Genomic DNA, 114,744 nt, shown 5'->3' with positions numbered 1-114,744 from the left:
TCAGGCTTCTTATAGTCGAACGGCATATGCGTTCTCAGATCGACGGACGACGTCCCACCCTCGATAAGGTCCGCCCGCGCCGCCTTGTAAACATCAACCCCGGCAGCGAGCTCCGGTGTGACGTCTCCCCAACTCAGGGAATTCGCGCCGTTGGCACTGAACGCCTGGCGGCCGTTCAGCGTACTTGCGTTATAAGGCAGGCCGCGCACACTGATACCCGTACCCTCGATCTGGAAGGACGGCGTACCACTGCTGCTGCCCACCGAAAAACGGGACAAGGTGACGCCCGAGACCCGCGACAGGACCTCGGTGATCGAGGTGTCCGGCAACTGACCCGCCTCGTCAGCCACGATCGAATCGACAATCGTGTCGGAATTCTTCTTGATCTGGATGGCCGACTGCAAAGCCTTGCGGCGGGCCGTGACCACGACCACTGTGTCATCGGTCTTTGCCGCGGCGGCGTCGCTTGCAGGGGCCGGAGCCGCATCCTGCGCATAGGCGCCTGCCGTCATCGCCGCCAGGGTAAGCGCCGAAACGCCAGCGCCAAGCCACATCTTAAATCCTACTTTTTTCATTCCTGTTTCCTCGTGACCCGGAGCTGACGCCGATCGCCGCTCCGCTTTTACGTTTTTCGTTTTAGGGCGGCATGGGCTCCGCCTTATTGTACGACAATAGAAATGGGAGCGTAAAAAATTCAAGGATAAAATTAAATTTCATATCCAAATTTTTGCACTGTTGCACACCTGACACAAAATTCGGGTGAAATGCTTTGGAACCACGTCCGGATCACGCGACCTCGGAACTAAGGCAAGGGGGTTCCGCAATTGCCGGACCTGCCGCCTCAGGGCCCATACCGCAATTAGCCAACGCGCAATTTGCTAATAAAATACATTTTTACATTAAAAGTGCAATCAACTAATCACAGGGCAGTTGAAAGTTTCATCGGCCACGCCTCACACCAGGGGTCGCCGCCGTCATTGGCTCGCGAGTCAAGGCCCACCGTCGCCAATGGCATGTCAAACCGTAAAAAAATCCCCCCTCATCTCGGGACAAGGGGGGAGAGTCGTGCGGAAGCCCAGACAGGGAGCCGTGGGCCGCCACGGAGAAGAAGCTCGAAGGCGCCCCCACAGGGAGGCGCAAATCACGATAAACTAACCCATTAAAAAATTAAATATAAAAATCGATTTTGCTCTTAAAAATTTTTAACCTCGAACAGGGTCAACCCATTTGCCTGTGCGCGCCTACAAATTTGACTCCGCATTTTATATATGATGTTGATTGGTAAGACCTACCTGACTAACCAACCCGGGATACCCGGATAGCAACGGTGTTGGGTGCAACATACGAATGATGGCGCAATAGTTTGATCATGGTACGAAAAAAAGCTGAGCTTAATGAAGGCGAAGATGCCGGCGATTCACGCTATCGTGCCCCGGCGCTTGAAAAGGGCCTCGACATTATCGAGCTTCTCGCATCCGCGCCCCGTCCCATGGTCCCGAAGCAGATTTCCGAGCGGCTGAACAGATCGGTCAGCGAGTTGTTTCGCATGCTTCAGGTGCTGGAAACCCGCGGTTATGTGGCAATCGCCGAGAATCAGGGCGGCTATGAGCTTACCAACAAACTCTTTTCTCTCGGACTGACGCGGGGCATCAGCAAGAATTTGCTGGATAATGCCGTGCCGGAAATGAGAAACCTTGCCGATAGCCTCCAACAAGCCTGCCACATCGTCGTCGCATCGGAAGATCAGATTGTCGTCGTCGGCCAAATGGACGCCCCGGCTATCCCAAGTTTTCACATCCGCGTGGGCTTTCGCCAGAAAATCGTCGAAGCGGCTTCCGGTGCGGTCCTGTATGCGTTCCAGAGACCAAAGGTTCGCGACGCCTGGCGTGCGGCACTGCAGCCGACTGTATCGGAGCAAGAATGGGAGGATTTCGAGGACCAGGCTTACCGCGCCCGGGCCAAGGGACATCTTGTTGCCAAGAGCCTGTATGCCGATAGCATCACAGATATTTCCTGCCCGGTATTCAGCGATCGCGGCTTGATCGCCGCCCTGACTCTCACCTACATCAAGAGCAAGCTCAGCGTCAGTCTCGAGGAATGTGTGGCATCCGTGTGCGAAACCGCGGCCAACCTGTCAAAGGCCCTGGGCGCACCCGACCTGTTAGTGGACGCCAAGGAGCTTCGGTGAAACGCGCAAGATAAAGCAAAACACCGAACTCCATGCCTCATTTCGTCCCAAGAACACCAGGTCGCCACCGTGCGCCAGGGCGATCTGGCGGGCCAGATTCAGCCCTGTTCCCGTGCCGCTGGCCTTGGTTGTCACGAAGGCATGGAATATTTGTTCGGCCAGACTATCCGCCACGCCGCAACCATTGTCCGAGATGGATATTCTCACCTCATCGCGATCATGCGTCACCGAAAGTCGAATACGCCCGGGGCCGGGCAAGGCCGTGGTGGCTTCGGCCGCGTTGGTCAAGACATTGAGAAGCGCTTGGGTGAGCAAGGTTTCGTCCAGATCGAGCGACGGAATGTTGGCCGGTAGATCGAGCGCTATTGAGACGCCCTTCGCCGCAACGCTCAGCTCGAATACGTGGACTATGTCTCGCAGCAGGGGCCCAAGCTCGACCGAACGAAATACCGGGTCGGGCAATCTCGCCATGGACCGATAGGCCTCGACAAAATGCGCTAGCCCGCTCGCCCTTTGCGACAACACGTCCAAGGCCTGCCGGGCTGAGAGCGAGGCGGGCGAGGTTTCGCCCTCGAGATAAGCGCGCGCCGTTTCGGCCAACGAAGCCACGGGCGTCAGGGAATTCATGATTTCATGACTAAGGACCCGCAAAAGATCCTTCAAGGCCGTGGCCTCGGCCATGCGAACCTCGGACTGGATGTCCGTCAGGCTGACGAGACGTATCGCCTCCTCCTCGCTCCGGATCTCGCTGATACCCACCGCGTAGGTTCGGCCGAATACGGATAGCGACCCTGGCGCGCCGGGATCCGATCGTACGACCGCATCGAGCAGGGTTTGTGGTGGATCCGCGATGAGCCCATCGGTACGGAACAGGCTGCGTGCCGCGCGATTGATCGCCATCATGCCTTGCGCAGGGCTGAATCTGAGAAGCGGCATCGGCACCTGATCGACCAGGACAGAGAGAGATTCGGTTCTGCTGGTATTGTGTTGTTCCACCACCGCCGGATCTTGCAAAACCTTTGGCTGAAGGCGCAGCAGAAAAGCCAGACACGATATCAGAATCAAGCAGCCGAATGTCAGGTTGGCCCAAAGCCGATTGTAAAGGGCATCCGTGACAAGAGCCGAAGCCGCCATCAACATTATCGATGTGACAAGGACTCGCAGCTGAGTTTTAAAGACCATGACGGGCCATGCGGCGGTAGAGGGTTTGACGCGTTAATCCGAGCTCAATCGCCGCCTTGGAAACATTGAAATTATGACGACCGAGGGCTTGTTGGATGATGTACTTTTCCGTGCGTTCCAGATCCAGCGCCCGGTCGGTGGAATCGCGCGCGTCAGTCTTCGGCAGATCCAGGTCCGCGGCGGTCACCGCAAAGCCCTCGGCGACGACGACCGCCCTTTCGATCGCTCTGCGCAGGGCATGCAGATTGTCGCTCCACGTCGCTCCCCTTAACGCAGCGATCGCGTCCGGCGTCAGGCTGCGCATATTGAAGCCCTGCCGCAGCGCAAAAACGCGCGCAAAATGGTTGGCCAGGAGCTCAATGTCGTTCCCCCTGTCCCGCAGCGGCGGGATCGTCATTTCGAGCGTACTCAAGGCATAAAGAAGGGATCTCTGGAGGCCGATATCCGGATGGCTCCGGCAGGTGGTTGCGACAACACGCGTGTTGCGTCCACTCGCCGTCTGAAGCCACGCCGTTACGGCCGCCGTAAGACCGGGATCCAGCCTGTCAATATCCTCGAGCACAACGGTCGTATCGGCTATATCGGCCAAGTCCGACATGGCCAGGTTGGCGGCGTCGACGATCAGCAATTTCGAACGACCGGACTGGCGGTGCAGGGCCTGAGCGACAAGACTTTTCCCCGTTCCGTTTTCGCCGTTGACAAGGACCCCAGCCGTCAGTCGGGCATACTTCTCGATCAATTCCTTGATGCGCAAAACCGCGTCGCACTCGCCTACGATCAGACCTCCGTCGACGTGAGCCACGGCCTCAGCCGGCTGGGTTTGCGCACCGGCATTTCGCCGCTCCGTCAGCGCCTCGTCGATGACGTCTAGTAACCGTTCGTTGCTCCAGGGTTTCATAATAAAATTCTTGGCTCCGCCCCTTAACGCCTGAACCGCGACGGTGAGACCGCTGTGGCCGGTTACGACGAGGACCACCGCGTTCGGATCATGGCGGAGAATTTCGCGGAGGCAGGTCAGCCCCTCTTCTCCCGACATCTGCGCACGGGAAAAATTAAGGTCGAGCAAGATGGCGTCCGCGGCCTCGACCGCCAAGAGACTGTAGGCTTCAGTCGGGTTCGAAGCCGCACGGAACTCATAGCCGGCCTTGCACAGTAGCAGCTCGGCGGCTTTCAAGACCCCAGGGTCGTCGTCGATGAAAAGGATTTTGCGCGCTGGCATGTACGAATTCGGACAGTTTGGACAATCACCGCTCAGAAGTGCCTGTGAAAGGTAAAAAAGTCAAATGATTTTCGCAGGTTAGGTTGTGAGCCGGACTGAGATAGAATGTCCGGTATAAACACGGAAGGGCGCCATGACAAACCATAATCAACTGAAGCACAGCTCACACCTCTCCCCTGCCGGCAGCCCACACTCCAATATCGTTCAGAACGCCAAAGCGGGACCCAAAGCTGGATCACGCGCCCTTATCGCTGGGTTGGACATTCTCGAGTTCCTGGCCAAATGTCCCACGCCACCGAGCCAATCCGCCATTTCCGCGGCCCTGAATATACCGCTGACGACGGTGTTCCGGTCATTGGCGGTCCTCGAAGACCGGGGCTATGTCGCTCGAACAGGAGACCAGGGATTATACGAACGTACGGGAAAGCTCTGTGAGCTTCAGTCCACGGCCCCATCTCATCAGCGCCTGCTGACCCTTGCCAAACCTGTCATGCATTCCCTTTGCGCTGATATCTCACAGTCGTGCAACCTGACGGTCCCGTCTCTGCCGGACATGTTGGTCGCCGCACAACAGGAGTCGCCGGGACCTTGCGGTATCAATGTTCCGCTGGGCTTCCGGTTCGATATTCCGGCGTCCGCGCCGGGCCTGGCGTTCGCCGCCTTCACAAAAAATTCCGACCCTGCCCGCTGGCCTGCCGAGATTTCGTCCATAATCGATGCCCACGAGTGGTCGACCTTGAAGACAGCTATCCACAGGGCGGCCGAAGCCGGCTTTGCGCAGGTTGAAAATCCCTATCTGCCGGAAGTCATCGATCTGTCCTGCCCGATTTTCGAGAAGGGTCAGTTCGTAGCCGCCTTAACCGTGCCCTATATTAAAACCGCCAGCAGCACTAACCTGACTTGGTGTCTGGCGGCTTTACAGCAGGCCGCCGAGGCGTTGAATGAATCGCTGCATGGCGATGCCCTGGTCGCCTGACCCAGCCATCCCCGTGAAATCCTTCATTCTTAACCTTGCGGCCAAGGCGCCGCGGCGTGCCCCCGGCATTGAAGTTCGTATAGCGGTCGCAATCATGCGATTGAAAACTCCATTGGGCCTGGCCCAACACCCAAATTGGCTCTTGATGTGCTAAATCAACTCGACAATGTCTGTTTTTCACAGCCAATCGGAGTGCATAGCACCGTCATGCCGTTGATCAATCTGAACAAGGTGCAATTTAATTATGAAACTTCGGAACGTCGCGTGGAAGCTCTGCGCGATGTTTCGCTTGATATCGAGCCTGGTGAATTTGTCGCCATCTGCGGCCCTTCCGGATGCGGTAAGTCGACCCTCCTCAATATTATGGGAACCCTCGATCGACCGACATCCGGACACTATGTCTATGACGGGCAGGACCTGGCGACTCGGACTCCTGGACAACTGGCCGAACTCCGGGCGCGCGATATCGGCTTCGTATTCCAAAGTTTCAACCTGATCGACAGCCTCAGCGTCTACGACAATATAGAACTCGCCCTTCTCTATCGCCACGAAAACAGCAAGAATCTTCGCAGCCGGGTCATGGAAGCGATGGACCGCGTCGGCATCGCCCATAGAGCCAATCATTTGCCCCGGCAGCTTTCCGGCGGCCAGCAACAGCGCTGCGCCATCGCCCGCGCCATTGTCGGTCGCCCCTCGGTCATCCTGGCGGACGAACCCACCGGCAATCTCGATTCTGAGAATGCCGCGCAGATATTCGGCATTTTGAAAGCCCTGCATCAGGAAGGCAGTACGCTCGTCGTCGTCACCCATTCACCGGGCCAGGCCGATCAGGCGGAACGCGTCGTGGAAATGCTGGACGGCCGTATTCAGTTCTCGCGACGTCGGCTGGCATGAGACTGCGCACCCCCATTCTCCTGCACATCGGTCGATCTCTCTTGCGTTTTTGGGGGGTAGGCCTGCTCAATGTCGCAGGTCTCAGCATCGGCTTTGCCGCCGCCATCATTATTGCCCTCTACGTCAAGGACGAGCTCGAGTTCGACCATTTCATTCCGGACACCGACAAGGTCATGCTTCTGGGCTCGGTCTATAGTCCGCTGAACAGCGCGGTGGTCAGCAGCGACAAATCCCCGGCGGGCATGGCCGGCTGGCTACATGCCGATGCACCGGCGGTCGAAGCCATCGCGCGCATCCATCCCGTCGAATGGTCGGTACGATCGCCGCGTTTTCAGTCGCTCGAATATTTCTATTGGGCCGACTCCAACCTTTTCGACCTCCTGCGCGTAAAGGCCGTTGCCGGCGACCTCAGGACCGCTCTGCAAAAGCCGTATACCATGGTCCTGACCCGCAAGATGGCGCTGCGCTATTTCGGCCGCGACGACGTGGTTGGCCAAACCCTGTTTATTAACGGCAATTCTCCGGTAACGGTAACCGCTGTCCTTGCCGACTTTCCTGGCAATAGCAGCCTGAATCGAGAATTTTTCGTCTCAGCTGCCTCCGATTACAGTATGCTGTTTGTGCTGGACACCAATCCCGACTGGCAGTGGTCGTCATGCTATACCTTCGTACGCTTAAAACCCGGCGCGCATTTAGCGCCTGACGAGGTCCGGCGCATTGCCGCGCGGCATTGGCACAATAACTTCAATTTGCCGGTAAAATTTCGCCTCACCCCGCTTACCGAACTGCACTTTCAGCCGGAAGCCGACAGCCAGATTGCGGCTCGCGGTCACCTGGATACGGTCACCGCGATGGTTGCCGTCGCCGGGCTCATTCTCTTTCTGGCCGCCGTCAATTTTGCCGGTCTGATGACGGCGCAAATTGATGAGCGCAACAGCGAAATGGCGATTCGCCGAAGCCTGGGTGCCCGACGGCATCACCTGTTCCTTCAGGTGCTTTTCGAGGCCATTGCCATGACAATCCTGGCGACCCTTACCGGCTTGACCCTGGTGGAAAGGCTTTTGCCGGCGATCAATCCGCTTCTGGGACTGAGATTGTCCTTGTGGGCGGCGCCCGGATTCGTTGCCTGTTGCGCCGCCGGCGCCGTTCTGGCCGGAACTGCAGGCGGCCTTTACCCGGCCCTCGTCCTGTCTTCCGTTCCTGCCGGCCAGGTGCGAGGTGGCGGCGAACCATCCGGCCGGTCCTATCTCAGTCGGGTAGGATGGATCACCGTGCAGTTTTCGCTATTGATCATGCTTCTGGTCTCGTCACAAATCGTCTACCGGCAATGGGTATTTGCCAGCGGCGCAGCGCTCAATTTCGATGCCACGCGCGTCCTGCAGATCGAGGTCTTCTCCCAGGGCGGACTCGATGAAACCTTTCGGCGACAAATCCTGGCTTTGGACGGCGTGCAGGACGCGGCATTTTCGCGCTTCATTCCGGAAGAAAGGGATATACGCCCCGCCTGGTCCTCCTCCCCAACCGGCCAGCGCGTGCAGTTTAACCGGCAATCCATCGACACGAATTTCTTTCGCATGTTTGGTGTGCGCTTGCTTGCCGGACGGAACTTTTCAGCGACGTACAACGCCAATAATTCACCGGCCGAGATCATCCTGAGCCGATCCGCGGCAGAGGCCCTGGGTTACCACCGTCCCGCGGACGCCGTGGGCCATGTCCTGGATTATGAGGGCGACCACGCACGTCTGCGATCAAAAATCATCGGCGTGGCCGACGATATGCGCATCGATACGGTGCGCGAGTCCTTGCAACCTATCCTCTTCGACAACCAAGCCTTCTTCTTCACCCGGCTCAACGTCAAACTCAAACCAGGCAAAGAAGCCGCCACGCTGGTGGCCATCGATAATCTCTGGAAGCGGACCTACCCCATCGCCAACCCAATCAACCGGCATTTCTACTCCAAGTACCTCGGCGAACTTTATCACGACATGATCCAGCAATGGTGGGCTTTCGGGTTGCTGTCGGTAGTCGGCGTCGTTCTTTCGGTGTTGGGCCTGACGGGACTGTCCATCTATCTCGCGCGCACACGATCGCGGGAAATCGCTATCCGCAATGCGTTGGGTGCGCGCCGCTGGGACCTTTTCCGCCTGCAGTTGGAGCCGTTCGTAAAGCCGCTCATTCTCGCGAATCTGGCCGCGGGCCTTATGTCCTGGCTTCTTATGTCGTGGTGGCTGAACTCGTTCAAAGCCCACGTCGACATCAATCCGGCCTCGTTCCTGAGCGCCGGTGCCGTAACCGTGCTCGTCGCCCTCATCACGCTGACCGCGCATAATTTCCTGACATCGCCCGCACGCTCCAGTCAGTCCTTGCGCACCAACTAATCCCCTTCCCATGGAGAATTGAAACTTGTCCCTGCTCCGACGCAGCCTTATTTGCACGACCGCATTGGTCGCGTTCTGCTTTTCGACCTCGGTTCCGGCCGTGGAACCCGCTCCCATCCAAGGCGCCTGGCTCGAATCGTCCCTCAGCCCCGAGGCGCGCGCCGATGCCACCGTGGCGGCGATGACCCAGGCCGAAAAACTCCAACTCGTCTTCGGCTATTATTCCAGCGAAAACACCTGGATGTCCTTTGGAACCAAACGTTTCGAAGCCCCCAAGGAAGGCCTGCCCGCGTCCGCCGGTTATGTCCCGGGCATTCCGCGTCTCGGCATTCCGGCACAATGGGAGACCGACGCGGGCGTCGGCGTGGCAACCCAAAGCTCGCCGACCCCGCGTCTGAGAACCGCCTTGCCTTCCGGCATTGCCATCGCCGCCACTTGGAGGCCCGACTTAGCCTTCAAGGGGGGCGCCATGATCGGCAATGAAGCCCGCAATTCAGGCTTCAACGTGCAGCTCGCCGGCGGCATGAACCTGACACGGGAGCCCAGAAACGGCCGCAACTTCGAATATAGCGGCGAAGATCCACTGCTTGCCGGCACGATAACCGGCAACGCGATCAAGGGTATTCAGTCCGAACACATTATCTCGACGATGAAGCATTTCGCCTTCAATAACCAGGAGACCAACCGAAACCATATCGACGTCAAGATCGGCGAGCAAGCGGCGCGTCAGTCCGATCTTCTCGCCTTCCAGATTGCCTATGAGATCGGCGATCCGGGTTCGGTCATGTGCGCCTATAATCGCGTCAATGGCGCCTATGCCTGCGAAAACGACTGGCTGCTCAATCAGGTCCTGAAAAAAGACTGGGGCTTCAAAGGCTATGTTATGTCGGATTGGGGCGGAACCCATTCGACGGTCGCCGCGGCCGAAACCGGTCTCGACCAGGAATCGGGCTGGGGCTTCGATCGCTCCCCCTATTTCCACGCCGCCCTCGATGAGGCGGTCAATAACGGCCACGTCAGCCATGAGCGTCTCGACGATATGGCGCGACGCGTCCTGTGGGCCATGTTCGCCGACGGCGTCGTCGACCATCCCGTTCAGGGCGACCAATCGAACACCATCGACTTCGCAGCCCATGCCGGCGTCACGCAGGCCGCGGCCGAGGAGAGTCTCGTCCTGCTAAAAAATGACGGCCTCTTGCCTCTGGCAGCGACGGCAAAAAAAGTCGTCGTTATCGGTGGCCATGCCGACTTAGGCGTTATCTCCGGCGGCGGTTCGTCCCAGGTCTCCGCCAAGGGCTATCAGTCGTTCGTGGAACCGTTGGGCACGGCGACCTACTATGCCTCATCGCCGCTCGAAGCCCTTAAGTCGCGCACCAAGGCCACCTTCGTCTATGTCGACGGCAAGGATGCGGACGCGGCTGCCAAAGCAGCCCGGGGCGCGGACGTCGTCATCGTCTTCGCCACCCAATGGACGGCCGAAGGGCTTGACACACCCGACCTTAACCTTCCGGGAAACCAAGACGCGCTCATCGCGGCTGTCGCGAAGGCCAACAAACGGACCGTCGTTGTTCTGGAAACAGGCGGGCCCGTTGTGATGCCGTGGCTCGATCGGGTGGGCGCCGTGGTTGAAGCCTGGTATCCGGGAACGTCCGGCGGGGAAGCCATTGCCCGTGTCCTGACGGGAAACATCAATCCGTCCGGCCGCCTGCCGGTGACCTTCCCGGCCGCCGTCGCTCAGCTACCGCGGCCCAAGATTGATGGCGATCGCAAGCTGGATGAGCTTCCCGATCCCCACCCGCACACCGACTACGATATTGAAGGCGCCGCTGTCGGCTATAAATGGTTCGACAAGAAGGGACTTCATCCGCTCTTCCCGTTCGGCTACGGCCTGAGCTACTCGACCTTCTCGACCTCCGGCCTGTCCGCGGCCGCCGAGGGCAAGGGGGTAAGAACTTCCGTCACGGTCACCAATACCAGCAAGGTTCCCGGCAGCACGGTCGTTCAGGTCTATGTCGCGCCCGGCGCGGACGCGGGATGGGAAGCGCCCAAACGGCTCGGCGCATTCGCCAAGGTCGAGCTGGCTCCCGGTGAAAGCAAAACCGTCTCCCTCAATGTGGATCCGCGCCTCCTGGCTACATTCGATACAACGAGCCGAACCTGGACGGTCAAGGCCGGCACCTACACGGTCACGGCCAATGCCTCCGCAACCCAGGTCATGGCCACCGCGACGGTACAGCTACCGCAACAGACCCTCGACGTGCGCGGGCAGTAGCGTATCGCGCGCGGGTTCGCCGTTTTGCGCCCTGTATCGACGGTCATGGAGACTTACAGTTGGTAGTCCACGGCCGACATCACCTCTTGCTTAACCAACGGCCGGTGCATGCAATATCCGCCAACAACTGAGCCTGCCCAGGCCCGGTTACTGGCGGATCACGGCGATTATTGTCCGCCTTCTTCGACGATCGCCAGGTCCCACGGCGCGAGCGTAAGCTTGCCGCCTGCAGCGACCTTTTGGCCGCTCAGGAGATCGCTCCCTGCCTTATGGCCATAGGCGAAACTGACTTCGCTGCCCGAATAGTTGAAATAGTAGCGGAGCTGGCGATTGAAGCCGTTGACGCCGGTCTGAGTATGGACGGCGGACGGCAGTTGCTGATCCGGCCCTGTCATGCCGAGGTCAGTGAGATAGGAGCGCAACACCGCCGTCTGCAGTTTGTCGGAAAGATAGGTGCCTTCATAAATCACCTTGCCGGCGCCGTAGGTGTTGGTCGTAATGGCAGGCCAGCGGCCGAAGAAGGGATGGTCGTACCAGGCAAGCGCCTTGGCTGTATCGAGCTCAAGGAATTCGGCCCAGTACTGCGCCTTATTGTCTCCACCGGCATGGTAGGGATCGTCTTTCAGCGCCAGAGGCTGAGAAAGATTGGAGAACTCCTGGTAATGGAAGCCTAACGCATCACGCAACGGTCCCGGCGCCAGGGTCCAGCGCACCGCTGTGTTCTCGTTGGTGAAGCCGCTCTTGAAGGTCATCAGCACATGGCCGCCCTTCTTCACATAATCGGAGATGCGTTGCAGCAACGCATCGTCGGCGACGTAGAGGGCGGGCACGATCAAGAGCTTGTACGACGAGAAGTCTTCCGTTTCCGGGAAAACAAAATCCGCACCCGTGTTCAGGTCGTACAGCGAACGGTGGATCTGCCGGACCAGCGAGTTGTAATCGGCCTTGCCGCCACTACCGCCCCACTGGCTGTCCTTGGCGAACGGCATGTCGTTGATGGCGTTGAGCGAATCCCGGCTCCACAGGATAGCGACGTCGTTGTGAATCTTGAGGTTGACGAGCTTGGGGCCGATCTTTTGCAGTTCGTGCGCCGTCCGGGTCATTTCGGCATAGGCGCGGTTGGGCTCCATGTCGTGTGACAAAACGCCCTTCCAATAGGTTTCCTGGTTGGCCGGGATGGAGGCCCAGTGCCAGTATTCGACCATATTGGCGCCGTTGGAAATGTGGGTATAGACATCTTCACGGAACTGGCCGTCATAGGGCGGATACTGGAAGGAAGAGCTCCAATCCGTCGTCTGGGCATTGGTCTCGGTGACCAGGAAGTTGCCGCCTTTCAGCGATCGCGTGAAGTCGGCCTGGGCAGCCTGGTCGGCGCCGTTATATTGATCCTGGGTGCCCCAGTGGTAGATGTTGACCGCGGGGATGTCGAGCGAGCGGGCGACGTCTTCCTCATTGACGTCTGCATGCATGGCGCCGGCGAAGTCGGTCGTCACGAACTGGCGCGGCGAAGCGCATTCCCGCACCAGCTCCGACTGCCAGTGCAGGAAGTCGGTCACCCGCATCTGACTCCAGCGCGACCATTCCAGCTTGTAACCCGTGCTTTGAGCGCCGTCGCGCGTCGGCAGGTCCTCCCAGGTATGGATATTTTGCCCCCAATAGTTCAGGAACCAGGCCTTGCTGAGGTTTTCGGGCGTGCCGAATTTCTTTTCGAGATGGTGCTGGAAGCCGATAAAGACATCGTCATTGGCCGCGCCGTAGCTGCCGGTCTCGTTGTCGATCTGCCAGCCGATGACGTTGGGATTGTCCTTATAGTGGGCGGCAATGCGACGGATCAGCCGCTCGGCATAAAAGCGATAGGCCGGCGAGTCGGTGTCCATGTTCTGACGCATGCCGTAGGTATTGGGCTGGCTGTTCAACCGGCGAGCCAGAATCTCGGGGTGCTGCTTCGCCATCCATGCCGGAACGGAATAGGTCGGCGTCCCCATGACGACCTTGATGCCGGCCTTGCCCATGGCGTCGACCACGCGGTCCATCCAGGCATAGTCGAAATGGCCGTCTTCCGGTTCCCACAGGCTCCAGGTCGATTCACCGAGGCGCACGACGTTGAAGCCCGCGGCCTTCATCATCGCCACGTCCTTGTCCAGCCGCTCATAGGGCATGTATTCGTGGTAATAGGCCGCGCCATAGAGGATGGTCGGAAACTCGACGGGCGCAGATTGAGCTTGAGCCTTCGGCGTTTCGGCAACCGAAGGCAGGGCCAAGGCCAGGACAACCCCGGTCGCTAAACCGGCCAGCCACGCCCGCAGGGCAAAACTGTCATGGCGCGCCTTGCCGTTCGGCCTATCCATCGTCCGCATTACGCTTTCCTCCCACGTCATATATAAAATTTTATTTCACTTATGATTATAACGATTACATTCCGCCTTGGCAATAGTCGGACAAAAGAAGGCTGGCCGTTTCAATAAAGGTCCCGCCGCTAGGTTACGTCAAGCGTGCCACTAATGTCGATCTCGGCAACCTTGCACACGGCGTCCGGCGAAACGGTTATAGTCAGCCGCAGGCGTCTTCCGGTCGCCGCCGATGTCGCGAACTCGACCTGTTCGGTCGTTCTCTTGACAGTACCGAGCGCCTGCCATGTGCCATCGGCGCCTTGGGCTTCGGCGCTGACGTCGCATTCCCCGGCCCCGGAAAAGACGATCTTCAGGCGCCGATAGATCAGGACGCGCTCAGGGTCGATGACGATCCACGGACGCAAATCATCGCCGGCGGGCATCCAATAGGTGTCGGTGTTTCCATCATTGGCGAGAGAGGCCGCATGATCGGGAGCATTCGAACTGGCGTTGGTCGGGTTGTGGAGACCGAACGCCTCGTCCTCGCCGGCACCGGCCGGATGATAGGCGACATAAGGCCGCTCCGCCGCCAATGGCGTCACGCCGTCAACGAATCGTGGCCCATCAACCGTCTTTATCGTCAATACGCCGTCGCGCAAACCCGGCGAGGTGGCGCGAATCCGTGTCTCCCCGGCCTGCCAACTGCGCATGGCTATCGCCGCCTGACCGTCGCGAACGGGAATGTCGCCCCCAGGCGTGAAATCGATACTGCGCCCGGTCGGCAATTCGCCCGGCCCCGCTTCAAGACTGAGATGAACAGGCACATTGTTGCTGAGCGGTTTTCCGGCTGCGTCCACGACGGTCGCGACAAGCTGTACATCATCGGTACCGTCGGCATGGCGTATGACCGGCGCGCTGGAGGTCAAGCGGATGGCGGCGGGCTGACCGGCTTGCGGCCACGCCGGCGGAGCGATGCCGCGGTAGGCGTTGCGGTACCAGTACCATTGGCGTTTGGGCAGGCGCGAATAGTCGAGCATGCCCATGGAGCCGAACTTGCGGCCGGCAATGGAACCATGATCGAATCCGGCCCAGATCACCTCGCCCGACCGCCACGGCAGGCGCCACGATCCGGACACGCCGTCCTTTGCCCCCGGCGTCCTTTCGAGATCGCCCCAACCGGGGGCGTAGTCTCCGGGCCGATCGACCATGGCCGAACCATATTCGGCGACGAAGTTGGCGATGCCGGGATCGGGAAACAGGAACGCGCCGTCGCCATTATAGCCGGCTATGTCGCCAATATGGTCGATGTCGCCTCGTTGCGCACCGTCCACGGCCGCCGGCCGCGTCGGATCGAGCCGATGCGTCAACGCCACTTCTTCAGCCAGCAGCCGCCGCACCTGCGGCATGGTATCCTCGGTCGTAAAGAAGACCTCGTTGTCCATGCCCCAAACGACGATCGAGGGGTGATTGCGGTTGATGCGGATCATTTCCGCCAGCTGTTGCTTCACGCTGTCATCAAAGGCGGCCTGCTGGGCGGGATCGGCAGGATAGGCTGGCGCGCCCCAGGGATTCTTGAAACCCGCCGTCCCCCAAAACGGCGCTTCCGACACAAACATCATGCCGGCGCGATCGGTGGCCTCGGCGAAATGCGGATCGTGCGGATAATGTGAACCACGTATGAAATCGAAGCCCGCGTCCTTTATCAAGTCGACGTCGCGATCGATGGCGGCATTCGTCACCGCGTCGCCCCAGCCCGCCTGATCCTGATGGACATTGGCGCCACGAAAATAACGGTGCTGGCCGTTGAGGAAGAAGCCCCTGTCCGCCGTCCACGCGATCGTGCGAAAGCCAAATTCCGTTTCGAAGCGGTCGCGGACGATGCCTGCCACCACAAGCGACGTGACGGCACGATATAGATTGGGTGCTTCAGGGCTCCATAGCCGCAGGCCCGACAGCGAACCCGACTCCTGCGCCAGGCTAAGCGTTTGTCCAGGCGCCACCGCAACCGTCGCGTCTGGCAATCGCGTGACAACAGCGCCATGGCTGTCGACAATGCGCGTTTGAGCGGTCACCCGGGCGACCGCCGCGCCGTCGTTGCGCACCTCGGTTTCAGCCTTGACCCGTCCCGACCGGCCGGACAGGCCGGGCGTCGTTACGGTGGTTCCGGTCCATGGGACGTGGACATCGTCGGTCGTAACCAGCCATACATCGCGATAGAGGCCGCCGCTGAATATATGTTCTCCCGCCCGGGGCGCGAGCGTCGGATCCCAAATATTGTCGACACGAACGGCAATAAGGTTTTGCCCGGGATGGAGGGCGGCGGTCAGATCGACCGGAAAACCCGTGTAACCGCCACGGTGCCGTCCGACCTTCGTGCCGTTAACATAGACATCCGCCGTCTGGAACGCGCCTTCGAACTCCAGGGAAAAGCGGCGCCCGGTGGGAACCGCCGTCAGTGTCAGTGCCTTGCGGTACCATCCATAGCCGACATAGACTTCAGGGGCCTGGAAATAGGGCGTACTGAAGCTATGCGGCAGGCCGACGGATTGCCACCGGCCGTCGTCGAAATCGGCCTTTTCCGCCCCCGCCACATCTCCGAGTTGGAAACGCCAATCAGCGTTGAAATTCACCCGTAGCCGCCCCGAGGCCACGGTCGCGGCTTCGGCAGACCTGGTGGCCGTTGCCAGGAAACCGCTTGAGGCGGCTGCCAAGGCGACGATGGCCGCAAGCATGATGCGGCGAAAACAGTGCGAAACCATCGTCCACCCTCCCTTTGTCGAGTACCGGAGCCCTGTGCGTGACCGGCAGGATTACCGCTTCGGAGTCAATACGATGACGCCGCCGCCCGCTGCCGTCATGACCAGCGAGACATGCCCCGTGGCCGTCACTTCCGTGACACTTTCGCTGACGTCGTTCGGCGTCGCGCCATCGGCCCACTGTTGCGCGACATAGGTGCCCTTGCCCAGGAATGACAGCGGCAGGTCGACGGTCCGGCCCTGTTCGTTTGTCATGGCGCCGACATACCAGACATCCCCTTTGCGCCGCGCCACGGCAACATAGGTTTCGGGCGTCCCACTGATAAAGCGGGTCTCGTCCCAGGCCGTCGGAACCATCTTAACGAAGTCGAAGCCAGGCGCATCGACATAGACGCTTGGGTCGTCGGAAACCATCTGCAAGGGACTGTCATAAACGACGTACATGGCCAGGGCCTGGCCGCGCGTCGACTGGGTCATGGGCATGATTTCGCGCTCGACATAGGTGTCGGGCGTGGCGTTGTGAAAACCGCCCGGCGTATAATCCATCGGCCCCAGCAGCATGCGCGTATAGGCCAGCCGGACATTGTGTGCCGGTGTTACGCGTTTACTGAACTTGTTCCACTCGGCGCCAAGTACACCTTCCTGGGTGATATAGTTCGGATAGGTGCGCTGAAGTCCGGCCGGCGGATAGGCGCCGTGCATGTCGAGCAACATATGCCGCTTCGCCGTACCCTGCGCTAGATCGCGGTAAAAATTCACCATGACCTGATCGTCGCTTTCCATAAAGTCGACCTTGATCCCCTTGATGCCCCAGTGCTGGTAGGTGTCGAGGACTTGATCCATGCGCGGGTTGACGTGGCTCCAATGGGCCCACAGGATCAGGCCGACATGCCGATCCGCGGCATATTGCACCAGAGCCGGCATATCGATGGCCGGATCGGCGCGCGTGATGTCGGTATTGGGATCGGGATTGCAGCACGGCGTGGCGCCATAGGCCCAGCCCGCGTCGATCAGGAAATACGGGAAACCGGAGGCGGCCGCAAAATCGATAAACCGCTCATAGCGTTCCATGCTGGGCTTTTCGCCGGCGGTCGGTCCCGACCACCAATCCCACGCCACCTTGCCGGGCTTGACCCACGAAAAGTCGCCCTCGGCCTGTGGCGAGAGATTGCCGACCAGTTCGGACGGAATCAAATCACCGGCGCGATCGCCCATCATAATGACGCGCCAGGCGCTGGAAAGACCATCAGGGGACTGGACCGCAACGCCCGGATTTCCGCGCAGCGAGCTCAGGCGAACGTGAAATCCACTGGGAACTGGCTCAAGGCCGCTGCCGGCATAGCCGACCAAATTGGATTGTGTAATGGCAAAATGCGTCCGCCCGCTCGCCGAGGCGCACACGGCCGGTAAGTCATAGAGCTTGGAAGCGTCAAGCTGGGAGATTTTCAAGTCGGACCAGGTCATTTCATGGGCCCCGGTATATTCACTGACTTCGCAGGCCGCGTCGTTCGGGAACACGAAACCGGTCGCCTCCCCCTTGACGGTGTAGGCCGCGCCATCGGGGAGACTGTACCGAAAGGCGACTCCGTCATTATAGGCCCTCGCCTCGACGGACATTTCGCGATGGAGGCCCGTCGTTTCGCGATAGGTCATGGTGGCGCTGTTATAGGCATCGACGGCTGCATCCGCCTTGGTGGCGACAAGCGGAATCTTGTTCCGCCGACTGTCCTTGTGAACCTCCACGGCGGACAAGACCCCGTACGGGTCAGCCTGGGCAAGCACCAGGCCGAGAGGCGACGATGCAACAATCTCCTCACCCTTGCGGCTGACCGAATAGTGCGCGCCGTCATCGGACAACTTGAATTCCACCGACTTGTCCGGCGACGTGATGGTGAGAGCGGAAGCCGCCATGGCTAAGATTGGGAGCATCGGTTGGATCGTCCTTGTATAGGTTGAAGCTTGTAGATGGCTTTCTTGATGTCGCTGACAGATCAGTCACACGACTACGATAGCAAGTTTCGCATATAAAAGTAATTTCGTCTCAGGCGACGATCATTCGCATCCCAGTTCCCACCGGATAGGGGACGCTCCCGGCTCTGCTTTCCGCACAAGACGTTTTTGCATTTGTACCCACATGGCTTCGGAAACACGATGGATGATCCGGTTTCTGACCGGCGCATTCGCCACGTCCAGGCCTCGCAACCTCATGATGCCGAGGGCGACCTCTCTCGATGTCATGGGATCCTGCGCTTCAGCCAATATGTCCATGACCAGGCTGGGAATGCTTCTTTCGGAAGCATTTACGGGCACCTTGGGAGGTTCATCCCGATCCATCCCCGCGCTCTTGATCCGGATTGCAGAATCCATTCGGCGGATATCGAGCGCCAACTGTTCGAAACGGCGGCGCTTGTGATTTATATCGTCGGCAATATCGGACAATTTTTCTACGAGCGCATAAAGCTCTCTCAAATCGTCGCCTTGATCCACACCTGCTTTGTCCAAGATTCCATGCTCTATGCTCGCTACCAAAGTAGCGCTAATAAAACTGATTTTCAAATGACATTTTTTGCTTTGTTGCGATGACGTGAAAAATGTCGCGTGAGCGGTCATGTCATCCGCGCCTCACGGCCTGTTCCCGCGCATGCGGTCTCGACAAAGGTTCGGTGCGTCGGCATAGCCAGAGCCGTCTTGTTCACGACCTCCCGCACATGCCGGACAAAATCGACCGCCTCTGCCGCCGGCAAATTGGCCAACAGCGGGTCGTAACCGCGCGGCGACAGGCCCTGCCCCAACATCACGGACAGCCAGCTGTTGAGCGTAAACAGGTCGTCTTCCCGCCTGAAAACCCGCCCGCGAACCTGAAACAAGTCCATCTTCGCGCGCAAACTGTCGGGGACGGCCATATCGCGACAATGCCGCCAGAAGGCGCTGTCGTCGCGACGCGTGGCCTTGTAATGCAGGATAATGAAATCGCGCACCTGCTCATATTCCAGGACGGTCAGGCGATTATATTCAGCGATCTCCACCGGATCTATGTCCTCTCCCGGAAACAGGGCCAGCAGTTTGGCGATGCCGGTCTGAATCAGATGGATGCTGGTCGATTCCAGGGGCTCGAGAAAGCCGGCCGACAAACCGATCGCCACGCAGTTTTTTACCCAGAACGCCTCGCGTCGCCCCGTGGTAAAGCGCAGCGGTTTTGGATCGGCGAGCGGCCCGCCTTCGAGGCCTGCCATGAGACGGGCGACGGCGTCGTCCTCGCTCATGAACTCAGAACAGTAGACATGGCCGTTGCCGGTCCGGTGCTGCAAGGGAATGCGCCAGCGCCAACCGGCACTGTCGGCCGTCGAACGCGTATAGGGCGTTGCCAAATCGACATGTGCCGTCGGCACCGCTACCGCACGGTCGCAAGGGAGAAAGGCCCGCCAATCCAGATAGGGCGTTTCCAACGTCTCCCCTATCAGCAGGCCGCGGAAGCCCGAACAATCGATAAACAGGTCGCCCTTAACCGCACCGCCGCTCACCAGCCGGACGGAGTCGATAAATCCATCCTCACCGCGCAAGGTGACGTCGTCGATACGCCCTTCCACCCTGACGACACCGCGTGCCTCGGCATAACGACGCAGATATTGCGCATACAAACCGGCATCAAAATGAAAGGCATAACGCAGGCTGGACAGCACCGAACCGGCCGCTCCCGCTGGACGGCTGAACCGCCCCAAACGCGCCGCGACAGCACTCAGATTGTGCTCTTCGAACGTGCCGATATCCTCTTGGCTGGCCCCCGACAGCTTCGCTCTGAGCCAGAACTGATGGTAGTTGACACCGTTCCTGTCGGCGCCCGAAGCGCCGAAGGGATGAATATAGCGAGCCCCGATCCGGTCCCAGTTACGAAACTCTATGCCAAGCTTAAAGGTGGCGCCGGTCGCGCGCATGAAGTCGTCTTCATCGATGCCCAGCATGGCATTGAAGGTGCGCAAGGTCGGAATGGTGGCCTCACCGACGCCCACCGTGCCGATCTCGTCCGACTCGATGAGACATATACTGACGCCGCCCGGCTCGATCAGGCGCGCCAGGGCCGCCGCGGCCATCCAGCCCGCCGTGCCGCCACCGACAATGACGACCTGCCTTACCGGGCGGCCGGAACCGGCTTGTCCACTCATGACGGCGCCCTGACCGGCTTGGCGAAGCCTTGCTTCATGATCTGGTCGATGAGCTGCCGATTGGTCGGCATGACACGCAGGGCATAATCACCCTGACGGCGGATGTCCTCGAATTCCGCCCTGGCCTCCGCGTAATATTTAAAGACGCCGGCCTTGGGGCTGAGATCGGTCTTGAAGCCCATGCCGTAAAGCACATACTGCCAGCTGACATCGGGGAAAATGTCGACATTCGGATCGATATCGATCGGTTCCGGCGGACGAAAGCGCCAGCGCTGTAATTGCTCGCGCAAGGAGTCGGGGATGGAGGCGGCATCGACATTGTCCTGCCAGAACTGGCTGTCGCGCCGTTCGCTGATACAATAGTGCAGCTTGATGAAATCCAGCGCCCGCTCGTAACGGCGGCGGGTTATGTCATTGAATTGACGCGCCGGTGTTTCAAAATCCCCGCCCCACGGAAACAGATTAGCCAGCATGACAGCGGCGACTTCGGCAAAGATAATGCCCGTCGCTTCCAGCGGCTCGAAAAAGCCGCTCGACAGACCAATGGCAACGCAGTTCTTGTGCCAGTTGATCTCGCGATAGCCGGCATTGAACTTGAATTTACGCGCGGTCAGATCCTTCGCCGCCGGCCCGATATAGCTGCGCAACACCTCTTCGGCCCGGTCGTCGCTGGTATGGGCCGAAGAAAAGACATGGCCAATGCCGCGGCGGTGATGCAGGCCTATATCCCACGTCCAGCCGGCTTCGTGGGCCGTTGAAACCGTATAGGAGGGAATGGCCGCGTCCGGACGATCGTACGGCACCTGCATGGCCAGGGCGCTGTCGCAGAACAACACATCGCGGCAGGATTTGTAGGGGACCGCCATCGCCTTGCCGATCAGCTCGGCGCGAAAGCCGGTGCAGTCGATATAGAGGTCGGCTGTGAGCACGCCATGCTCTTTCGTTCTCAAGCCGCTGATATAGCCGCGATCGTCCAGCATCACCTCGTCGACCGTACCCGTCAGTGCCTTGACCCCGCCGGCGACACCATAGCGTTTGAGAAAGACAGCGAGTTTGGCGGCGTCGAAATGGTAGGCGTAGTTGAGAGGGCCGGAAAAATCGCTGTCTTCGAGGCGTTTGGGAGCAAGAGAGGCGTCCGACACGCGCTTTTGCACGGTATTCACTTCGTCCCAATTGATAGTCGGACCGGCGCCGCCGAGTATCCAATAGGGTAGAAGATCCAGTCCGCCCCGCGCTTGCGTCACGGCGAACGGATGCATGTAATGTGTCGCCTGCCCTGGCGTTTCGGTTCCCGGCGTGAACCGCCAGTGGGCGAATTTCGCACCTTGTTTCAGGGTCGCGTCGCATTCCCGAAGCAGGGCGGCTTCATCGACTCCGATGCGTTTCAAGGTCCGGCGGATCGTCGGAAAAGTGCCCTCACCTACGCCCAATATGCCGATGTCGCTGGACTCGATGAGCGTGACGGACACGCCGCCAGATGATTGCGCGGCAAGAGCCTGAGCGAGATAACCGGCGGTGATCCACCCCGCTGTCCCTCCGCCGACGATCAATACACGCTTTACCATCTTGTATATCCTGGCCTGTATTTTGGGGCCTGTATTTTCGGGCCTGTGTTTTCTGGAAAAAAGGTTCCCCCGCCACAGGGCGAGGGAACCAGTCAGAGACCTTCTTCAGGTCTTCGGGGAGAAGATTTTGCCCGTCTTACCGGCACATTTAATAACTGAACCTGACGCTCAGATTGACGCGGCGATCGGCGATAAACCAGCTTCTCGGGAGCAGGTCGCCGTTCGGGTAGCCACCCTGCAGGGTGCGGGGAATCGCATCCGTGACATTGCTGGCTTCAAGCGAGACGATAATATGATCGTTGAACCTATAGCTGCCGCCAAGATCGATCTGCCCGTAGCTTGCCGAATAGAGCGGCAAGGCGAACAGGGTAGCCGAGCTCGTGCCATTGGCGTAGTCATGATAGGTATAGGTGCTGGCCGTACCGTTCGAGTTGGTGCTCATCAGGTAGCGTGAACGCCAGCTATAGGCGACCCGCGCCGACCACGGTCCTTTTTCATACATGGTCGTCAGGTTGAAGTTATGCGGCGACATGCCGGTTATGGGCGTGTCGAAGTGCGTCACGCCATTGATGTCGTGGGAAACATCACCCGGATTATGGCTGTTGATATAGGTGTAGTTGGTCTCGAAGCCCAAACCGTCCCAGGGCGACGGCAATTGATCGAAGAACTTGCGCACGCCGATTTCATAGCCGGAAATCGTCGCGCTCTCCGCCGAATTATAGGTGTTGGTGCTGACGGCCTGTTCCATCTTGATGGTCGGATTATTGCCGTTCACGTCGATATAGGTGAAGGGCGTCTGAACCAGCGAGGTGCCGTAGACCATGATGTTCTTGATGTCCTTATGGAACAATGCCAAGTGCGCATTGAAACTGTTGGACTTGTACCACTCCAGGGAGAGGTCGAGATTATCGGAGAACATCGGCTTCAGTTGCGGATTGCCGGCGTTCGTCGAGAAACCCTTAAGGGTCGGCATGGTCGGGTTGGTCGTATCGAGGCTGACCCCGTTGCCGCCTGTGGCCTTGGTCGCCGTATAGCTCGGCAAATCCATCGTCGTATTGAAGGCGAAGCGGACCTTTACGGTCGGATCCGGCGCGAACGCGATATTGAACGAAGGCAGGGCCCTGGTTGTTTTCCGGCCGCCCGATTGCAGGTGTGAGCCTGGCAGCAGGTAATAGGGCGTCCCGTTGTTGAAATAGGCCGGGCTGTAGGTGTTGGTCGTGGTGTTAAGTACCGAGCCGTAATTGACGAAACTGCCCTGCGATTCATGGTCGACCTGAGCGAAACGGATGCCGAAATTACCCGTGAAAGGGACGCCGAACCAACCCGTGTCGCTGGCGAAGCGCGCCATCACATAGGCTTCGGTCGTCTTGTCGACGCCGTGCGCATAGTCCGAGTCGCGCAGCGTAATGATGTTGCTGCCGCTACCGATACCGTAATATTTACGAATATAGGTGGGATCGAACATCGTCACCAGTTCGTTGCTCGCTGTGAAAAGATTGCCCGGCAAGGGTATCTGGCCACGGAAGAAGTTCTGGAACCCGGCCTGGCCGACATCGCTCTCCTGGTGGGCATGGGCAAAGCTGGTGGGCGAGTCGTAGGAATTATCGCAGCCGTCCCAACCCTGGCAAACATTCGACCAGTTGTAGCCGGAGACATCGTCACGCTCGACGCGGCTGGCATAGCGCGCGCCCCATTTGATGTCGCGGATGAAACCCGTATCGGAAAGCGCCCAGTCGACATCGAAATTGCCGGCGCCCATGGTGCCGTGATTGCTTTCGATATGGGTCATGTCCGCGCCGATATGATAGGCGGCGGGATCGCCGAACAGCGTCGCCGCATTGGCCGGCAGGGTAATTTTCGGCAGCTTGCCGGACAGATCGATCCCGAACGTACCCGGATAGCTGATCGACGGAAAGAGATCGTAACTCTTCGAATGTGATTCCGAATCGACGAACTGGATCGCGCCGCTGACCTTCGTCCGGTCGTTGGGCTGCCAGCTGAAACCGGTCGTCCAGTCGCTGGTGGTATGGTCCGAATTGTTCCTCCCCGTGTCGCCGCCGACACCGAGCGGTGCTCCGTTGAGCGAGCCGTCATTGGCATTGTAGGTAGTCAATTTGTCGGAACTGATCAGCGCTCCGCTCGAATCGAAAACATTGTGGCCGGTGGGGTCGACCGTCATATTTTGCGAAACGACGAATTCCCCGCCGCCCGTATTGTCGGCCTCATATTTAGACGAGAACAGGGTCGTATAGAATTGCAGCGTATCGCTGGGCTTCCACTGGAACGCCGCATAAACGCCTGTGCGTTCGCGATTGAAGTCATCCCAGCCGTAGTCGAAACCACCCGGAATATAGCGGTCGACCCCTTGAACCTGGGTTTTATAGAAGGGTTCGGCGCGGATGAAATTGTCGTGCGACGAGAACTTGCTATAGGCCAGATCGACCAGGGCGCCGACCTCACCGATCGGCGTGTCCCAACGGTCGGTGACAAGGAAGGACGCCGACGGCGTGTGCTTCTTCACCAGGTCGCCGTACGAATCACCGATACTGGCCTGGAAAGCCGGCTTCTTGTAATCGAACGGCATCTTGGTGCGCAGATCGATGGCGCCGCCGGTGCCACCGATCAGGCGGTCCGCGGTCGAATCCTTGTAAACGTCGACGGCCGACATCAGTTCCGGCGTCACGTCGCCCCACAACAGGCCCTGGCCGCCATTGGCGCTGAAAACTTCGCGGCCGTTCAAAAGTCCGGCGACGCCCGACAACCCGCGGACCTGGATGCCGGAGCCCTCGGCCGAGAAGTGGTCCGGATCCCCCAGGGAGCCGAAGCGGACGATGGAGACACCCGAAACGCGCTGCAAAACTTCCGTGATCGAATTATCCGGCAGCTTGCCGGCTTCGTCGGCCACCACCGAATCGATCATCGTGTCGGAATTCTTCTTCCGCTCGGTCGCCGTCTGCAAAGCCTTGCGGCGCGCCGTGACAACAACGACCGTCTCGTCGCCGCTGGCCGCGCTGGTATCGCCCGTTGCCGCCGGCGCCGTATCCTGCGCCTCCGCGGACATGACGATGGTCAGCAGGGCCAGGGCTGAAACCCCCGCGCCAAGCCACAACTTCGATCTGCTCTTGTTCATATTTGTTTCCTCTCTGGTCGAAGCGGACGCCTATCGCCGCTTCATGCCTCGTACGAGGGAGTTGCAACCTCCCCTCTGTTTGATTTGTCGGACAATAGTCACATTAAGCCCGAAAGATTCAAGTGTAAAATAAAATTTTAAATGTAAATTTTCACATGTTGCGCAGGCAACACAAATCCGACGGCCGACACACCAATGTCCGGCCCATTGCAATCTTTTTGGATAAGAAAAATCTCTGCGACATCGCGACTTGCCGACAGGGCGTCAGTTCTGACGCAGGCCGCAGTGATCTGGGACCTATTTTTTGCCGGCGGCTTCCAGCATGGCGTTCAGGCTGTCCGGGTCATTGACCGTCAGGGCGCGCCGGTCGATAAGCCCGCCGGTATCCCACACGAAGGGCAGGACACCGTTGGCGATCGCCTGCTGCGTAACGTATTTCATCCAGTGCGTCACCGAGGCGTTGTGCGTGGCCATGTCCAGCGGCCCCGAGCCGCGACGGAAGGCGCCATACTCGCCCATCAGGACCGGTATGCCGAGGCTGGTGAAATGCTCTTTCATCGCCGTCATCTGCTGATCGACATAATCCTCTTCGCCCCATGTGGAATTACGGTCCGGTTCGATCGTCGAATGATGGTCCTTGCCCCAGTAATAGAACATCTTGCCCCAGGAGGCATCCTCGGACAGGGCTGTAAACTGGTAAGGGGTGTAATTGTGCGCTTCCAGCATCAGGCGGTTCACTGCCGGATCGACAGGCTCTTTCTTCCACAATGAAACCGCCAGTTCCGTACTGGTGTTGGGCGCCTGGACGACCAGCACACGATAGGCGTTTTTACCGCCGGTCGCGCGGACGGCGTCGATGAAGGTCTGATGGTAGGTCAGCAGAATATCCGCCTCCGCTGCATCGTCGGCATTGGGCTCGTTCGCGCTGGCGAACATCAGGCGCTCGTCGAAGCCGCGCAGATGCGTGGCGATCTGTTCCCAGAAGGCTTTTTGCTTCGCGACGACCGCGTCCTTGTTCACAGCATCGACGTGATTTTCCAGCCAGCCGCCATCCCAGTGGATATTGAGCAGGACATAGAGATCGGCATTGATGCAATACTGGACGACGTCCTTCACCCGATTGAGCCAACTGTCGGAAATCTTTGCCGTCGTCTGGTCCGCGTACTGGTCCCAAGAACATGGCAGGCGAACCGCGTCGAAGCCCAGTTCCTTGACCTTGTCGATCAGCGCCTGGGTGATCATCGGATTGCCCCAGTTGGTTTCGCCGCCGGACGCTTCCAGCGTGTTGCCGGCGTTCCAGCCCAGCTTGATGCGGTCCGCGATCTGGACGGCCGTGCTGGTCATGCCCGTCGCATCCGCGGTGATCGGGCTCGTATTATAGCTCGGATAGAGGCCGGAAGCCGACGAGGAAGATGACGACGATGATGAAGAAGACGATGATGACGACGAAGACGAAGACGAAGACGAAGACGAAGACGAAGATGATGATGATGACGACGAAGACGAGCTCCCGCCGCTTCCGGACCCGCCTCCCCCACAGGCCGTGCAGGTCGCGGCCACAGCCACCGTCGATAGTATCAGCTGACGCCTTCCGATTTCCATGCGTTCCTCAGTCGTTCTGTGCATATGTTTTTATGGGCTGCGGCACCGGACTTTGTGGACAGGACCGGGCATGCCTTTCTCTAATGGATATCCATCTTCCTGAATATTCACAAGTAAAATTAAAAATCGCTGATAAAATAGGCGACCGCTGAGCCGTCCGGTCCCTGAAGCCCGTCAAATCGCATCCGGGCGATGAGGCCGGGCTGTACGGATTCGGACAACTTGGACAATTACACCTGAGGCGCGCCGGAGGTGAGGTAAAAAACCAAACCTTTTCCGCATGTTAGCTTGCACCCCTGAATGGAGTAGACTGTCCGCCAAAATCAGGGAAGCGCACATGACAAGCCATAACAAACTCAGCCTGACGAAAAACATCCCATTCGCGGCCCCGGCGTGCCTGCCAGCCGAATTCGACGGCGCCGCTCCCCGCGCACTCGTCACCGGGCTGAAGATCCTGGAATATTTGGCAACCTGCCGGGCGCCTGAGACGTTGTCGGGATTGGCGGCGGTATTGGGCCTGTCAAGTTCGTCGGTTTACCGTTCCCTCCGCATTCTCCAGCAACGGGGTTACGTCACTCGCGCCGGCGCGACCGGATCTTACGAGCGCACGAACAAGCTGTGCGAACTTCAGTCGACGGCACTGCCGCACCAACGCCTGCTCGACCATGCCCAGCCCATCATGCGCGCCCTGTCCGACAACATCTCCCAGTCGTGCAATCTGGCCGTACTCGCCTACCCGGATTTGCAGGTCGTCAGCCAGGAAGAATCGGGCGGTTCTTTCGGTATTCATGTCCCGCTGGGATTCCGCTACGATATTCCGGAGTCGGCTCCAGGGTTGGCATTCGCCGCATTCATGAAAAACTCGGACGTCGCCCATTGGCCTCACGGCCTTTCGGCCGTTGTCGACGCACACCCATGGACGTCGCTGAAGAAGGCCGTGCAAAAAACAACCGAGACAGGTTTTGCCCAGATCACCAATCCGCACCTGCCGGATGTTACCGATATCTCGTGCCCGATCTTCGGCAACGGCCACTTCGTCGCCGCCCTGACCATTCCCTATATCCAGACGCACGGCAGTCCGAACCTGACCTGGTGTCTGGCGGCCTTGCAGCAGGCCGCCGAACAGCTGAACGAGTCGCTGCGTGGCGACGCGCTGGCCGCCTAACCCCGGCGGCGGACGTACGACAGCACCCGCTTACGCGAACCCCAGCCTCGGCGCAACACGCCGTGGCTGATCGCTTATTGCCCCCCAATTCCATTCAATAGCCCAAGGAAATACCGCATGCTTCATCTTCATCGCCGCGATGTCCTCGCTTCGGCCTCCGTGCTGGCCCTGGTCGAGACCGGCGTCCATGCGTCGAATATGCCGGCCCTTGCGACAAAAAAAGCGATCCCGGCGGCCGAGCGCGCAGGCCGTGAACGTTTCGACGACGGCTGGCGTTTTGCGTTCGGACATCTCAACGATATGGAGAAGGACTTTGGCTGGGGCAAGAATCTGAACACCTTCGCCAAACAGGGGACAAATGCCACCCCGGTGGCCGCTTCCGATTACGACGATTCCGCCTGGCGGTCCCTGAACCTGCCGCACGACTGGGCTGTGGAGCTGCCGTTCGTGCTCAAGCCTGACGCCCCCACCGCGGGCTGGGACCCGGCCGCCAATCATGGTTTCAAGCCGTTGGGCCGCGACTATCCTGAAACCAGCATCGGCTGGTACCGCAAGACGTTGAAACTGGATGCCGCCGATGCCGGTCAGCGTATCAGCCTGGAATTCGACGGCGTCTTCCGCAATGCACTCGTCATCATCAACGGCTATGTCGTCAAGCAGCACGACGGCGGCTATACGCCGTTCCGCGTCGAATTGAACGATTTCCTCAATACCGACGACAAGCCGAATACCATACTGGTGCGCGTCGACGCCTCCCTGGGCGAAGGCTGGTTCTATGAAGGCGCCGGCATCTACCGCCATGTCTGGCTGACCAAGACCGATCCGGTCCACATCCCGCAATATGGCGTTCTGGTCCGTCCGCAAACCGATGGCACGGTCGAGGTCACGACCGCGGTTCGCAACGACAGCCTTCAGGATATAACGGTCGGCATTCTGTCCACGCTGGGGTCCAGCACGGCCCAGAGCCAGGGCCAGACTCTGACGGTCAAGGCCCGCCAGACCGAGACCGTCACCTATAAGCTCAATGTCGCCACGCCGCATCTATGGTCGTTGGAAGATCCCTTCCTCTATACGCTCACCACCACCCTGTCCGACGATAAGAGCAAGGTCACGCTGGACAAGGTCAGCACACGCTTCGGCTTCCGCGATATCAGGTTCGACCCGGATGCCGGCTTCTTCCTGAATGGCCAATCCGTCAAACTAAAAGGCACCTGCAATCACCAGGATCACGCGGGCGTGGGCGCCGCCATCCCCGACGCCATCCAGCGTTACCGCCTGCAATGCCTGAAAGATATGGGTTGCAACGCCTATCGCACCTCGCACAATCCGCCGACCTCCGAAGTGCTCGATCTGTGCGACGAGATGGGTATTTTGGTCATAGATGAAACGCGCATGATGACCTCGTCCGATCAGGGACTCGACGACCTGGCGACCATGATCAGGCGCGACCGTAATCACCCTTCGGTCATCCTGTGGTCGATCGGCAATGAAGAGCCCCAGCAGGGCACGGACCGCGGCGCCAATATTGCCCGCGCCATGAAGCGCGTCTGCAACGATCTGGACCCGACACGCGGCATTACCGCGGCCATGGAAAATGGCTATGGCCAGGGCATTACCGAGGTTCTGGACGTCATAGGCTTCAACTATAACGACGCCAAGATCGACGATTTCCACAAGACTTTCCCCAAGCTGCCGATCATCGGCACGGAAACCGCCTCGGCCGTGGGGACACGCGGTGAATATGTCAAAAACGACGCCACCCACACCGTGCGTGCCTATGACACCGAAGCGCCGTTCTATGCCACGACGGCCGAAGGCTGGTGGCCGCATTTCGATTCGAAGCCCTTTATCGGCGGCGGCTTCATCTGGACCGGGTTCGATTATCGTGGCGAACCCACGCCCTACAGCACCTGGCCGTCGATCTCCTCGCAGTTCGGCGTGCTGGATACCTGCGGTTTCCCCAAAGATACCTACTATTATTACCGCGCCTGGTGGCGGCCCGAGCCCCTGCTGCATCTGTTCCCGCACTGGAACTGGGACGCAGGCTCGACGGTTTCGGTCTGGGTCCATTCCAACTGCGATGCGGTCGAGCTGTTCGTCAACGGCAAGTCGGCGGGCAGGAAGACCGTCGAAAAGGATCGCCACGTCGAATGGAATGTTGTCCATCAGCCCGGCAAGATCGTCGCCTACGGCTATAAAAACGGCCAGGTCGTGCTGAAGGAGACGCGTGAGACCGCCGGCGCGCCCGCCAAAATCGTCCTGACCGCGGATCGCAGCGCTTTGACCGGTGGCGACCGGTCCAAGGATCCCGACTGTGCCGTCATCCGGGCCGAGGTCTTCGACAAGCGCGGCATCCCCGTGCCACAGGCCGATAGTCTCATCTCATTCGCCGTCACGGGGCCGGCGTCGGTGATCGGCGTCGGCAACGGCAATCCGAACAGCCATGAGTCCGACAAGGCGTCACAACGCATGGCCTTCAACGGGTTATGCTGCGCCATCGTCCAGACAACGGGTGCGGGGGCAATCACCGTCACCGCCAGTGCCGAAGGCTTGCTGGCGGGTAAGATCATCCTGACCGCGAGTTAAAGCGCGGCCACGTTGAATGACAGATCAGCCAAGGCGCAATCGCCCTTATTTCAGGGCCGCGGCCCTGTGCCGCTTGAGCTGAGCATGGATGGCCTGACGGTCAAGCTGCCGGATGCCAAACCGGCCTTTACGCCCGTGCTCAAAGTCACTGGCGAAGGTGTGGTTTGATCGGCCAGACAGCGCCGTTCTCCTTGCCCGGCCGATGATTTGACATCATGGATTTCGCAATCGCTTGCGCCGAAGCTGATCCTGGTCGGCGCCCTCATGCCGACGCGCGAAAGCGGGCGACCCGCACACGCGTGCCGCAGCCCTGCGACGAACACCATAACCGCCGCCCGCCCTTGGTCGTATCGAGGAATAGCCAGCCGCAGTGTGGCCCGGGGCAGGCCCGCACCGGCCGGCGGTCGCGTTTCAGCAGCAGATCCGTCGCCGCCATGGCCACGCGAAACGTAACGGCATCAAGCGAGACACCATCGCACCATCGCCAGCCCACGGCGCCGTCCGCCACCAACCGGCGCTGACCCGTCGCGCGCAATATCCAATCGTTCAGCAAGTCCATGTCCTCATGCGCATCCCCCCGCCCCTCGCTCTCGCTGAGGAAGATGCGATAGAGGGCCTCCCGCAAGGCCTTGGCGCGTTCAAGAGCGCGCTCGGCGGCCCGTGTGTCGCCCGCCGCCGTAGCTAACAGCGCGTCCGCCAAACCAGCGCCCAGGACATCGACGCGCACAGCCCAGGCGACCAGGTCGGCGTAATCGACCAGGACATCGCCACGCCATTCACCCAGGCGACAGTCGACCGTATTGGTGAAATCCAGCACGGAATCGCCGGCGACCAGCTTCATAGTGGCAACGGAAGGATGGGTTGTCATGGGACGCAATTTGCCATATCGATACTTAATATGTAATGCTATAAACGTTTTTTATCCATTACTCAATCATCATCCGGAGGACGAGTGCCATGACTTCGAAAGCCTTCCTGGCCTTCTGTGTCCTGTGCTTCGTCTGGGGAACGACGTGGTGGGCGACCAAGATCGCCATCGCCACCGAACCGCCCCTCCTTATCGCTGGCACGCGTTTTATCGCCGCCGGTATCATCATGACGGCGGTGGGCAGCCGCGACCGCGCCCTCCGGCAATGGACATGGCCCGACACAGGCCGCCTTACAGTCGTCAGCCTGCTGATGATCGTCCTGTGCTACGGCCCGCTGTTCTGGGGCATGCAATTCATCGAATCCGGCCTGTCCGCCGTCATCGAGATGTCCCTGACACCGGTCGCCCTGTTATTTTGCGCCGTCGCCTTGGGTGAGGAAAAGCTGACCGTGCGCAAGGTCGCCGCCCTCGTCCTCGGCATTATCGGCGTGGCGATCATGTTTTCGCCCGACCTCGGACGCATGCTGGCCGCCCACGGCCAGGGCCGGATGCGGGTGATCGGCGGCGTGGCGGTCGCCCTGTCGGCCTTCACCTATGCCCTGGGTTCCGTTCTGTCGCGGCCACTGCTGCGACTCTATTCGGCGACCTTCATATCGGGCGTATCGCTCCTGGCCGGCGGCTTGATCCTGCTGGCGGCTTCGCTGGCTGTCGAACCGGGCGCCCGCGAAGCCTTGCGCTTTCGCTGGACGGCCGAGGCCTGGACAGGATGGCTCTATCTCACCGTCTTCGGCTCCCTGGTGGCGTTCGCCCTCTATATGAAGCTGTTGCGCGACGTCGGCGCGTCGCGCTCGGGCAATTTCGCCTTCGTCTCGCCGGCGATCGCCGTCCTGACCGGCGCCATTGCCCTGCATGAGCGCGTGCCCGCCGTCACCTGGGTCGGCATGGCGGTCATGCTGGGCGCCGCTTACATATCTTTGCATGCCAAGGAGGCCTGAACATGCTCGCACGTCTGTGGTACGGCGTTACACCGATCGCCAAAGCCGACGCCTATCTCGACCTGATGCGGTCGGTGGCCGTCCCCGACTACAACGCCATTCCGGGCAATCTCGGCGCCCATGTCCTGCGCCGCAGCGATGGCGAGGTGGCGCATTTTCAGATGCTGACCTTCTGGTCGGACCTTAACGCCATCAAGGCATTTGCCGGCGAGGATTATCTCGTCGCCAAATATTACGACTTCGATCGCGACTATCTGATCGAGCTCGAACCCACGGTGAACGTCTACGAGGTGTTTTAGAGCGAATGGAACGGGTATAGCGGACCTCCTAGCGGACACCGCATAGAAGAATATCGCCTATTTAGATTCAAAACGCGCTTCTTATGCCGCGCAATCACATCACAAAAATTGGGAAAAAGTGGTGCCTGGAGCCGGAATCGAACCAGCGACACGCGGATTTTCAATCCRCTGCTCTACCAACTGAGCTATCCAGGCCCTTGACGTGAACGCTCAAAGCGCTGCGACGGGAGGCAGGTCTATAGGGGAGGTAAACCGCCTTGTCCAGCCGAAAAGGCAGGCTAAATCGAAAAATTCAGTCCTCGTCCTCGCCGTAGGAAACCGGCAATTGCGCGCTGTTTTCAACGCTTTCATCGTCACTGACCGAAAGGCCGCCGGCGCCGTCGATGACATACTCGCCTTTCAGCCAGTGCACCAGGTCGACATCGGCGCAGCGTTTCGAGCAAAACGGGGCGTAGGAAGGCGCGGCGCTCACCACACCTTCAACGGCTTCGCCATAGGCCTGGCGACAGCGGGTACAGTAACGGATCATAGGATAACAACCTCGGGCTTGGCGGCGGCCTCAAGACGGAGCATGGGCGCCAGCGGGTCGAGCGACCCCGACACTAACGGACGTAGCCTATCTAAGGTCGATAACGGCGCGCGCAAGGTCACGACGCGGCCGCGCTCGTTTTCAGCGCGTTCGGCGGCTTGCCGTAACAGCCGATGCGCGCTGCGCAGGTCCGGGTCGGCGTCGATCAGAGGGCAACCGCCCCACGGCCGGGCAAAGTCGAACGTGCCGAACTTGCCGAATTGCCCAAGCACGATACCGGCGGCCTCGGCAGCAAACGCCGCCAGCAGCAATTGGCGCAGGCGCTCGGCGTCGTGGCGGACACCCACCAGGTCGATGACGATTAGCCCCCCGAAGCCCGACAGGCGGAGGCGCCGCGCCAGTTCGGTCACCGCACGCTCATTGCACCCGCGCGCGAAATCGCGGGCCGTGTGGACCATGCCGTCGTCGCCACCGGCCGTATCCACGTCGCAGGCGATCAGGGCACGTGTGCGCTCGATGCTGAGATAGCCGCCGCCGGTCAGCGCCCCTGAGGGCTCCAGAGCGCCCTCTTCGGCGTCGTTAAGGGCATCGCTAACGTCGTCGGGATCGCCGTTGACCACATCCTGATCGCCCAGCCAGGTCAGCGCCTGATTCAGCAGGCGGTCTTTCAGGCTCATTTGCGGGCTCAGACGGCGCGGCGCGCCCTCGGCCGTGGCGATGTAGCGGGCACGGGCAATCTTTTCACGCCGGGCCTCGGCAACGATCTCGACCCCAACGGCGGCGCCTTCGGTCAGGCGGTGCATGATCTCCTGAGGGGCGTCCAACACCGCGTCGCTGCCGTCGGCCAGGGTCAGGAAGGCGACATTGCCGTTGCGCGACTTAAGCCGGGCCACCGAACGCACGCCCTGCAAGGTGAGCGAAGCGTCGTTATCATAGCCTTCGGCATAGAGGTGGGGCCTGCCCTTGTGAAAGACCGCCGCGCGCGTCAGGCCGAACCGGTTTTCATGAAAGAGCGTCAGCACGGCCGGTACCCCGCGCCTTCGAGCAGGCATTGCGTCTCATAGACCGGCAAACCGACCACCGAGGTGAAGCTGCCAACCAGGCGCGTCACAAACGCCCCTGCCCGCCCCTGGATGCCGTAGCCGCCGGCCTTGCCGATACCTTCGCCGGAAGCGACATAGGCGGCGGTCTCGGCGGGGCTCAGGCGTTTGAAGGTCAGGCGGGTTTCGACCAGGCGCGAGGATAGACGCCCCACCGGATTGACCACCGCCAGACCGGTATAGACGCGGTGGCCGCGACCGGACAGCAGCTCAAGGCATTTGCGCACATCGTCGGCGCTGTTCGCCTTGTCGAGGAACCGCCTGCCGACGCAGACCACGGTGTCCGCCGCCAGGACATAGCCCGGCGTCTGCGCGGCGACCGCTTGCGCCTTGGCGATGGCCAGGCGCAAAGCCATGGCCGGGGGCGTTTCATCTTTTAACGGCGTTTCATCGAAGTCCGCGGCGGCGATAAGGTCGGGGACAAGACCGATCCCAGCCAGCAGTTCGCGGCGTCTCGGGCTGGCGCTGGCCAAAATGAAGGGATGTGTCCCGGTCATGAGCCAGCGCGGCGCTTACTTGAAGCGATAGGTAATGCGACCCTTGGTCAGGTCATAGGGAGTCATTTCGACCAGGATGCGGTCGCCGGCCAGGACGCGGATGCGGTTCTTGCGCATCTTGCCGGCGGTGTGGGCGATGATCTCGTGGCCGCTTTCTTCCAGCTTGACGCGGAAGGTGGCGTTCGGCAACAGCTCGATCACGGTACCCGGAAACTCCAGAAGTTCTTCTTTTGCCATACGGCCCCTCAAACAGGATAGGAAGCGGCCTGGTCCCGCACGGAGACTCAAACGGCGCTCGAATAGATGAGTGCGCCGTTTATACCTAAAGACCTGAAGAGGAAAGGCTAAATATCGCGGTCCCAAAATCGGGTCCCAAAATCCGTCATTCCGTCAACGCCTTGCGAACCTGGGTCCAGTCATAGTCCTTTAGCAGGGAGTCGACGATATCCGGCGTGCCTTCGATATGGATCTCGATGTCCTCGATATGGGCAAATCCGTCATTATGAGCGAAGTGGTAGCGCGTAAAACCCGAGGCGTCGTCACGTTTGAACGCCGCGGGGTCGCAGAATTCGAGATTATAGGCCTTGGCATTGGCCACCATGGCGGCCTTGACCTCATAGGCTGCGCACGTGCCAGCCGGCAGGTGGTCGAGCGCCCTGGGTTCGTCGCCGTCGATCGCGAAATAGGGCACGTTGTGCGAGGAATTGATCAGCAGGTGCGCCGGCTCATTCTGCCCGTCCGCACCCAGGGCCTGAATTTCGGCGATGATCTTTTGCTGACTGGCGGAATCGCGGGCGGCCTGCAAACGAGTCGCGAGGGCCTGCATTTTTGCGGTGTTGTCGACCGGCGCGCCTTCGTAAAAGCGCGAAATATCGCCGTAGAAGATGAACTGGCCTTCATCACTGCCGTAGACCTGACCGTCAGGTGGAATGTCTTGACGGTTCAGATCGCGCTCCTGCAGGCCGCTGGCGGCCCCTAGATCATCGAGGGTGTGGTTGATTACCGTCTTGAATTTGGCGATCACGGCGGCTTCACCGGCGGTCGGGGCACGATCGTCGGCGTCAGCCGCGCCGGCGGCCACGGCCGCGATGGCGATAATAAGGACAAGGGCCAAGGGTTTCATGCATCGTCTCCACGCTTTGACCACAGATTGCAAGGCGGCTCGCGCTTTGACAATTGCCTAAACAGGCATAGGCAAAGGCCCCTCACCGGCATCGGCAGGGGGCCCAAAGCAATACGCGTTGCGTGAAAACATAAACATAAAAGGGGAGCGGCCTGCATTCGATCAGAATGCAGGCCGCTCTCGAAACGTGAGAAAGTCCCAGGTAAGAGGGAAGAACCCTAGAACTTTTTCACGAGGCTGACGGTCGAGGTGGTGGCATTACCCTTGTCGCCGTTGAAGTCCGAACGCGTCAGGTCGGCGCGCAGCGCGTAGCTGGGGTTGATGTGGTACTGGGCGCCGACACCGTAATCGAGGGCCGTGCCTTCTTCGTACTTGTTATTGGCCGGCGACTTCAGATTGGTGTCGGAGACGCCGACGCGGCCGATCAGGTCGAAGCTCTGCGATACCGGCAGATAGCCGACGCCGTACACAGCCGCCTTATTGGTCAGCTTGTTGACGTGGCCCCAACCGGTCGTGTCCTTGTTGGTGCCGAAAGCGGCTTCGCCTTCAACGCCGAAATGGGGGGTAATCTTGGTGCCGACGCGGGCATCGACGCTGTTCAGGTCGGTGCCCAGCTTGTCATTGCTGGTATTCTGGAAGCCAACGGAACCATAGACCTTACCCACGTCCTGGGCGGAGGCCATGCCGGCGCCGGCCAAAGTACCGGAAACAGCGAGAATACTGGCGGCAGCGATAAGTGCGATTTTCATAATGTGCTCCATAGTCTGAGTTTGGTCGCATCCGGGGAAGCGGATACGCCGGCGATCAAGGTGTCGCTGGAGACAATATGGGAGGGCGGTCGGGCACTCGTGGGGCGGTTATTGGGTCATTCCAAGGTCTTTTGGACCAATTAAGACCATACCGACAAGGTTTGGTCGCTTATGTGGCGAAGTGTCCGGTTTGAGCCGCGTTTCGGCCCCATTGATGAATGGAGATGAACAGTTAAGATATTAATTTTTATAGGTTTTTTATATTTAGCTTACGGTCGGATTTGCAGCGCATTGACCAGGGTAAACAGCCGGCGGGCGGTTTCGTGGTCGATCTCGACCTTGCCCTTCAACCGCTCGGTCAGAAGTTCGGCGCCTTCGTTGTGGACACCGCGGCGGCCCATGTCGATCGACTCGATCTGCGCCGGCGTGGCGTTTTTCAACGCCTCGTAATAGCTTTCGCAGATCATGGCATAGTCGCGCATCATCGTCTTGAACGGCGCCATGGACAGCATGATCTTGCGCGTGAAGTTCGGGCCGGTAATTTCGAAGACCAGACGATTGTCTTCATAGGCGATACGCAGGTCGAACGGGCCTTCACTGCCGGCCTCCGCCGCGCCCTCGGGCGTAAAGCTGTTCTTTTCGATGAGATCGAACATGGCGACCTTGCGCTCGTGCTCGACCTGGTCCGACGGCGCGCTCAGCGACTGTTCGTCGATATCGATCCTGGCGATGCGCATATTAAGCCTCTCAAATAGTCTAAATCACGAAGAGCATAGCTTGGCGTGATTTGGCAAGTGGCAGCGCGCCGTGATCAGTTGTGATTGGGGGCCGTTTTTGCCCGGCGGGGTGCTGCCAGGTCAAGCAGCAGCACGTCGATGCATTCGGCTTCGATGCGGACATCGCGATTGCCGCCGGCAAAGTGCAGGGTCACGGCGCCGCCCGGGGCCTCCCCCGGCTCGAACGCTATATCGAGCAGGCTCAGCGCTGTTTGGCTCTGTTTCGGGTCGATACCGCGATACTGCACCCGCGTAACACCGCTGATGCGCAGGACCGACGGCGCACGCAAGGGCGGAACACCACCGGCTTCATGGCAGAACCGGTTCATGCGCACGGTGAAATGCCGGCCGGACGGCTCGTACATCAGATCGCCGATACGCAGGGCGGCATCCTGGATCAGGGCTGCGATGGCCGGCAGGTCGTCGGCCTCCTGCGCCATCAAACGCAGGGGTTTTACGGGCGGTTTTCCGATCCCGAACAATCCCATCTATTCGTCTTCCATGATGGGCTCGTCGCCCTTGAGCCGCTTGATATTAGCGCCGCAGGCCTGCAGCTTGCCTTCGAGGTTTTCGAAGCCGCGATCGAGGTGATAGACGCGGTTGACGATGGTTTCGCCGCGCGCTGCCAGGCCGGCGATGACCAGACAAGCCGAGGCGCGCAAATCGGTTGCCATGACCTGCGCCCCACGCAGCTCGCCCACACCCTTGACGCGGGCTTCACCGCCGCTGACGGCGATATCGGCCCCCAGACGCCCCAGTTCCGGCACGTGCATGAAACGGTTCTCGAAAATGGTCTCGCGGATGACACTCTCGCCGTCGGCCAGGGTCATCAGTGCCATGAACTGCGCTTGCAGGTCGGTGGCAAAACCCGGATAGACGCCGGTCGTGACATCGACAGGATGGATCTTGCCCGGGCGCTTGATGGTGACCGTGTCGGCGCCGCGATGGATCTCACATCCGGCCTCGGTCAGTTTGTCGAGCAGGATGGAGATCAGTTCCGGGCGCACCTTGGTCAAACGCACCTCGCCGCCGGCCATGGCGCCTGCCACGGCATAGGTGCCGGCTTCGATACGGTCGCAGATCACCGACCAGTCGCAGCCCTTCAGGCTGGTCACGCCGTCGACGACAATGGTCGTGGTCCCTGCCCCGCTGACCTTGGCGCCCATGGCGTTCAGGCATTCGGCCAAGTCGACGATTTCCGGCTCGCAGGCCGAGTTTTTCAACACGGTTGTACCGTGCGCCAAAACCGCTGCCATCAGGGCGTGTTCGGTGGCCCCGACGCTGACGAAAGGAAATTCAATCTCGGCGCCCTTCAGGCCGCGTGGCGCCTGGGCGAAGACATAGCCTTCATGCATGTCGATATGGGCGCCGAGCGCTTCCAGCGCCTTCAGGTGCAGGTCGACCGGCCGGGCGCCGATGGTACAACCACCGGGCAGGCTGACCTTGGCGTGGCCGGTGCGGGCGATCAAAGGCCCCAGGACGTTGAACGAGGCGCGCATCTGGCGCACCAGGTCATAGGGCGCGAAGGCCGAAGTGATTTCCGGCGTGTGCAGGACGCTTTGCTGACCGTCGGGACCGTCCGATTCGGTGATGGTGGTGCCGAATCGCTGCAGCAGCCGGCCCAGCAGCCTTGTGTCGGCCAGGCGCGGCATATTGGTCAATCGCACCGGTTCCGACGTCAAAAGCGACGCCGCCATCAACTTGATGGCGGAATTCTTGGCGCCGGAAATGGGGATATCCCCGAACAAAGGCACGCCGCCTTCGATAGCAATGCGATCCATAAAGTCGTCCGTATAACGAAACTAAAGCCCCGTAAGGCGAGATCAGCGGTTCTACATGCAAATGGGGCGCGTGCAACACCTCGTGGCAGAATTAGTCTTCTGTCGGTGTCGCTTTTTCGTGATGGCCGGTTGGCGTCGGCGGCTGCTGAGCCGCCTTGCGCCGGCGCAGATTGTCGCGCAAGGCCTGCTGAAGGCGTTCGGCCTTCAGTTGCTCGTGTGTTTTAGGCGTCTTGGCGTCGTCCTGGGCGGTCATGGCCTAAGCCAATAGAAAACCAGGCGCAAAATTGCAATAGCGACGATTTTTCCGTGATCGGGCACTTTTCGCTTTGTCTTTCGCCGAACTTTGGCTATAGCCCCGCCCTCGGATGTTTTTCGAAGCGTCCGTTTGCCGCCGTAGCCCAGTGGTAGAGCGCATCCTTGGTAAGGCTGAGGTCGTGGGTTCGATTCCCCCCGGCGGCACCATCGGGGCCCAGGTCAGAGATGATCTGGGCCCCGACCAGTTTCTGGCTCCAAGTCTTAACCCAGATAAACAATCCGCTTCTTGCCCTTGGTGGCGCGCATATCGGCCAGGTTCTGCGCATGCTCGCCAGATCGATGGGCTTCCGAGGCGCTGCCTTCGAAATACATCGTCTTCTCGATATCCTTCTGGATCATGTGGGCAGCGTAGAGGTGGCCTTGGAACAGGGTATCGGCGATCGAGCCGGCCGGCAGGATGGGGAGGATGCCATCCAGCGAACTCACGCCGCTGTCGATCAGGATGACTATGATGGCGGCGGCCAGCGTCGTGACATCGCATCGGGCGCGGAGCCCTTGAATGACCATGAAACCGCCGGCGATCAAGGAATAAGCCGAGTTTAGCCAAGGAATCGGAATCCATGACAGGATACCGTCCAGCCCGATAATATTGATCGGCCCGATACCGACAATGCGGTCCGATAGCCGTTTGATATTGTCGATCGAGTCGTAGATTCGGCGGATATCGTCGTGGGTCTTCGCCATTATGAGCCCCTCTCGCGGAAACCTGTCCTTAACCACGAAAGTGGTCTGTGATAGCCGTGCTTGTCAACAACCGATTGGATTCGTCACCACGATGCTCATCAAGACCTTATTTTCGTGGCTGTGCGTGGCGGTCGCCGTCGTGATGCTGGGCCTCGGCCTGATCTGCCTGGTCAATCCGCACCAAAAACTGTTCTACCTGATCGATATCTTCACCCTGCCTATCCTCAGTGGCGCGGTCATCGCCACCGCCCTGCTGTTCCTTATCCGGCAAAAACAAGCAGCTTACATTGGCCTAGCGGCGACCTTGGTCCTGATCCTGGCCATCTGGCCCCAGGCGTTCGCGGCCCAGAAGCCGGCGGATCGCAAAGCCGTGCCGATCCGCATGGTCTTCGCCAATGTCTTTATCCGCAACCAGCACCCGGAAAAGATCCTCCCCTGGCTGAAAAAGGAAGATCCCGACATCGTCGCCATGGTCGAGGTCAATCCGTGGGTGCGCCAACAATTGATGGACACCCTGCGTCAGGACCGCCCCTATATCGTGACGCGCTACGACATGGTGGTGGCGTCGCGCTGGCCGATCGTCGACGAACATCCGCGCGCCCCGGGCTTTGCCCTGATCACCATGACTGTCAAGGCGCCCCAGGGCGACCTGAACCTCGGCGTGACCCACCTGACCCGCCCCTGGCCGTTCAAGAGCGTCGAGGACCAGCCCCGTCAATTCAGCCGGCTGGGCGGCGCCCTGGCGTCGATCGCGGACAAGCGCTTCGTCCTGGTCGGCGATTTCAACACGCCGCCTTGCGCCGCCCAGATGCACGACTTTACCAAGCGCATGAACCTGCACACCGCCCCGGCTCTGTGGGGCACGTGGATCGCCTATCTGCCGGGCTTCCTGCGCGTCAATATCGACAACGCCATGGCCAGCCCGGATTTGAACCTCAGCAGCCGCCATGCCGGCAGTTTCGACGGCTCGGATCACCGGCCGATCGTGTTCGAAATCCGGCCGGTGAAGTAAGGGTGTCCGCAGATTGACGCAGATTTTAAGAGGGCGATTTTTCAGAACTCAATCGGTCGCCGTTCCGGCTGTGAAAAATCACCGCTTAAAATCTGCGTCAATCTGCGGATAAACCCTTATGCGTCCTTGGCAGGCGCCTTGGCACGCGTCGTCGCCGCCTTCGGCTTGGCCGCCGACAAGGTCTTGGCAATCGGCTTCGGCGTTACCGCAGGCGCTTCAACCTTGGGTGCCTCAACAACCGGCGTTTCAGCGATCGCTTCGGCGACGGCCGGCACCACCGGCACTTCGGTGACCGGATCGATCAGCGGCTTCGTTTCAGCAACGACTTCGGCAGTTGCACTTTCGACGGCCTTGGTCGTATCCTCGACCACGGGCGCCGCGGCTTCAGCCACCGTCTCTGATACCTCCTCAGCGGTTTCAGCGGTCTTTTCGGCCACCTCTTCCACCGCGTCTTCAACGACGGCCACTGTCGCTTCGGCCGGCGCCACAACGTCCTCTTCCACCACTTTCAGCGCTTCCTTCGCCCAGGTGCCGGAGAAACCCGGCCACTGGCTGGCCAACGGCAGGTCGCGCAGGCCCTCGGCCTTGGTCAGGCTCTGCGTCAAGGCCCAGGCGCTCAATCCGAAGCTGGACGCGGCCCAGAACGGCACCCACATGGGCGACATGGCGCCGACCCAGAAATGCAGGACCTTTTCGGAGGCCTGTTTGATATCTTCGGGGGTGGCGAGGGAGAATTTCGGCGAGTCGATATCGGTCATGGTCAACATGGGAACCTCTATACGAGCGCAATCCAAAAAATGACTCCCATTTTTTGGGCAGATTGCGCGACAAACAACTATTGTGCGTCGCAACATAACATAGCTAACGCCATTCTCCAATAAGGAGAACCGCCCTCACGGCAATTTGACGCAGACCGTTAGATTACAGCGTGCGCAACCGCGCCTCGGCGCCGCCTTCGCCGAAAACGGCCACGACGTCGCGGGAAATGGCTTCCAATTGCGCGCCAAAGCCCTCTGGCGGGTTGACCGCGACCAAGGCGCAGCCGTTCATCTTCATCGGGTTCCACAACGAACGCAGGCGCAGCTCGGCAACCAGGATATCCGGCGAACGCGGCAAATCGCCTTCGGTAATGACCCGCTCCATCAACCGCAGCCAGGCGTCGAAGGTCTCAAGGTCCTTCAGCGGCAGCCACACCAATGCTCGCGCATCGGGACGAATGGCCAACACACCGTGCAGGGCCTCGACGATGCGGTCATAATCGTCAGCCTTTTCGAACGGCGGATCGATCAGGTAGAACAGGTTCTTGTCGTCATTGGCGGCCTCGACGGCGACATCGTAGCCGTCTTCGCGCACCGCCTGGCCGCGCGGCTCGACCCGCTCGCGCAGCAGCTCGAAATCGTCCGGCCGCAGCTCGGCGCCGACATAGTCATCCCCTGCCCGCTGGTGATCCAGGATCAGGGTCGGCGACCCGGGATAGATACCAACGCGATCCTTGAAGCCTGCACGGGCGTTCTTCGACCGGACATAGTCGGCCAACGGCTTCAAACTGTCGGGCACATCTTTGCCCAGCAAATACTTGATCCCGGCCTCGGCCTCCTTCGAACGCGCGAAATCGGGATTGGACAGGTCGTAATAGCCGGCGCCGGCATGGGTATCGACCACCATCAAGGGCGCGGTGTCCTGACGTAACAGCCGCAAGAAACTCAGCACCGCGGCGTGCTTGGCCAGATCGGCAAAGTTACCGGCATGGAAGCCGTGGCGATAGTTCATGGGTTCGACAATTTATGCTCGCGGGAGATCTGCAACACATCCGCCAGCAACGACTCCGAAGTCGGCCACGCGCCGGCGCCCTTGCCCGTCACATACCACGTTTCGCGGTTATCCAGCTCGATAATCGCGCGGTTCTGCTCACCGCGGGCACCGACCAGATAGTGGTCCGCATCCAACACTTCCAGTTTCATGGAAGCTTGCAAACCGCCGTCCGTGCGATAACAACGGGCGACATAGCGCAGCCCCTTGCCAGCCGGAATAATCAGCGAGTCCTCGGTGATCGCCCCGACCTCGATATGGACCGGCGTCTCACCCGGAAAGGCAATATCGCGCAGCAGCTTCAGCTTGGCGCCGACATCGGTACCGTCCAAATCCGCCGTCGAATCCGGCTCGGCAAAGCCCAGCCGCCGCGCCTCGTCCATGGCGGCGTCGAAGGTGCGGCCGGCCTCGACCTGGTCGATGACGAAGTTCGACGTACCGTTCAACACGCCGCAGAAACCCGTAATTTTATGCGACTTGACGGCGCGTTTCAGCGCCTCGATGATCGGCGCACCGCCCCCGACCGAGGCCGAATAGGTCAGCATGGCGCCCGACGATTTCGCCGCCACCCGCAGCTTTTCGCCCGAAGCCGCGACCGCCTGCTTGTTGGCGCTGGTGACACTGACCCCGGCTTTCAAAAAGCCTTCCAGCAGCTCCGCCGACGGCGATACCCCCGTGCCGATGTCGACAAAGACATCGACATCGTTGCGCACGAACGACCGCGCATCCGACGTAAAGGCAGCAGCCAAAGGATGGTCGCGCCGCTTCGAAGCATCGCGCACCAGGATGCGGTCGACCTCGATCAGATCACCCCACTCCAGGCACCTTTCCAGAAACTTGGAACCGACACCGCCGGCGCCCATGACCGCCACGCGAATCTTGCGCTTCAATACCGGGCTGGTGCGATAGGCCGTCGCCGTGYCCATCGTCGTCTCATAGCCCTTGCTCAGGCCGGCGACATCGACCGTCATGCCGTGGTCGGCGGCGTAGCGCATGGCCTTGCCTTGAACCACCGGGAAGGCGATCTTGAGCGCCTCGTCCCACGCCAATGACTGGTACGGCTTGGCGGCGTCGCCGACGGTCGCCGGATCGGCGTCATAGATGGCGTCGACATCCTTATAGAGCCGCACCGGCACGTCCAGCGCCTTGGCGATATAGACGGCGGTCAGGTCGGAACCGCCGCGGCCCAGCAACACCGGCTCGCCGGCGGCGTTTTCGGCGACATAGCCCGGTACGACCACCAGATCGACGCGCTGCAAATCGGCGCTTAGCACCTCGGGCTTGATGGCGACAGGATTGGCGTTCAGGTGCTCGCCGTCGGCAATCAGGCCGATCTCATAGGCCGAACGAAATTGCGTGGTGATACCGGAGCGCTCGCACGCCATGGCCAGCAACGTTGCCGCCCGCATTTCGCCGGTCGCCACTAGGTGCGGCGTCGCGGACGACACCGAAGCCTGGGTATAGGACCCGGCCAGGCGCAGCAACTGATCGGTCTGGCCCTTGAAGGCCGACACCACGGCAATGACCTTATGGGCATCGCGGACATAGCGATAGACTTCCGACACCGCGCGCTGCAACGCGCTTTCCGAGATCAGGACCGATCCGCCGAATTTGACGACAAGAATGGACATAGGGCTGCCTGTAGTTGATTTTCAGCTGGTCGCTATAAGACTTTCGCCGCCGCGCCAAGAAAAAACGTCAGGCGCTGTGCAAAAAGGCTGATGCCACAATGGCATGGGTTTAACCGGGACGCTGTTGACGGGCGGCTACAGGTGTCGCGTCTCGGCCGGCCTTGCGCCCCAATCGTTATGCAGGCCGTCATAATATGAAACCGTTGCGGCCATCAATTCATCGATATCGAGGCCGTCCAGACACGCGACATTGACGTTATAATATTTGCTGCCGCTCATATTGGGCATATCGACCCATTCGAAGGGACGGATGCCGCAATGTTTGCAAAATACGTGATGCGCAACATCGTTCTTGCCGCGATAATCCGTCATATCCTCAGCGCCCGCGATCAGGCGGAAGACTTCAGGTCTCGCCTCGACCGCCCACAACCGCATCTTGGTGCAGATCGTGCAATTGCACTTGCCCGTCCCCGCGCCGATGTCCAGGTCTGCTTCGAACCGCACGGCTCCACAATGACAGCTTCCTGTGTAGGTTCTCAACATAGGCTTCCCCGTTTGTCCCAAATACAAGCGTCAAGACCTAACAATGAAAACGGACTTGCGAAAGAGGATGAGACATTCGCGCGCTTGAACTCCGGGGCGGTTTGCGCCTAAAGCACCGCCATGCCTATCCGTGCCTACAGCCTGCTTATCCTCACCTCGCTCATCTGGGCCGGCAACAGCATCGCCGGCAAGATCGGGGTCGGCCATATCGACCCCATCCTGCTGACCACCCTGCGCTGGTGGAGCGCCGCCATTCTGATCGTCGCCCTGTCGCTGAAACCACTGAAGCAGGACTGGCCGGTGATCGTGAAACACTGGCCGCTGTTGCTGGCCTACGGCGCCACGGGTTTTGCCCTGTTCAATGTCCTGCTCTATTCGGCGCTCACCCACACCAGCGTCATCAATGTCATGATCGAGCAGGCCGGCATGCCGATCGCCATTTTCCTGGGCAATTTCCTGCTGTTCCGCACGCGTGCAACCGTCTGGCAATTGGCGGGTTTCGCCTGCACCTTTATCGGCGTCCTGGTGACCGCCACCCAGGGCGATATCGGCCGGCTGCTGAAACTCCAGCTCAATATCGGCGACGCCATGATGCTGCTGGCCGTCGTGGTCTACAGCGCCTATACGGTGTGCCTGAAATGGAAGCCCGTCCTGCATTGGCAAAGCTTTCTGGCCATTCCGTGCGTGGGCGCCGCCCTCACCTGTATTCCGTTCGTAGCGTGGCAATCCGTCGCCCATCCCTTCGGCTGGCCCGACGCCACCGGCTGGGCGATCGTCGTCTATGCCTCGGTCTTCGTCGCCCTGGTAGCCTCGGCGACCTATATCGCCGGCATCGACCTGATCGGCGCCAACCGCGCGGCACCGTTCATCAACCTGTTGCCCATTTTCGGTGTCGGCCTGTCGGTGCTTTTGTTGCGTGAGCCGGTCCACGGCTTTCACGTCGTCGCCCTGATCCTGGTCAGCGCCGGCATCGTCCTCGCCGAATGGGGCCGCGCTCGGCAAAAACCCGCCATGGATCATGTTTGACCCGTAGGCGTGGTCACAGCGCAAGAAGAAGAAGAGGTATCCACAGATTACGCAGATTACGCAGATTACGCAGATTTTTCAGAATCTTAGCCCTTGGTTTAATGCGTGCTGCCGACTGCGATGCGATCGCGCAGCGATCATTTTTGGAGATTGAATTTCGGCCGGTGCCGGCCAACGGGGCTCTGAAAAATCTGCGTAATCTGCGTAATCTGCGGATCCCCTTCCTCTTAACTTGCCACATCCACAGAGCCGGTGTTCGCCCCCAAATCCCCAAACCCGCTATCCCATCTTGACGCAGGTGCGAAATTGAGCGATGGGAAATATACTCATCGAGACCAGTCGAGGGATAGGCCCGACGACGCTGGGGCAACCGCCGGATTTCCGGTATGGTGCCAACTCCTACGGGGCGCATTTCCCCGACAGATGAGAGACGTCAAGCCACCTGCCGCTCGCGGCGGGGCGGTCGTTCTCTCGACTGGTCACGATGACTGTTTTCCGCAGCTGTGACCTGACATCATGAACATGCAAAACCTCAACCTGCCCGACCTGACCGGGACCGACATCACCGCGGTCCTGCCCGCCGATTTCCGCCTGCAAAGCGGCCAAAGTCTCGAGCAAAAGGACGTCGTGGCCAGACTCTATGGCCCGAAAGACGCTCCCGTGGTGGTGGCCGCCGGCGGCATCTCGGCCGGACGCGTATTGTTCGCCAAGGAAGACTCGACCGAAACCGCACCCGGCTGGTGGGAAGGCGTTGCCGGTCCCGGCGAAGCCCTCGACCTCAACCGTTTCCGCGTCCTGTCGATCGAATTCGCCCCGCGTCTGCCGGCGTCGAAAGTCTATACCATCACCACCCACGACCAGGCACGGTTGGTCAAACTGCTGCTCGACCAGATCAGCGTCACCCGCATCTATTCCTTTATCGGCGCCTCCTACGGCGCCATGATCGGCCTGGCCTTTGCCGAACTCTACCCCGACGCCGTCGAGCGTCTGTGCATCATCTCGGCCGCCCACCGCGCTCACCCGATGGCCACCGCCTTCCGCGGCCTGCAACGCCGCATGTTGCAATTCGGCAAGGATAACGGCAAGCCGCATGAAGGCATTTCGCTCGCCCGGCAACTGGCCATGACGACCTATCGCAGCGATGCCGAATTCGCCGAACGTTTCGACGGCCCGGCGCCCGATCTCGCCGGCGACAACTATGTCGTCTGCCAATATCTGCGCGCCCGCGGCGATGCCTATGCCGCCACCGACGTCAATCGCTGGATCGCCATGTCGGACAGCCTCGACCGCCACCGCGTCGATCCGGCAAAGATCAAGGCGAAGGTCTTCCTGGCCGCGGTCCCGACCGACCGCCTTGTCCCCTATGGCGACATGAAGATGCTGCACGAACAACTGGCCGACAGCGTCTTCATCGAATTCCCGTCCCTCTACGGACACGACGCTTTCCTCAAGGAAATCAAACTCGTCTCCGATATCGTCCGCTCCTCCCTGGCATAAAAGTACCATGACAAAAGACTATCTGAAGACCGCGTCCCTCGCGACGCGCGCCGTCAATATCGGCATCGATTCCGACCCGGCGCACGGCGCCGTCATGCCGCCTATCTATCTGACGACCAATTACAGCTTCGACGGCTTCGGCAAGAAGCGTCACTACGACTATGCCCGCTCCGGCAATCCGACGCGTGAAATCATCGCCGAGGTCATTGCCGATCTCGAAGGCGGCGTAGGCGCCGTCATGACCGCGTCAGGCTTGGCTGCTCTCGACCTGCTGTGGCAGGACCTCAAGGGCAACCGCCGCGTGGTGGCGCCACACGATTGTTACGGCGGCACCCAACGCCTGCTCAATGCCCGTGCGCGTCAAGGTTTGATCGAACTGGTCTATGTCGACCAGGGCGACGACGAAGCCGTGGCGGAAGCCCTGTCGCAACCGACAGCGCTCCTGCTGCTTGAGACACCGTCCAATCCCTTGCTGCGCCTGGTCGACCTCGACAAGCTGATCAAGCAGGGCCACGCCGCCGGCGCCAAGGTCGCTGTCGACAACACCTTCCTGTCGCCGGCCCTGCAGAACCCGATCCGCTTTGGCGCCGATTTCGTCGTCCATTCGACGACCAAATATATCAACGGCCACAGCGACGTCATCGGCGGCTGCCTGGTCTGCACCACCGCCGAAGACGTAGCCACCTATCGCTGGTGGGCCAATTGCGTCGGCGCCACCTCGGCCCCGTTCGACAGCTACATGACCCTGCGCGGCATCCGTACCCTGTTCGTGCGCGTGCGCCAGCAGCAGGCCAGCGCCCAGGCCATCGCCGAATTCCTCGAAGCCCATCCGGCCGTGGCCGGCGTCAACTATCCCGGCCTCGCCTCCCACCCGCAACACGAACTGGCCAAGCGCCAGCAATCGGGCCCTGGCGCCATGATCAGCTTCGAGCTCAAGGGTGGCCTCGACGCCGTCAAGACCGTGCTCGACGCCATCGACCTGTTTTCCCTGGCCGAGTCGCTCGGCGGCATCGAGTCCCTGATCGTCCACCCGGCCACCATGACCCACGCCGCCATGTCGGAGGAAGCCCTGATGACAGCCGGCGTCACCGATGGCCTTCTGCGCCTCAGCATAGGCCTCGAAGACGCCGAAGACCTGATCAAGGCCCTCGACCGAGCCCTGGGGCACTTGTCATGACCTTGGCCATCCGCACCGCCAGCCACTTCTGGGATCTGCGTTACAGCGCCGACGCCTATATCTTCGGCAAGGAGCCCAGCCGCTTCGTCACCAACCATGCCCTGAGTATCCCGGCTGGCAGCCGCATCTTCCTGCCGGCCGACGGCGAAGGCCGCAACAGCGTCTTCCTCGCCGCTCTCGGCCACACGGTAACGGCCTGCGACTATTCCGATGTCGCCCTCGACAAGGCCCGCCGCCTCGCCGCCGACAAGGGCGTCGCCATCGATTTTCGTCATATCGACCTGAAAAACTTCGCCTGGCCCGACGGTCAATATGACGCCGTCGTCGCCACCTTCGTGCAATTCGCCGATCCCGCCTTCCGTGACAGCATCTTTGCCGGCCTAAAACAAAGCGTGCGCCCCGGCGGCCTGATCCTGCTGCACGGCTATACCCCGAAACAGGTCGAATACGGCACCGGCGGCCCGGACGACGTCACCAAGATGTACACGGTCGAGCTGCTGCGCGATGCTTTTGCCGATTGCGATATCGAGGTGTTGAAGGCCTACGAGGCCGAACTCGACGAAGGCGACGGCCACCGCGGCCGCTCGGCCCTGATCGATCTTGTCGCGCGCAAGCGTTAGCCTGTCGAAACTGTAACTTGCCGGTCGGCGTAATTGGCGTAAGCTCCAAGTTAAGTAAGTAAGTAAGTAAGTTAGAGACCCCACCGCCGCCGCGCGGGCGGCCCTGTACGCTTTGCTTCTTGGTCCTCCCCGACAAGCGGGGAGGACCAAGAACATTTGATCCTCCCCGCTTGCCGGGGAGGGGGACCGCGCCCGGAGGGCGTGGTGGTGGGGCTTCTTGCTTCCTAAAAACCGGGGAACCAAGCCATGAAGTTCGCGATCATAACCGCCGCCATAATGACCATCCTGATCCCGGCGACGGTCATGGCCAAACCTATCAACGCAATCGAAGCCGCCAGCCAGGTAGAGCAGACCGAGCGCGATTTCGACGCCTTCACCCACGTCCACGGCTACGCCAAGGGCTTCTTCCAATATTCGACGCCTGACGCCGTCAACTTCCACCCCGAGGCCTTTGCCATCCACGCCAAACTGGCCGAAGACTTGAAAACCGACTCCAGCGACAAGCCGTCGAAACTGCGCTGGGGACCGCACTGGGTCGGCATGGCCGGGTCGCGCGACATGGCCTGGGACCTCGGACCCTGGTGGGTCGAAGGCACGGACAAGACCGGCTGGTTCTTCACCGTCTGGCAAAGACAGGCCGACGGCACCTGGCTCTGGGTGCTCGATGGCGGCGCCGGCCCCGACACGCCGGGCCACCTGCCCAAGCCCGCCAATAATGTTCGCTCCTTCAATATCGGCGTGTCGCCGACGCCCGAAACCTCGGCCGGCGAAGCCTCTGGACTGGACGATAAATACAACACCGCCTTGGCGACCAGCACCGCTCCGGCCGCCTATAACACCCTCGGCTGGTCCCTGCCCGACATCGTCGCCGGCGATTCCGGCCCGCCGGCAACCAGCCAGCTTCCCGCGCCGAAAGCCGATACCGACCGCAACGCCATGCTGGCCACCCGGCCCGCCGGCCTGACCTGGACCCGCGACGGCCAGGGCGGTTCTTCCGGCGGTGACATGGTCTATACCTACGGTCACGCCAGCGCCGCCGACGGCACTTTCAAAGGCCACTATGTCCGCGTCTGGCACAAGCTGTCGGCCGAAGCGACGTCGTGGGTGGTGACGGCGGATATCTATCAGTCTGCGGAATAGTCAGTTCTGATAATCATCCAACGAAAACCCGCGGCAATGCGCCAATAACCCCACGCCCTGCTCCAGGAAAATCCGCCGGTCGAAACTGCCATCCTGATTATTGCGGTCGATAAAGCGGATCCCCACCGTATCATCATAAAGATAGCGATAAGGCACGCCCTGAGCTGTCTTCACTGTCACAAACACACTATGCGGATTTTGCCCGTTGTCGGCCGCCCGGAAAACGGCCGGCTGCGGCGTCACCATATAGGTGATGTTGTTGCGCGTGACGATCGGCACCTTGCGCGGGATAACGAAGCTGTTGCCCTTCTCATCCGCCATGCCGCAGGATGCCTTGTCGCGCCAGGTCGTAAAACCGATCCCCTTGCCCTGCTCGATCTCGCCCAACAGGATATCCGGCCCCGGATGAGCGTCGCTGGTGAAGTTGATCTTGTGCTGGCTGTAATTGGCGACGAAATAGAATTCGCCGTCGGCATAGACGCCGTAATTGTCGTCGGACTGCATCCCGCAGGCGCTCAGGCCCATCGCCGCAAAGCTCAGCAGCGCCCATTTTTTCCACATGATTTATCCCCTCTTCTCTCAAGAGGTTAACGCTGACTTGGCAGCCAGCGCAAGTTTCCAACCTGAATCGGCTTGTCAGGCGTTTTTATTTGTCCTACAAATAGCCGCAATAACATAAGCCACCTCAGCAGGGATCCCCCCGACATGCGCTCTTCCTCCGTTTCCTTGGCCGCCATGGCCGTGCTTGCCTTTGGCATCGCTTTTGCCGCCGATGCCGCCCCACCGGCCGTGTCCCTCAGCGTCGACACGACCAAGCCCGGCGCCACGATCGACCGCCAAATCTTCGGACAATTCGCCGAACATCTCGGCACCGGCATCTATGACGGCATCTGGGTCGGCAAGGACTCCGCCATCCCCAATACGCGCGGCATCCGCAACGACGTCGTCGCGGCGCTGAAGGCGATCAAGGTGCCGAACGTGCGCTGGCCCGGCGGTTGTTTCGCCGACGAATATCACTGGGAAAAGGGCATCGGCCCGGCCGACAAGCGCCCGGTGACGCTCAATTCCAACTGGGGCGGCGTGTTGGAGCCCAACACGTTCGGCACCGACGAATTCATGGACTTCATCGACCAGATCGGCTCGGAAGCCTATATTTCCGGCAATGTCGGTTCCGGCAATCCGCATGAAATGGCCGAATGGCTGGAATATATGACCTCGGCCAAGGAAACCTCGCTGGCCAAGGCGCGCCAGATGAACGGCCACGAAGCCCCCTATGCCGTGCAATTCATGGGCATCGGCAACGAATCCTGGGGCTGCGGCGGCAATATGACGCCGGAACACTACGTAGACGAATATCGCGACTACGCCACCTACGCCAAGAACTACAATCCCGCCCAGCAGGGCGACGCCCATATGAAGAAGATCGCTTCGGGCGCCAATTCCGACGACTATAACTGGACCGACGTCGTCATGAAGGGGATCCAGGGCAAGGAAGTCGACGGCATTTCCATGCACTTCTATTCCGGTTTCGAACATTGGCCGCCGTATCAGCCCGCGACCGGTTTCGATGAGACCGAATATGCCAAGGTCATCAAATCGGCCCTGAAGATCGACGAACTGATCACCAAGCATTCGGCCATCATGGACAAGTACGACCCGGAAAAGAAGGTCATCCTGGCCGTCGACGAATGGGGCGCCTGGTACGCCAAGACGCCGGGCAGCACCGAGGGCTTCCTGGCCCAGCAGAACTCGCAGCGCGACGCCGTCCTGGCGGCGGTCAGCCTCAACATCTTCGCCCGCCACGCCGACCGCGTGCGCATGGCCAATATCGCCCAGATGATCAATGTCCTCCAGGCCATGATCCTGACCGACGGCCCGAAGATGGTGCTGACGCCGACCTATCACGTCTTCAAGCTCTACGTGCCGTTCCAGGACGCCACCTTCATCCCGGTCACCTATGACGCCGGCACCTATACCAAGGACTCTGTGTCGATGCCCCGCGTCGACATCATCGCCGCCAAGGGCAAGGACGGTAAAATCTACCTGTCCCTGACCAATATTGACCCGACCCAGCCGGTCGAAATCGACGCGTCAATCCTCGGCTTCAAGGCCAAGAGCGCCAGCGGTCAGACCCTGACCTCGCCCAAGATCGACAGCGTCAACACCTTCGACAATCCTAATGTCGTGGCGCCCAAGGCCTACTCCGCCACCAGCAAGAACGGCGCCCTGGTGCTGAAACTGGCCCCGGAATCGGTCACCGTCGTCGCCCTGGACTAGAGCGCATTCCGATAAAGTGGATACCACTTTTCGGATAAAATGCGCGTCAAAACAAAAGGCTAGAGCATGCGAACGTTTCGACAGAAACGCAGCATGCTCTAAGGATCGCCTTCCTCCCCGCGATTCACTGGCCTCCGCCCTCACCGGCGGAGGCCTTTTTTATTGCGTCAGCCCCGCCACCACCGCAGGCGCAGCCCACCCGCTCCAATCCTGGGTCGTCAACCCGAACGTCTCGACCGCGCCCTTTGTCCGCCCATAACCCGCCATCTGAGTCCCGTTCAACGGCCACCACGCAAAGTCGATCTGCGACGACCTTTGATAGGTCAACACCGCCTGGGTATAGGCTACCCGATCGGCCGAACACGCCCCCTGCACACACCCGCCCCATTCGCTGATATAGACCGGCGCCGTCCACGCATGGCCCGGCTCACGCACGAACCCCCAGCGCTGCCACGAACCGACTTCGAAGGCCAGCGGATCGGCCAGTTCATCGGCCGACCGGTTCCACGCATAGTCATGCGCCGCATAGACCACCCGCCCGGCCACGCTTAAACTCACCGGATGGTCGCGCACCGGCGTCAGATCGGTCTGGTATTTCGGCGTGCCGATAACGATCAGCAGGTTGGGATTGACCTTCAACACGGCCTCCGCCCCGCGTATCGCCGCCATCCGCCAATCGGTAGCCCCGTCATTGGTGCCCCACGACGGCGTCACGCCTAACGACGCATCCGGCCGGATCTCGTTGCGCAGCTCGGCGGCGATAACGAACGGATTGGCCCTGTACCGCCCGGCCATCGCCTTCCAGTCATTGATCCACGACCCTTCCGGATAGCCGGTCGTGTACCACATGCCGTCGCCGTGGATCTCGTCGCAGCACCAGTCGCCGCGGCTGCGGTGATTGTCCAGGACGATCATCAAACCCTGATCGCTCAAGGCCTTCACCACCGCGTCGAAGACGGTCAAAGCGCGCTGGCCCTGGAACTGCGGATTGGCGGCGACATCGGCCGCCCTGACCACCGGATTGCTTTCGACCATCTCATTTGACCACGGCAGGCGCACGGAATTGAAGCCGCCGGCCTTGATCAGCCTGGCGATCCTGTCGACCGGCTGCTTGTCCAGCCCGCCCGGAACGAACGCCGCCGACTCCGCCCCGAACCAGTTGACGCTGATCAGCCGGGCCCGCGCGCCCTTGGCGTCGAGGATCGCCGCCTGATCATCGGAAAGACCTGTTTTCAAAGGAAAAGCCGGCAGCGCCACGGCGCCGCCCGCCAAACCCAGCAGCAGACAAGCGCTCAAAAAGCTTACAAGACTTTTCATTGGCCAGCCGTCGGGTTCAAGTTCATAGTCGCCATATAACACCACGTCAGCGCGGGACGACAGATGAAAAATACCACAATCGCAGCGGTTCTGGCCATCGCTTTTGCCTTGAGCGGATGCGCGAAGCCGGCGGATGAGCGAAAACTTTACAATCCCCAAACAGCTGAAGCCACCGCCGGCATGACAGCCCCCGCCGCACCGGCGACAGCCCCCAGCGGCGGCAGCGCTGCAGCCACCGCCATCGCCGTCCCGCAACTGGCCTACGATTACGATTACAGCTTCCAGGCCTCGGCCGACGGCGTCGAAGCCCTGATCAAGGCCGATCAGGCCCTGTGCGACAAGGCCGGCGTCGCCGCCTGCCAGATGATCTCGCTCTCTTCTTCCGCCGACCGCGGCGACAACTACGTCAATAAAACCCTCGAGCTCCGCGTCACCCCGGCCTGGCTCAAAACCTATCAGGCGGGCTTGGAGGCCGGCCTCGCCAGGGTCCACGGCCGCATCGCCAGCCAATCGGTGACCAGCGAAGACCTCAGCCTGCAGATCGTCAATTCCGAAGCCCACATCAAGAACAAGGAAGCCCTGCGCGACCGTTTGATCGAGATCATCAAGACCAGGTCCGGCAAGATCGAGGACCTGGTCGCCGCCGAAACCCAGCTGTCCCAGGTCCAGGAGGACATCGACGCCTCGCAATCGGCCCTCGCCGTCATGCAAAAGCGCGTCGCCACCACCCACCTCACCCTGACCTACCAAAGCGACGCCGTGGCCGCCTCTTCCGGCACGTTCGAGCCGGTCAGCGACGCCTTCAAGAACATCCTGCGCAATATGATGATCATGTTCGCCGCCATCATCAACGTCCTGAGCTTCCTGGTGCCGCTCGCCATCATCGGTGTCCCAGCCGTCTGGTACGGCCTGAAATGGCGCCGCCAGCGCAAGCTGAATACTACCCCCTCATCGCCTCGCGATGCCCCCGCGGATAAATGATGCGCAGCCTGTCGTCCGCCCGCACTACCCCCTCGCGTTCGACCAGGGCCAACACGCCCCGGCGCCCGATGGCGACCCTGGTAAATTCGCCGGCCAGCTCAGACCGGTGATATTCATGAGCGATCACCCGGCCGGGTTGGCGACACGGCACATTTTCCTCGGTGATGAAAACCGTCGCGCCCGACGGAAATATAACGCGCGTCGACGCCGGTAAAGCACTCAGCTCCGGAATATTCCTGAAGGCCATATTGGCGCCCAGCCATCCCGGCAATATCCGCTCGATCCCCATGTCATGCGCAATGCCGGCGCATTCCTCCACCGAGACGATCGACACCTGACGCGTATTGGCGATCGTCGTTCTGCGCGGATGCCACGGCGTCCTCGAACACGACTGCCGCGTCAGGCCGAAATGGCGATCGCCGGCAAACCCGCCGAACAGCAGCTCAACCTCCGCCACCGGTTCGGTAACGAAGCTTTCGCCCGTGGCGATCAGCACGTCGGCCAGCTTGGGCATCAGCTTGACTCGGGATCATGCACGCGGCGAAACGGACATTGCCAATCATCGCCGACCGCTCGACCGCTGTATTGCCGGGCTTCCGAAATCTCGCCGTGACGCGCCAGCATCGGATTGACATCGCCAGCTAGCGCCGCGTCGCGGTCAAGTATACTGGCGCGCAGCGTCTCATAACGATCGGCCCCACGCAGGCTTTCGAACTGATCGTGGGCATTGAACACCATCACCGGACAATCGAACCGCCGCGCCGGCCGGCTGGCGCCCGGATGCAGTCCGACCACGAAGAACGCCTCGCCGCCGAAGCTCAGGGAAAACGCCGCATCACCCGGGTCGGGGCTGACGCGTGGGTCGTAAACCTCGCCGCTGGCCGCGTCTAAATTCTCCAGAGCCTGGATGCGCGACCACATGGCGGTTTCAAACTCGGCCTCGGATAATGCCCCGGCCGTCTCGAACAAGACGACGAAGCTCTGGAACGGCCCGGGATGGGCGTGATAAGCGCGGGCATAGTCGCGCAAGCTTTGATAAATGACCCGGTCGTCGCGCGGACAACGGATGTCGCCGACGACCAGGAACTGCATCTGCTGCCGCGCCAAAGCCGACTTGGCGCCGACGCACGGAAAGGCTTTATCTTTAATATGGGCTTCGAAGGCCTCGATAAGGGCGCTATTGGCGCCGTCCGAAATGCTCTCGGTAGGGATATACACGTTACGCTCTCCTTGGAGAGCGTTTATAACTTTTCGCAAATAAGGGAAAAACTTGCGGTGGCCAGTCACCGCGCAAGAATTGGGTAAGCCTGTTCACGGTGACTCAAATTTATAAAATCGCCCCCCGGTTCGCATAAGACTGCGCAATTTGGATGATCCGCCGCACTCGCGTAACCGATCGCGCGTTAATCACCGACGCGGCTGAATTCTAACACCGAATTCACTTGTCACCTCGTAGCGTCCTGGCCATCCTTGGCCATCGCAAGGGAGGCCGGCATGACACTGAAAGCGATCGGCGCAGCTTTGACACTATGCATTATTGCGGGAGCGGCGGCTGCCGACACGCCCGTATTGCCGACGACGGCGCAGGGATGGTCCGATGCCGCGCGGCACGATGTCGAAGAGGCCTATGCCCAGTTCGCCGCCAACCACCCCGGCATGTACGACACGGCCAACCCGAAGTTTCCAGCCTTGCTAAAGGCAGCCCGGGCCAAGGCACTGGCCTTGGTGCCGAAGGTAACTGACGCCGCGGGCTATCAGGCAACTTTGCAGAGCTTCTCGGTGACGCTTGGCGACGGCCACGCCCAGGTGGCGGCCACCTTGCCGGCAGGTACATTGCCGGCAACGCAGTGGCCGGGCTTCATTGCCGCCTGGCGCGGCGACCGGCTATTGGTTTATGCCTCCGAGCCCGGCGGCCCGCCCCAGGGTGCCACGGTCCTTGCCTGCGACGGCAAACCGGCCAACGACCTGATCCTCAGCAACGTCTTTGCCTATCAGGGGCGCGTCCACGAAGCCGGTCAGTGGTGGAGCCAGGCGCGGAACCTCTTCACGGATTGGGGTAACCCGTTTGTCACCCGTCCCTCTTCCTGCGACTTCGCCCTCGGTGGGCAGACGACGACCCTGGCTCTCACCTGGCGCGCCTCCGACGACACCTATCTGAAATGGCGCACCGACAGCTATAATGGCGAAGTCCTGCCGATCGGCGTCACCGAGCCCAGGCCCGGCCTGCTCTGGCTGGCCATGCCCAGCTTCCAGCCCGACGCCGCCGGGCGTGACGCCTATGCCGCCATGTTCAAGGAGATCAACGATCACCGCGACCGCTTCCTGAACGCGCGGGCAATCGTCATCGATCTGCGCAACAACCAAGGCGGCTTCAGCGAATGGAGTGACCAGGCGGCCGAAGCCCTGTGGGGCAAGGACCGCGCCGATCGCCGGATCAACGCCTATTTCGCCAAGACTCACGTCCGCTGGCGCGCGTCGAAAGCCAATGCCGACTACGTTGTCGGCATGGTCAAGGAGATGCGTGATCAAAACCGCGCTGCCATCGCCGACGAATTCGATCCCGTCGCCAAAGGGCTCAAAATTGCGGCCGACCAGGGCAAGACCTGGTTCGATGAGCCCGATGATCCAGTCATGAAACCCGTCGCCGATCCGGAGCGCGACCGCCCGGGCGACCCGCCTGCCCTTGCGGTCACCGTCTATGTCATTGTCCCCGGACAGTGCGCCAGCGCCTGCGACGATGCGCTTGATTATTTCACGCGCTTTGCCAATACCAAATTGATCGGTGCGCCATCCTCCGCCGACAGCACCTATCTCGAGGTGCGATCGCAGCCGGCGCCGTCGGGCCTCGCGCGGGTGATCATTCCGAACAAGGTCTATATCGGCCGCCCGCGCGCCGGCGGCGAAGTCTACCGCCCGGCCATCGTCAATGCCAGCCTGAGTTGGTCGACCCAGAGTTTTATAGATCTGATCGAAGCCGATTTGGTACGGCAGAAATAGACAACAACACCCCAGGCTGGGAGCCATATCGCTGGGTGTATCTGCGCGACAGCATCTCCCAGCCAGTCAGGATTTTGGCGACTCTGTCGGTTGCCGGAGAAGTCGTATTGACGACCTGTCAAGAACCTCACGAACCCGCGTCGCCAGCTCCTCCAAGGTGAACGGCTTTCCGATAAGTTCGACGCCGGTATCCAAAACGCCATTATGGACGATGGCGTTGCGGGTGTATCCCGTCGTGTAAATCACGGGAAGGCCGGGGCGCCGTTCCACCGCCGTATCCGCCAGCCTGCGTCCATCCATCTCCGGCATAACAATGTCGGTGAAAAGAAGGTCGATATCAGGTCGCTCCATCAGTAGCTCCAGCGCTGCCTTGGCACTGTTGGCTTCGAGCACGCGATAACCCAGGTCTGAAAGGGCCGCCGCCGAAAACTGACGGACCAAGTCCTCATCATCGACGACCAGAATCAGTTCCCGGTCCTCCGAGGTCGGCACAAAATCCTGCCCGTACTCTTCCGCGTTTTCGCCCATGTCGCCGGTGTAGCGCGGAAGATAGATTTTGACGGTCGTGCCCTGTCCGACTTCGGAATATATCTTGATATGGCCGCCGGATTGTTTGACGTACCCGTAAACCTGACTCAAGCCGAGTCCCGTACCCTTGCCCACCTCCTTGGTCGTGAAGAAGGGATCGAAAGCCTTTGCAATGACGTCAGGCGGCATCCCGGTGCCGGTATCCGTGATAGCGACCATGACATAGTGGCCTGGCGCAATACCCAATTCCTTGGCGACATAGCGTTGATCCAGATGGGCGTTTTGCGTTTCGATGGTCAGGCGACCGCCTCCGGGCATGGCGTCGCGCGCATTGACCGCGAGATTGAGGAGGACGTTTTCGAACTGGTTCTGATCGATATGAACGCGCCACAAACCGCCGGCGAGCACGGTTTCAAGCTGGATAGCGGCCCCCAGTGAGTGGCGGAACAAGTCGGACATACCTGAAACCACCCTGTTGGCGTCGATGACTTCGGGTTTCAGCGGCTGCTGTCGTGAAAATGCCAACAGCCTTTGCGTCAAGTTGCTGGCCCGTCGCGAAGCTTCCAGGCTTGATGCGATCAGGTTCTTCGATCTGGCGTCATCCATGGACGCGCGCCTGTTGAGTAGCTCAAGCGACCCGGACACAACGGCGAGCATGTTATTAAAATCGTGAGCGATGCCACCTGTCAGTTGACCGACGGCCTCCATTTTCTGCGACTGCCGAAGCTGTTCTTCGGCCTCTTTCAACCGCGCCTGATCGCGCAGCCTCTCGGTGACATCATACACAAACTGATAGGCGCCGATCAGGTCTCCATCACCGTTGCGCAGGCTGTTGAATTTCATTTCGTAGTGACGACGGTCGAGGGACGGATCGCCAAATTCATCAATGGCTGTGAATTGCTCGCCCGCCAGCGCGCGCGCCCAGATGGCCCTCACGTTCGCCTGATGTTCCGGCACGTGGCCGAGAATTTCGAGCATATTGTCGCCGGCCTTGGGCCTGACTCCAAATATCCGTTCAAACTCGTCCGCGCTTGCCTTATTGATCGCGAGCCAATTGTACCCAAGATCAGCAACCTGAATAAAGGCATCCGTGCTTTCAACGATCTCCGCCAGCAGCTTTTGCTCGGCTAACGCTTCGGCGACCCGTTGTGCGAGATTTGCGTTCAGTTCTTCATAGGCCTCCAGCGCGGCCTTCTGGTCCTGAATATCCGTATTTGTCCCGATCCAACGCTCGATCTCCCCGTCCGCTCCGCGCACGGGGATAGCTCGGACGATGTGCCAGCGATAGGCGCCATCGCCCCGCCTTATGCGCATTTCAGCCTCATACAGGCCGCCCGCCTGTACGGCCGACAGCCAGGCCGCACGGATGTGGTTCCAATCATCGGGATGGACAAGCTTCATCCAGGCTTCACCCGATAAGGTGCCCGGCTCAAAGCCCGTATATTCATAGGCTTTGTCGTTGTACCAATGCGACGCCCCTGTGGCGTCCGCCGTCCAGACGTGGTTTGGGACGGCCTGTGCCAGGATGCGGAACTGCGCCTCGCTGGCGGCAAGCGCCGCCTCCGCCTGCGCCCGTTCAAGCAGCTGACGAAGGCGTTCGGCGAAAGCTTCCATGAAAGACACCTCGGCCGGCGTCCAGGTCCGGGGTTTCCGCGCATTGAGATAAACGATGGTCTGCAGCCGATTTTCCCACAGGAACGGTACGACCAGGATGGCGCGCGTATCGACTTCCGTGGCGGTTGCCTGCGTGCGCGCATCGTCACTCAACGGGTCGTTGAATAGGTCACCGATGACGACGGTTTTGCCCTCGTTCAGCCGGGCGACAATCTGGCTACCAAAGACATGCGCCGGAAACTGGCCGAGCAGCGGCGGTACCGTGCCGTCTGTCCAGCATACCGTATAGTCAAAGACATCCATCTCCGGTTCGAGATGACCGAAACCGACGCGGGAGGCTGAAAAGTAACGCCCCATGAGACCGCAGGCCTTCTCCAGGGCGTCCGACGTATTGGTCGTCTGGATCAGTTCCGTCAGTTCCGCCATCACCCCGCGGCGCAATTCCGCCTCCTTCCGGGAGGTAATGTCGATGGTGGTGCCGAGCGTGCGGACGCAATGGCCGCTGTGGTCGAAAAGTCCGCGTCCTTTGGCGGCTATCCAACGGACAAGGCCGTCTTCCTTTCCGATCGTGCGATATTCGACATCGTAATAGGCGCGGCGCTCAGGATCCTGGGCGGCCAGATACGCCTCGACCGTCGCTTCCCGATCGTCCGGATGGAGCCCATTGTAGAAATCGTCCATCGTTACGGGCACATCGGGCGAAATGCCGAACATGGCTTTGCAGCGCCCATCCCAAAAGAGTGTGCCACTGATCACATCGACATCCCACAGGCCGATGGCAGCCGCGTCACCGGCCAGGCGCAATAATTCTTCCGTCCGCTTTTGTTCCGTGAGGTCGCGCGCGATTTTAGAGGCGCCGACAATCGTCCCCGCGGCGTCCTTAATCGGCGATACGGTCACGGAAACCCAGATGGGTTCGCCGGACTTGCGTTGGCGCACCGTCTCGAAATGGTCGATACGCTCACCCGCCCGGATTTTGCCGATGATGACGTCTTCTTCGGAGCGCCGATCCTCAGGAATAATCAGCGATATGTGCCGGCCGACCGCTTCATCGGCCGCGAAGCCGAAAATCCGTTCCGCGCTTTTATTCCAGGAGGTAATGATGCTGTCGAGGTTTTTGCTGACGATGGCATCGTCTGAGGAATCGACAATGGCGGCAAGGTAGGCGCTCTTCTGTTCAAGCGATTCTTCGACACCGAATTCTCTGCTCACCGCACGGGCCCCCGCTGAAAAATGACGACTGAAAAGAGGTAAGACCATGATTTAACGAGAATAAAAATAAGAAAGCAGTAAGACCTTTCCCTATCGCCTGTCACGGCCCTCTCCCAACGCCCCGAAATAATCCCAAATTTGCTCCGCCGCCATTCGAACCTATCCGCCGGTCTGAAACTCCACAGACATGTCTGAACCTCGACATGGCGACTCCAAACTTGCCAAACCAGGACCGGAATGAGACTATGGCGACGGGAAGCCGCCAGCCGCCATTTTGTTGAGGTTCGGACATGCCTTTTCATCTCGAACGCCGATCATGGCTTGCTTCTGCTGCGGGCTTCACTTTGCTCGCGGCGGTTCCTGCATGGGCAGCCCCTCAACTCCGCAACGCGCTCTCAGCTATGTCTCGCTTTGTCGGACAATGGCGCGGTGAAGGCGACGGAGATCCTGGCCACAGCACGGTCGAGCGCACCTACGAGCTGGCACTTGACGGCCAATATTTGTGCGTTCGGAATAAATCGACCTATCTGCCTCAACCCAAAAATCCCAAGGGAGAAGTCCATCAGGATATTGGGTTCTACAGCTTCGACGATGCCCGCGGCCGGGCGATCTTCCGTCAGTTTCACAGCGAGGGCTTCGTCAATCAGTACATCGCTCAGGCGGCGAACCTGGCGTCTGACGACATCACGTTTGAAAGCGAGCAACTCGAAAATATACCCGCCGGCTATCGGGCGAGAGAAACTTACCGCTTCAGCGGAAACGACCGTTTCGAGGAGACATTTGAGATCGCGGAACCTGGTGGAGCTTTTCAGGTGTATTCGCATAATGCCCTGCAAAGGGTCTGACCGCGGATGGTTCGCGCGATCCCGGCGATGACCACCACACAATGGCAACCAACGCGCCGTCAGCGCCGGTCGATAAATGGGTGGAAATGGGTGACTCTGCGACAACAGTGACCCAATAGCACCCAACTGGCCCTCACCTCATGCCGCTAAATGGGTGTAAATGGGTGTCTCCGCGCCAACAGTGCCCCGTAAAAAGCCGCCTTTACAGCTCTCTCCCAATTCCCGCCCGAAATCCGCAATACCGGCGGCACAACTTGACCCGTTGAGCCGCCCAAACAGCCCTCCCAGGCCCGTGAAACGGCCCCAAAACCCTGCGCGACGGGCTTGTAAGGTCAATATATCAACCTCCGTTATCATGCCATGGTCGCTGCCAAACGCGCCGGCCGCGCATGCCGTTGCCGCAGCTTGCCGAGCGTGCCATATCCTACAGCCACAGCCGAACCACGCCACATAGGGACGACCATGACCCATTACAACCGGCGCACAGCCGTCATGGCTGCGCTTGCCACCGTCCTGACGCTGGCAACAGCCTGCGCCGAGAAACGCGTACCCCGCATGAGCGTGTCCAGGCGCAACAAGAACCTCGACCTGATCCTGGCCCATGCCATGCCCGGGATCGAACAACATTGGCAGGCGTGCCGCGAGGCCGGCATGGAGGCCATGAACCAGACGACCACGGACGCGGTCGACGCCGCCATCCGGGCCTATTTCGAAGGCCTGAAAGCCCTTGGCGATCAACCGACGGAAGCCCAAATCCTCAACGAGATGAGGCACCTGTACGAAAAGCTCAACAGGCTCGATGCCGCCAGCCAACACGGCCTGATCGAATCGGACGAGCGCGACTTCCTGGTGCCGATCTTTATAGACGCCGCTATCGCCTGTGGTATCAACCCGCAGGACTATGACGGCGAGCCCGGCGGTGAATACCGGGATTTTTGAGGCATAAGGACGGACGGCTGGGAGACCGCCCGCATACCGAGACAATAGGGCGGTGCCAGCGCAGACGACAGCCGGCGAAATCATGTCGTATTTTGGATATCGGGATTGCCGTTCACAACACACCGAAGCTATGGTTAGATTGCATCGATCGTGGGGGAGAAATCATGTGGAACTTGACACGACGTTGGTTGTTGAGCGCGTTTGGCGCAACCGCGACGCTGGGCATAACCCGCACCGCCCAGGCGGCGACAGCGCCTTTTCAAATCCCGGCTGATTTTCCCTATGAAATCGTCACTGTCACCGGCGATACGGCCCTGGCGGAATGGACGCGGCTCCGCACCGCCGGGCGCGGCTACCCTGTCGTCGTCGGCGGCGATGAGGATATGGACGCTTTCACCTACCCTTTCACCACCGATGGCAAGGACACGCATCAGGACCCCGCCGTCATCCTGGCGGCGGCCGATAAGATACAATTCCCCCAGGACCTGGCCAAACTGGAGGACGCCTACAGCGATGAGGAGATGGCGCTTGCGGTCGGCGAGTGGCCCGAGGACGCTCAGCCGCTGGCTCCTGCTCTCACTGTCGCCACCGATATCTTGACCGGCAAACCGTTGACCAAGGTCTATATCGTGCTGATCCCGACCGAGAAAAGCTGGGAAGTCCCCGCCTATCTCCACTACGGCGGCTGGAACGCCTGCCCGCCGCCGGCCTATCACGTCGCAGCCCTTCGCTCATGGTACGACCGCTTCGGCGCCGAGTTGGTCGGTTTGGGCGGCGATGTCATGAACCTGAAAGTCGCCCGCCCGCCCATCTCCCGCGATCAGGCCATGGCCGTGGCGAGCGAACAATATCGCTACTGCGCCGATATCGTCGACCAGGGTGTGGGCGATATTTCGACCCTGGCCGCGACCTTGATGAACGCAGGCTGGTGGTTCTTCTGGTGGGATTAACGGCCTCTGATCTGCCTCAACTCTTCCTCTGTCCACCATCGCAAGTCCGTGACCTGCCCGTCTACCGCCAGGATAGCCTCCATCGCCTTGGCCAGGCGCTCGACGGTCTCGGTCGTCGCAATCTTTTTGAACCACCGCGTGACAAAGGGCTTCGACGGCTCGATGAAGCACAGATGGCCGTCTTCGGTTTCATCCCTGCCGCCACAGCCGATCCACAAAGGAAAGGCGTCGTTGGCGATATCGATGCGCCACCCCCAATCTTCTCCCAGGCTTGATTTTGGCTGAAAGCCATGGTTCGGAAGCCGAGCGGCCAACAGCTCAGCGACGCGACCGCCACCCGGAGGACGATCGGAGTCGGGGTCGAGCAGAGTCACGGACCGAAAGCTCAGATGTGTGCGCAACATGGTTTAAAGGCACCCTTCCATACAACCGATCGATTGGACCGGTGGGTCTTCTTGCTTAATCTAAGCCCGGCAGTACGGGCGTCGCCCCCGGCCACAGGCCAAATTCCCCCAATTACTCGTCTGTATCAAGCTCCACCAATAAACGCTGGAGCGCATCAACGGCCGATTTTTGCTGGCGTTGAAGTTCCGCTGATCCCGCGCCCTTGATCTCGGCCCGGCGCAGCAATTCCTGCGCGACGGACTTGAACTTTTCGTTTTGACGCCGAACGGCAATCAGTTCGCGGCTTAATTCGGAGGCACGTTGATCGCGCAATTTCAACCGATGGACATAGTCCTCAATATCCAACGGAACCCTGTGAGCCGCGAAGTTTGCAGCTTGCAGACTCATTGACGTGCCGGCCGAGGCGTCATGCATGTCGAATCTGTCGACAGACACTTCGATTTCAAACTCACGGTCTATCTGTTTCTCGGCAATTGACGCTGTGAATTGAGGTTCGTGGCAGTGGACTTCGAGCACGGGCTTGGCTTCCGTGTCTCCGCTGGAATCTATCGGATAAAACCGCAGTACGATCCTGCCGGGCTGCGACTGCACCCGCCCCAAAAAGCCGTAAAAGTCTTGCGCCGCGCTCTCAGGTGCCATGCTTGCATCATAATCATCGATCGCCGCAGACGGCAATGCCACAAAGCCCCCTCGGCTACCGCCCTGGAGTGCCCCGGTAAGCCGCCAACAACACACCAATGGCAACCAACTCGCCGTCAGCGCAGACCGTTAAATGGGTGGAAATGGGTGTCTCTGCGACAACAGTGCCCCAATAGCAAGCAACTCGCCGTCAGCGTATGCCGCTAAATGGGTGTAAATGGGTGTCTCTGCGACAACAGTGGCCCTGTAAAAAAACCGCCTTTACAGCTTTCTCCCAAATTCCCCCCCGAAACCTGAAATCCCGGCGCCACAAATTGACCCGTTTAGCCGCCCAAACAGCCCTCCAAGCCCCGTGAAATGGCCCCAAAGCCCTGCGCGACGGGCAAAATAAGGTCAATATGCCATCGCTGCCATACACCTTCACCTCCGTTTCGGGCCGCACGGCTACAGCGCGTTATGCGATGTCCGCAACGTCTTGGCGTGATGCTTGCGCCTGATCTTGTCGATGGTCTCGGGCGTGTCGATCCGTGCGAGCTCGGCTTCGCCGTCAGCGGCCATATCCAGGCCCGCGGCCTGGCACATGGCCGCCAAGGTGACCATCACGCCGCCAACTTCCTGCGACGGCTCGCCTTTGTCACGGCTCCAGGTATAGGTCACGAGGTCGCGCGCCTGATCCTCGGTCATGCCGAGCGCCTGGCACAATTCGCCGGCCTCTTCGAAGAACCGGAAGCAGCGCTCCGCGACACTATTGCTGATATCGGCGCCGAAGCACGTCATCATCCATTCGGCGACGCGGGCCTGATACGATGGGACAGCCGGCGCAACCTCCAACATCTCTGATGTCGGCTCGACGGATACGGTTATGGATTTGGTCATTTGAGAAGAAATAGAGTGCGGGATGGCTTGGGATGAGAGTACCCGCGTCGAACATAGACGCAAGACATCACCTTATCCAAATGATTTGACGGATCATCAATGGCCGTTACGGGCGCCTGTACTGCCGCAGGCCTGGAGGAAATGACACAGGCCGAGATGAGACGGCTGTATGACAAACTCAACCCCCTCGATGCGGCGCTGGAAACGGACGAGCGCGAGTTGCTGGTACCTGTCTTCATCCGCAAAACAATAACTGTGAACCTGGCAGGGAATATTGGGATTTTTTGAGGGCGTCAGCCGGGTCAGGTGAAGGAAACCCGCGGCATGAAGACGACATTGGAGGACTGCTGTGCGGACGAAGCAGGAGGCAAATAATACTACATTTCTTAGAGCCTCCCGAAACTCCCAAATTACCGCGTACCGGGACACGACCTTTAAAATTAGGCGATCTAATCACGGTGCCGAGTCATGATGGCGTCACGACAACCATAGATGCCACAGATCGATTGATCCTGGAAGATTTGAAGGAGGATCTTGATGCGTGTACTGAAATGCACGTCCGTGCCTCGAACGCGCAAGATCACAACCACCCGCAGTGATTGAAACCGGTAAAGCTTCTACACTATATGCTGTCGGGCTCTTACCTAGCGCCGCTGTCAGGAATGGCGTAAGTTTCATTCCAATGGATGAGCCGTCACGGACATACGCGATCATAAATGCTTCAACGTTTCCCCAAGCATATTCGCCTTTAAGAAAGCGACAAACCCCCTTGTCGCAATAGAGCTGTTCGGATTTGCCTGCTTTATCGTCGACGATTTTAGCCTCGACAATAAGTGGAAATGCTCTATCGCGGCTCGTCAGGTAAATCGAAAGGTCCGGCCGTTTTTCAAGATTCGCCCCATTAAAGCTTAAACTTTCCTTTCCTCGCGCAACACAAAGCACGAGTTGCCCCCAAAATGGATCCTGGTCAATAAGCCGGTTAAGGCGAGCTTCCATTAACGCCGTGATTTCCGCTTCGCTACCGGACACCGTCACAACGGGCGAGTGCTTGCGAATATCTTCATATGCGAGAAGGAAGCCTTCCGCGATTATTTCAAGATAATCAGATTGGAGCTCTGGCAAAGGCAGTCGGAGACCTCGCGTCAATTCCGATATCTGATCTGGGCGAGGATGGATAGCTGAAGGCTTCATGCGTCCGCATGTTCCTTCAGCAGGTCGAGATGTGACCAGATAATACGCTGAGCTAGCAGACGCGCCTGCGTGTCGCTCCAATAGCGTCGTTGAGCCAAACGGCCTACCAGCAACTGACTAGGTCCATTTCTGAGGAGCACTTCAGATGCTGCCGCCTCATCTGCCGCGCGGAGCAGCCCATCCCAATCCGTTGCCGGTATAGTATCAAATTTATTCGGACCATTGGTACGAATTTCAATACCAAGCCATGGGGAGTAGACGTAATAACGCAGGGAGCGAACGTCTAGAGACGTTCCAAAACGTTTACACCAGGGCGACAGCTCAGCGTTCAACACATTGCAAAATCGTCTCACTTCATCTTGAGTGGGAACTGCTTGAGCAGCCCTTTTATTCTCAGAAAAAGGAAGGTTGAATTTTAACGTGTCCACAATTACTTGTGTATCGCGATCGCTGAATCCATATAGCCGCGCGACCCAATCGTCCACCTGTTCCCATGACGCCTCCCCGGAGCAAAGGGAATTGAATATAGAATTAACCTCATCACGCTGCAGCGGCGTAAGTTTGCGAAAGTCAGGTATAGGCATTTTATCTATAGTTGCCTTTTCTATAGTTTCCCGTTCAAACCCGAACTCTCCACTAGTAATCAGCGACATCCATATTGCAAAATTACTACCTATTACTAAAGATATATAGCGGACAACGTCTGCTGACCCGGGCTGCATTTGCGGGCTGTAGCCGTAAAACGAAGTATTATAGACTGCACTTTCCTCTGCGACTCCAACGCTAATTCGCCCAGTATTCGCAGGAGGGGATTTATGAACAATGGCCAATGGACCCGAAAATAGCTCTATGGGCCGCGGGTCGTGTATCCGGTCGCGCTGAAATTTTTCCAACGACTTTGTTTCAATGAGTACGTCTACAATGGAAGCTGACGTTATTTCAGGTAATCCATGGAGATACTTAGCATCCACGCCTGGCAAACCATCCCCTCGCTGACGAACCCGGCTGCTGGCTCTCAAGTTTTGATAACCGTTACCACTGCCACGCAAACCACCGCGCGCAGAGACTCCCACCGTGTCACGCCAGAACGTATCTAAAGTTGGATGGCCCGCCGCCCGAATGCGCTGGACAATCCCCAAATCGGCTTTCGATCCCCGAAAGAGAATTTTGAGCATCTCGGGGGTCTCAGCCAATTGCCGAGTTGGAATGATATCAGCGTTGAGTGCGTCAACACGCATACTGCCGGCTTCATTGAGAGAATCTTCGAGTCTTGGACTGATTAATCGAAAACCAGCCCCAGCCCCCGGAACCTTATTGGTTGCTATCAGAATACAAAATGGTGCGGATATTTCGGGCCAGACTTTCGTTTGTCTTAGCTCAACGCCATTGATCACCGATGTTACGTCGAGCGCTTCGAACAGCGCCAAGCGCGCATCTGCCATCCCATCGCCTTGCTGAAAAAGGATTCGGGCATGCAATGCAAACGCAATTTGACCATTTGGTTTTGCCCACTCCATGGCGCGCCATACAAAGGGCAAATCGAGCACCTCATTTGGCAGAGGCGGTGAAACATTCGTAATTTCCCTATCGACGGCGATCCGAGCCACAGTTTTACGGACTATTTCCCAGTCCCGTAGCTTGGTCCCGCTGGACCAAGGCGGGTTACCAATAACAACATCGTATTGGCCGCGATGCTCGTCTCCGATAAGCGGTCCCAGACTGCCAAGCTCGCTTCCCACGTCCGGACCTTCAGTTTTCAACAAATGAAGTACAGTGCCACGCAAATCGTCAAAGCGAAGTTTGTCGACCGGCTTCGGATCGGGGTCCAATTCGATGGACATGAGGTATAAGCCGAGCGCTGCAAATCGTAGTGCAGCCTCATTGATGTCGAAACCAACGATTTGGCGGTAAAGGAGAGACCTGAGCGTTTGAGTATTTGGACGCGTCCCGTCCGCCTTCCAACGCTCGGCAACAAGTTCACGTAGAGCTGTCAAAAGAAATACGCCGGCGCCAACCGCAGGATCAAGAACCTTTGCGTCGCTACATCTACCTTCTCGACTAAGCGCTCGAAACGAAGCCCTTACCATGAGTTCAGCAATAGGTCGCGGAGTATAGTACCCCCCTTCCCGTCTCTGGCGCAGAGGGGCATGGTTGCGCAGATAAAGCTCATATGCTTGGCTTAGGACCCCAACTGGGATATGTGCAAAATCAAGATTGTCCCATTTTTCCTCCCAGCCAAGGAATAACTGACTGTCGGGCGCACGCCTAAGCACGTCGCCAAGTACATGATATGCTGCTGACGGAAGTGTTGCAAAAACCCCATCCGATAACGGTAGGAGATCTCCGTTAAACGTCGTGTCCAGCCACCCCGAGGTCTTCTCAGACGTTTGCCGGTCATCAAACAAACCAACTGCCACTCCGGCACTGGACATGCCTTCTGGCAACAAATTACGGTCCGCTAGGAATCGGGTGAAGAGCGCGCGGCCTACGAGCGAGATTGCGTCCTCATCCGAGATGCCCCCGTTTTTGATGAGGCTATTGATCGACCCAGTTAAGAGGTTAAGGACAACATTGGAAATCCAACCGCGTTGGCTAATCCCCGCTTGCGGGCGTGTATTGCCCAAGCGCGCCAAGATAGTCCGTTTTGTTCCGTCGTCGATATTAAGCCCAACACGAGCTTGCTCAGGAGACTGTTTGTCGAGAGCAATCCGATACACCTCGAGCCGCCCTGGCGCAATTACACCCAAATACGGGGCATCGCCTCGCATTGCGAGAAGACGACGAATGCGATGCAACTGTACATGTTCTTTGAGTAAATCAGCGTCGACTAAAAATATAAGAGGCGCGCCCTGCCACTCATAAACAGCGCCCACAACGCCCAGGATAGAGCCGACATTTCGGCGTGCGGAGGTGATCGTTGCATACGGCAACAAATCAGGGCTGTCGTCATCAAGGAGATGTAGCGCTGTTAAATCGGCTCCGAATGCTGCAATTTCAGCGGCTATGTCAGCCATCTGTTTGCCCTCTCAGGAGATCCAGATCACCTTGTCGATCTCCTCCGAAATGTCCGCGTTTCGCACCGCCGCGAGGTTTTTTCGGCGCAAGCGCGACCTTCGACATGACGCGTCGATAGTCCATGCCACGCGCCCCAAGTTCGGCCACTAGAACAGCGATGAGGCCCAAGTGGGTCGGCAACTCGCCTGCGCGCGCATAATTAGAGATTGAATTTGGGTTCATTCCGACCAACTCAGCGAACGCCCGCACGCTCAGATTCGCTCTCTCCAGTTCTGAAAGGAAATTTGCGTAAGGCATGAGGAGGACATAACACACATTGTTTAATGTGCCATACCACATAAATTTATGTGGGTAAAGAACGCTGTCTGTAAACATATCGAACCCCATTGCCGGAATATGGCAGCATGGAGGTTCGGGGAAAGGGAAAAGAGTAAAAGGGAACAGAATGTTAATTGCATAATTCCTTCCCTACAATAAAGCACTCGATCATCGAAGGCGATTGAGGTTCACCGATAGTCCTCCGGATGCTCCAGCCGGTCCTTCAAGCCCTTCAACTCCCGCGTTTGCCCGGCGGTCATCTCCACCAGGCACTGCCCCCGGTCCAGCGCCCCCTGCATGGCCCCGTCGAGCTGGTACTCGATATCGCAATAGGCGTTGCGATAAGGCACCCAGGTGGACTGCATCATCGCAAAATCCGGAATGGCGGACGGTGAATGCTCGGTGGCATAGCCCACCAGCTCATTATAGGCCACAGCCATGGCCGCTTCCTCAAGCGCCAATTGCCGCTGCGAACAGTCCCCCCAGCCCGTCTGACCGGCCGTTTCCGCCTGCAAACAGGCGTCATAGTCGAAGTCCGCACTCTTCTGCAGCATATCACCGGGCGCGGTATCGTCCGCCGGCGTATCGCCGGCCGGCATCTCATTGGCCGGCTGTTCGACCTGCGCCAGAGCCGGTGTCGCGCTCAACACCAAAGCGATGGCAACTAACATCTTGAATTTCAAAAACATCTTATCCCCTCCAAAAGTCCCGAAGCGCTAGATTAACCCTTTTCGCGCCGCTTGCCAACGCGTCGATCGCATCATGGTTTCACCCTTGTCTTCCGGGCGGCCGCCAGCTCGGCCTCGAAGTCCTGCCTGGCCTGGTTGACAATGTCGGCAAGCGCCGCAGGGTCGATAAAGGCGCGGGCGTTCCCGGCCTTCACCCGCGCTTCCCGTCCCAGGATATCCGCCCGTTCGGGATGGCTGGTCAGGACGATATCGGCCTGCATACCGGAAAGCTTGGCAAAGGTCGCCTCATAGTCCGCAACGATCGTCGGATAGGCGCGGTTGCCCACCAATTTATTGCCGGCAACGGTCAGGCTGCAAAGAAACAGCACGCGCGCAGGCCGGTTGCCATCATTGACCGTCGTGCTCCAACTGGTGCAGCCCGGCGTATGGCCCGGCGTCAGATGCGCCGTCAGCCTCACCTCCCCGACCGTGACGCTGTCGCCGTCTCCCACAACCCGATCGACCTTGACGGCCGGAAAATGGAAGCCGTTTGTGTCGTAATCCATGTCGCCGCGCGGCACGCCGCTTTCAAGCGCTACGCGGTCGCCCGCGCTGGCGGCGAATTTCGCGCCGGTATCCGCCTTGATCCGCGCCAGAGCGCCGACGTGGTCGTTGTGCGCATGGTCGCTGACGATCCATTTCACCGATGTCAGCGGCACACCGACCGCCACGATATTGCGTTCGATCAGCGGGGCATTCTCCGCCAGGGTGCCGTCGATCAGGATGGCGCCATCGGATGAGGTGATCAGGAAGGCCGACAGCCCCTTTGTGCCGACATAATAGATATGCGGCGCGATCAGGAACGGCTTGACGCTTTTCGTCCACGCCGCCGGCCCCGCCTCCGCGCCGCCCACAGCCATGGATGCAGCCGCGCCCAGGCCGAACGCCAGGGCAAGCCTTGCCCAAATTTTAATCATCATGTTCCTGACCTCATCCTTGTGCGGCACGCAGATGCGCACCCTGTTCCATAAGGCTTTATAGCCTTCTGCTCAGAAACATCGCAGACTTCCGCGGCCGCCACAAACGATCAAAATTGGCAGGAGCCATAAATTAAATTCATGCCTTCCGGCAAGGCTCAGCCCCGCAGCCGCATCGGCCAGCCGACACGGATCAGGGTCTCGTCCGGATCGGAAAAGGCCGCCTCATACATGCCCCAGTCGGTCTCGCGCGCCGTGGCGCCGGCCTTGGCGGCGATACTGTCGACGTCTTCGACATAGAGATACAGGCCGAACGGGTTTTGCCCGGGAACCAGCCAACCCTCGACGGCGGCCTGCAAATGCAGGTCGGCGCCGCACGGATGCGACAGGATCAGATAGTCGTCATAATCGCCCTCGACGACGAAGCCGAGCTTTTCGTAAAAAGCCCGGCTTTTGGCCATGTCGTTGCACGGCAAAATGGCGGTTAGGGTTTGTTTATGCGTCATGGCCGAGCTCCGCGAAACGGTAATATATTATTTTACGCCCTACTCATTCGACAAGGCAAAAACTCAATCTTTTCAACAAAGGCACGCCACGAATGCGTGCCTGGTCTACTCATTCGCGGCGACGCAACATGACATAGCCCAAACCGCGTTAATGCGCCACCTGGATCACCGGCAGATGGTCGATCGGCTCCAGGGTGATATGGCGGAAGAAGGTCTCGGCCCCCTCGGATTGCAGTTGGATATGGCCGTGGGTCAGCGGCAAGCATACCCCCGGACGGCCGGTGTCCGCCGTGTCGGGCGTGTCGCAGATGTCCCACACCTCCATCACCGGTACGCCGTTAACGACATGGATGGCATGGTTGCCGACGACATAGAGGTCGAGCGTGTTCCATTCCCCCACCGGCTTATCGGCATTGCTGTTGTTTTCGATATTCCATTGCGCCGTATTGCCGACCGCCTGCCCCACCTGGCCGTCAGGCATGAAACGCACCTTGGGATCGATCAGGCTGGCATCGTGGGCCAGCTTGGTGGTCACTGTCAGGTCCTTGCCGACCGGCACCACCATGCCGACACTGCCGGTCATGATCTCGAACTCGACCGCTCGCGACCAGGTGCCCCACACCGCCCCCGGCTTGCCATGGGTATGGTACAGTAAGCCGTTGTTGTGCGGCTGGTCCAGCCGCGGCGCATAGCGTGTCGGGCCCCATTTATACTCGAGCCGCAGATGGTAGTTGGCATGGTCACCGGCCTCGACCAGGCTGCCCCAATACTTGCCGTTGACATAGAGCGCCGGCTCGCCGTCTTCCGTGACGGCCTTGAACATGCTGCCCTTGCCGCCCACACCCATAGGCTTGTCATGGATGGCCGCATAGGTTTGCGCCGGCACGCCATAGCCCAGCCAGGCGTCCCAATTGTCCAGATCCTTGCCGTTGAACAAATCGACGGCCGGTCCCGTGGCCGCCGGCACGTCGGTTAGAACTAAGGTTTGCGCCTTGAATTCAGGCGGGTTTTGCGGATCGGCGGCCGCCGGCAAGGCAAGAGCGAGCGCGAGGGTGGCGGCGGTCAGGAACAGTCTCATCGGATATCCTATAGAAAAGGCCCCTTCTCATAGCAGGAGAAAGGGCCTGGTGTCAGATTACAGTAAGCAGAAGGCACTGCGCGGGCTCTTAGCCCTTGGCTTTGGCCTTGGCGGCCAGATCGTACATGTTCATCTTGATGCCGCCCATCATCTCCATGTCGCCGGCCCGCATGGTGGCCGGGCAGGCGCCGAGATACTTGCCGTCGACCGTGATCTTGGTCGGCTCGCCCATCGGCGGATCATAGCTGGTCTCGATGGTCTGGCGATAGCTGCCGTCGCCCAGTTCCATATGCATCTTGGTGTTGGCGGTCTTGCCGTTGACCTTGCACTGGGTGTTGATGTCGACAACATTGCCGACCCGGGTCGCCGAGGTCGGGGCGCAATCCAGATTGCTGGGATTGCTGCTGCCCATCTGGCTGAACTTCTTGGTCAGGCCCTCATCCAGGCACATTTTCGTCGTCATGCCCGACGTCATGCCCGGCATGTTCATCGTGCTTTGCCACAGGCCGGCCTTCAGGCCCGGGCCGGCATCGACGGCCGCCAAGGGATCGGTCGATGCCGCCGGCGCGTCGGCGGGCGGTGTCGAACCACCGGCGCCACCATCGGCCGGTGCGGGCTTGTTACAGGCCGATAACCCAAGAACAGCCCCCAGGACCACCGAAGTTATGCAAATGTTTAAACTCAATTTTTTCATAATAAAACTCCCCAAAATATACAGGAACAGCCATGGCCATAAATACGCGGCCCGTGGACATTATAACGGGGATATAGTTTGAGCAATATTCAGGAAGAAAATTTCGCCAGCACTGGCCCGACCTTCATATGGACGCCGTCCTGGGTGACGAAGTCACCGGGCTTCATATTGGCCGGACAGTCGCCCAGCCACTTGCCGTCGGTAATGGTGACCAAATCGCCATGCCCCGCAAAGGCTGGCGAATAACGGGTTTCCGCCGTTTGGTGATAGGCGTCGTGGCCGATGATATCGACATGGATATTGCTGGTCAGGGTCGTGTCGTTGACTTCGCAGACACTGTCGATATCGGCGCCGTCATCCTGCTTGCGCACCGTGTGGACCGTGCAGCTCAAACGCGCCATTTCCGGTTTCCCCAGGAAGTCCTGGCCGGTCACGGCCAGGGTCGCGCCTTGTTTGGCGCTGACGCAGATCTTTTGCTTATAGCTCCCGCCCATTTGCGGCAGGCTTTGCGTCAATTGCCACAGGCCGGGCTTTTGGCCCAACCGGCCAATCGCCGCGACTTCGACCGATGAGGCGCTTTCGCTGGCGCTCATACTCGCCATGGCGCTGTCCTGTGACGCCTCGGCTCCGGCAGAGGCTGAGGCCGCCGGCGGTTTCGCCGCTTCATGACGGGATTCGCACCCCGCCAGAACAGACGAGGCCAGAACACACAAGCCCAAGATCGATCCGGCTCCGGTTTTCAGCATGTCGCGTACTCCAGTTTTACGGGATCAAGTCTAACCCACCCACGCATAAAGGGGACATGCTTTCTTGCCACGGTCTAACCCTGCCCAGGATCGTCCGGCAATGTCCAGTCGATCGGGGCATAACCCTTGGAGACCAGGAAATCATTGGTTTTCGAGAACGGCTTGCTGCCGAAAAAGCCGTTATGGGCCGATAGCGGCGACGGGTGCGGCGCCTTCAGCACCAGGTGGCGCGAGGTATCGACAAAGGCCGCCTTCTTCTGGGCATAGGAACCCCACAGGATGAAAACGACGCCGTGCGGTTGCTCGTTGACGGCGCGGATTACGCTATCCGTAAACTGTTCCCAACCCTTGCCCTGGTGCGCTGCGGCCTGACCTTCGACGACGGTGAGCACGCTGTTGAGCAGCAGGACGCCCTGCTTCGCCCAGTATTCGAGAAAGCCGTGCTTCGCCGGTGGAATGCCGAGGTCGGCTTGCATTTCCTTATAGATATTGACCAGGGACGGCGGAATGCGGACGCCTGGCCGGACCGAAAAACACAGGCCGTGGGCCTGACCTGGGCCGTGGTACGGATCCTGGCCCAGGATAACGACGCGAACGTGATCGAGCGGCGTCAGGTCGAGCGCGCGGAAATACTCGCTGCCCTTGGGAAAGATATGCTTGCCGCCGGCGCGTTCCTCGACCAGGAAGCTCTTCAGAACCTGCATGTACGGCTTGTCGAACTCCTGCGACAGCGGGGCTTTCCAGCTATCGTCCAGCTTGATATCGGTCATGTCACTCATCCCGGGTTTGCCGGTATGGGCCGATGAGTCATAACCTGAGTCAAGTCTTGGTGCAGGTGCCCGTGACCACGGCATCGACATGGATCGACGTGTCCTGGCCGGCCGCCGAAGCAGCAATATCCCCCGAGAACGATTGTCCGTCCGGCGCCAGGGTGACCGAACCCGTGCCCTTGACGGCGTCGCAATCGGTCGTCCACGAGGTGGTGTTGCCGTTGGCGCTGAAGGTCTGGTTCTCGCATTGCGGCCCGGTAATGGCCACCGGCGGCGTTTTGAGCTCGTCGGGGCTCAGGCACAGACTGGTCGTCGTGGTGGCCGGCGCCTGACCCGCAACCGTGGTCATGGAGGTGATCTGCCATAGCTGATCAGGCCCCGGCATAACCGGCGCCGAGGTCGTGGTGTCGTCGACGGCGCTGGATGAGGTCGAAGATGCAGAGGATTGCGCCGTGGCGGGCGGTGTCGTCTGACTCCATACGATCGGGGCGGCGACAGCCAGGCCTGCACAGGCAATAAGCGCGAATTTCAGGCCATTTTTGGTGTTGGGCATAGGGAGGCTCCTGACAAAAGACGGCCCCCGAACGCTTATTTTACGAGCGTGGCTTGTAAAGACGCGATAGGTTAATGCAGGTCGATGCAGGTGAAACCGATGTATATTGTATCGCGCTTTTAAGCGTGTATTCTGCGCGCCATCACAAGACGGAGATTGCCATGATACGCCCGACCACCCTCACCTGCGCCGCCGCGCTACTGTCGCTTGCCATGGCCGCCCCCGCCCTGGCACAGACGGTAACGCCCCAAGTCACGCCCATGACGACCGATGGCGTCGCCAGCTATGAACCGGTCCGCGCCGATGCCGACTACACCAAGCAGGTCGTGATGGTCCCGATGCGCGACGGCGTGAAGCTCTACACCGTCATCGTCATGAAGAAGGGCACGCAGAACGGCCCGATCCTGCTCAGCCGCACGCCCTACGACGCCAAGGGCTCGGCCAAACGCACCGCCAGCCAGTCGATCACCGAGATCCTGCCGGCCATGGATGCCGATTTCGTCAATGACGGCTATATTCGCGTCTATCAGGACATCCGCGGTCTCCACAATTCCGAAGGCGACTTCGTCATGAATCGCCCGATCGTCGGGCCGCTCAACAATACCGGTATCGATGAAGCGACCGACGCCTATGACACGATCGACTGGCTGGTCAAAAACGTCAAAGAAAGCAACGGCAAGGTCGGCATCGTCGGCTCCAGCTACTTGGGCTTCACCTCCCTGATGGCCGAGATCAATCCGCATCCGGCGCTCAAGGCCGCCGCGCCACAAAGCCCGATGGTCGATGGCTGGATGGGCGACGACTGGTTCCACAATGGCGCCTTCCGCAACCCGAATGTCGGCTATGCCGTCGGCCAAAGCACGGCCAAAGCCGAGGGTGCCGGACCGGCCATGGGGGTCGGCGACGACTATACGCGCTATCTCGAAGCCGGCTCGACCGGGGACTATATCCGTAAGTGGGGCTTCGAAAACTATCCCTTCATCCAAAAATTGATGCAAAACCCGGCCTATACGTCCTTCTGGTCGGAACAGGCGGTCGACAAATGGATGGGCGCCCGCCCGCTCACCGTCCCGACCATGTTGATCGTGGGACAATGGGACCAGGAAGACAGCTATGGCGCGCCGGCCGTCTATAAGGCGATCGAGCCGAAGGACAAGAAGAACGATATGGTCAGCCTGGTCATCGGGCCGTGGCGCCATTCCGGCGTCAACCACTATGGCTACAGCCTGGGCGACCTGACCTTCACCGGCGATACGGCCGAAGAGTTCCGCGCCGACTATCTGAAGCCGTTCTTCGATCACTATCTGAAGGGCGCGCCCGATCCCCATACGCCGCCGGTCCTGACCTATGCAACGGGCGTGAATAAGTGGGATATCTCGCAAAAATGGCCGATGGGAACGCTGACGCCGCTCTATCTCGGCGACAAGTTCACCGCCAGTTTCACGAAACCCGCCAGCGATGGCCATGACGACTATGTCTCCGATCCGTCGAAGCCCGTGCCCTTCATCCCGCGGCCGATCGATATGGACGACGGCGCACAATGGAAGCCGTGGCTGGTCCACGATCAGCGCTTCGTCTCCGACCGGCCGGACGTACTGGTCTATTCTACGACGGCTCTCGATAAGCCTGTCCATATCATGGGCGCCCCGCAGGTTGACCTGTTCGCCGCCACGTCGGGCACGGACAGTGACTGGGTGGTGAAGATCATCGATGTCTATCCCAATACCTCCCCGGAGGGCGGCCAAGGCGAAGTGGCCCGGACGACGCCCGGCGAAGAACTGCCGATCGGCATCGAAATCTTCCGTGGCAGGTACGTCCACGGCTTCGCCACACCCGGTCCTTTGACGCCCGGCAAGGTCGAGGAATATAAGTTCGGTCTGCCCAATGTCGACCACGTCTTCCTGCCGGGTCACAAGATCATGATCCAGGTCCAGTCATCGTTATTCCCTCTGTATGACCGTAACCCCCAGACCTATGTCGACAACATTTTCAACGCCAAGCCGGAGGACTATAAGGCGGCGACAGAAAGCGTCTACCATGGCCCCACGGCCGCCAGTTCAGTGCTGCTGCCGATCGTCCAATAGTCCCCTCAGGCAGCGTTATAACGAGCGTTCTCTTCGTCACGTTCCAGGCGCCAGGCCTTTAACAGGGCCACCCGGCGCTTGGGGTAACGATTGCTCAGCGGCGTCCAGCTGAGGATCCGGTCGGCGCGGAGATGACGGAAGGCCTGGCGTAGTTCGCACCAGGCAATGACAATACGGACATGTTCGAAAAAGCCGAGCGCGATGGGCCAGACCACCCGCTCGGTTGTTTCGTTTTTGGCGTCGACATAACGGACATCGACCCGGCATTCCGAGCGGATGGCGGCGCGGACCTCGGCGAGGTCGAGGCGGGTTTCCGGCGACTGCCAGCTGGGCGCCACTAAAAGTCCACTGGTTTCGATCTCGTCGGCCAGGTCCTTGGGCAGGACGGCGACGATCTTGGTCAGGGCGTTTTGTGCCGCTGCGCCCAAACGGGCATCCCCCCGATCCGCCACCCACCGCGTGCCGAGCACCAGGGCTTCGAGCTCCTCCTGGGACAGCATCAGGGGCGGCAGCATGTAGCCGGGGCGCAGGACATAGCCCACGCCCGGCTCGCCCTCTATGTGGGCGCCCTGGGACTGCAGGGCGGCAATGTCGCGGTATAGGGTGCGCAGCGAAATCTCTAGCTCACGCGCCAGTTCGGCGCCGGCGACCGGATAACGGTGGCGGCGCAGGAGTTGTAGCAGATCGAGAAGACGGGTGGCACGCGACATGGTTTGAGCCTCCGTTAGGGGTGGCGAACAGCTATCAATGTCTGATGCCAGTTTTTGTCAGCATATAGCCGAAAGGCGCGGGCTGAGGCAAGACTTGACTCTGTTAACCAATCAGTACATACTGGTCGGTATGGCTATTTCTTTTGTAAAAACAAAGGATACACGACGCCGCAACCCGTTTGCGACTCGCGAAAAATTGCTGTCGGCCGCCTATGAGGAAATCTATCGGTCCGGATTTCAAGGCGCGGATCTCAGCGCCATCATCGCCCGGTCGGGTGTGACCAAGGGCGCCCTCTACCACCATTTCGACAACAAGGATGCGTTGGGACATGCGGTGATCGACGAGGTCGTGGCGACCATGATCCGCGATCAGTGGCTGAAACCGTTGGAGCAGACGGACAATGTCGTCGATACTCTGATCGTGACAGTCAAGGCCGTACCACTAACGCCGGAAAATGTAGCTGGCGGCTGTCCGCTCAACAATCTGGCCCAGGAAATGTCGCCGCTGGACGAAGCTTTCCGGAAACGGTTGGCCGCCATTTTCAAGGGCTGGATCGTCGGCTTGGGCGAAGCTCTGCACGCCGGCCAGACGAAAGGGACGGTGCGCAAGGGTGTAAATCCGTTCGAAGTCGCCTCGCAAATCGTCGCCATGTATGAAGGCTATGTCTCGTTGGCCAAGAATGCCCAGGATGCCGAATTCCTGGCGCTCGGTATCGATCAGATGACGCGTTTCCTCGACAGTTTGCGGCCAGCCCAGGATGTTCAGCGCGACCGCATAAGCTTTAAATAATCAAGTATTGATCACCCATGAAAGCCGTACGCAATAAGCTACTCTTATGGCAATCGGCTCGCATGGTTAATCGCCAAAATCATCAAAATCAACATTGATACGCCTTCAGCTGCCGCCGTGAAACGGCAAGGCGAAGACCTGGGTCCAGTAGGCCTTGTAGGCGTGGGGGACGCCGTCGACCGGGATATTATCGTCCTGGACGGCGACGGCGATGCCGGTATCGCGAAAGGCGCAGGTCAGGATATTGGCGCGGTGGCCAGGGCTGTTCATCCAGCTCGCGACAGCGTCTTCGGGTGTGTCGGTATTGACCTCGATATTTTCACCAATCATCTGATAGACATAGCCCGTGTCCTTGACGCGGCTGCCGGGTGTGGCGCCGTCCGGGTCGTTATGACTGAAGAAATGTTTGGTCACCATGTCACGGCTTTCGCGTTCGGCCGCCTGGGACAGCTTGGCGTCGACCTGGAGCGGTCCGCAGCCCTGTTTGGCGCGCTCAGCATTGATCAGGGCCAGAACCTTCTCCGTCACGGCCGCCTGATCCGGTACAGCCGGCGCCGCAAGTACCTGTGTCCAATAGTATTTGTACATGGAGGGGACGCCGGGAACGGCGACGCCGTCATCCTGCAACACGACAGCGATTCCGGTATCCGTATAGGCACAGTTGAACAGATTGTCGCGATGCTTCGGCGCGTTCAGCGAAGCTTCCACCATCGCCAGGGGGTAGCGCGTATTCACCTGGATATTCTCGGCGACAATGGCAAAGCTATATCCCGCAGCCTTAACGCGGCTCTCGGGCGTGGCGCCGTCCGGCGAAACATGGCCGGCGAAATGCTCGCGCGCCATGGCTTCGCTTTGTCTCTGCGCCGCGGCGAACAGCCTGTCGTCCATTTGAAGCGGGGCGCATCCGTGTTGAGATCGCTGTATATTGATGATGTCGAGTACCTGGCTGGCCAAGACGGCCTCCGACAAGGTTCTGACATCCGAAGGGCCGGCGTGAGCCGCACAGGTCACCAGGATACCGGCGAAGTTCGCCAGTCCAATCCCCATTTTACGCATACTCTACTATCCCCTGCGCCGCTTAACTGCGTCGCTTTTGAGGATGCGCTATAAAATATTAAGAGGTAACCAAAAGATGACCTTACTTTGGCATTAACCGTCTTAATGCTTGATCGGAATTTAACTTTTTAATCTTGTGCCCTGATGGTTCCCTTATGTTTTACGCTCAGGCGCCGCGGCGGATGCGTTCCATCATGTAGGAGAAGTCCTGCATGGCATGGCCCTGGGCGCACAAGGCGTCGTAGAGGGCGTGGGCTTTGGCGCCCAGGGGCGTATCGGCCGAAGCCTGAGCGGCTGCCTGCATGGCCAGCGTCAGGTCTTTCAACATCAGGCCGGCGGCGAAGCCCGGCTGATAGTCGCGATTGGCCGGCGACGATGGCACCGGACCAGGGACCGGGCAATAGCTGGTCATTGACCAATTCTGACCCGAGGCTTTCGAGGCGATATCGAAGAAGGTCTGGTCTTTCAGCCCCAATTTCTCAGCTAAAGCAAAGGCTTCACAGGTGCCGATCATGGTAATGGCCAGCAGCATATTGTTGCAAATCTTGGCCGCCTGCCCTGCCCCGGCGGCGCCGGCATGGATGACGGCCTTGCCCATATGGCTCAAGATCGGCTCGGCGCGGCCAAAGGCCTCGTCCGAACCGCCGCACATAAAGGTCAGGGTTCCCCCTTGTGCACCGGCTACACCGCCGGAAACGGGCGCGTCGACCATGGCGAAACCAGCTGCCGCGGCCTGGGCATTGACCTTGCGCGCGGTTTCGACATCGATGGTCGACGCATCGATCAGGAGCGCCGACTTCGGAGCGTGTTGGAAGACGTCGGCGTAGACGCTGAGAACGTGCTGGCCGGCGGGTAACATAGTCACCACCGCCTCGGCGCCGGTACAGGCATCGACCAGGGAGGCGGCCGCGGTGGCGCCGTCCTTGACGGCCTGGACAACCGCGTCAGTACTCAAGTCAAACGCCCGAACATCGTGCCCGGCCTTGGCCAGATTGGCGGCCATACCCGAGCCCATATGGCCGAGTCCGGTAAAGGCGATTTTCATGACCGCAAAGCTCCGTTATAACGTAAGTTCCATCGACGAAAACATGGGTTCGACCATGGCCGGCGTGACGCCCGATAGCGAGGCCGGGTTCCAGCGCGGCGCATTGTCCTTGTCTTCGATCACCGCGCGCACACCTTCGGAAAAGTCGTTGGTGCGGATGATGTGACAGGCGATGGCATATTCCATACGCATGATGTCTTCGAAACTGGTCATCCTGGCGCCGCGACGCAATTGCTCCAGCGACACGCTCAAGGACAGGGGCGAGCGCTTGGCGAGGATGTCAGCCTGCTCGGTCGCCCAATCGTCGTCGGCCATTTTCAGCGCCAGGCAGATCCCGGTCATGTCGGATTTGGCGAAACAGCGGTTCATGACCTCGATATGGTCGGCATAGGACGGCGCCCCCGCGGGTTCCGACATCTCGGCCAGGACAGGGTCCAGGTTTTCGCCGCCCAGGACGCGCTCTTTCAACTCCGTGATTCGCGCGGATGGAACGAAATGCGTCGCCAGGCCGGCCGCCAAGACGTCCTTGCCCTTCAGACGCGCGCCGGTCAGGGCCAGCCACGTGCCAATTTCGCCGGCCAGGCGCGGCAGGAACCACGAGCCGCCGACATCGGGGAACAGGCCGATGCCCGTTTCCGGCATGGCGAACAAGGTGTGTTCGGTCGCGATGCGGTGCGAGCCATGAATTGAGATGCCGACACCACCGCCCATGGTGACGCCATCGAGAATGGCGAGATAAGGTTTGGGGAAACGTTTGATCTGGACGTTCAGCCTGTATTCGACGGCGAAAAATTCTTCGCCGGCCTTGCCGTCGCCGCGGCCACTTTCAGCGACCATGCGGATATCGCCACCGGCGCAGAAACCGCGCGAACCTTCGGCGTGGTCGAGCATCAGCATCTCAACCGCGGGGGCCGTGGCCCAAGCCGCCAGCGCCTTGCTCATCTCGGCGCACATTTCAGTGGTCAAGGCATGCAGAGCTTTCGGACGGTTGAGCGTGATGCGGCCGACACCGTTTTCGACACGGATGATAACTGGCGGTTCCATTTATTGCGCCTTCAGCATGTCGCGCGCGATGATAACGCGCATGATTTCGTTGGTGCCTTCGAGGATTTGGTGAACGCGCAAGTCGCGGACGATGCGTTCGACGCCGTAATCGTGGAGGTAGCCATAACCGCCGTGGATTTGCAGGGCATCATTGGCGATTTTTGAACAGGTATCGGTGACGAAACGCTTGGCCATGGCGCACCAGCGCGTCGCGCCGGGGTCGCCGGCATCAAGGCGTGCGGCGGCTTCGTAGAGCAAGGTGCGCGCAGCCTGGAGCTCTGTTTCCATATCGGCCAGCTTGAACTGGGTCGCCTGGAATTCATTGAGATGCTTGCCGAACTGGCTGCGTTCGGCCGCATAGGCCATGGCGCGGTCGAGCGCGTCTTGCGCCCCGCCCAGACTGCAGGCGGCGATATTAAGGCGGCCGCCATCGAGGCCCTTCATGGCGAAGCGGAATCCCTCGCCCGAGCCGCCGATGCGGTTGCCCGCGGGGATCCGGACATTGTCGAAGGTGACCATGCGCGTCGGTTGGGCGTTCCAGCCCATCTTCTTTTCATTGGCGCCAAATGACAGGCCAGCGGTATCTTTCGGCACGACGAAGGCCGAAACCTTGTCGCCGTCCTTCGCCATGACGACATAGATGTCGGAGACACCGGCGCCGGAAATGAACTGTTTGGAACCGTTCAGGACGTAGTCGTCTCCGTCCTTCACCGCGCGCGTCTTCATGGCGGCGGCGTCGGAGCCGGAACCGGGCTCCGTCAGGCAGTAGCTGGCGATATGATCCATGCCGACCAGGGCCGGTACCTGTTCGGCGCGCAACGCGTCAGAGCTAAACGTGTCGATCATCCAGGTGCACATATTATGGATCGACAAAAAGGCCGCCGTGGCGATACAGCCGCGCGACAACTGCTCGAAAATCACCACCGCATCGAGACGCGACAGGCCGGAACCGCCGTGCTCTTCCTTCGTGTAGATGGCAGCGAAGCCGAGACCGGCCGCTTCGCGCATGACATCGACTGGGAAGTGCTTGGTTTCGTCCCACAGGCCGGCATGGGGGCGCAGCTTGTCATAGGCGAAGCGCTGGGCCGCTTCCTGGATCATCAACTGGTCTTCGCTCAGCATGTCGTGTCCTATCGGTCGGTGAATTGGGCCGGGCGCTTTTCGCTGAAGGCAGCCATGCCCTCTTTTTGGTCGGCGGTGGCGAACAGCGACATGAACAGGCGGCGCTCAAAACGCACGCCTTCGGTAGTCGGCAGTTCGAGCGCTCGGCTGACCATTTCCTTGGCCGCCAGGATCGACGGCAGGCCATAGCCGGCAATGGTTTCCGCCGCTTCCATGGCGACCGTCATCAGGTCGTCATTCGGAACGACGCGGCTCAGCAAACCCATGCGGTCGGCCTCGGTGGCGTCGATCATGCGTCCGGTCAGAATCAGGTCCATGGCACGCGCCTTGCCGATCGCCTTGGTCAGGCGGATCGAACCGCCCATGCCGGGGGTGACGCCAAGCTTGATTTCCGGCTGGCCGAATTTGGCCTTGTCCGAGGCGATGATCAGGTCGCACATCATGGCCAGTTCGCAACCACCGCCAAGGGCAAAACCGTTGACCGCGGCGATGACGGGCTTGCGTGCGGCGGCGAAGCGGTCCCAGCCAGCGAACCAGTCGTCGAGGTACATGTCGGAAACGGATTTATCGGCCATTTCCTTGATGTCGGCGCCGGCGGCAAAGGCCCTGCCCGCCCCGGTCAAGACGGCGACGGCGATAGACGCGTTACGGTCGATATCGTCGATCAGGACCGACAGTTCGGTCATCACCTGGGCATTCAGGGCATTGAGGCTATCGGGACGATTCAAGGTCATCACCGCGACCCGGCCGCGCTGTTCGAAGGTAAGGGTTTCCATGGAGGACAATCCCTACTGCATGGTCGGGATGATGAATGCCTGATCGCCGATATCACCGTCGGGCCAGCGCTGGGTCACCGTCTTGACCTTGGTGTAGAAGCGCACGCCGTCGGTGCCGTATTGGTTCAAATCGCCGAAAGCCGAGCGCTTCCAGCCGCCGAAGCTATGATAGGCGACCGGCACGGGGATCGGCACATTGATACCTACCATGCCGACATTGACCTTGGCGGCGAATTCGCGCGCGGCCAGGCCGTTGCGGGTAAAGATGGCGACGCCGTTGCCGTAGGCGTGATGCGAGGCGAGCGCCGCGCCTTCTTCGAGGGTGTCGGCGCGCACGACCTGAAGCACCGGTCCGAATATTTCTTCCTGATAGGTGCGCATGGCGGGTTTGACGTGGTCGAACAGGGTCGGGCCGACGAAAAAGCCGTCTTCGTGGCCTTGCAGCTTCAAGCCGCGGCCGTCGAGCAGGAGTTGCGCGCCTTCGTCGATGCCCATCTGGATATAGGCCTCTACCTTGGCCTTGTGCGTGGCGGAAACCACCGGGCCGTAATGGGCGTCTTTGTCGGTCGATACCCCGACCTTCAGGTTGCGGGCGGCGTCGATCATACGGTTGACGAAGTCGTCGGCGGTCTTGGCGCCGACCGGCACAGCGACGGGCAAGGCCATACAGCGTTCGCCGGCCGAGCCGTAGGCGGCGCCGACAATATCCTTCACCACCTGGTCGAGATCGGCGTCGGGCATGATGATGCCGTGGTTTTTGGCGCCGCCCATGGCCTGGATGCGTTTGCCGTGCGAGGTGCCGAGGCTATAGACGTATTGCGCGATATCGGACGAGCCGACGAAGGACACGGCGCGGATATCGGGGTGGGTCAGTAGCGCGTCGACCGCCACCTTGTCGCCATGCACGACTTGCAGCACGCCTTCGGGCAGGCCGGCTTCGAGCAGCAGTTCGCCGAGCCGCACCGGCACGGACGGGTCTTTTTCGGAGGGTTTCAGGATAAAGGCATTGCCGCAGGCCAGGGCCACGGCCGACATCCACATGGGGATCATGGCCGGGAAGTTGAACGGCGTGATGCCGGCAACGACGCCCAAAGGTTGACGCGTCGAATAGACGTCGATGCCGGGGCCGGCGCCTTCGGTATAGTCGCCTTTCAGCAGGTGGGGGATGCCGCAGGCGAATTCGACGACCTCGAGGCCGCGCATAATGTCGCCCTTGGAATCGGCGATGACCTTGCCGTGTTCGGACGATAACAGGTGGGCCAGCTCGTCCATATGCTTTTCAAGCAGGCCCTTGAAGGCGAACATGACGCGGGCGCGGCGTTGCGGGTTCATGGCCGCCCAGCCGATGTGCGCCTTGACCGCCTTCTGCACAGCGTCGTCGACCTCGGAGGCCGAGGCCAGGCAGACCCGCGCCTGGACCTTGCCGGTATTGGGGTCGAAGACGTCGCTATAGCGGCCGGATTGGCCCGGCACGGATTTGCCGTTGATGAAATGGGAAATCTCGCGCATCGGGCTTCTTTCTATGTGGCTCTGTTTAGAGATAGGCGGAACATCAAAGGAAGAAAGAACCCCACACCCGGCGGGGGCGCCGAGCTAGGCTGAAGCCTGCCACGGCACCGGCTGCCCGGCCTCTCCCCTCAAGTGGAGGGGCGAGGGGATAGGTGGAGCGTTTCTCACTAACCCATGACGTTCGGTTTTACGCGACTTCGGTCTGGCGAATCTTGGCTGACCGGGCGGCGGCGATCTTAGCGCGCGCCATCGAATCGGCAACCTCATTGGTAAGCACTTTTTCGCGTTCGGACTGAGCGAAGATGACATCGAGGCGTGGGCCGATCGCTGCGATCTGGGCAGCGATGGCGACAGCGTCGTTCTTGCCGGAGAATTCACCAGCCACGGCAATGATGCCGCCGGCATTGATGACATAGTCGGGAGCGTAGAGAATGCCGCGGCGGCCGAGGATCTTTCCGGCTTCGGGCGTGGCCAACTGGTTGTTGGCGGCGCCGGCGACGATTTGCGCATTCAGCTTGGTGGCGACGTCTTCGGTGATGGCGGCGCCCAAGGCACAGGGGGCCACGACATCGACGTTCTGAAGGAGGATATCGTCGACCGAGACACCGACGGCGCCGAAACGCATCTGGGCTTCGGAAACGCGGGCGGGATTGATGTCGGCGACGACGAGATGGGCGCCTAGGTCGAACAGTTCCTGACACAGGTACATGCCGACATGGCCGAGACCCTGGACGGCGACCTTGAGGCCGGCGATGTCGCTACGACCGAGCTTGGCCTTGACGGCGGCTTCGATGCCGATGCGGACGCCACGGGCAGTGAACGGCGACGGATCGCCGCCGGCCTTGCCTTCGACGGCAGCCAAACCACCGACATAGCCGGTGGTGCGCGAAACGATCATCATGTCGGAGACGCTGACGCCGACGTCTTCGGCGGTCATGTATTGACCGTCCAGGCTGTCGACCGCGCGGCCGAAGGCCAGCATGACGACTTCACGCTTTTCCGGCGCGACGGGCCCGAGGATGACGGCCTTGCCGCCCCCCATGGGCAGGTCGGCCATGGCGTTCTTGTAGCTCATGCCGCGCGACAGGCGCAGGGCGTCGGAAAGGGCATGGACGCCGGTGTCATAGGTCCACAGGCGGCAACCGCCGGCCGCGGCACCGAGCGCCGTCGAGTGGATGGCGATGATGGCTTTCAGGCCGCTTTCGGCGTCCTCCACCATCAGTACTTTTTCGTGGCCGTCATAGTCGGGATGATCAAACATGGTACGCGTGTCCTTTAGGCGAATGGGTGTGGCATTATCTGGAAAGTTGCGGCAGTCGGCACATGTGGCGCGTCCACGAAAATCCCTGCAGCATTATTGTTTCCAGTGATAATATCCTGTACGGGCAGAAAGTGCTTCTAAACTGGCCCGTGAAACGACGTTTTATCGGATAGATTTTCCGCTGAGGCGCATGAGGTCGGATAATAGTTCTATTGCAGTGCGGGATGAAACCATGGCGAAACGGCAGCCGGAACATGCGTTGGACGATGTCGACAGGAAGATCCTGCGACTGCTGCGCGAGGACGGTCACCTGACGACCCAGGAGGTCGCCGATCGCGTCGGATTATCGCAAACCCCGTGCTGGACGCGGATACGGCGGTTGGAAGAGTCGGGGGTGATAACCGGCTATGTCGCCCTGCTGTCGCCCGAGCTGATCGGCAAGCCTTTATCGGTCATGGTCGAATTGACCCTGGAGCAGCATGACGACGAAAAGATCGAGACCTTCTCACGCTATATCATGCAACTGCCGGAAGTGACCGATGCCTATCTGACGACCGGGGAATATGACTATGTCATCATCGCCGCGGTCGAGGACACGGAAGGCTATGAGGCCTTCCTGCGCAAGAAGCTGATGAAATTTCCAGGGATAAGGCATACGCGGTCGACATTTTGCCTCAGGCGGTTGAAGCGGGATCCATCTCCGAGCTTGTGAGTTTGTGGCGAAATGAGGGGCGGTGCGTGGACAGATCGAAGGACCGTCCCGTTAAACGAGGCGCCACATGAACGATTTTGCGTTCGGGGCGATTTCCCGATCGATCGACCACCCGGCGTCACGCATTAACGCCGTGATTTCGGCCTTCGAATAATTGTTAACCCACGCATGGGCTCGACGGTCCGACAATGCCTTGGTCCCCTCGACCGGATTGTAGGTGGTCACCATCACACGATATTGCTTGCGGGTTTCCGCCAACAGTTTTCGAACATCATAAATATATTCCAGTACGCCCAGCATGACGGCTCCGTCCGTATTCGTGTTGGGCAAATTGCAGACATTGAGGTCGACAACGATCGTTCGATCGTCTCTTCGCGCCACGTCAAGCGGCACATACACGACGCCGGAAGGCAGCAGGCGTTCGACATCCATGTGGGCCGCGCCGATGTCGGTGACAGACGTGACCTCCCCCAGCAGCGATACCGCAATGCCCGCCCTTTCAGTCCACCTCTCAAGGACCGCTTCGCCGTCCGCAACGTCGACGCTCTTCGTCCAGCGTTCGACAAGGGTTTGCCGCTTGGCGATGGCCTCATCGGCAAGGCGTATCCGCTCCTCCTTGCTGAGCGTGTAAAACCACGATGATTTCGGCATGGGCGCCCCTCCTCCCCTTGAACAATAAAATAATCGACAGACGCCAACAAGCCTGGCTCCATGTCAGGTCGCGAAGCTTGTCTTATTCCGTCCCGACGGTCTCCAGGGCCAAGGCATGCAGAGGGCCGCTCAGCAGATCGGCCAGGGCCTTGTTGACCAACTGGTGCTGGCGGACGCGCGGCAGACCGTTGAAGGCCGCCGACACGATGCGCGCCTTATAGTGATCGCCGTCGCCGGCCAGATCGGTGATGATGATCTCGGCGCCGGGAAAAGCCGCTTCGATACGGGCTTGCAGATCGCTTTGCGCTATGGCCATGGCCGTCTCCCTTTGGCAAATTCGCCGTAACTCTAGCAGGTCTTGGGCTTTAGCCAGTTTTGGCTGGCTTGAACAGGGAAAACGTCAGGTCACGCCGCATCGAATTTGAAGATTATGTAGCAACATCACTACAATGTGACACTTTCACAACAACTTTTTTTCGAATAAAATGAACCGGTTATATCGTAGCGTTTTGGATTGACGCCTTTGAGCAAATCGGCCCCTTTGCGGTGGACCGGCAACGACCGGGCCGCTTTTTACGTGAGCGGGAATCGCATTAACGTAACGACGATTTTCAGGGAGACCTCCATGTCGCAACCACCACACCGGACACACCGGACCATCGCCCTGGCGTGCAGCGCCAGCATCGCCGCTCTTACTCTGTGCCTGTGTGGCCCAGCCCTGGCCCAGGTGTCGCCTGAAATTCAGGCCAAGATCGACGCCATGCAGGCCCAGATCGACGCGCAGCAGGCGCAGCTCGATGCCCTGAAGGCCCAGGTCGGCGCAACAGTGGCCGCCAAGCCCGCTCCTGTGGCTGTGGCCGTTGCCGCTGCCCCGGCACCACCGGCTGCACCCGCTGCCACTGTCGCCATGAAGAACGGCACGGCGACGATTGCCTCGAGCGACGGCGCCTTCAGCGTCGCCATACACGGCATCTTCCAGCTCGACGCCGCCACCTATAGCCAGGAACACGGTCTCGACCCGGCCGTCGTGTCGCGGGACCTCAATTCCGGCACCAATTTCCGCCGCGCCCGCGTCGGCATCAACGGCAAGCTGTTCAAGGATTTCGACTATAATATCCTGATGGACTTCGGCGGTGCCGGCGCCGAAGACGTCGGCCGCTTCCACGAGGCCTGGATCCAGTATAGCGGCTTCAAGTCGGCCAAGCTGCGCGTGGGTGAATTCGCCCCTCTGGTCGGCCTGGCAGACGCCGGTTCGGCCAACAGCTCGCCCTTCCTGGAACGCGCTTCGGCAGCCGAAGTTGCGCGCAATTTCGCCGGCGGCGACACCCGAATCGGCGTGGCGGCCTTTAACACCTATGACCGCTGGCTGTGGTCGGTCGCCGTCACAGGCAATACTGTGTCGCAGCTCAACACCCAGGCGGCCGGCTTCACCACCGCCAATAATGACGAGCAGTTGGGCGTCGCCGCCCGCATCGCCGGCACGCCGTTCAAGGGCAAGGGCTGGCTGATCCATACCGGCCTCAACTATTCGGGCGTCCTCAATCCAGGCGATGCCGGTTCGACCGCCGCCACGGGCTATCCGGTGCAGTTGCGCGATCGTCCGGAACTGCGAGTCGACGGCACGCGCCTGATCGATACTGGTGCGGTCAATGCCGACTCGGCCGCTGCTGTCGGCGCCGAACTGGGCTGGCAATCGGGTCCGGTTTTCGCGCAAGGCGAAGCGTTCCAATATACGATCAAGCGCTTGAACCCGGTGGCTGGCGTCAGCGATCCGAAGTTCTCCGGCTGGTATCTCGAAGGCGGCTTCTCACTGACTGGCGAAACACGCACTTACAACACCAAGACAGCGGCCTTCGACGGCATCATACCGACGGCCAATTTTGATCCTTCGAACGGCCATTGGGGCGCTTTCGAACTCGTGGCGCGCTATTCGACCCTCGATCTCAACTACCATGCCGATGCTGCCCTAGCGGCCGACCGCGTCCGGGGCGGCCAGCAGGATATCCTCAGCCTGGGCCTCGACTGGCAGCTCAATCCGGCCGTCCGCTTCGTCTTCGAAGGCCAGAATGTCAAAATCGACCGCCTCAACAGTTCGGGCGTGCAGATGGGCCAGAAATATAATAGCTTCGCCATTCGGAGCCAATTCGGGTTCTAGGGAACAAGACTCCACCGGGAGATTGTTCGCCTGCCCTCACGCCTCTTCGTTCCGCGAAGAGGCGTTTTCCTGTGAGGAGACAGACGTGAAATCAAGATTGTTATTGGGCTTGCTGTCCGCGTTGTTGCCATTGAGCGGCGGCGCATTTGCCAGCGACGTTCAGGTCGCCGTGGCGGCTAATTTTACAGAGCCGGCCAAGGAGATCGCCGCGGCCTTCGAAGCCAAGACCGGCAACCATGTCGTCAACAGCTTCGGTCCGTCCGGCGCCTTTTTCAGCCAGATCGAACAAGGTGCGCCGTTCGAGGTATTTTTGTCGGCTGATGCCGAACGCCCGACCAAGCTGGAAGCCGACGGTTACGGCATAGCAGGCATGCGCTTCGTCTATGCCTATGGTACGCTGGTGCTGTGGAGTTCGACGCCGGGCTATGTCGACAGCACTGGCGCGGTCCTCGCCAAGGGCGCCTATCAGCACCTGGCCATCGCCGATCCGGCCTCGGCGCCCTATGGCGTTGCCGCGATCGAGACCCTGAAGAAGCTCGGCCTTTACGACGCCGTGACGCCGAAGATCGTCAAGGGGACATCGATAGCCCAGACCTTCACGTTCGTGCAAACGGGGGCCGCCGAACTCGGTTTCGTCGCCCTGTCGCAGGTCTATAAGGACACGTCCGGTTCACGCTGGGTGGTGCCAAAGGCGGACTATACCGCAATCGACCAGCAAGCCATCCTGTTGGCGCCGGGCAAGGATGACCCGGCGGCCAGGGCCTATCTCGATTTCCTGAAATCGCCGCAAGCCATCGCCATCATCAAATCCTATGGGTACGAAGTCAAATGATCGATCATATGGGTATCAAGGTTACCGACCGTGAACGCAGCAAGGCCTTCTATGTGGCGGCCTTCGCGCCGCTGGGCTATGGCATTGTGATGGATGGCATCTACGGCACGGGCTTCGGCGTCAAGAAGCCGGATTTCTGGCTGGTCGACGGGGCACCGCCGGACGGCGGGATGCATGTCGCTTTTTCCGCCGCCGACCGTGCCGCGGTCGATGCCTTCTATGCTGCCGCAATAACTGCCGGCGGTCGCGATAACGGTCCGCCGGGTGTGCGCGAAAAGTATCACCCCAGCTATTATGGCGCCTTCGTGCTCGATCCCGACGGCTATAATATCGAAGCCGTTTGTCACAAGCCGCCAAATGCGTAAAATGCATGCCTGACAGCGAGACCATCGCCGCCATTCGCGTCACCATCGTCCTGGCGGCGACGACGGCCCTATGCCTGCTCGTCATCGCCACGCCGATCGCCTGGTGGCTGTCGCGCAGCCGCAACCCGTTCAAAGACATGGTTACCGCCATCGTCGCCCTGCCGATCGTCCTGCCGCCGACCGTGTTGGGATTCTACCTGCTGGTCGCACTGGGGCCCAAGAGCCCACTGATGGCCCTGCTGCATCCGTTCGGCGTGCGCACACTCGATTTCAGCTTTACCGGCCTGGTGATCGGATCGATCATCTATTCCCTACCGTTCGCCGTCCAACCTTTGCGTAATGCCTTCGAGGCCATCGGACCGCGGCCGTTCGAGGTCGCCGCCACCCTGCGCGCTTCGCCGTGGGATCAGGTCTTCAGCATCGCCATTCCCCAGGCACGTAAGGGTTTTCTGACCGCGGCCCTGCTGGTTTTTGCTCACACGGTCGGCGAGTTCGGCGTGGTGTTGATGATCGGCGGCGCCATTCCCGGCAAGACCGAGGTCGTGTCGATCCGAATCTGGCAGATGGTCGAGCAGATGGATTGGGTCCACGCCCACCAATTGGCCGGCGGGTTGCTGGTCTTCGCCTTTATCGTCTTATTGAGCCTGCTGGTCATCGATCGCAAATTCGGGCAGGTGGCCCATGATTGAGGTCGCCTTATCCGGATCGGCCGGCGCGTTCGCCATCGACGCCGCCTTTACCGTGCCCGCCATGGGCATTACCGCCATCTGGGGGCCCTCGGGGGCCGGCAAGACCACGCTTTTGCGGGCGATCACGGGATTGACGCGATTGAGCGGCCGGGTGGCGATCGGCAAGGATGTTTGGCAGGACAGCAAGGCGTTTGTGCCGGTGCATAAACGCCGCGTCGGTTATATCTTCCAGGAGCCTTCGCTGCTGTCGCACCTCACCGTGGCCGGTAATTTGGTCTACGGTCTGAAACGGGCGGGCGTCGAGGTCGATTTCGACGGTATTGTCGAGCGGCTGGGCATCGAGCCATTGTTGCGCCGGTCCGTGGGGAAACTGTCGGGTGGTGAGCGCCAACGCGTCGCGCTGGCGCGGACCCTGCTCGGGGCCCCGGAAATCCTGCTTATGGACGAGCCCCTGTCGAGCCTCGACAGTGGCGCCAAGGCCGAGATCATTCCGCTGATGGCCTCCCTGGGTCGTGATCTGCCAGTACTCTATGTCAGCCACGACGCCTATGAGATCGAGCGCCTGGCCGACCGGACCTTGCGGATGAAGGACGGTCGCGTGGTCGATGAACCGGCGGTCGAATTTAGCGCACAGTTGGACGGCTTAAGCGAGGCAGAGGTGCGCGCCCTGGCGGCGGCGGCCTTGAAGGCCGGTCTAAGGGTTTAATCGCGGGGAAAAAGCGCCCCCGCCGACCGGGGCATGACTCCCGGCGGCGAGGACGTGACGGCGAATGTGGTGAGGCGCCGTCTGCGCCTGCGTTTCCCATGGAGGGGTATTCCATGTGGGCGCCCCCCTGCTCCCTTGAAACACAAGATAAACATAACTTCGGGAACCCTCGGGCGGTAGCGTATTGATTGGCCGGTTTCGTCCACCTCTGCGGCATCTGGACAGACAATGTGCGGATATGTACGGATGTGTGGGCAGGGGGATTCATGGCAGAATCAGGGATGGCAGAACAGGCGATCGCGGCGAAGGTCCGCGAGGAGTTGGCGCGCCGCCGCATGTCGCGTCAGCAACTGGCCGATATGGCCCGTGTCAGTATATCGACCCTGGAAAAGGCGCTGAACGGTAGCCGGGCCTTCACCCTGGCGACGATCGTGCGGCTGGAAACCGCCTTGGGGATGGCCTTGCGACCGGACGTGTTTCAAGCCGGAACGGGCGTACCGCCGCAACGGATCGGCGCGGCGCCGGCCGAACTGGGCGCCTATACCTCCGATGCCGTCAGGTGGCTGGAGGGCGACTATCTGACCTTGCGTCCGTCTTTCGAAGTTGCCCGCGCCATCTTTGCCTATCGCACGGCGATTGCCTGGGACGCGGCGGCCGGTTGCCTCGGCTTTCACGAGTCGGAGCGGCAGGATGCGCTCTTCGCGCAAAACGGCGTCGTGTCGGTGCCGAACAAGTCCGGCCATATTTATCTCCATACCAATGATGACGGGCAGTTCCGCCTGGCCGTGCTCGGCCGGCCTTTGATCGGCGGCGTGATGTACGGACTATTAACGACCTTGCAGGCAGGCTCGGGAACACAACTGGTGCCCGTTTCAGCGCCATTTGCCTTGATACCCTTCGGTAAAGACAACCGTGTCCTGGGCCGCATCGCTCCGGATGCCGAGGTTTATGCGGCCTACCAGGCGCATTTAACCCGGGTGGTGGATGGTGGATTCGCACGGCTGCTGGGATAGCCGCAGAGGCCTCTCAGTAGATTATGGCCGTCGATTATACCCGGCAAGAGCGTTTATATAGTAACGGCAAAATTGCGGCGTTAACGTCGTACCTTATGAAATTATTCAGGGCTTTTGATGTAGTCTGAGCGGCTGTGAAACCGCCGGAAACCATGTCGAAGACGCTGTCACCCTTAGCCATGCCAGATTATGCCCCAGCCGACCCGGCCATGTCCGCGGCCGAACGCTTGTGGCTGAAGTCGCGGGCTCTCGACGATATCTCGACTCCGGTTATGATCAGCGACCTCGGCGGAAGAGTCATCTATGCCAATGGCGGCTTCAATCGTTTGCTCGGGTATAACGACCACGACAGCTTGACCCAACGTCGCATCCACGACCTGTGCCCTGAACTGGGCTACGAACTGGTTCACGGCATCAGCGAACGGCATACGCCGGAACACCACCGCGGCGAGATGCTGATCTATGACCGCGCCCACCATCCGGTGTGGGTATCCTTCCATGCCAGCCGCGTCATGGGCGGGCAAAGCGACGACATCCGCTACGCCACCTCGCTCAGCGACATCACCTACAGCAAGCTGCACGACAATCTGCACCGCAAGATTCTCGAAGCCCTGATCCAGGACAAGCCGGTCAGCGCCATCCTCAGCCTGCTGTGCACTGAGGTCGAAGCCCTGCTGCGCGGCGTCACCATGTCGATCCTGCGCGTCGACGAGGACGGCCGGTTGCGCCATATGGCAGCGCCCGGCCTGCCCGACTTTTACTGCCAGGCAATCGATGGCGCCCCGATCGGACCCAGCGTCGGGTCGTGCGGCACGGCGGCATGGCACGGTCAGCCGGTCATTGTCGACGACATTGCCACTGATCCTTTATGGGAGGACTATCGCAGCCTGGTGGCGCCGATGGGCTTTACCTCATGCTGGTCCACGCCTCTCTTCGCCAAGGACGGCCGGGTATGTGGCACCTTCGCCTTTTATGCGCGCGAGCCCCTGCCCCAGACAGCCTTCATGCAGCACCTGATCGACATCTGTACGCAGCTATGCACCCTGACCCTGGAAAAGCGCGATTTCGAGGACAAGATCCAATACCTGGCGCACAATGACGTCCTGACCGGCCTGTCGAACCGCGCCTTCTTCCAGACCCGGCTGTTCGAAGAGGCCCAACGCGCCATCCGCCAGAATACCTCGCTGGCCCTGCATATGATCGATCTCGACCGTTTCAAGGAGATCAATGACACGCTGGGCCATCCCGTCGGCGACGAGGTGCTGCGCCTGGTCGCCCAGACTCTGCAGGCCCATTCAAGCGCCGGCGACGTCATTGCCCGTCTTGGTGGAGATGAATTCGTCGTGCTCCAGGTCGGCATCCGCGACATCAGCCAGGCAGAGCAGCGCGCCCAGATCCTGGTCGACGCTATCTCGAACGAGGTTCACGAACGCCTGACCGAGGCCAATGTCAATGCCGGCGCCAGCCTCGGCTTCGCCCTCTTCCCCCAGGACGCCGACGACACCGACATCCTGATCCGTCACGCCGACATGGCCTTGTACCGCGCCAAGTCCCAGGGCAAGGGCGTGTGGCGCGTCTTCGATCCGTCCATGGCCGAAGCGCTGCAGTACCGCCGCCTGCTCGAAAACGATCTGCGTGACGCCCTCAACTGGTACACCGACACGCTGTCGGTGGTGTACCAGCCGCAACTACGTTTGAGCGATAACAAGATCATCGGTTTCGAGGCCCTGCTGCGCTGGAAACATCCGCACTATGGCGATCTGTCGCCGGCCGAATTCATTCCGATTGCCGAAGAGGCCGGCCTGATCGGCGAGCTCGGCAAGTGGATTCTCGAGGAGGCGTGCAAGACTGCCGCCGGTTGGGAGAAGCCCTACAGTCTGGCGGTCAATATGTCGCCGATGCAGATCGTTGATGACGACCTGGCAACCTTCATCCACGAATTGCTGGTCCGCACCGGTTTGTCGCCGCACCGGCTGGAGTTGGAAGTCACCGAAAGCGTGCTGATCGAAAATACCGATCGCGCTCTGCATATCCTGCGCCGTCTGAAAGGCCTGGGCGTGCGCATCGCCATGGACGATTTCGGCACCGGCTATTCGTCGCTCAGCTATTTGCAAACCTTCCCGTTCGACAAGATCAAGGTCGACCGCTCGTTCGTCGCCGGCTTGAGTGTCAATGTGCATGCGCGCGCCATCGTCCGCGCGGTCATCGGCCTGGCCCAGGCCATCGGCGTGCCGGTATTGGCCGAGGGTGTCGAAACCCAGGAACAGCTCGACCTGTTGCAGGAACAGGGCTGCGACGAAATCCAGGGTTACCTGATATCGCGGCCGCTTAAGCTAGAGGCGCTCGACGCCTGGATCGCCGACTGGGAAGCCGGCCCGGCGGTGCGCGAGGCGGTCAGGGCTTAGCTCTGCTTCCGACAATGCAAGGCCCCGACCACTAGGCTGTCAGGGCGCTCTAAGCCGACAGGGCCTTGCTGACCACAAGCGTATCGACATATTGCATCATGCTGACGATCTTGCCGTCCCGCAATTGATACAGATGCGCGAACGCTGCGCGCATGGCCTTGCCGGTGGCGTTGTAAACGCCGGAATAGACGCCGAAGGCGGCGACGCGATCGCCGTCTTCGAGATAGGTGTGGACCTCGGCACGATAGCCGGTCCATTCGGTCGCCAGGCGGTGGAAGACGCCGGCGACGATGGCTTGCGGACCGACATAGATGCCGGCATACGGGAAACCCTCGGCTTCGGTCCAGGTGGCGTCAGGCGCCAGGGCGGCGAGAAGATTGCGTCCGTTGTCCTCGGACTTGCCTTCATAGGTCGCGCGGACGAGATCGAGATTGGCCGTCATGATCAGCCCCACTGCATTTCGCCGGTGGCGACCTTGGCGCCGATATCGATGGCCACGGCCATACCCAGACCCGGAAAGCGCGCCTTCATGGCAGCGTTGAGGGCGGCTGAATCCGGAGATTTGGCGAGTTCCGCCTCGAAGGCTTGAAGCCAGGCGCGGGTGTGGGCGATGGCGGAGGCGTCGATCGCGGCGTCCACCGTCATATGGCCAGGAATGACGACGGCCGGACGACGGGCTTCGATCCCGTCCAGAGCCGCCAGCCAGGCGGCGCGTTGCTCGGCGCCCTTGGTGTCGGCTGTCCAGACGTGGACGCCGGCGAAGATCAAGACGCCACCGACGACGGCGCTCAACGAGGGCACCCACAGATAGCGGCGGTTGGGCAGGCCCTCGGCGTCGACAATGACGATGGTTTCGCCGTCTACCGTCAGGCGGCTGCCGTCGAAGGCCTCCGGCATCACAATATCGGCCAGGGTTTGGGGGCCATTGTCACCCAATTGCGGCCCCCATACCGCCAGCTTCTTTTCGACGCTGGCCGCGATCGCCGCCACGGTTGCCGCGGCAGCCAGCACGCGCGCCTCCGGAAAGGCCGCCTTGATCGGGCCGAGACTGAAATAGTAATCGGGATCGCTTTGGGAGATATAGATGGCCGTCAGGCGCTTGCCTGTGGCCTTGATGGCTTCGGCAACTGCGCGGCCGTCGCCATAGGTGAAGCCGGCGTCGATCAACACGGCTTCGCTGGCGCCGGAGATCAGAACGGGAGCGCGAAAAAAGCCATACTCGCCGGCAGGAAAATGGCGCAGGGACAAGGGGGTGGATGTCGTGGTCATGGGAAGTCTCCTTTGGGCGCCGAAAGCTGTGCGTCGGCACGATAGATGACATGCAGATCGCGCAAGCAAAAGACCAACAAAGCAGACTCAAAGTATGCTAAAAGCAAACAATAGTCCGGATCGCCATATGTCCCTTGCCCTTAATCTTAATCGCCTGGCCTATTTCGTCGCCGTCGTCGATACCGGCTCCTTCACCCGGGCCGCCGACCAACTGGGTGTCACCAAGGCCGTGGTCAGCCAGCATATTGCCCGCCTGGAACAGGAGGTCGGCACGACCCTGCTGGTGCGGACGACGCGGCGATTGCAGCCGACCGAAGCCGGCCGTCGCTTCCACGGTCGCTGTGCGGTGATCCTGCATGAAGCCGAGGACGCCTTCGCCGAGTTGGCCCAGGCGCGGGCGGAACCGACGGGAACCTTGCGGCTGACCGCGCCATACGACTATGGCGTGGCCGTCGTCGTTCCGCTGGTCAGCGCGTTCAGCGCCCGTTATCCGGCATGCCGGGTCGAGCTCAAGCTGAGCGACCAGATGCTGGAACTGGTGTCCGGCCAGATGGATATGGCGATCCGTGTCGGCTGGCTTAGCGATTCCAGCCAGCAGGCGCGACGGATCGGCACGTTCCGGCAGCTTCTCGTCGGCCGGCCGGGTCTGGCCCTGTCCGCCGTAAGGCTGCCTGCCGACCTGGCCGCCGCGCCGTTTGTCGCCAATACGGCCTTGCGTGACCCGTTATCGTGGACCTTCATGCGCGGTGAAGAGCAGCACACCGTCCGGATGCAGGCGGCGATAGCCATCGACACGACCCAGGCCGTCCATGAAGCGGTCCGGGCCGGCAGCGGTCTGTCGGTCCTGCCCGACTATTTGGTCGGCGGGGATGTGCAGAATGGCCGGCTCGTTCATATGCTGCCGGACTGGGAGCTGCCCTCCGGTGGCATTCATGTCGTCTTTCCCGCTGCACGCTATCGTCCACCCAAGGTGACGGCTTTTGTCGAGATGCTGGCCCAGGCCGAAAGGGCGCGGACGCGCGACAAGGAGGTGGCCGACACCTATTCCGGAGCGATACGCCAGATCTTGCCGCCGGCGTCGTCGCCGACATAGAGGGCGCCGTCCGGGCCGACCGCAACGGCAGCGGGGCGCCCTGAGACGCGACGGTCGTCAAGGACGAAGCCCGTCATGAAGTCCTCATAGCTGCCGTCGGGCTTGCCGTCCGTGATGTGCACACGCACGACTTTCGAGCCGGTACGCTGGGCGCGGTTCCACGAACCGTGCAAGGCGATAAAGGCGTCGCCATTGTACTCCGAGGGGAAGGCATGGGCCGCGCCGGCCGGAGCCTGGTAAAAGGCAAAACCCAGCGGCGCCGAGTGCGAGACGAACAGGAGGTCCGGCAGGGTAATCTTGCTGACTAGGTCGCTGCGTTCGCCAGCATGGCGCGGGTCATTGTGGTCGCCGAGATAGTACCAGGGCCAGCCGAAGAATTGTCCGTCGGCGACGCGGGTGAAATAGTCCGGCACCAGATTGTCCCCCAGTTCGTCACGTTCATTGGTTGTGCAATAGAGGTCGTTTGTCCCCGGTCGGAAGCTTAAGCCGACACAATTGCGGATGCCGGTGGCGACGACGTGGCGGTCACCACCGTCCGGCGTAAAGCGCAACACCACGGCGCGACCGTCCTCGCTGCCCCAACTGCTGCCGAAGCCGTGACCGGCCTGCCAGGCGTCGATCCCGCCCGGCGGTGTGGCGCTCATGCCTTCGGCGACATTGCTGGCCGAGCCGATCGAAACATACATATATTTGTCGTCCGGCGAAAAGACGAGATTACGCGTGCTGTGGCCGCCGGTCGTCGAGAGATGGGCAATGACGGTCTCGGCCTTGCCGCCGTTGATGGGGATGCGGACGACTGAACCAACCTCCGCGACATAGGCATATTGCGGCGCTGCCGACGGATAGAAGCTCAGACCGTAAGGCTCGTTGAGATCTTCGGCGAAGGTTTCCGGCTGGGTAGCGAGGGCGCCGCCGTGGTTACGGTAAACCAGGATGCGGCCGGGTCCTTCCTCGACGACATAGAGGTCGCCATTGGGCGCCAGGCGCAGCAGGCGCGGACTATCGATTTTGGCGAAGAGCGAGACCTTGAAGCCCGCCGGCACCTTAGGCAGGAAATCGTCGGCGGGTGCGACATAGGTCGAGCCGTTGCCGGCCGATTGGGTGGCGAAGGGTTTCGGCAGGTCGGCAACGGTGACCGTATGGACGACGCCCGGCGCGTCCTTATGCCAGTCGAAATTGGCCGGACCGGCGACCGGCGCCGCGCCCTTTGCGGCCGGTTTGGTCGGCTGCGCGTTGAGACTGGCGAGATAGGCGATAACGTGCTTGCGGTCCTGGGCGTCGTCGATCTGGATGGGCATGGCGGTGCCTGGCATGGCCTTTTGCGGATCGGCGAGGAAGGTGTCGAGCGTGGCCGCCGTCCAGGTTTTGCCGGTGGCGGCTTTCAGGGCAGCGGAATAGTCGAAGCCCTTCACCGAACCTACCTTGCGGCCGACAACACCGAACAGGGGCGGCCCCTGAAACATCGTCATGGCCGGGCCGGCGTCATGGCACAGGGCGCAATTGGCCTGGAAATAGGCCTTTCCCGCCGCCACATCGGCCGCGTTGGAACAGGCCGGCAGGACGAGAGCCACAGCCAGCAAGGCCATGGCGGTTTTCACAAACTTCAACATGAGGCTATTCCAAGCAAAGGGGCGGGATCAGGGCAGATCAGTTTCCAGCGAGCGCGCTCGCTCTTTTTGAAGACGCCGGGGAAGTCGCCGAGCGCGCCACCCATATCGAGAATGACCTGAAAATGCAGGTGCGGCGGCCAGCCGCCGTTGACGTCGGCCGCACCAAGAGTCGCCAATTGAGCGCCGGCGGCGATGTCCTGACCGACATGCAGGCCGATAAGGGATTGGCGGCTCAAATGGCCGTACAGCGTGTAGAAGGTCAGGTCGGCCGTGACCGTGTGTTCGAGGATGATGGTCGGGCCGTAATCCTTGGGGTTGGCATTGTCCTGGAAGCTGTGGACACGGCCCGCGAGCGGCGCATACACCGGCGTGACGGCGGCGGCGAACAGGTCGATCCCGAGATGGATCGTGCGCGGCTCCTCCCCGGCTCCGACGGCGAAGACCGGCCCGTCATAGATGGCGCGGTCCTCGTCATAGCCGCCTACATAAAGGCGATTCGCCGGCAGGCTTTGCCAATCGTCAGCTAGGTTAGCGGCATCGAGGCGCAGCTGCGTGAAACCGGCATGCACACCGGGGACAATTTCGGAGCTGGGGTGCGGACGCGCCTGCAGCCAGGTGGTAAAGGCGTTGTGGCGGCGCGCGACCAGGTCATCGTCTTCGAACATTGCCATCTCCTTCGGCGCTATCATAACGTTTGGCACTGCCACGTCTAGTCCGGCGCAACACAACGAAACGTTATCGACACCCGCCGCCTTCGCGGTACGATAAGCCCGCCGACGCGATCGCTGTGGCGGCCGGGAATACCGTGGAACCATTTGTGACGGGCCTCGCCTTGCATGATGAACAGGCTGCGGGGTTGCAGGTAATGCGGTTGGGTCTCGAAGCCGATGCGCGTCATTTCGAACATGATGGCCGCGTTCAAACTGATGATGGCGATAATTTCGATAGCCTCGCCGCCCAGATCGCGGTGAGCGCCGATGCCTGCGCCCGGTGCGTAGTCGTTGATGCCGGCACGGTCGGGTGTGCGCGGGAAATGACCCTGTTGGCGCAGGCGTTCGGCATAGGGTTTCAGCCATTCGGGCAGGATGCCGGCCTGACCGGGGTTGCCGTTTTCATCACGGTAACGGCCGCCGTAATATTGCGTCCGCCGTTTGATGTCGGTGTTCCATGGTTGGGCGTCGATCAGGTTGAGAAGCGCGCGTTCCTCGGCTTCGCTGATAAAGTCCGGCCAGTAGCTGAGGCCCGGAATCGACGGCGGCCCGAACAGGGAAAATGTCGTGCGCTGAAAACGGTCGGCGGCTTCTGCCATGGGACACCCGATAAGTTTGTCACCTGCACCACACCATGAACAAATAGTGAACATAAATGGCCGACTTGATCAAGCGGGAAAATAGCCCGAGGATGGGAAACCTGTGGAGATCGTGATGACGACGTATGTTGCCCTGCTGTACAGCATCGTTCTGACCAAGGCGCGGCGCGTCGTCACGGCCGACCTGAAAGCCGTGGCTGACGGTCTCGGCTATGCGAATCCGCGCACGGTGTTCGCCACCGGTAACCTGGTGTTCGAGGCGCCGGAACAGAGCGTCTCGAAGATCGAGGGCGCCCTGGAAACCGACTGCGCCAAGGCTTTCGGCAAACATATCGATATCATCGTACGCACGGCGGACGACTGGCGTCAGTTACTGGCCGGCCACCCGTTCGGAGACGAGGACGGCAGCCAGCTGATCGTTCGGGTCATGCGCCGGCCGGTGACCAGCGAAGCGATGGAAGCTTTGCGCGCCCGGGTCGGGGGCGAACAGATCGCCGAGCGTCATGGCGACGTCTGGGTACGCTTCACCGGCAAAGCCAGCGAGTCTCGCCTGCTCGGGCTATTAACATCGCAGAAGATGGGCACGGGGACCTTGCGCAACCTGAATACCGTGCGCAAGATTGCAGATATCCTGTAGGAGACCACCATGACCGAGACGCTTTACGACATCCCCTTGCGCCGCATCGACGGCCAACCGGCGACACTCGCCGATTACCGCGGCAAGGTTCTGCTGGCGGTCAATGTGGCGTCGAAATGCGGCCTGACGCCGCAATATGAAGGCCTGGAAGCCCTCTATCGCGCGAAAGCGCCGGCGGGATTGGAAGTCCTCGGCTTTCCAGCCAATAATTTCCTGGCCCAGGAGCCGGGCAGCGAAGCCGAGATCGCCGATTTCTGCACGACCACGTTTGATGTCACCTTCCCGATGTTCGGCAAGATCAGCGTTGTCGGCGCCGACAAACACCCGCTGTACGACGTCTTCACCCGCGCCCAACCCGACGCGGTTAGCGCCGGGCCGATGCGCGAACGCCTGGAAAAGTTTGGCATTCCCGTCAGCCCGCCCGGCGAAGTGCTGTGGAACTTCGAAAAGTTCCTGGTCAGCCGCCATGGCGAGGTCGTGGAACGGTTCGCGCCCGACGTGACGGCCGACGATCCGCGTCTGGTCGCCGCGGTCGAGCGCGAGCTTGCAAAGGCTTAGGCGACCGCGCTGAGCGTCATGCCCAGACGGTCGCGCAAATCGGCAAAGTCCGCCGGCGCCAGGTTCGGTCGCGCGACATGTTCGATCATCGCGGTAAAGGCTTCGGCCGGCACGCCCGGGCGGATGGCGGTCAGGAAACCGGCACGTTCGTCGCGGCTCAGGGCCGGCAGCATCAAGCGCATCGAGAACATGGCTTTTTCCGGGGACAGCGAAGCGACAATGCTGCGTTCCATGGCGATGATCTGATCATCATTGAACAGGCGCCACAGGCGGTCGTTATTGACCGTTTCTTCTTCGTTCATGTGTTCGAAATCGTGGGCGATAAACAGGGCGTAGACCAGGTAGAGACGGTGGCCGGCTGCAGCCTTGTCGTGCAAGGCGGCAATCTCGACCTGTTCGATGAGAGCTTCGAGGCGAGCGAAACTTTGGCGGTGTTCGGCGTGGTCGCGGTCCAGGGCTTCGGTCGAGGACGGCTCCCGGTCGTTAAGATGGACGTGGACATGGGTTTCCTCGTGGCCGATATGGAGGGCGCCGAACGCCATCAAGGCGCGCAGCTCGGCCAGCAAGTCAGCCGCACCTTCAGCAGCGAAATCGGCCTGGCCCAGTTGCACCAGCATCTGGCACTGCGCCATGCGCAAGCCCTTGTGGATATATTTATAAGCGTCGTGGCGGCCGAAAGTGTCCGCGCTGGCGGGGGTCACGGGAGCATGGGTCATGGATGAACCTTAAAAAGAAAAAGCAGCCCGAACGGCTGCGATGGTTGTATGGAAACGCTTACTGATAACGGCGTGTTAATTCGCGCCTCACGTAAAATCTAATTAAGGCTTTGTAATAAAGCGATATTTCGATTACAAATTGGTAATGCGTAACAAGGTTCTACCATGTGCGGTTTTTGGCCTGGCGGGGACTTCGCTTCATCAAAACTGGTACAGCAGGACCGGATTACCGGTCTGGCCCGGTGGCCACGTATCGCAGGTGACCCCTTGCCCACCGCACCGGGCTTCTGCTTTATGGCGCGATATCCCAAACCAATCCGGAGTCGCTCAGCCATGACATCAACTATCGAAGACATTTTCACCGAGCCCGAGGATGTCGATCCGGATACGCTGGCCAATCTCGGCCCCCTGGCGCGGCTGGCGGGTATCTGGGAAGGCCGCAAGGGTACTGATATCAACCCCAAGGCCGACGGCCCGGAACGCCGTCCCTATATCGAGCGCATCGAGATGCAACCGATCGATCCTCAGGCCAATGGTCCCCAACTGCTTTATRGGCTGCGCTATCATGTCCATGTCAATACCGAAGAGGAAGACATCACCTTCCACGACCAGGTCGGCTACTGGCTGTGGGAAGTGAAGACTGGGATGATTATGCAGTCCCTGACCATACCACGTGGCCAGGCGGTCCTGGCCGGCGGCCGGGCCAGCAAGGACGGTAATGTCGTCGTCGTTTCTGCCAAGCGCGGAGCGACCGACTTCGGTATCGTTTCGACGCCGTTCCTCGAGCATGCTTTTCGCACAGAGTCCTATATGTTGACCGTAACCTTCCACCCGGACGGCACATGGTCGTACATCTCTGACATCATGCTGGCGGTACTCGGCCAGGACGAGCTTTTCCGTCACCGCGACGTCAACACCTTGACAAAAATCGGCGAAGTGAAGCCGAATCCCCTCTTCGTCATCGCGACCACGAAGGTGTCCTGAACCGGGAACCGTTTCCGCATAAGGCCTGTTGACGCTTTCGACAGTTTTGTATACCGTATACCACATCGCCGATGTGGAGGTCGCCATGATGACGAAGCGGGATATGGCGCAATGGTTAGGCGTAGCCGCCATAGCCAACACCGTTGCGGCCTCTTCGGCCATGGCGGCTCCATCCGGCGACGCGACGATGGAAGCCATTATCGTTGCCTATACTGAAACCATGGCGCAACGCGACCCGGTCACCGCTGGACAGCATGGCGACCTGAAGGCTCTGGCGCAATGGCCCGACGACAGCCCAGAGGCCTTGGCTGATTTCGCCGCAAGCTTGAGGGCCCTGGCCGCCAAACTGGACGGCTTGGTCCCGGCCGCGCTCAGCGAAGATCAACAGCTGAACCGCGATCTGTTGCGCGACCGCATCGCCGTCGCGCTTGTGGGGCTCGGCTTCGACGAGGGTCGCCTGCCCTTCACTACGGGCGACGGCTTCTTCACCACGCCGGACTATGCCGCCCTGGGCGTAGTTTTGCGCAGCGAGGCCCAAGCCAGGGCCTGGGTCGCCAAGCTGAACGCCCTGCCCGGCTATTACCATGCACAGATCATCAATATGCGGCGCGGCATCGCCTCGGGCTTTATGCGGCCGCGTCTGGTCACGCAGCAAGCCCTCGACAATGTGAGAGCCCATATCGCCCAGCCGGTCGAGTCGCACAGCCTGCTCAATCCTATCAAGGCCTTGCCCGATAACTTGCCAGCTTCGCTGCGTGCCGACCTGCTGACAGCAGCCGTGCACGCCGTTCGTACAGGTGTTCGGCCGGCGGAATTGCGCGTAGGCGACTTTCTTGAAACCGCCTATTTGCCCATGGCGCCGGAAGCTCTGGGGATCGGCGCTGTGCCGAACGGTGGCGATTATTACCGCTATCTGATCCGTCTTTATGCCTCGGTCGATATGAGCGCGGCGGAGATCCACCAAATGGGCCTCAATGAGCGCGACCGCATCCGCGGCGAGATGGACGCGGTCATTGGCCAGACGTCGTTCGCCGGCGACTTCAAGGCTTTCCTGACCTATGTGCGGACCGATCCGTCCTTTTTCGCCGAGAACGGCGAGGACTATTTCGAAAAGGTGTCGGCCACCCTCATCCGCGTCAATGGCCTGCTGCCGCTGTATTTCCGCAACCTGCCGCGGCTGCCGCTGACCGTGCGCGAAGTGGCGTCAGAGCTGAAGAGCTCGTCGTCGGGCTATAATCCCGGCGACCTGACCCAGGGCGTGCCGGGCGTCGTCATCGTCAATACCGAACGTGTCGCCAGCAATCCCTTGCCCGGCATGCCCGCCTGGGCGCTGCACGAGGGCGTGCCAGGCCATCACCTGCAAATCGCCCTGGCCCAGGAAAATCCCAACTTGCCGGCCTTCCGGCGCAAGGACGACATCAACGCCTTTGTCGAAGGCTGGGCGCTGTACAGCGAACATCTCGGCAAGGAGATGGGCATGTACAGGACGCCGTACGAAGACTTTGGCCGGCTTTCCCTGGAAATGTGGCGGGCATGCCGGTTGATCGTCGACACCGGCATCCACGCCATGGGATGGAGCCGCGATCAGGCCATGGCGACCTTACGCGACAATACCGGCCTGTCGGAAGACGCCATTGCCCGCGAAATCGACCGCTATATCGGCTGGCCGGGCCAGGCCCTGGGCTACAAGATCGGAGAAATCCGTATCCGCGGCCTGCGATCGGCGGCTGAAACTGCCCTGGGCTCGAACTTCGACCTGCGCGATTTCCATGACGCCCTGATAATGGAAGGGCCCATGCCATTGAACATTCTCACCGACAAAATGAACCGATGGATCGCCCGCCGCAACGCGTAAGCACATTCGTTCGACCGCCCTTTATAATAAGCCTTTGCGGCGCAATACCGTCATCCGGAGCCCTGCCATGCCTGCTTTCGACCGCCGCGCTTTTTTGTTGGGATCGGCCGTTGCTGCCGCGGCACCAGCCGTTGCCGCGGCCGAACCAACACCAGTATTAACATCTGCGGGCGACATAACCGACCACGCCAAGGTGGCGCAATTCGGCGATTGGATCGTCTACGAAGACCAGAGCCGTCGCGACGGGCCCATCACCTTCGTGTCAGGCGGTCAGGCCCTGGTCCTCGGCAAACGGCTCGAAGCCTGTTTCGACGACATCAAACCGAGTCATCTCGGCCTAGGGGTCAAGGAAATCTGCCTGGCCGATGCCGATCTGCTGGCTGACAAGCTATTGGTCCATGGGGGCGACCCTGACCCGGACATGGTGCGCCGCGCGGCGCCGCCTCTCGGCTGGAACTTCACGCCGGAGGGGCTCTATACCCGCATGGCGTGGACGAATTTCGTCGGCACGCGCCAGCAGGGCGACACCATGCCGGTCTTCCCCAACGGGCGGACACGTGGCTTCCGGCCGGAACACGACTTCCAGGAATTGCAGGGGGACGACATGGCCAAGACCCGGTGGGAGGGCCTGCTTGGCGGCTGGCTGCCTGCCATCCATAAGATCGTACAGGTGTCTGACAGTCGCTACTATGATCTGATCGTGTTTGCCGATGTCAAGGCGACGGACCCACTTTTGGTCCAGACCTGGCATCGCACGGTGCAATATGACGACGGTCGGCCGGTCAAGACCGGCTTCGGTTATTCGTACACGCCGTTCCCGCCGCGGCGCCAAGCGCCCGAGGCCGCCGACTTCTATGCCGCCCTGCTGGATTTCGCGACCTATTGGCAAGGGGAGGTGAAAGACCAGGCTGCCGTCACCCTCCCCGACAAGGCGCTGGCCGATATGGTCAGCCACGCCTTCGTCAAAGAACTGATCACTCGACCCGGCGGCACCTATCCAAAATACGGCGTCGTCGATCGCGATTATTTCGGCCCGGAATATGACGGCTTCCAGGACATTTTCACCTCGTCGCTCTATGCCAACCTGGAATGGGGGCGGTTCGACCAAGCCAGGGCGGTCATCGACAACTATTTCGATCAGTTCGTCGCCGCCGACGGCATGGTCAATATGCGCGGGCCGGAAGTGCCGCAATACGGCCTGACGCTCAGCCTGCTGGCGCGCTATCTCAACTATACCGGTGACGCCGCAACCCTGAACCGCCATGCCGGCAAGATCGCCAATACTGTGACCCTGCTGACCGAATTGCACGATCTGAGTCTCAAGAAGCCCGCCGGCGATCCCGGTTTCGGCCTGATCGACGGCTGGAGCGAGTCGGATGCTTGCCTGCATCCGGATCCCAGCCTGTGGTGGAAGCCCTATTGGAACAATTCGGCCTTCGCCGTACGCGGCTGGCGCGACATCGCCCGGGTTTGGCCGCTGGTCTCGCGCGAGCCCTTGCCGGAATTGGCTGCGCGATCCGACAGCCTGCAGGCGCAACTGATCACGACCATGCGGCAATGGCTGCGCCGGGATCTCACGCCGCCCTATCTCGCCGTCCTGCCCGGCACGCATCTGACGCACCGCCAAGCCTATGCCGAGGCACACGAAAAGAAGCAGCGCACGGAACAGGGCTGGGCACACCGTGTCTATGCCGAGATGCTGCACGCCGACGTCTTGCCGGACGACCTGGCCCAGACCGTGATCGACGGCGTGCGCGGCCATGGCGGCACCTGTATCGGCGTGGTCGCCAATATCGCCCCGGCCAATGAAACCTCACGCAGTCAATTGGGCTTCATTTCCTACGGCTATGCCCAACAATTGCTGCGCTCCGACCGCATCGAGGAGTATCTGCTGTTCCTGCACTCCCACCGCTACCATTCGCATACGCCCGGCACCTGGGTGGCAGGAGAGGTCTCGGATATCGACGGCGGCCTGCCGCTCTATTGCATTCCGGCGCAGCTGACGATCCCGAAACTGGTGCGCTGGATGCTGGTGTTCGAAGCCTCGGACGATGAGGTTCTCTATCTCGGCCGGGCGATCCCGCGTGACTGGCTGGGCTCGGGCGAAACAATCGCCATTTCCGGCGCACCAACGCGTTGGGGCCGCGTCGATCTCAGCCTGCAGGCCGACAGGATGGCGAAAACGGTCGCCGGCCGGATCGCCTTCCACGACAAAGGAAGGGCCGGCCAGGTGCAGTTGCGGTTACGCCTGCCGAAAGAGCGGCGGCTGACCCGCGTCCGCATCGATGGCAAGACGGTCAAGCTGGACGGCGAGACCGCCGTATTCGCGCCCGGCAATGCGGCACAGATGACGGTCGAGGCGGATTTCACTTAGCAGCCGCAGCACTACAGGCCAGGTATCTGGAGGACGGGTGCAGGACTTAGCCGACGCCGCAACGCCGCTCGAATAGGCTCATCCCAGAACTTCACAAAAACCCAGGCGCTTATAAGTAAGGCCGGCAGCAGACCGAGTCCGATCGACAGGGTCATAACCGGTGCGGGCTTGGTAAATGTCACGTAATTCAGGAAGACATAGAGAACCGGATAGTGCGTGATATAGAGCGGGTAGGAAATGCGCCCGGCCAGCTTGCACAGGTCCAGCATGGCGCCGTGCGGTCTGGCATAGGAACCCGCCACGACGACCCACGGGAATACGAGGATGACCATGGCGGCGTCGTAAAGCCCGTTGAGTTTGAGGCTACCTATAGCCGGCTGGTTCGGCACCATGAAGACCGCGGCTAGGACCAAGGTGAGCACGATCCAGTTGAGGTCCAGCTTTGGCAAGCGGTCACGCAGGCGGTAGAGCCACAGGCCGGTGATAAAGGAGAACGCCATGCGTACCGTGCCCGTGCCCATATCATCCCATCCCCAACCGCGGTTGAGCGTATCCTGGCCATAGGCAACGATGATCAGGGCTGCGCCGGCGCACACCGCCAGAAAGGCCAGGAACCTTGTGCCGACATGACGCAACAGAAGGGCATAGGCGATATTGCCGATATATTCCTGAAACAGCGACCAAGCCGGCCCGTTGAAGCTATGCGTGTCCGTCCATCGATTGGGCAAGGACGCGGACGGAATGAGCAGGAGCGCCGCAGCCAACGCCACCAGCAGGGTTTGTAGGGTCGTATGCTGGGTGTCGCCGGCAAAGGGATCAAAAACAAAGCTCAGCAAGCCGAGGAGCGTGCCCAGGATCACCAACGGATGCAAACGTACGATGCGGATCAGCAAGAACTGCCCGGCCGTCAGGCTTTGCCGGCGATCGTCATAGGCATAGGCGATGACGAATCCCGACAGGGCGAAGAAGAAGTCGACGGCGAGATAGGCATGATGGAGCACGTTCAGCGGAGAATCGATCGCCGTCGCCATGCTCATGATGTGGAACGCCACAACCAGGATGGCGGCGCTGCCCCGCAACCCGTCGAGCACTTCGAAATGGTCCTTGCCCGTACTGGTATGGTCGGGCTCGTCATTGTGTAGGGTCGCGTCTGCATGGGACATCGGCGAACTCGCTGTGTCATCGCGACGAAGGACCGATCCTCCGCCGTGGACAGTCTTTACCTGCCGATTATACGCCCTGTAGCCGCAATAAGCGAAACGCAAAAAAACCGCCGAACGTGTGTTCAGCGGCTTTTTTTAAAGTTGGTTGCGGGGGCAGGATTTGAACCTACGACCTTCAGGTTATGAGCCTGACGAGCTACCGGGCTGCTCCACCCCGCGACACATCTCGCGTTAAAGTCCTTCGCTTTGCTCAGTGTACTTTAACGCGGGCAATATGTGTAAGCGATAAACAAAAAGACCGCCAAGCGTGTTGGCCTGACGGTCTCTGAGTTGTTGTAATGAAGGGCTGCGCTTTCGCGCTAACAACCGCTGTATTCTATAGACCTGGCGACGACCTACTCTCCCGTGACTTAAGACAAAGTACCATCGGCCCAGGAAGGCTTAACGACCGAGTTCGGAATGGGATCGGGTGGGGACCTTCCGGCATAGCCACCAGGTCAATAGAATACAGGGGTTTGAGAAGACATTGCGAAGTGCTTTGAGCACTTAAACTCACTGCGACGGCTGATTAGACAATCGCAGGAGGTATGACATTTTACGGTGTATGTTGATGTTGTTCCATAAATTTGATTGAGGAACGATCAAGCCTATCGGATTATTAGTACTGGTTAGCTTCACTCCTCACGGAGCTTCCACACCCAGCCTATCAACGTGGTGGTCTACCACGATCCTCAGCGAGACCTTGTTTTGAGGTGGGTTTCCCGCTTAGATGCTTTCAGCGGTTATCCCTTCCATACTTAGCTACCCTGCTGCGCGGCTGGCGCCACGACAGGTCCACCAGAGGTATGTCCATCCCGGTCCTCTCGTACTAGGGACAGATCCTCTCAAGTCTCGTACACCCACGGCAGATAGGGACCAAACTGTCTCACGACGTTCTGAACCCAGCTCACGTACCACTTTAAATGGCGAACAGCCATACCCTTGGGACCTGCTCCAGCCCCAGGATGTGATGAGCCGACATCGAGGTGCCAAACTTTGCCGTCGATATGGACTCTTGGGCAAAATCAGCCTGTTATCCCTAGAGTACCTTTTATCCGTTGAGCGATGGCCCTTCCACGCAGGACCACCGGATCACTATGGCCGACTTTCGTCTCTGCTCGACTTGTCAGTCTCGCAGTCAGGCGGGCTTATGCCATTGCACTCGTCGAACGATTTCCGACCGTTCTGAGCCCACCATCGCGCGCCTCCGTTACACTTTGGGAGGCGACCGCCCCAGTCAAACTACCCACCACGCCATGTCCCGGACCCAGATAATGGGTCTCGGTTAGACGTCAGCAGCAATAAGGGTGGTATTTCAAGGATGGCTCCACGCAGACTGGCGCCCGCGCTTCATAGCCTCCCACCTATCCTACACATGTTGCTGCTAACGCCAAGGCGAAGCTATAGTAAAGGTTCATAGGGTCTTTCCGTCTGACCGCGGGAACCCCGCATCTTCACGGGGAATTCAATTTCGCTGAGCCTATGCTGGAGACAGTGGGGAAGTCGTTACGCCATTCGTGCAGGTCGGAACTTACCCGACAAGGAATTTCGCTACCTTAGGACCGTTATAGTTACGGCCGCCGTTTACCGGGGCTTCAATTCGCAGCTTGCACCACTCCTTTTAACCTTCCGGCACCGGGCAGGCGTCAGACCCTATACGTCGCTTTACAGCTTCGCAGAGCCCTGTGTTTTTGATAAACAGTCGCTACCCCCTAGCCTGTGCCACTTCATACTGGTTGCCCAATATGAAGTCACGCTTATCCCGAAGTTACGCGTGTAATTTGCCGAGTTCCTTCAGCATAGTTCTCTCAAGCGCCTTGGTATACTCTACCTGACCACCTGTGTCGGTTTCGGGTACAGTCTCTGTATGAGTTATTTCCAGGGACAAGTTCCCTGCAAGGAGCAATCCAATAAGCCCTCACAAGTTACCTCATCCGTCACTTCATACTGGCCCAGGAATATTTACCTGGTTCCCATCGACTACGCCTTTCGGCCTCGCCTTAGGGGCTGGCTAACCCTACGCAGATTAGCTTTACGTAGGAACCCTTGGTCTTTCGGCGAGAGTGTCTCTCACACTCTTTATCGCTACTCATGTCAGCATTCTCACTTCCGATACCTCCAGCCAACCTCACGATTGACCTTCACTGGCTTACGGAACGCTCCGCTACCGCTTGCTATGCAAGCCCTGATCTTCGGCACATGGCTTTAGCCCCGTTACATTTTCCGCGCAGGATCGCTTGATCAGTGAGCTGTTACGCTATCTTTAAAGGATGGCTGCTTCTAAGCCAACCTCCTGATTGTCAAAGCAATCCCACATCGTTTCCCACTTAGCCATAATTTGGGGGCCTTAGATGCAGGTTAGGGTTGTTTCCCTTTTCACCATGGACGTTAGCACCCACAGTGTGTCTGCCGAACAGTTCTCTCGGGTATTCGGAGTTTGGTTAGAATTGGTACCACTCGCGCAGCCCGCATCCATCCAGTGCTCTACCCCCCGAGGAATAAATTCGACGCTCTACCTAAATAGATTTCGCGGAGAACCAGCTATGTCTAGGTTTGATTGGCCTTTCACCCCTATCCACAAGTCATCACAATCTTTTTCAACAGATATGTGTTCGGACCTCCAGCACATGTTACTGTACCTTCATCCTGCTCATGGATAGATCACCTAGTTTCGGGTCGTCATGCAACGAACTTAACGCTCTATTCAAACTCGCTTTCGCTACGCCTACACCTAACGGCTTAAGCTTGCTCGGCACATGAAGTCGCTGACCCATTATACAAAAGGTACGCCGTCACCCCGCTTGGGGGCTCCGACTGCTTGTAGGCTTCCGATTTCAGGATCTGTTTCACTCCCCTTGTCGGGGTGCTTTTCACCTTTCCCTCACGGTACTTGTTCACTATCGGTCGTAGAGGAGTACTTAGGCTTGGAGGGTGGTCCCCCCATGTTCAGACAGGATTTCACGTGTCCCGCCCTACTCGAGTCTCTTGCTGTTTGACACCTACGGGGCTGTCACCCGCTATGGCCATCCTTTCCAGAATGTTCGGTTTTATGTCACAAGAGCACTGGCCTGGTTCCCGTTCGCTCGCCACTACTAGGGAAGTCTCGGTTGATGTCCTTTCCTCCGGTTACTGAGATGTTTCAGTTCACCGGGTTTGCTTAATAACCCTATGTATTCAGGTCATTATACCTTTCAACAGCCAACTCATTTTAGTGCGATACCAAAGGTATCGGGAGCCAAGCCGAAGCTTGGGCAGTCGATCAACCTTGCCTCGCCTGTGTGACAGGCTAAACAAGACAGATAAACCACTTAACTGGCTCACTAAAATGAGAGGACCGTAAAGGTGGGTTTCCCCATTCGGAAATATGCGGATCAATGGGTGCTAGCGCCTCCCCGCATCTTATCGCAGCTTGCTACGTCCTTCATCGCCTCTCTACGCCAAGGCATCCGTCAGAAGCCCTTTAACGCTTGATCGTTCTCAATGAAACTTATGTTTACAACAACACACGCACTCACCAGGCCCTTGTCGAAAGGCACGATCCC

At 60.1% G+C, this 114,744-nt stretch carries 102 protein-coding genes, 3 tRNA genes, 2 rRNA genes and 1 riboswitch (1 of these 108 cut by a window edge); of the genes, 40 read left to right on the top strand and 67 right to left on the bottom strand.

Annotated features, from left to right (window positions below):
• Nucleotides 1-575: the 5' end (the start) of a TonB-dependent receptor plug domain-containing protein gene (locus tag AC1DX3_RS16175; RefSeq protein ID WP_476990348.1), read on the bottom strand. It extends 3,010 nt beyond the left edge of the window; the window shows 575 of its 3,585 coding nt (coding positions 1-575); its start codon is at nt 573-575; its stop codon lies off the left edge, out of view.
• Between the two features lie 794 nt (nt 576-1,369).
• Between AC1DX3_RS16175 and AC1DX3_RS16170 the strand changes: the two genes are divergently transcribed.
• Nucleotides 1,370-2,188 carry an IclR family transcriptional regulator gene (locus tag AC1DX3_RS16170; RefSeq protein WP_476990391.1) on the top strand — a complete coding sequence of 273 codons (819 nt, stop codon included), beginning with the start codon at nt 1,370-1,372 and terminating at the stop codon, nt 2,186-2,188.
• Here the strand turns inward: AC1DX3_RS16170 and AC1DX3_RS16165 are convergent.
• Nucleotides 2,162-3,322, bottom strand: a complete 1,161-nt coding sequence (locus AC1DX3_RS16165) for a sensor histidine kinase (protein WP_476990347.1) — start codon at nt 3,320-3,322, stop codon at nt 2,162-2,164. The genes AC1DX3_RS16170 and AC1DX3_RS16165 overlap by 27 nt on opposite strands.
• A 37-nt stretch (nt 3,323-3,359) precedes the next feature.
• Nucleotides 3,360-4,589 carry a sigma-54-dependent transcriptional regulator gene (locus AC1DX3_RS16160; RefSeq protein ID WP_476990346.1) on the bottom strand — a complete coding sequence of 410 codons (1,230 nt, stop codon included), beginning with the start codon at nt 4,587-4,589 and terminating at the stop codon, nt 3,360-3,362.
• A gap of 133 nt (nt 4,590-4,722) precedes the next feature.
• Here AC1DX3_RS16160 and AC1DX3_RS16155 point away from each other — a divergent pair, with 133 nt between their 5' ends.
• The 4 genes from AC1DX3_RS16155 to AC1DX3_RS16140 all read left to right on the top strand — a co-directional run bounded on the left by AC1DX3_RS16155 (nt 4,723) and on the right by AC1DX3_RS16140 (nt 11,109).
• On the top strand, nt 4,723-5,565 hold the full coding sequence (locus tag AC1DX3_RS16155) for an IclR family transcriptional regulator (RefSeq protein WP_476990345.1): 843 nt from the start codon (nt 4,723-4,725) through the stop codon (nt 5,563-5,565).
• A 207-nt stretch (nt 5,566-5,772) separates the two neighbouring features.
• Nucleotides 5,773-6,459 carry an ABC transporter ATP-binding protein gene (locus AC1DX3_RS16150; protein WP_476990390.1) on the top strand — a complete coding sequence of 229 codons (687 nt, stop codon included), beginning with the start codon at nt 5,773-5,775 and terminating at the stop codon, nt 6,457-6,459.
• Nucleotides 6,456-8,837: an ABC transporter permease gene (locus AC1DX3_RS16145; RefSeq protein WP_476990344.1), complete on the top strand. Its 2,382-nt coding sequence runs from the start codon at nt 6,456-6,458 to the stop codon at nt 8,835-8,837. The genes AC1DX3_RS16150 and AC1DX3_RS16145 overlap by 4 nt, the downstream gene beginning before the upstream one ends.
• Before the next feature lie 25 nt (nt 8,838-8,862).
• Entirely contained in the window at nt 8,863-11,109 is a 2,247-nt protein-coding gene (locus AC1DX3_RS16140) for a glycoside hydrolase family 3 C-terminal domain-containing protein (RefSeq protein WP_476990343.1), read from the top strand.
• A gap of 167 nt (nt 11,110-11,276) precedes the next feature.
• On the opposite strand, the gene AC1DX3_RS16135 is transcribed toward AC1DX3_RS16140, so the two are convergent.
• The 8 genes from AC1DX3_RS16135 to AC1DX3_RS16100 all read right to left on the bottom strand — a co-directional run bounded on the left by AC1DX3_RS16135 (nt 11,277) and on the right by AC1DX3_RS16100 (nt 26,394).
• Nucleotides 11,277-13,466: a beta-galactosidase gene (locus AC1DX3_RS16135; protein ID WP_476990342.1), complete on the bottom strand. Its 2,190-nt coding sequence runs from the start codon at nt 13,464-13,466 to the stop codon at nt 11,277-11,279.
• 119 nt (nt 13,467-13,585) lie between these two features.
• Entirely contained in the window at nt 13,586-16,198 is a 2,613-nt protein-coding gene (locus AC1DX3_RS16130; protein WP_476990341.1) for a glycoside hydrolase family 2 protein, read from the bottom strand.
• 51 nt (nt 16,199-16,249) lie between these two features.
• Nucleotides 16,250-18,124, bottom strand: a complete 1,875-nt coding sequence (locus AC1DX3_RS16125) for a glycoside hydrolase family 97 protein (protein ID WP_476990340.1) — start codon at nt 18,122-18,124, stop codon at nt 16,250-16,252.
• A gap of 123 nt (nt 18,125-18,247) precedes the next feature.
• A complete protein-coding gene (locus AC1DX3_RS16120) occupies nt 18,248-18,805 on the bottom strand; it encodes a hypothetical protein (RefSeq protein ID WP_476990339.1) in 558 nt (185 codons plus the stop codon).
• Nucleotides 18,802-20,355, bottom strand: coding sequence for a tryptophan halogenase family protein (locus AC1DX3_RS16115; RefSeq protein WP_476990338.1), 1,554 nt, complete (start codon nt 20,353-20,355; stop codon nt 18,802-18,804). The genes AC1DX3_RS16120 and AC1DX3_RS16115 overlap by 4 nt, the downstream gene beginning before the upstream one ends.
• A complete protein-coding gene (locus AC1DX3_RS16110; RefSeq protein WP_476990337.1) occupies nt 20,352-21,920 on the bottom strand; it encodes a tryptophan halogenase family protein in 1,569 nt (522 codons plus the stop codon). Before AC1DX3_RS16110 ends, AC1DX3_RS16115 begins: the two co-directional genes overlap by 4 nt.
• A gap of 148 nt (nt 21,921-22,068) precedes the next feature.
• Nucleotides 22,069-25,050, bottom strand: a complete 2,982-nt coding sequence (locus AC1DX3_RS16105) for a TonB-dependent receptor (protein ID WP_476990336.1) — start codon at nt 25,048-25,050, stop codon at nt 22,069-22,071.
• A 297-nt stretch (nt 25,051-25,347) separates the two neighbouring features.
• Nucleotides 25,348-26,394, bottom strand: a complete 1,047-nt coding sequence (locus tag AC1DX3_RS16100) for a glycoside hydrolase family 5 protein (protein ID WP_476990335.1) — start codon at nt 26,392-26,394, stop codon at nt 25,348-25,350.
• Between the two features lie 595 nt (nt 26,395-26,989).
• Here AC1DX3_RS16100 and AC1DX3_RS16095 point away from each other — a divergent pair.
• From AC1DX3_RS16095 to AC1DX3_RS16085, 3 genes are all read left to right on the top strand, one after another.
• Complete coding sequence (locus AC1DX3_RS16095; RefSeq protein WP_476990334.1) at nt 26,990-27,817, top strand: IclR family transcriptional regulator; 828 nt, start codon at nt 26,990-26,992, stop codon at nt 27,815-27,817.
• 117 nt (nt 27,818-27,934) lie between these two features.
• Nucleotides 27,935-30,403: a beta-galactosidase GalA gene (galA, locus tag AC1DX3_RS16090; protein WP_476990333.1), complete on the top strand. Its 2,469-nt coding sequence runs from the start codon at nt 27,935-27,937 to the stop codon at nt 30,401-30,403.
• 12 nt (nt 30,404-30,415) lie between these two features.
• A complete protein-coding gene (locus tag AC1DX3_RS16085; protein WP_476990332.1) occupies nt 30,416-30,571 on the top strand; it encodes a hypothetical protein in 156 nt (51 codons plus the stop codon).
• A 94-nt stretch (nt 30,572-30,665) separates the two neighbouring features.
• Here the strand turns inward: AC1DX3_RS16085 and AC1DX3_RS16080 are convergent, their stop codons facing one another.
• A complete protein-coding gene (locus AC1DX3_RS16080) occupies nt 30,666-31,271 on the bottom strand; it encodes a CGNR zinc finger domain-containing protein (protein ID WP_476990331.1) in 606 nt (201 codons plus the stop codon).
• 89 nt (nt 31,272-31,360) lie between these two features.
• Between AC1DX3_RS16080 and AC1DX3_RS16075 the strand changes: the two genes are divergently transcribed.
• Both AC1DX3_RS16075 and AC1DX3_RS16070 read left to right on the top strand, forming a co-directional pair.
• Nucleotides 31,361-32,266, top strand: a complete 906-nt coding sequence (locus AC1DX3_RS16075; RefSeq protein ID WP_476990330.1) for a DMT family transporter — start codon at nt 31,361-31,363, stop codon at nt 32,264-32,266.
• Between the two features lie 2 nt (nt 32,267-32,268).
• Nucleotides 32,269-32,565, top strand: a complete 297-nt coding sequence (locus tag AC1DX3_RS16070) for an antibiotic biosynthesis monooxygenase (RefSeq protein ID WP_476990329.1) — start codon at nt 32,269-32,271, stop codon at nt 32,563-32,565.
• Nucleotides 32,566-32,684: 119 nt separating this feature from the next.
• Here AC1DX3_RS16070 and AC1DX3_RS16065 read toward each other — a convergent pair.
• From AC1DX3_RS16065 to AC1DX3_RS16015, 11 genes are all read right to left on the bottom strand, one after another.
• Nucleotides 32,685-32,760: transfer RNA gene (locus AC1DX3_RS16065), tRNA-Phe, on the bottom strand.
• Between the two features lie 97 nt (nt 32,761-32,857).
• On the bottom strand, nt 32,858-33,094 hold the full coding sequence (locus AC1DX3_RS16060) for a DNA gyrase inhibitor YacG (RefSeq protein WP_476990328.1): 237 nt from the start codon (nt 33,092-33,094) through the stop codon (nt 32,858-32,860).
• Nucleotides 33,091-34,116 (bottom strand): ribonuclease E/G, encoded by a 1,026-nt coding sequence (locus AC1DX3_RS16055; RefSeq protein WP_476990327.1) that lies wholly within the window; start codon nt 34,114-34,116, stop codon nt 33,091-33,093. The genes AC1DX3_RS16060 and AC1DX3_RS16055 overlap by 4 nt, the downstream gene beginning before the upstream one ends.
• On the bottom strand, nt 34,110-34,691 hold the full coding sequence (locus tag AC1DX3_RS16050) for a Maf family protein (RefSeq protein WP_476990326.1): 582 nt from the start codon (nt 34,689-34,691) through the stop codon (nt 34,110-34,112). Before AC1DX3_RS16050 ends, AC1DX3_RS16055 begins: the two co-directional genes overlap by 7 nt.
• 15 nt (nt 34,692-34,706) lie before the next feature.
• Nucleotides 34,707-34,928 (bottom strand): translation initiation factor IF-1, encoded by a 222-nt coding sequence (gene infA, locus AC1DX3_RS16045; RefSeq protein WP_018081608.1) that lies wholly within the window; start codon nt 34,926-34,928, stop codon nt 34,707-34,709.
• A 145-nt stretch (nt 34,929-35,073) separates the two neighbouring features.
• A complete protein-coding gene (locus tag AC1DX3_RS16040) occupies nt 35,074-35,814 on the bottom strand; it encodes a hypothetical protein (protein WP_476990325.1) in 741 nt (246 codons plus the stop codon).
• A gap of 218 nt (nt 35,815-36,032) precedes the next feature.
• Nucleotides 36,033-36,563, bottom strand: a complete 531-nt coding sequence (locus AC1DX3_RS16035; protein WP_476990324.1) for a porin family protein — start codon at nt 36,561-36,563, stop codon at nt 36,033-36,035.
• Nucleotides 36,564-36,832: 269 nt separating this feature from the next.
• Nucleotides 36,833-37,300 carry a UPF0262 family protein gene (locus tag AC1DX3_RS16030; protein ID WP_476990323.1) on the bottom strand — a complete coding sequence of 156 codons (468 nt, stop codon included), beginning with the start codon at nt 37,298-37,300 and terminating at the stop codon, nt 36,833-36,835.
• A gap of 74 nt (nt 37,301-37,374) precedes the next feature.
• Entirely contained in the window at nt 37,375-37,827 is a 453-nt protein-coding gene (locus tag AC1DX3_RS16025) for a DUF2948 family protein (protein ID WP_476990322.1), read from the bottom strand.
• On the bottom strand, nt 37,828-39,120 hold the full coding sequence (gene murA, locus AC1DX3_RS16020) for a UDP-N-acetylglucosamine 1-carboxyvinyltransferase (protein ID WP_476990321.1): 1,293 nt from the start codon (nt 39,118-39,120) through the stop codon (nt 37,828-37,830).
• A 91-nt stretch (nt 39,121-39,211) separates the two neighbouring features.
• Nucleotides 39,212-39,373: a hypothetical protein gene (locus tag AC1DX3_RS16015; RefSeq protein ID WP_476990320.1), complete on the bottom strand. Its 162-nt coding sequence runs from the start codon at nt 39,371-39,373 to the stop codon at nt 39,212-39,214.
• 134 nt (nt 39,374-39,507) lie between these two features.
• Here AC1DX3_RS16015 and AC1DX3_RS16010 point away from each other — a divergent pair.
• Nucleotides 39,508-39,582: transfer RNA gene (locus AC1DX3_RS16010), tRNA-Thr, on the top strand.
• Between the two features lie 54 nt (nt 39,583-39,636).
• On the opposite strand, the gene AC1DX3_RS16005 is transcribed toward AC1DX3_RS16010, so the two are convergent.
• Nucleotides 39,637-40,119, bottom strand: coding sequence for a DUF4112 domain-containing protein (locus AC1DX3_RS16005; RefSeq protein ID WP_476990319.1), 483 nt, complete (start codon nt 40,117-40,119; stop codon nt 39,637-39,639).
• A gap of 91 nt (nt 40,120-40,210) precedes the next feature.
• Here AC1DX3_RS16005 and AC1DX3_RS16000 point away from each other — a divergent pair, with 91 nt between their 5' ends.
• Nucleotides 40,211-41,131 carry an endonuclease/exonuclease/phosphatase family protein gene (locus tag AC1DX3_RS16000; protein WP_476990318.1) on the top strand — a complete coding sequence of 307 codons (921 nt, stop codon included), beginning with the start codon at nt 40,211-40,213 and terminating at the stop codon, nt 41,129-41,131.
• Between the two features lie 116 nt (nt 41,132-41,247).
• On the opposite strand, the gene AC1DX3_RS15995 is transcribed toward AC1DX3_RS16000, so the two are convergent.
• From AC1DX3_RS15995 to AC1DX3_RS15980, 4 genes are all read right to left on the bottom strand, one after another.
• Nucleotides 41,248-41,898, bottom strand: coding sequence for a hypothetical protein (locus AC1DX3_RS15995; protein ID WP_476990317.1), 651 nt, complete (start codon nt 41,896-41,898; stop codon nt 41,248-41,250).
• Nucleotides 41,899-42,052: 154 nt separating this feature from the next.
• Entirely contained in the window at nt 42,053-42,901 is an 849-nt protein-coding gene (rlmJ, locus tag AC1DX3_RS15990; protein WP_476990316.1) for a 23S rRNA (adenine(2030)-N(6))-methyltransferase RlmJ, read from the bottom strand.
• The gene (locus tag AC1DX3_RS15985; protein WP_476990315.1) at nt 42,898-44,571 is read right to left on the bottom strand and encodes an amino acid kinase family protein; all 1,674 of its coding nucleotides are present in this window, start codon (nt 44,569-44,571) and stop codon (nt 42,898-42,900) included. Before AC1DX3_RS15985 ends, rlmJ begins: the two co-directional genes overlap by 4 nt.
• A gap of 135 nt (nt 44,572-44,706) precedes the next feature.
• Nucleotides 44,707-45,114, bottom strand: coding sequence for a GFA family protein (locus AC1DX3_RS15980; RefSeq protein ID WP_476990314.1), 408 nt, complete (start codon nt 45,112-45,114; stop codon nt 44,707-44,709).
• 120 nt (nt 45,115-45,234) lie between these two features.
• Here AC1DX3_RS15980 and AC1DX3_RS15975 point away from each other — a divergent pair, with 120 nt between their 5' ends.
• From AC1DX3_RS15975 to AC1DX3_RS15955, 5 genes are all read left to right on the top strand, one after another.
• Nucleotides 45,235-46,140: a DMT family transporter gene (locus AC1DX3_RS15975; RefSeq protein ID WP_476990313.1), complete on the top strand. Its 906-nt coding sequence runs from the start codon at nt 45,235-45,237 to the stop codon at nt 46,138-46,140.
• A gap of 323 nt (nt 46,141-46,463) precedes the next feature.
• Nucleotides 46,464-46,570: riboswitch (SAM riboswitch) on the top strand.
• Nucleotides 46,571-46,656: 86 nt separating this feature from the next.
• Complete coding sequence (gene metX, locus AC1DX3_RS15970; RefSeq protein ID WP_476990312.1) at nt 46,657-47,637, top strand: homoserine O-succinyltransferase MetX; 981 nt, start codon at nt 46,657-46,659, stop codon at nt 47,635-47,637.
• 7 nt (nt 47,638-47,644) lie between these two features.
• Nucleotides 47,645-48,814 carry a cystathionine gamma-synthase gene (metB, locus tag AC1DX3_RS15965; protein ID WP_476990311.1) on the top strand — a complete coding sequence of 390 codons (1,170 nt, stop codon included), beginning with the start codon at nt 47,645-47,647 and terminating at the stop codon, nt 48,812-48,814.
• Nucleotides 48,811-49,434 (top strand): class I SAM-dependent methyltransferase, encoded by a 624-nt coding sequence (locus tag AC1DX3_RS15960; RefSeq protein WP_476990310.1) that lies wholly within the window; start codon nt 48,811-48,813, stop codon nt 49,432-49,434. The genes metB and AC1DX3_RS15960 overlap by 4 nt, the downstream gene beginning before the upstream one ends.
• Nucleotides 49,435-49,680: 246 nt before the next feature.
• Nucleotides 49,681-50,574, top strand: coding sequence for a Cif family virulence factor (locus AC1DX3_RS15955; protein ID WP_476990309.1), 894 nt, complete (start codon nt 49,681-49,683; stop codon nt 50,572-50,574).
• On the opposite strand, the gene AC1DX3_RS15950 is transcribed toward AC1DX3_RS15955, so the two are convergent.
• The gene (locus AC1DX3_RS15950; RefSeq protein ID WP_476990308.1) at nt 50,575-51,135 is read right to left on the bottom strand and encodes a hypothetical protein; all 561 of its coding nucleotides are present in this window, start codon (nt 51,133-51,135) and stop codon (nt 50,575-50,577) included.
• Nucleotides 51,136-51,279: 144 nt separating this feature from the next.
• Here AC1DX3_RS15950 and AC1DX3_RS15945 point away from each other — a divergent pair, with 144 nt between their 5' ends.
• The gene (locus AC1DX3_RS15945) at nt 51,280-52,851 is read left to right on the top strand and encodes an alpha-N-arabinofuranosidase (RefSeq protein ID WP_476990307.1); all 1,572 of its coding nucleotides are present in this window, start codon (nt 51,280-51,282) and stop codon (nt 52,849-52,851) included.
• A gap of 159 nt (nt 52,852-53,010) precedes the next feature.
• On the opposite strand, the gene AC1DX3_RS15940 is transcribed toward AC1DX3_RS15945, so the two are convergent.
• Entirely contained in the window at nt 53,011-54,168 is a 1,158-nt protein-coding gene (locus tag AC1DX3_RS15940) for a glycoside hydrolase family 5 protein (protein ID WP_476990306.1), read from the bottom strand.
• A gap of 63 nt (nt 54,169-54,231) precedes the next feature.
• Here AC1DX3_RS15940 and AC1DX3_RS15935 point away from each other — a divergent pair, with 63 nt between their 5' ends.
• Nucleotides 54,232-55,149, top strand: coding sequence for a DUF4349 domain-containing protein (locus AC1DX3_RS15935; protein WP_476990305.1), 918 nt, complete (start codon nt 54,232-54,234; stop codon nt 55,147-55,149).
• On the opposite strand, the gene AC1DX3_RS15930 is transcribed toward AC1DX3_RS15935, so the two are convergent.
• Together AC1DX3_RS15930 and gntA are read right to left on the bottom strand one after the other, a co-directional pair.
• The gene (locus AC1DX3_RS15930) at nt 55,109-55,663 is read right to left on the bottom strand and encodes an MOSC domain-containing protein (protein ID WP_476990304.1); all 555 of its coding nucleotides are present in this window, start codon (nt 55,661-55,663) and stop codon (nt 55,109-55,111) included. The genes AC1DX3_RS15935 and AC1DX3_RS15930 overlap by 41 nt on opposite strands.
• Entirely contained in the window at nt 55,663-56,367 is a 705-nt protein-coding gene (gntA, locus tag AC1DX3_RS15925) for a guanitoxin biosynthesis heme-dependent pre-guanitoxin N-hydroxylase GntA (RefSeq protein WP_476990303.1), read from the bottom strand. The genes AC1DX3_RS15930 and gntA overlap by 1 nt, the downstream gene beginning before the upstream one ends.
• 276 nt (nt 56,368-56,643) lie before the next feature.
• Between gntA and AC1DX3_RS15920 the strand changes: the two genes are divergently transcribed.
• Nucleotides 56,644-58,146: a S41 family peptidase gene (locus AC1DX3_RS15920; protein ID WP_476990302.1), complete on the top strand. Its 1,503-nt coding sequence runs from the start codon at nt 56,644-56,646 to the stop codon at nt 58,144-58,146.
• 66 nt (nt 58,147-58,212) lie between these two features.
• Here the strand turns inward: AC1DX3_RS15920 and AC1DX3_RS15915 are convergent, their stop codons facing one another.
• Nucleotides 58,213-61,500, bottom strand: coding sequence for a PAS domain S-box protein (locus AC1DX3_RS15915; RefSeq protein WP_476990301.1), 3,288 nt, complete (start codon nt 61,498-61,500; stop codon nt 58,213-58,215).
• A gap of 290 nt (nt 61,501-61,790) precedes the next feature.
• On the opposite strand from AC1DX3_RS15915, the gene AC1DX3_RS15910 reads away from it, so the two are divergent.
• The 3 genes from AC1DX3_RS15910 to AC1DX3_RS15900 all read left to right on the top strand — a co-directional run bounded on the left by AC1DX3_RS15910 (nt 61,791) and on the right by AC1DX3_RS15900 (nt 64,234).
• Nucleotides 61,791-62,345, top strand: coding sequence for a heme-binding beta-barrel domain-containing protein (locus tag AC1DX3_RS15910; RefSeq protein ID WP_476990300.1), 555 nt, complete (start codon nt 61,791-61,793; stop codon nt 62,343-62,345).
• Nucleotides 62,346-62,807: 462 nt separating this feature from the next.
• Nucleotides 62,808-63,284: a hypothetical protein gene (locus AC1DX3_RS15905; RefSeq protein WP_476990299.1), complete on the top strand. Its 477-nt coding sequence runs from the start codon at nt 62,808-62,810 to the stop codon at nt 63,282-63,284.
• 164 nt (nt 63,285-63,448) lie between these two features.
• On the top strand, nt 63,449-64,234 hold the full coding sequence (locus AC1DX3_RS15900) for a DUF4253 domain-containing protein (protein WP_476990298.1): 786 nt from the start codon (nt 63,449-63,451) through the stop codon (nt 64,232-64,234).
• Here the strand turns inward: AC1DX3_RS15900 and AC1DX3_RS15895 are convergent.
• The 3 genes from AC1DX3_RS15895 to AC1DX3_RS15885 form a co-directional block, all read right to left on the bottom strand.
• A complete protein-coding gene (locus AC1DX3_RS15895; protein WP_476990297.1) occupies nt 64,231-64,638 on the bottom strand; it encodes a hypothetical protein in 408 nt (135 codons plus the stop codon). The two genes, AC1DX3_RS15900 and AC1DX3_RS15895, sit on opposite strands and share 4 nt — an antisense overlap.
• 112 nt (nt 64,639-64,750) lie before the next feature.
• Nucleotides 64,751-65,320, bottom strand: a complete 570-nt coding sequence (locus AC1DX3_RS15890; RefSeq protein ID WP_476990296.1) for a hypothetical protein — start codon at nt 65,318-65,320, stop codon at nt 64,751-64,753.
• Nucleotides 65,321-65,722: 402 nt separating this feature from the next.
• Nucleotides 65,723-66,112: a hypothetical protein gene (locus tag AC1DX3_RS15885; protein WP_476990295.1), complete on the bottom strand. Its 390-nt coding sequence runs from the start codon at nt 66,110-66,112 to the stop codon at nt 65,723-65,725.
• Nucleotides 66,113-66,253: 141 nt separating this feature from the next.
• Between AC1DX3_RS15885 and AC1DX3_RS15880 the strand changes: the two genes are divergently transcribed.
• Nucleotides 66,254-66,442 (top strand): hypothetical protein, encoded by a 189-nt coding sequence (locus tag AC1DX3_RS15880; RefSeq protein WP_476990294.1) that lies wholly within the window; start codon nt 66,254-66,256, stop codon nt 66,440-66,442.
• 189 nt (nt 66,443-66,631) lie between these two features.
• On the opposite strand, the gene AC1DX3_RS15875 is transcribed toward AC1DX3_RS15880, so the two are convergent.
• The 11 genes from AC1DX3_RS15875 to AC1DX3_RS15825 all read right to left on the bottom strand — a co-directional run bounded on the left by AC1DX3_RS15875 (nt 66,632) and on the right by AC1DX3_RS15825 (nt 76,670).
• Nucleotides 66,632-67,345: a hypothetical protein gene (locus AC1DX3_RS15875; protein ID WP_476990293.1), complete on the bottom strand. Its 714-nt coding sequence runs from the start codon at nt 67,343-67,345 to the stop codon at nt 66,632-66,634.
• Nucleotides 67,342-70,359, bottom strand: coding sequence for an HsdM family class I SAM-dependent methyltransferase (locus tag AC1DX3_RS15870; protein ID WP_476990292.1), 3,018 nt, complete (start codon nt 70,357-70,359; stop codon nt 67,342-67,344). The genes AC1DX3_RS15875 and AC1DX3_RS15870 overlap by 4 nt, the downstream gene beginning before the upstream one ends.
• Nucleotides 70,352-70,735, bottom strand: a complete 384-nt coding sequence (locus tag AC1DX3_RS15865; protein WP_476990291.1) for an XRE family transcriptional regulator — start codon at nt 70,733-70,735, stop codon at nt 70,352-70,354. Before AC1DX3_RS15865 ends, AC1DX3_RS15870 begins: the two co-directional genes overlap by 8 nt.
• 131 nt (nt 70,736-70,866) lie before the next feature.
• Nucleotides 70,867-71,349 carry a lysozyme inhibitor LprI family protein gene (locus AC1DX3_RS15860; protein ID WP_476990290.1) on the bottom strand — a complete coding sequence of 161 codons (483 nt, stop codon included), beginning with the start codon at nt 71,347-71,349 and terminating at the stop codon, nt 70,867-70,869.
• A gap of 89 nt (nt 71,350-71,438) precedes the next feature.
• The gene (gene bla, locus AC1DX3_RS15855; RefSeq protein WP_476990289.1) at nt 71,439-72,326 is read right to left on the bottom strand and encodes a subclass B3 metallo-beta-lactamase; all 888 of its coding nucleotides are present in this window, start codon (nt 72,324-72,326) and stop codon (nt 71,439-71,441) included.
• 155 nt (nt 72,327-72,481) lie between these two features.
• Nucleotides 72,482-72,829, bottom strand: coding sequence for a VOC family protein (locus tag AC1DX3_RS15850; RefSeq protein ID WP_476990288.1), 348 nt, complete (start codon nt 72,827-72,829; stop codon nt 72,482-72,484).
• Between the two features lie 148 nt (nt 72,830-72,977).
• Nucleotides 72,978-73,907: a 3-keto-disaccharide hydrolase gene (locus tag AC1DX3_RS15845; RefSeq protein WP_476990287.1), complete on the bottom strand. Its 930-nt coding sequence runs from the start codon at nt 73,905-73,907 to the stop codon at nt 72,978-72,980.
• An 88-nt stretch (nt 73,908-73,995) separates the two neighbouring features.
• On the bottom strand, nt 73,996-74,601 hold the full coding sequence (locus AC1DX3_RS15840; protein ID WP_476990286.1) for a DUF3617 domain-containing protein: 606 nt from the start codon (nt 74,599-74,601) through the stop codon (nt 73,996-73,998).
• An 89-nt stretch (nt 74,602-74,690) separates the two neighbouring features.
• Complete coding sequence (locus AC1DX3_RS15835; protein WP_476990285.1) at nt 74,691-75,203, bottom strand: DUF3617 domain-containing protein; 513 nt, start codon at nt 75,201-75,203, stop codon at nt 74,691-74,693.
• A 218-nt stretch (nt 75,204-75,421) separates the two neighbouring features.
• Nucleotides 75,422-76,117: a uracil-DNA glycosylase gene (gene ung / locus AC1DX3_RS15830; protein ID WP_476990284.1), complete on the bottom strand. Its 696-nt coding sequence runs from the start codon at nt 76,115-76,117 to the stop codon at nt 75,422-75,424.
• 49 nt (nt 76,118-76,166) lie between these two features.
• Nucleotides 76,167-76,670, bottom strand: a complete 504-nt coding sequence (locus tag AC1DX3_RS15825; RefSeq protein WP_476990283.1) for a DUF3617 domain-containing protein — start codon at nt 76,668-76,670, stop codon at nt 76,167-76,169.
• Nucleotides 76,671-76,831: 161 nt separating this feature from the next.
• On the opposite strand from AC1DX3_RS15825, the gene AC1DX3_RS15820 reads away from it, so the two are divergent.
• Nucleotides 76,832-78,754, top strand: a complete 1,923-nt coding sequence (locus AC1DX3_RS15820; protein WP_476990282.1) for a CocE/NonD family hydrolase — start codon at nt 76,832-76,834, stop codon at nt 78,752-78,754.
• A 5-nt stretch (nt 78,755-78,759) separates the two neighbouring features.
• Here AC1DX3_RS15820 and AC1DX3_RS15815 read toward each other — a convergent pair whose 3' ends face one another.
• Nucleotides 78,760-79,464, bottom strand: a complete 705-nt coding sequence (locus AC1DX3_RS15815) for a helix-turn-helix transcriptional regulator (protein ID WP_476990281.1) — start codon at nt 79,462-79,464, stop codon at nt 78,760-78,762.
• 94 nt (nt 79,465-79,558) lie between these two features.
• Between AC1DX3_RS15815 and AC1DX3_RS15810 the strand changes: the two genes are divergently transcribed.
• Nucleotides 79,559-80,254 carry a TetR family transcriptional regulator C-terminal domain-containing protein gene (locus AC1DX3_RS15810; RefSeq protein WP_476990280.1) on the top strand — a complete coding sequence of 232 codons (696 nt, stop codon included), beginning with the start codon at nt 79,559-79,561 and terminating at the stop codon, nt 80,252-80,254.
• Between the two features lie 105 nt (nt 80,255-80,359).
• On the opposite strand, the gene AC1DX3_RS15805 is transcribed toward AC1DX3_RS15810, so the two are convergent.
• The 7 genes from AC1DX3_RS15805 to AC1DX3_RS15775 form a co-directional block, all read right to left on the bottom strand.
• A complete protein-coding gene (locus AC1DX3_RS15805) occupies nt 80,360-81,310 on the bottom strand; it encodes a CAP domain-containing protein (protein ID WP_476990279.1) in 951 nt (316 codons plus the stop codon).
• Nucleotides 81,311-81,476: 166 nt separating this feature from the next.
• Nucleotides 81,477-82,355: a 3-hydroxyisobutyrate dehydrogenase gene (gene mmsB / locus AC1DX3_RS15800; RefSeq protein WP_476990278.1), complete on the bottom strand. Its 879-nt coding sequence runs from the start codon at nt 82,353-82,355 to the stop codon at nt 81,477-81,479.
• A 15-nt stretch (nt 82,356-82,370) separates the two neighbouring features.
• Nucleotides 82,371-83,399: an enoyl-CoA hydratase/isomerase family protein gene (locus tag AC1DX3_RS15795; protein WP_476990277.1), complete on the bottom strand. Its 1,029-nt coding sequence runs from the start codon at nt 83,397-83,399 to the stop codon at nt 82,371-82,373.
• Complete coding sequence (locus tag AC1DX3_RS15790) at nt 83,400-84,521, bottom strand: acyl-CoA dehydrogenase family protein (protein ID WP_476990276.1); 1,122 nt, start codon at nt 84,519-84,521, stop codon at nt 83,400-83,402. It lies immediately after the preceding gene.
• A gap of 8 nt (nt 84,522-84,529) precedes the next feature.
• Nucleotides 84,530-85,297, bottom strand: a complete 768-nt coding sequence (locus tag AC1DX3_RS15785) for an enoyl-CoA hydratase-related protein (protein WP_476990275.1) — start codon at nt 85,295-85,297, stop codon at nt 84,530-84,532.
• 12 nt (nt 85,298-85,309) lie between these two features.
• A complete protein-coding gene (locus AC1DX3_RS15780; RefSeq protein WP_476990274.1) occupies nt 85,310-86,806 on the bottom strand; it encodes a CoA-acylating methylmalonate-semialdehyde dehydrogenase in 1,497 nt (498 codons plus the stop codon).
• 187 nt (nt 86,807-86,993) lie between these two features.
• Nucleotides 86,994-88,067, bottom strand: coding sequence for a Leu/Phe/Val dehydrogenase (locus tag AC1DX3_RS15775; RefSeq protein ID WP_476990273.1), 1,074 nt, complete (start codon nt 88,065-88,067; stop codon nt 86,994-86,996).
• 232 nt (nt 88,068-88,299) lie between these two features.
• Between AC1DX3_RS15775 and AC1DX3_RS15770 the strand changes: the two genes are divergently transcribed.
• Complete coding sequence (locus AC1DX3_RS15770) at nt 88,300-88,779, top strand: Lrp/AsnC family transcriptional regulator (RefSeq protein WP_476990272.1); 480 nt, start codon at nt 88,300-88,302, stop codon at nt 88,777-88,779.
• Nucleotides 88,780-88,830: 51 nt separating this feature from the next.
• Here the strand turns inward: AC1DX3_RS15770 and AC1DX3_RS15765 are convergent, their stop codons facing one another.
• A complete protein-coding gene (locus AC1DX3_RS15765) occupies nt 88,831-89,430 on the bottom strand; it encodes a hypothetical protein (RefSeq protein ID WP_476990271.1) in 600 nt (199 codons plus the stop codon).
• Nucleotides 89,431-89,512: 82 nt separating this feature from the next.
• Nucleotides 89,513-89,746, bottom strand: a complete 234-nt coding sequence (locus AC1DX3_RS15760) for a BolA/IbaG family iron-sulfur metabolism protein (protein ID WP_476990270.1) — start codon at nt 89,744-89,746, stop codon at nt 89,513-89,515.
• Between the two features lie 309 nt (nt 89,747-90,055).
• On the opposite strand from AC1DX3_RS15760, the gene AC1DX3_RS15755 reads away from it, so the two are divergent.
• From AC1DX3_RS15755 to AC1DX3_RS15725, 7 genes are all read left to right on the top strand, one after another.
• Nucleotides 90,056-91,585, top strand: a complete 1,530-nt coding sequence (locus AC1DX3_RS15755) for an OprO/OprP family phosphate-selective porin (protein ID WP_476990269.1) — start codon at nt 90,056-90,058, stop codon at nt 91,583-91,585.
• 85 nt (nt 91,586-91,670) lie between these two features.
• Complete coding sequence (gene modA / locus AC1DX3_RS15750; RefSeq protein WP_476990268.1) at nt 91,671-92,417, top strand: molybdate ABC transporter substrate-binding protein; 747 nt, start codon at nt 91,671-91,673, stop codon at nt 92,415-92,417.
• A complete protein-coding gene (locus AC1DX3_RS15745) occupies nt 92,414-92,782 on the top strand; it encodes a VOC family protein (RefSeq protein WP_476990267.1) in 369 nt (122 codons plus the stop codon). Before modA ends, AC1DX3_RS15745 begins: the two co-directional genes overlap by 4 nt.
• A 5-nt stretch (nt 92,783-92,787) precedes the next feature.
• Nucleotides 92,788-93,471, top strand: coding sequence for a molybdate ABC transporter permease subunit (modB, locus tag AC1DX3_RS15740; RefSeq protein WP_476990266.1), 684 nt, complete (start codon nt 92,788-92,790; stop codon nt 93,469-93,471).
• Entirely contained in the window at nt 93,464-94,177 is a 714-nt protein-coding gene (locus tag AC1DX3_RS15735; protein ID WP_476990265.1) for an ATP-binding cassette domain-containing protein, read from the top strand. Before modB ends, AC1DX3_RS15735 begins: the two co-directional genes overlap by 8 nt.
• Nucleotides 94,178-94,443: 266 nt before the next feature.
• Entirely contained in the window at nt 94,444-95,190 is a 747-nt protein-coding gene (locus tag AC1DX3_RS15730; RefSeq protein WP_476990264.1) for a helix-turn-helix domain-containing protein, read from the top strand.
• A 152-nt stretch (nt 95,191-95,342) separates the two neighbouring features.
• Entirely contained in the window at nt 95,343-97,595 is a 2,253-nt protein-coding gene (locus AC1DX3_RS15725; RefSeq protein WP_476990263.1) for a sensor domain-containing protein, read from the top strand.
• A gap of 49 nt (nt 97,596-97,644) precedes the next feature.
• Here AC1DX3_RS15725 and AC1DX3_RS15720 read toward each other — a convergent pair whose 3' ends face one another.
• Both AC1DX3_RS15720 and AC1DX3_RS15715 read right to left on the bottom strand, forming a co-directional pair.
• Complete coding sequence (locus tag AC1DX3_RS15720; protein ID WP_476990262.1) at nt 97,645-98,037, bottom strand: nuclear transport factor 2 family protein; 393 nt, start codon at nt 98,035-98,037, stop codon at nt 97,645-97,647.
• Nucleotides 98,038-98,039: 2 nt separating this feature from the next.
• Entirely contained in the window at nt 98,040-98,864 is an 825-nt protein-coding gene (locus AC1DX3_RS15715; protein ID WP_476990261.1) for an MBL fold metallo-hydrolase, read from the bottom strand.
• Between the two features lie 127 nt (nt 98,865-98,991).
• On the opposite strand from AC1DX3_RS15715, the gene AC1DX3_RS15710 reads away from it, so the two are divergent.
• A complete protein-coding gene (locus tag AC1DX3_RS15710) occupies nt 98,992-99,957 on the top strand; it encodes a LysR family transcriptional regulator (protein ID WP_476990260.1) in 966 nt (321 codons plus the stop codon).
• Here AC1DX3_RS15710 and AC1DX3_RS15705 read toward each other — a convergent pair.
• The 3 genes from AC1DX3_RS15705 to AC1DX3_RS15695 are packed head-to-tail and all read right to left on the bottom strand — an operon-like array spanning nt 99,906 to nt 102,876.
• The gene (locus AC1DX3_RS15705; protein ID WP_476990259.1) at nt 99,906-101,567 is read right to left on the bottom strand and encodes a PQQ-dependent sugar dehydrogenase; all 1,662 of its coding nucleotides are present in this window, start codon (nt 101,565-101,567) and stop codon (nt 99,906-99,908) included. The two genes, AC1DX3_RS15710 and AC1DX3_RS15705, sit on opposite strands and share 52 nt — an antisense overlap.
• Nucleotides 101,561-102,232, bottom strand: a complete 672-nt coding sequence (locus AC1DX3_RS15700; RefSeq protein ID WP_476990258.1) for a peptidoglycan DD-metalloendopeptidase family protein — start codon at nt 102,230-102,232, stop codon at nt 101,561-101,563. The genes AC1DX3_RS15705 and AC1DX3_RS15700 overlap by 7 nt, the downstream gene beginning before the upstream one ends.
• 44 nt (nt 102,233-102,276) lie before the next feature.
• Nucleotides 102,277-102,876, bottom strand: a complete 600-nt coding sequence (locus tag AC1DX3_RS15695; RefSeq protein WP_476990257.1) for an alpha-ketoglutarate-dependent dioxygenase AlkB — start codon at nt 102,874-102,876, stop codon at nt 102,277-102,279.
• Nucleotides 102,877-102,991: 115 nt separating this feature from the next.
• Between AC1DX3_RS15695 and AC1DX3_RS15690 the strand changes: the two genes are divergently transcribed.
• Nucleotides 102,992-103,513 (top strand): DUF1697 domain-containing protein, encoded by a 522-nt coding sequence (locus tag AC1DX3_RS15690; protein WP_476990256.1) that lies wholly within the window; start codon nt 102,992-102,994, stop codon nt 103,511-103,513.
• Nucleotides 103,514-103,522: 9 nt separating this feature from the next.
• A complete protein-coding gene (locus AC1DX3_RS15685; RefSeq protein WP_476990255.1) occupies nt 103,523-104,071 on the top strand; it encodes a glutathione peroxidase in 549 nt (182 codons plus the stop codon).
• Here AC1DX3_RS15685 and AC1DX3_RS15680 read toward each other — a convergent pair.
• Nucleotides 104,068-104,787, bottom strand: coding sequence for a hemerythrin domain-containing protein (locus tag AC1DX3_RS15680; RefSeq protein ID WP_476990254.1), 720 nt, complete (start codon nt 104,785-104,787; stop codon nt 104,068-104,070). The two genes, AC1DX3_RS15685 and AC1DX3_RS15680, sit on opposite strands and share 4 nt — an antisense overlap.
• A gap of 333 nt (nt 104,788-105,120) precedes the next feature.
• Between AC1DX3_RS15680 and AC1DX3_RS15675 the strand changes: the two genes are divergently transcribed.
• The 3 genes from AC1DX3_RS15675 (at nt 105,121) to AC1DX3_RS15665 (ending at nt 110,000) form a co-directional block, all read left to right on the top strand.
• The gene (locus tag AC1DX3_RS15675; protein ID WP_476990253.1) at nt 105,121-105,771 is read left to right on the top strand and encodes an FABP family protein; all 651 of its coding nucleotides are present in this window, start codon (nt 105,121-105,123) and stop codon (nt 105,769-105,771) included.
• An 85-nt stretch (nt 105,772-105,856) separates the two neighbouring features.
• Nucleotides 105,857-107,626, top strand: a complete 1,770-nt coding sequence (locus AC1DX3_RS15670) for a DUF885 domain-containing protein (protein WP_476990252.1) — start codon at nt 105,857-105,859, stop codon at nt 107,624-107,626.
• Between the two features lie 67 nt (nt 107,627-107,693).
• A complete protein-coding gene (locus AC1DX3_RS15665; protein ID WP_476990251.1) occupies nt 107,694-110,000 on the top strand; it encodes a Tat pathway signal protein in 2,307 nt (768 codons plus the stop codon).
• A gap of 11 nt (nt 110,001-110,011) precedes the next feature.
• Here the strand turns inward: AC1DX3_RS15665 and AC1DX3_RS15660 are convergent, their stop codons facing one another.
• From AC1DX3_RS15660 to AC1DX3_RS15645, 4 genes are all read right to left on the bottom strand, one after another.
• Nucleotides 110,012-111,163: an acyltransferase family protein gene (locus AC1DX3_RS15660; protein ID WP_476990250.1), complete on the bottom strand. Its 1,152-nt coding sequence runs from the start codon at nt 111,161-111,163 to the stop codon at nt 110,012-110,014.
• Between the two features lie 142 nt (nt 111,164-111,305).
• A tRNA-Met gene (locus tag AC1DX3_RS15655) sits at nt 111,306-111,382 on the bottom strand.
• A 163-nt stretch (nt 111,383-111,545) separates the two neighbouring features.
• Nucleotides 111,546-111,660 (bottom strand): 5S ribosomal RNA (rrf, locus tag AC1DX3_RS15650).
• A gap of 140 nt (nt 111,661-111,800) precedes the next feature.
• Nucleotides 111,801-114,675: ribosomal RNA gene (locus tag AC1DX3_RS15645) — 23S ribosomal RNA — on the bottom strand.
• Nucleotides 114,676-114,744 lie beyond the last annotated feature (69 nt).

Source organism: Asticcacaulis sp. P2_B1, from assembly GCF_056404915.1.
The sequence above is the reverse complement of the archived record's forward strand: the minus strand, read 5'-3'. Positions and strand labels throughout refer to the sequence as shown.

Excerpts from the sequence above, each read along its gene's own strand:
- AC1DX3_RS16060 (WP_476990328.1), bottom strand. The coding sequence starts at position 33,094 with ATGATCCGTTACTGTACCCGCTGTCGCCAGGCCTATGGCGAAGCCGTT.
- mmsB (WP_476990278.1), bottom strand. The coding sequence starts at position 82,355 with ATGAAAATCGCCTTTACCGGACTCGGCCATATGGGCTCGGGTATGGCC.
- murA (WP_476990321.1), bottom strand. The coding sequence starts at position 39,120 with ATGGATCGCATTGCTATCGAAGGCGGCGTGCCTTTGTTCGGGGATATC.
- AC1DX3_RS16100 (WP_476990335.1), bottom strand. The coding sequence starts at position 26,394 with ATGACCAGCACGGCCGTCCAGATCGCGGACCGCATCAAGCTGGGCTGG.
- AC1DX3_RS15785 (WP_476990275.1), bottom strand. The coding sequence starts at position 85,297 with ATGGAAACCCTTACCTTCGAACAGCGCGGCCGGGTCGCGGTGATGACC.
- AC1DX3_RS15900 (WP_476990298.1), top strand. The coding sequence starts at position 63,449 with ATGTGGAACTTGACACGACGTTGGTTGTTGAGCGCGTTTGGCGCAACC.
- AC1DX3_RS16000 (WP_476990318.1), top strand. The coding sequence starts at position 40,211 with ATGCTCATCAAGACCTTATTTTCGTGGCTGTGCGTGGCGGTCGCCGTC.
- AC1DX3_RS15975 (WP_476990313.1), top strand. The coding sequence starts at position 45,235 with ATGCCTATCCGTGCCTACAGCCTGCTTATCCTCACCTCGCTCATCTGG.
- AC1DX3_RS15725 (WP_476990263.1), top strand. The coding sequence starts at position 95,343 with ATGTCGAAGACGCTGTCACCCTTAGCCATGCCAGATTATGCCCCAGCC.
- AC1DX3_RS15695 (WP_476990257.1), bottom strand. The coding sequence starts at position 102,876 with ATGGCAGAAGCCGCCGACCGTTTTCAGCGCACGACATTTTCCCTGTTC.
- AC1DX3_RS15765 (WP_476990271.1), bottom strand. The coding sequence starts at position 89,430 with ATGCCGAAATCATCGTGGTTTTACACGCTCAGCAAGGAGGAGCGGATA.
- AC1DX3_RS15730 (WP_476990264.1), top strand. The coding sequence starts at position 94,444 with ATGGCAGAATCAGGGATGGCAGAACAGGCGATCGCGGCGAAGGTCCGC.
- AC1DX3_RS15930 (WP_476990304.1), bottom strand. The coding sequence starts at position 55,663 with ATGCCCAAGCTGGCCGACGTGCTGATCGCCACGGGCGAAAGCTTCGTT.
- AC1DX3_RS15875 (WP_476990293.1), bottom strand. The coding sequence starts at position 67,345 with ATGAAGCCTTCAGCTATCCATCCTCGCCCAGATCAGATATCGGAATTG.
- modB (WP_476990266.1), top strand. The coding sequence starts at position 92,788 with ATGCCTGACAGCGAGACCATCGCCGCCATTCGCGTCACCATCGTCCTG.
- AC1DX3_RS15895 (WP_476990297.1), bottom strand. The coding sequence starts at position 64,638 with ATGTTGCGCACACATCTGAGCTTTCGGTCCGTGACTCTGCTCGACCCC.
- AC1DX3_RS15685 (WP_476990255.1), top strand. The coding sequence starts at position 103,523 with ATGACCGAGACGCTTTACGACATCCCCTTGCGCCGCATCGACGGCCAA.
- AC1DX3_RS16170 (WP_476990391.1), top strand. The coding sequence starts at position 1,370 with ATGGTACGAAAAAAAGCTGAGCTTAATGAAGGCGAAGATGCCGGCGAT.
- AC1DX3_RS15660 (WP_476990250.1), bottom strand. The coding sequence starts at position 111,163 with ATGTCCCATGCAGACGCGACCCTACACAATGACGAGCCCGACCATACC.
- AC1DX3_RS15720 (WP_476990262.1), bottom strand. The coding sequence starts at position 98,037 with ATGACGGCCAATCTCGATCTCGTCCGCGCGACCTATGAAGGCAAGTCC.
- AC1DX3_RS15790 (WP_476990276.1), bottom strand. The coding sequence starts at position 84,521 with ATGCTGAGCGAAGACCAGTTGATGATCCAGGAAGCGGCCCAGCGCTTC.
- AC1DX3_RS15955 (WP_476990309.1), top strand. The coding sequence starts at position 49,681 with ATGAAGTTCGCGATCATAACCGCCGCCATAATGACCATCCTGATCCCG.
- AC1DX3_RS16160 (WP_476990346.1), bottom strand. The coding sequence starts at position 4,589 with ATGCCAGCGCGCAAAATCCTTTTCATCGACGACGACCCTGGGGTCTTG.
- AC1DX3_RS15775 (WP_476990273.1), bottom strand. The coding sequence starts at position 88,067 with ATGTTTGATCATCCCGACTATGACGGCCACGAAAAAGTACTGATGGTG.
- AC1DX3_RS16050 (WP_476990326.1), bottom strand. The coding sequence starts at position 34,691 with ATGACCGGGACACATCCCTTCATTTTGGCCAGCGCCAGCCCGAGACGC.
- AC1DX3_RS15840 (WP_476990286.1), bottom strand. The coding sequence starts at position 74,601 with ATGAAAAAATTGAGTTTAAACATTTGCATAACTTCGGTGGTCCTGGGG.
- AC1DX3_RS15745 (WP_476990267.1), top strand. The coding sequence starts at position 92,414 with ATGATCGATCATATGGGTATCAAGGTTACCGACCGTGAACGCAGCAAG.
- AC1DX3_RS15825 (WP_476990283.1), bottom strand. The coding sequence starts at position 76,670 with ATGCCCAACACCAAAAATGGCCTGAAATTCGCGCTTATTGCCTGTGCA.
- AC1DX3_RS15680 (WP_476990254.1), bottom strand. The coding sequence starts at position 104,787 with ATGACCCATGCTCCCGTGACCCCCGCCAGCGCGGACACTTTCGGCCGC.
- AC1DX3_RS15935 (WP_476990305.1), top strand. The coding sequence starts at position 54,232 with ATGAAAAATACCACAATCGCAGCGGTTCTGGCCATCGCTTTTGCCTTG.
- AC1DX3_RS16005 (WP_476990319.1), bottom strand. The coding sequence starts at position 40,119 with ATGGCGAAGACCCACGACGATATCCGCCGAATCTACGACTCGATCGAC.
- AC1DX3_RS16125 (WP_476990340.1), bottom strand. The coding sequence starts at position 18,124 with ATGCTCCCAATCTTAGCCATGGCGGCTTCCGCTCTCACCATCACGTCG.
- AC1DX3_RS16035 (WP_476990324.1), bottom strand. The coding sequence starts at position 36,563 with ATGAAAATCGCACTTATCGCTGCCGCCAGTATTCTCGCTGTTTCCGGT.
- AC1DX3_RS15980 (WP_476990314.1), bottom strand. The coding sequence starts at position 45,114 with ATGTTGAGAACCTACACAGGAAGCTGTCATTGTGGAGCCGTGCGGTTC.
- AC1DX3_RS16155 (WP_476990345.1), top strand. The coding sequence starts at position 4,723 with ATGACAAACCATAATCAACTGAAGCACAGCTCACACCTCTCCCCTGCC.
- AC1DX3_RS15885 (WP_476990295.1), bottom strand. The coding sequence starts at position 66,112 with ATGTTGGAGGTTGCGCCGGCTGTCCCATCGTATCAGGCCCGCGTCGCC.
- galA (WP_476990333.1), top strand. The coding sequence starts at position 27,935 with ATGCTTCATCTTCATCGCCGCGATGTCCTCGCTTCGGCCTCCGTGCTG.
- infA (WP_018081608.1), bottom strand. The coding sequence starts at position 34,928 with ATGGCAAAAGAAGAACTTCTGGAGTTTCCGGGTACCGTGATCGAGCTG.
- AC1DX3_RS15715 (WP_476990261.1), bottom strand. The coding sequence starts at position 98,864 with ATGACCACGACATCCACCCCCTTGTCCCTGCGCCATTTTCCTGCCGGC.
- AC1DX3_RS16105 (WP_476990336.1), bottom strand. The coding sequence starts at position 25,050 with ATGAACAAGAGCAGATCGAAGTTGTGGCTTGGCGCGGGGGTTTCAGCC.
- metB (WP_476990311.1), top strand. The coding sequence starts at position 47,645 with ATGACAAAAGACTATCTGAAGACCGCGTCCCTCGCGACGCGCGCCGTC.
- ung (WP_476990284.1), bottom strand. The coding sequence starts at position 76,117 with ATGACCGATATCAAGCTGGACGATAGCTGGAAAGCCCCGCTGTCGCAG.
- AC1DX3_RS15670 (WP_476990252.1), top strand. The coding sequence starts at position 105,857 with ATGATGACGAAGCGGGATATGGCGCAATGGTTAGGCGTAGCCGCCATA.
- AC1DX3_RS15995 (WP_476990317.1), bottom strand. The coding sequence starts at position 41,898 with ATGTTGACCATGACCGATATCGACTCGCCGAAATTCTCCCTCGCCACC.
- AC1DX3_RS15880 (WP_476990294.1), top strand. The coding sequence starts at position 66,254 with ATGGCCGTTACGGGCGCCTGTACTGCCGCAGGCCTGGAGGAAATGACA.
- AC1DX3_RS15870 (WP_476990292.1), bottom strand. The coding sequence starts at position 70,359 with ATGGCTGACATAGCCGCTGAAATTGCAGCATTCGGAGCCGATTTAACA.
- AC1DX3_RS15770 (WP_476990272.1), top strand. The coding sequence starts at position 88,300 with ATGGCGAAACGGCAGCCGGAACATGCGTTGGACGATGTCGACAGGAAG.
- AC1DX3_RS16165 (WP_476990347.1), bottom strand. The coding sequence starts at position 3,322 with ATGGCGGCTTCGGCTCTTGTCACGGATGCCCTTTACAATCGGCTTTGG.
- AC1DX3_RS16095 (WP_476990334.1), top strand. The coding sequence starts at position 26,990 with ATGACAAGCCATAACAAACTCAGCCTGACGAAAAACATCCCATTCGCG.
- AC1DX3_RS15820 (WP_476990282.1), top strand. The coding sequence starts at position 76,832 with ATGATACGCCCGACCACCCTCACCTGCGCCGCCGCGCTACTGTCGCTT.
- AC1DX3_RS15845 (WP_476990287.1), bottom strand. The coding sequence starts at position 73,907 with ATGAGACTGTTCCTGACCGCCGCCACCCTCGCGCTCGCTCTTGCCTTG.
- AC1DX3_RS15950 (WP_476990308.1), bottom strand. The coding sequence starts at position 51,135 with ATGTGGAAAAAATGGGCGCTGCTGAGCTTTGCGGCGATGGGCCTGAGC.
- metX (WP_476990312.1), top strand. The coding sequence starts at position 46,657 with ATGAACATGCAAAACCTCAACCTGCCCGACCTGACCGGGACCGACATC.
- AC1DX3_RS15705 (WP_476990259.1), bottom strand. The coding sequence starts at position 101,567 with ATGTTGAAGTTTGTGAAAACCGCCATGGCCTTGCTGGCTGTGGCTCTC.
- AC1DX3_RS15805 (WP_476990279.1), bottom strand. The coding sequence starts at position 81,310 with ATGCGTAAAATGGGGATTGGACTGGCGAACTTCGCCGGTATCCTGGTG.
- AC1DX3_RS16030 (WP_476990323.1), bottom strand. The coding sequence starts at position 37,300 with ATGCGCATCGCCAGGATCGATATCGACGAACAGTCGCTGAGCGCGCCG.
- AC1DX3_RS16115 (WP_476990338.1), bottom strand. The coding sequence starts at position 20,355 with ATGAGTGGACAAGCCGGTTCCGGCCGCCCGGTAAGGCAGGTCGTCATT.
- AC1DX3_RS15905 (WP_476990299.1), top strand. The coding sequence starts at position 62,808 with ATGACCCATTACAACCGGCGCACAGCCGTCATGGCTGCGCTTGCCACC.
- AC1DX3_RS15860 (WP_476990290.1), bottom strand. The coding sequence starts at position 71,349 with ATGTTAGTTGCCATCGCTTTGGTGTTGAGCGCGACACCGGCTCTGGCG.
- AC1DX3_RS16110 (WP_476990337.1), bottom strand. The coding sequence starts at position 21,920 with ATGGTAAAGCGTGTATTGATCGTCGGCGGAGGGACAGCGGGGTGGATC.
- bla (WP_476990289.1), bottom strand. The coding sequence starts at position 72,326 with ATGATGATTAAAATTTGGGCAAGGCTTGCCCTGGCGTTCGGCCTGGGC.
- AC1DX3_RS15865 (WP_476990291.1), bottom strand. The coding sequence starts at position 70,735 with ATGTTTACAGACAGCGTTCTTTACCCACATAAATTTATGTGGTATGGC.
- AC1DX3_RS15760 (WP_476990270.1), bottom strand. The coding sequence starts at position 89,746 with ATGGCCATAGCGCAAAGCGATCTGCAAGCCCGTATCGAAGCGGCTTTT.
- AC1DX3_RS16135 (WP_476990342.1), bottom strand. The coding sequence starts at position 13,466 with ATGCGGACGATGGATAGGCCGAACGGCAAGGCGCGCCATGACAGTTTT.
- AC1DX3_RS15835 (WP_476990285.1), bottom strand. The coding sequence starts at position 75,203 with ATGGCGAGTATGAGCGCCAGCGAAAGCGCCTCATCGGTCGAAGTCGCG.
- AC1DX3_RS15910 (WP_476990300.1), top strand. The coding sequence starts at position 61,791 with ATGCCTTTTCATCTCGAACGCCGATCATGGCTTGCTTCTGCTGCGGGC.
- AC1DX3_RS15700 (WP_476990258.1), bottom strand. The coding sequence starts at position 102,232 with ATGTTCGAAGACGATGACCTGGTCGCGCGCCGCCACAACGCCTTTACC.
- AC1DX3_RS16075 (WP_476990330.1), top strand. The coding sequence starts at position 31,361 with ATGACTTCGAAAGCCTTCCTGGCCTTCTGTGTCCTGTGCTTCGTCTGG.
- rlmJ (WP_476990316.1), bottom strand. The coding sequence starts at position 42,901 with ATGAACTATCGCCACGGCTTCCATGCCGGTAACTTTGCCGATCTGGCC.
- AC1DX3_RS16080 (WP_476990331.1), bottom strand. The coding sequence starts at position 31,271 with ATGACAACCCATCCTTCCGTTGCCACTATGAAGCTGGTCGCCGGCGAT.
- AC1DX3_RS16025 (WP_476990322.1), bottom strand. The coding sequence starts at position 37,827 with ATGGGATTGTTCGGGATCGGAAAACCGCCCGTAAAACCCCTGCGTTTG.
- AC1DX3_RS16145 (WP_476990344.1), top strand. The coding sequence starts at position 6,456 with ATGAGACTGCGCACCCCCATTCTCCTGCACATCGGTCGATCTCTCTTG.
- AC1DX3_RS15710 (WP_476990260.1), top strand. The coding sequence starts at position 98,992 with ATGTCCCTTGCCCTTAATCTTAATCGCCTGGCCTATTTCGTCGCCGTC.
- AC1DX3_RS15690 (WP_476990256.1), top strand. The coding sequence starts at position 102,992 with ATGACGACGTATGTTGCCCTGCTGTACAGCATCGTTCTGACCAAGGCG.
- AC1DX3_RS16150 (WP_476990390.1), top strand. The coding sequence starts at position 5,773 with ATGCCGTTGATCAATCTGAACAAGGTGCAATTTAATTATGAAACTTCG.
- AC1DX3_RS15850 (WP_476990288.1), bottom strand. The coding sequence starts at position 72,829 with ATGACGCATAAACAAACCCTAACCGCCATTTTGCCGTGCAACGACATG.
- AC1DX3_RS15780 (WP_476990274.1), bottom strand. The coding sequence starts at position 86,806 with ATGCGCGAGATTTCCCATTTCATCAACGGCAAATCCGTGCCGGGCCAA.
- AC1DX3_RS15945 (WP_476990307.1), top strand. The coding sequence starts at position 51,280 with ATGCGCTCTTCCTCCGTTTCCTTGGCCGCCATGGCCGTGCTTGCCTTT.
- AC1DX3_RS16070 (WP_476990329.1), top strand. The coding sequence starts at position 32,269 with ATGCTCGCACGTCTGTGGTACGGCGTTACACCGATCGCCAAAGCCGAC.
- AC1DX3_RS15920 (WP_476990302.1), top strand. The coding sequence starts at position 56,644 with ATGACACTGAAAGCGATCGGCGCAGCTTTGACACTATGCATTATTGCG.
- AC1DX3_RS16015 (WP_476990320.1), bottom strand. The coding sequence starts at position 39,373 with ATGACCGCCCAGGACGACGCCAAGACGCCTAAAACACACGAGCAACTG.
- AC1DX3_RS15665 (WP_476990251.1), top strand. The coding sequence starts at position 107,694 with ATGCCTGCTTTCGACCGCCGCGCTTTTTTGTTGGGATCGGCCGTTGCT.
- AC1DX3_RS15960 (WP_476990310.1), top strand. The coding sequence starts at position 48,811 with ATGACCTTGGCCATCCGCACCGCCAGCCACTTCTGGGATCTGCGTTAC.
- AC1DX3_RS16130 (WP_476990341.1), bottom strand. The coding sequence starts at position 16,198 with ATGGTTTCGCACTGTTTTCGCCGCATCATGCTTGCGGCCATCGTCGCC.
- AC1DX3_RS15735 (WP_476990265.1), top strand. The coding sequence starts at position 93,464 with ATGATTGAGGTCGCCTTATCCGGATCGGCCGGCGCGTTCGCCATCGAC.
- AC1DX3_RS16120 (WP_476990339.1), bottom strand. The coding sequence starts at position 18,805 with ATGACCGCTCACGCGACATTTTTCACGTCATCGCAACAAAGCAAAAAA.
- AC1DX3_RS15815 (WP_476990281.1), bottom strand. The coding sequence starts at position 79,464 with ATGTCGCGTGCCACCCGTCTTCTCGATCTGCTACAACTCCTGCGCCGC.
- AC1DX3_RS15795 (WP_476990277.1), bottom strand. The coding sequence starts at position 83,399 with ATGGAACCGCCAGTTATCATCCGTGTCGAAAACGGTGTCGGCCGCATC.
- AC1DX3_RS16040 (WP_476990325.1), bottom strand. The coding sequence starts at position 35,814 with ATGAAACCCTTGGCCCTTGTCCTTATTATCGCCATCGCGGCCGTGGCC.
- AC1DX3_RS15755 (WP_476990269.1), top strand. The coding sequence starts at position 90,056 with ATGTCGCAACCACCACACCGGACACACCGGACCATCGCCCTGGCGTGC.
- AC1DX3_RS15940 (WP_476990306.1), bottom strand. The coding sequence starts at position 54,168 with ATGAAAAGTCTTGTAAGCTTTTTGAGCGCTTGTCTGCTGCTGGGTTTG.